Source organism: Bacillus sp. NPDC077027, from assembly GCF_050269555.1.
Lineage (GTDB): Bacteria > Bacillota > Bacilli > Bacillales > Bacillaceae > Bacillus.
In genome coordinates, this window is the sequence record NZ_JBNNIO010000006.1 from 1 (window position 1) to 115,343 (window position 115,343).

Annotated in this window: 91 protein-coding genes, 2 pseudogenes and 2 riboswitches (1 of these 95 running past the window's edge); of the genes and pseudogenes, 62 read left to right on the forward strand and 31 right to left on the reverse strand. The window is 40.7% G+C overall.

Annotated features, from left to right (window positions below; genetic code table 11):
- The 5 genes from ACQKEZ_RS16870 to ACQKEZ_RS16890 all read left to right on the forward strand — a co-directional run.
- Positions 1-2,124, forward strand: a 2,124-nt coding sequence (locus ACQKEZ_RS16870; protein ID WP_427302775.1) for a condensation domain-containing protein, incomplete at its 5' end; no start/stop codon positions are given.
- 45 nt (positions 2,125-2,169) lie between these two features.
- The gene (locus tag ACQKEZ_RS16875; protein ID WP_427302777.1) at positions 2,170-5,991 is read left to right on the forward strand and encodes a non-ribosomal peptide synthetase; all 3,822 of its coding nucleotides are present in this window, start codon (positions 2,170-2,172) and stop codon (positions 5,989-5,991) included.
- A gap of 69 nt (positions 5,992-6,060) precedes the next feature.
- Positions 6,061-16,188, forward strand: coding sequence for an amino acid adenylation domain-containing protein (locus tag ACQKEZ_RS16880; RefSeq protein WP_427302778.1), 10,128 nt, complete (start codon positions 6,061-6,063; stop codon positions 16,186-16,188).
- Between the two features lie 14 nt (positions 16,189-16,202).
- Complete coding sequence (locus tag ACQKEZ_RS16885) at positions 16,203-24,416, forward strand: amino acid adenylation domain-containing protein (protein WP_427302780.1); 8,214 nt, start codon at positions 16,203-16,205, stop codon at positions 24,414-24,416.
- Positions 24,409-25,143 (forward strand): thioesterase II family protein, encoded by a 735-nt coding sequence (locus tag ACQKEZ_RS16890; RefSeq protein ID WP_427302782.1) that lies wholly within the window; start codon positions 24,409-24,411, stop codon positions 25,141-25,143. Before ACQKEZ_RS16885 ends, ACQKEZ_RS16890 begins: the two co-directional genes overlap by 8 nt.
- Before the next feature lie 48 nt (positions 25,144-25,191).
- Here ACQKEZ_RS16890 and ACQKEZ_RS16895 read toward each other — a convergent pair whose 3' ends face one another.
- Positions 25,192-26,109: a DMT family transporter gene (locus ACQKEZ_RS16895; protein WP_427302784.1), complete on the reverse strand. Its 918-nt coding sequence runs from the start codon at positions 26,107-26,109 to the stop codon at positions 25,192-25,194.
- A 134-nt stretch (positions 26,110-26,243) separates the two neighbouring features.
- On the opposite strand from ACQKEZ_RS16895, the gene ACQKEZ_RS16900 reads away from it, so the two are divergent.
- Positions 26,244-27,581 carry a PLP-dependent aminotransferase family protein gene (locus ACQKEZ_RS16900; RefSeq protein WP_427302786.1) on the forward strand — a complete coding sequence of 446 codons (1,338 nt, stop codon included), beginning with the start codon at positions 26,244-26,246 and terminating at the stop codon, positions 27,579-27,581.
- Here ACQKEZ_RS16900 and ACQKEZ_RS16905 read toward each other — a convergent pair.
- Together ACQKEZ_RS16905 and ACQKEZ_RS16910 are read right to left on the reverse strand one after the other, a co-directional pair.
- Positions 27,578-28,270, reverse strand: coding sequence for a 4'-phosphopantetheinyl transferase family protein (locus tag ACQKEZ_RS16905; protein WP_427302788.1), 693 nt, complete (start codon positions 28,268-28,270; stop codon positions 27,578-27,580). The genes ACQKEZ_RS16900 and ACQKEZ_RS16905 overlap by 4 nt on opposite strands.
- Positions 28,271-28,387: 117 nt before the next feature.
- The gene (locus ACQKEZ_RS16910) at positions 28,388-29,032 is read right to left on the reverse strand and encodes a YczE/YyaS/YitT family protein (RefSeq protein ID WP_427302789.1); all 645 of its coding nucleotides are present in this window, start codon (positions 29,030-29,032) and stop codon (positions 28,388-28,390) included.
- Between the two features lie 591 nt (positions 29,033-29,623).
- On the opposite strand from ACQKEZ_RS16910, the gene ACQKEZ_RS16915 reads away from it, so the two are divergent.
- From ACQKEZ_RS16915 to ACQKEZ_RS16925, 3 genes are all read left to right on the forward strand, one after another.
- Complete coding sequence (locus ACQKEZ_RS16915) at positions 29,624-33,640, forward strand: isopeptide-forming domain-containing fimbrial protein (protein ID WP_427302791.1); 4,017 nt, start codon at positions 29,624-29,626, stop codon at positions 33,638-33,640.
- Between the two features lie 12 nt (positions 33,641-33,652).
- Positions 33,653-34,216 carry a class D sortase gene (locus ACQKEZ_RS16920; RefSeq protein ID WP_427302793.1) on the forward strand — a complete coding sequence of 188 codons (564 nt, stop codon included), beginning with the start codon at positions 33,653-33,655 and terminating at the stop codon, positions 34,214-34,216.
- A gap of 122 nt (positions 34,217-34,338) precedes the next feature.
- The gene (locus tag ACQKEZ_RS16925) at positions 34,339-34,623 is read left to right on the forward strand and encodes an AbrB/MazE/SpoVT family DNA-binding domain-containing protein (protein WP_427302795.1); all 285 of its coding nucleotides are present in this window, start codon (positions 34,339-34,341) and stop codon (positions 34,621-34,623) included.
- A 133-nt stretch (positions 34,624-34,756) separates the two neighbouring features.
- On the opposite strand, the gene ACQKEZ_RS16930 is transcribed toward ACQKEZ_RS16925, so the two are convergent.
- The 3 genes from ACQKEZ_RS16930 to tcyA are packed head-to-tail and all read right to left on the reverse strand — an operon-like array spanning position 34,757 to position 37,007.
- Complete coding sequence (locus ACQKEZ_RS16930; protein ID WP_427302797.1) at positions 34,757-35,500, reverse strand: amino acid ABC transporter ATP-binding protein; 744 nt, start codon at positions 35,498-35,500, stop codon at positions 34,757-34,759.
- Between the two features lie 12 nt (positions 35,501-35,512).
- Positions 35,513-36,205 carry an amino acid ABC transporter permease gene (locus tag ACQKEZ_RS16935; RefSeq protein WP_427302799.1) on the reverse strand — a complete coding sequence of 231 codons (693 nt, stop codon included), beginning with the start codon at positions 36,203-36,205 and terminating at the stop codon, positions 35,513-35,515.
- Positions 36,192-37,007 carry a cystine ABC transporter substrate-binding lipoprotein TcyA gene (tcyA, locus tag ACQKEZ_RS16940; protein ID WP_427302801.1) on the reverse strand — a complete coding sequence of 272 codons (816 nt, stop codon included), beginning with the start codon at positions 37,005-37,007 and terminating at the stop codon, positions 36,192-36,194. Before tcyA ends, ACQKEZ_RS16935 begins: the two co-directional genes overlap by 14 nt.
- A gap of 441 nt (positions 37,008-37,448) precedes the next feature.
- A riboswitch (purine riboswitch) is annotated at positions 37,449-37,550 on the forward strand.
- A gap of 292 nt (positions 37,551-37,842) precedes the next feature.
- Between tcyA and ACQKEZ_RS16945 the strand changes: the two genes are divergently transcribed.
- From ACQKEZ_RS16945 to ACQKEZ_RS16965, 5 genes are all read left to right on the forward strand, one after another.
- The gene (locus tag ACQKEZ_RS16945) at positions 37,843-39,105 is read left to right on the forward strand and encodes a cytochrome P450 (RefSeq protein WP_427302803.1); all 1,263 of its coding nucleotides are present in this window, start codon (positions 37,843-37,845) and stop codon (positions 39,103-39,105) included.
- Between the two features lie 51 nt (positions 39,106-39,156).
- Positions 39,157-39,786 carry a dienelactone hydrolase family protein gene (locus ACQKEZ_RS16950; RefSeq protein ID WP_427302805.1) on the forward strand — a complete coding sequence of 210 codons (630 nt, stop codon included), beginning with the start codon at positions 39,157-39,159 and terminating at the stop codon, positions 39,784-39,786.
- Positions 39,783-40,979 carry an MFS transporter gene (locus tag ACQKEZ_RS16955; RefSeq protein ID WP_427302807.1) on the forward strand — a complete coding sequence of 399 codons (1,197 nt, stop codon included), beginning with the start codon at positions 39,783-39,785 and terminating at the stop codon, positions 40,977-40,979. The genes ACQKEZ_RS16950 and ACQKEZ_RS16955 overlap by 4 nt, the downstream gene beginning before the upstream one ends.
- Entirely contained in the window at positions 40,969-41,394 is a 426-nt protein-coding gene (locus ACQKEZ_RS16960) for a hypothetical protein (protein WP_427302809.1), read from the forward strand. The genes ACQKEZ_RS16955 and ACQKEZ_RS16960 overlap by 11 nt, the downstream gene beginning before the upstream one ends.
- Positions 41,395-41,747: 353 nt before the next feature.
- Positions 41,748-43,181: an amino acid permease gene (locus ACQKEZ_RS16965; RefSeq protein WP_427302811.1), complete on the forward strand. Its 1,434-nt coding sequence runs from the start codon at positions 41,748-41,750 to the stop codon at positions 43,179-43,181.
- 44 nt (positions 43,182-43,225) lie between these two features.
- Here ACQKEZ_RS16965 and ACQKEZ_RS16970 read toward each other — a convergent pair whose 3' ends face one another.
- A complete protein-coding gene (locus tag ACQKEZ_RS16970) occupies positions 43,226-44,719 on the reverse strand; it encodes a peptide MFS transporter (protein ID WP_427302813.1) in 1,494 nt (497 codons plus the stop codon).
- A gap of 268 nt (positions 44,720-44,987) precedes the next feature.
- Between ACQKEZ_RS16970 and ACQKEZ_RS16975 the strand changes: the two genes are divergently transcribed.
- The 8 genes from ACQKEZ_RS16975 (at position 44,988) to ACQKEZ_RS17010 (ending at position 53,626) form a co-directional block, all read left to right on the forward strand.
- Positions 44,988-46,775: a right-handed parallel beta-helix repeat-containing protein gene (locus ACQKEZ_RS16975; RefSeq protein ID WP_427302815.1), complete on the forward strand. Its 1,788-nt coding sequence runs from the start codon at positions 44,988-44,990 to the stop codon at positions 46,773-46,775.
- Between the two features lie 209 nt (positions 46,776-46,984).
- Positions 46,985-48,310 carry an LLM class flavin-dependent oxidoreductase gene (locus tag ACQKEZ_RS16980; protein WP_427302817.1) on the forward strand — a complete coding sequence of 442 codons (1,326 nt, stop codon included), beginning with the start codon at positions 46,985-46,987 and terminating at the stop codon, positions 48,308-48,310.
- 17 nt (positions 48,311-48,327) lie between these two features.
- Complete coding sequence (locus ACQKEZ_RS16985; RefSeq protein ID WP_427302819.1) at positions 48,328-48,837, forward strand: GNAT family N-acetyltransferase; 510 nt, start codon at positions 48,328-48,330, stop codon at positions 48,835-48,837.
- Positions 48,838-48,856: 19 nt separating this feature from the next.
- The gene (locus ACQKEZ_RS16990) at positions 48,857-49,657 is read left to right on the forward strand and encodes a transporter substrate-binding domain-containing protein (RefSeq protein ID WP_427302821.1); all 801 of its coding nucleotides are present in this window, start codon (positions 48,857-48,859) and stop codon (positions 49,655-49,657) included.
- Between the two features lie 21 nt (positions 49,658-49,678).
- On the forward strand, positions 49,679-50,353 hold the full coding sequence (locus tag ACQKEZ_RS16995) for an amino acid ABC transporter permease (RefSeq protein WP_427302823.1): 675 nt from the start codon (positions 49,679-49,681) through the stop codon (positions 50,351-50,353).
- Positions 50,354-50,364: 11 nt separating this feature from the next.
- Positions 50,365-51,111, forward strand: a complete 747-nt coding sequence (locus tag ACQKEZ_RS17000; protein WP_427302825.1) for an amino acid ABC transporter ATP-binding protein — start codon at positions 50,365-50,367, stop codon at positions 51,109-51,111.
- A 32-nt stretch (positions 51,112-51,143) separates the two neighbouring features.
- The gene (locus tag ACQKEZ_RS17005) at positions 51,144-52,301 is read left to right on the forward strand and encodes an amidohydrolase (RefSeq protein WP_427302827.1); all 1,158 of its coding nucleotides are present in this window, start codon (positions 51,144-51,146) and stop codon (positions 52,299-52,301) included.
- Entirely contained in the window at positions 52,292-53,626 is a 1,335-nt protein-coding gene (locus tag ACQKEZ_RS17010; protein ID WP_427302829.1) for an MmgE/PrpD family protein, read from the forward strand. Before ACQKEZ_RS17005 ends, ACQKEZ_RS17010 begins: the two co-directional genes overlap by 10 nt.
- A gap of 47 nt (positions 53,627-53,673) precedes the next feature.
- On the opposite strand, the gene ACQKEZ_RS17015 is transcribed toward ACQKEZ_RS17010, so the two are convergent.
- Complete coding sequence (locus ACQKEZ_RS17015; protein WP_427303080.1) at positions 53,674-54,372, reverse strand: ABC transporter ATP-binding protein; 699 nt, start codon at positions 54,370-54,372, stop codon at positions 53,674-53,676.
- 15 nt (positions 54,373-54,387) lie between these two features.
- The gene (locus tag ACQKEZ_RS17020; RefSeq protein ID WP_427302830.1) at positions 54,388-55,641 is read right to left on the reverse strand and encodes an ABC transporter permease; all 1,254 of its coding nucleotides are present in this window, start codon (positions 55,639-55,641) and stop codon (positions 54,388-54,390) included.
- A gap of 200 nt (positions 55,642-55,841) precedes the next feature.
- Between ACQKEZ_RS17020 and ACQKEZ_RS17025 the strand changes: the two genes are divergently transcribed.
- Genes ACQKEZ_RS17025 through ACQKEZ_RS17035 form a run of 3 tightly spaced genes read left to right on the forward strand, consistent with a single transcriptional unit; the run spans position 55,842 to position 58,188 of the window.
- Complete coding sequence (locus tag ACQKEZ_RS17025; RefSeq protein ID WP_427303082.1) at positions 55,842-56,534, forward strand: winged helix-turn-helix domain-containing protein; 693 nt, start codon at positions 55,842-55,844, stop codon at positions 56,532-56,534.
- Positions 56,524-57,960, forward strand: a complete 1,437-nt coding sequence (locus ACQKEZ_RS17030; protein WP_427302832.1) for an ATP-binding protein — start codon at positions 56,524-56,526, stop codon at positions 57,958-57,960. The genes ACQKEZ_RS17025 and ACQKEZ_RS17030 overlap by 11 nt, the downstream gene beginning before the upstream one ends.
- A 30-nt stretch (positions 57,961-57,990) precedes the next feature.
- Positions 57,991-58,188 carry a hypothetical protein gene (locus tag ACQKEZ_RS17035; RefSeq protein ID WP_427302834.1) on the forward strand — a complete coding sequence of 66 codons (198 nt, stop codon included), beginning with the start codon at positions 57,991-57,993 and terminating at the stop codon, positions 58,186-58,188.
- Here the strand turns inward: ACQKEZ_RS17035 and ACQKEZ_RS17040 are convergent.
- From ACQKEZ_RS17040 to ACQKEZ_RS17055, 4 genes are all read right to left on the reverse strand, one after another.
- Positions 58,163-59,026 carry a GAF domain-containing protein gene (locus ACQKEZ_RS17040; RefSeq protein WP_427302836.1) on the reverse strand — a complete coding sequence of 288 codons (864 nt, stop codon included), beginning with the start codon at positions 59,024-59,026 and terminating at the stop codon, positions 58,163-58,165. The two genes, ACQKEZ_RS17035 and ACQKEZ_RS17040, sit on opposite strands and share 26 nt — an antisense overlap.
- A gap of 165 nt (positions 59,027-59,191) precedes the next feature.
- Positions 59,192-60,562 carry an aspartate kinase gene (locus ACQKEZ_RS17045; protein ID WP_427302838.1) on the reverse strand — a complete coding sequence of 457 codons (1,371 nt, stop codon included), beginning with the start codon at positions 60,560-60,562 and terminating at the stop codon, positions 59,192-59,194.
- Between the two features lie 178 nt (positions 60,563-60,740).
- The gene (locus ACQKEZ_RS17050) at positions 60,741-62,174 is read right to left on the reverse strand and encodes an MDR family MFS transporter (RefSeq protein ID WP_427302840.1); all 1,434 of its coding nucleotides are present in this window, start codon (positions 62,172-62,174) and stop codon (positions 60,741-60,743) included.
- Positions 62,175-62,192: 18 nt separating this feature from the next.
- On the reverse strand, positions 62,193-63,059 hold the full coding sequence (locus tag ACQKEZ_RS17055) for a TetR/AcrR family transcriptional regulator (protein ID WP_427302842.1): 867 nt from the start codon (positions 63,057-63,059) through the stop codon (positions 62,193-62,195).
- A 176-nt stretch (positions 63,060-63,235) separates the two neighbouring features.
- On the opposite strand from ACQKEZ_RS17055, the gene ACQKEZ_RS17060 reads away from it, so the two are divergent.
- The 3 genes from ACQKEZ_RS17060 (at position 63,236) to ACQKEZ_RS17070 (ending at position 65,340) form a co-directional block, all read left to right on the forward strand.
- Entirely contained in the window at positions 63,236-63,550 is a 315-nt protein-coding gene (locus tag ACQKEZ_RS17060; protein ID WP_427302844.1) for an ArsR/SmtB family transcription factor, read from the forward strand.
- Positions 63,551-63,720: 170 nt separating this feature from the next.
- The gene (locus ACQKEZ_RS17065) at positions 63,721-63,882 is read left to right on the forward strand and encodes a hypothetical protein (protein WP_427302846.1); all 162 of its coding nucleotides are present in this window, start codon (positions 63,721-63,723) and stop codon (positions 63,880-63,882) included.
- Positions 63,883-63,945: 63 nt separating this feature from the next.
- Entirely contained in the window at positions 63,946-65,340 is a 1,395-nt protein-coding gene (locus ACQKEZ_RS17070) for an NAD-dependent succinate-semialdehyde dehydrogenase (RefSeq protein WP_427302848.1), read from the forward strand.
- 135 nt (positions 65,341-65,475) lie between these two features.
- Here the strand turns inward: ACQKEZ_RS17070 and ACQKEZ_RS17075 are convergent, their stop codons facing one another.
- From ACQKEZ_RS17075 to ACQKEZ_RS17085, 3 genes are all read right to left on the reverse strand, one after another.
- Positions 65,476-66,075: an NAD(P)H-dependent oxidoreductase gene (locus ACQKEZ_RS17075; protein WP_427302850.1), complete on the reverse strand. Its 600-nt coding sequence runs from the start codon at positions 66,073-66,075 to the stop codon at positions 65,476-65,478.
- 134 nt (positions 66,076-66,209) lie between these two features.
- Positions 66,210-66,827 carry a YcnI family protein gene (locus ACQKEZ_RS17080; RefSeq protein WP_427302852.1) on the reverse strand — a complete coding sequence of 206 codons (618 nt, stop codon included), beginning with the start codon at positions 66,825-66,827 and terminating at the stop codon, positions 66,210-66,212.
- Between the two features lie 18 nt (positions 66,828-66,845).
- Complete coding sequence (locus ACQKEZ_RS17085) at positions 66,846-68,480, reverse strand: copper resistance protein CopC (protein WP_427302854.1); 1,635 nt, start codon at positions 68,478-68,480, stop codon at positions 66,846-66,848.
- 500 nt (positions 68,481-68,980) lie between these two features.
- Between ACQKEZ_RS17085 and ACQKEZ_RS17090 the strand changes: the two genes are divergently transcribed.
- The 4 genes from ACQKEZ_RS17090 to ACQKEZ_RS17105 all read left to right on the forward strand — a co-directional run bounded on the left by ACQKEZ_RS17090 (position 68,981) and on the right by ACQKEZ_RS17105 (position 73,928).
- Complete coding sequence (locus tag ACQKEZ_RS17090) at positions 68,981-70,423, forward strand: PTS mannitol transporter subunit IICB (protein ID WP_427302856.1); 1,443 nt, start codon at positions 68,981-68,983, stop codon at positions 70,421-70,423.
- A 97-nt stretch (positions 70,424-70,520) separates the two neighbouring features.
- Positions 70,521-70,955 carry a PTS sugar transporter subunit IIA gene (locus ACQKEZ_RS17095; RefSeq protein WP_427302858.1) on the forward strand — a complete coding sequence of 145 codons (435 nt, stop codon included), beginning with the start codon at positions 70,521-70,523 and terminating at the stop codon, positions 70,953-70,955.
- A gap of 1 nt (position 70,956) precedes the next feature.
- Entirely contained in the window at positions 70,957-72,078 is a 1,122-nt protein-coding gene (locus ACQKEZ_RS17100) for a mannitol-1-phosphate 5-dehydrogenase (RefSeq protein ID WP_427302860.1), read from the forward strand.
- A 101-nt stretch (positions 72,079-72,179) separates the two neighbouring features.
- Complete coding sequence (locus ACQKEZ_RS17105) at positions 72,180-73,928, forward strand: methyl-accepting chemotaxis protein (RefSeq protein WP_427302862.1); 1,749 nt, start codon at positions 72,180-72,182, stop codon at positions 73,926-73,928.
- Positions 73,929-74,131: 203 nt separating this feature from the next.
- Here ACQKEZ_RS17105 and ACQKEZ_RS17110 read toward each other — a convergent pair whose 3' ends face one another.
- From ACQKEZ_RS17110 to ACQKEZ_RS17120, 3 genes are read right to left on the reverse strand one after another with little or no spacing between them, the layout of a single operon-like run.
- On the reverse strand, positions 74,132-75,082 hold the full coding sequence (locus ACQKEZ_RS17110) for a DUF4885 family protein (RefSeq protein ID WP_427302864.1): 951 nt from the start codon (positions 75,080-75,082) through the stop codon (positions 74,132-74,134).
- 50 nt (positions 75,083-75,132) lie between these two features.
- A complete protein-coding gene (locus ACQKEZ_RS17115) occupies positions 75,133-76,047 on the reverse strand; it encodes a DUF4885 family protein (protein ID WP_427302866.1) in 915 nt (304 codons plus the stop codon).
- Between the two features lie 51 nt (positions 76,048-76,098).
- Positions 76,099-77,019 (reverse strand): DUF4885 family protein, encoded by a 921-nt coding sequence (locus ACQKEZ_RS17120; RefSeq protein ID WP_427302868.1) that lies wholly within the window; start codon positions 77,017-77,019, stop codon positions 76,099-76,101.
- 102 nt (positions 77,020-77,121) lie between these two features.
- Here ACQKEZ_RS17120 and ACQKEZ_RS17125 point away from each other — a divergent pair, with 102 nt between their 5' ends.
- A complete protein-coding gene (locus ACQKEZ_RS17125; protein ID WP_427302870.1) occupies positions 77,122-77,979 on the forward strand; it encodes a hypothetical protein in 858 nt (285 codons plus the stop codon).
- Between the two features lie 30 nt (positions 77,980-78,009).
- Complete coding sequence (locus ACQKEZ_RS17130) at positions 78,010-78,177, forward strand: hypothetical protein (protein WP_427302873.1); 168 nt, start codon at positions 78,010-78,012, stop codon at positions 78,175-78,177.
- Here ACQKEZ_RS17130 and ACQKEZ_RS17135 read toward each other — a convergent pair.
- A complete protein-coding gene (locus ACQKEZ_RS17135) occupies positions 78,174-78,467 on the reverse strand; it encodes a DUF5316 family protein (RefSeq protein ID WP_427302874.1) in 294 nt (97 codons plus the stop codon). The genes ACQKEZ_RS17130 and ACQKEZ_RS17135 overlap by 4 nt on opposite strands.
- Positions 78,468-78,495: 28 nt before the next feature.
- The gene (locus ACQKEZ_RS17140; protein WP_427302875.1) at positions 78,496-78,873 is read right to left on the reverse strand and encodes a VOC family protein; all 378 of its coding nucleotides are present in this window, start codon (positions 78,871-78,873) and stop codon (positions 78,496-78,498) included.
- Between the two features lie 205 nt (positions 78,874-79,078).
- On the opposite strand from ACQKEZ_RS17140, the gene ACQKEZ_RS17145 reads away from it, so the two are divergent.
- Positions 79,079-79,336 carry an excalibur calcium-binding domain-containing protein gene (locus tag ACQKEZ_RS17145; RefSeq protein ID WP_427303084.1) on the forward strand — a complete coding sequence of 86 codons (258 nt, stop codon included), beginning with the start codon at positions 79,079-79,081 and terminating at the stop codon, positions 79,334-79,336.
- A 122-nt stretch (positions 79,337-79,458) separates the two neighbouring features.
- Positions 79,459-80,208 carry a Cof-type HAD-IIB family hydrolase gene (locus tag ACQKEZ_RS17150; RefSeq protein WP_427302876.1) on the forward strand — a complete coding sequence of 250 codons (750 nt, stop codon included), beginning with the start codon at positions 79,459-79,461 and terminating at the stop codon, positions 80,206-80,208.
- Positions 80,209-80,695: 487 nt separating this feature from the next.
- On the opposite strand, the gene ACQKEZ_RS17155 is transcribed toward ACQKEZ_RS17150, so the two are convergent.
- Positions 80,696-80,890 carry a DUF6007 family protein gene (locus ACQKEZ_RS17155; protein ID WP_427302878.1) on the reverse strand — a complete coding sequence of 65 codons (195 nt, stop codon included), beginning with the start codon at positions 80,888-80,890 and terminating at the stop codon, positions 80,696-80,698.
- Positions 80,891-81,274: 384 nt separating this feature from the next.
- On the opposite strand from ACQKEZ_RS17155, the gene ACQKEZ_RS17160 reads away from it, so the two are divergent.
- The 4 genes from ACQKEZ_RS17160 to ACQKEZ_RS17175 all read left to right on the forward strand — a co-directional run bounded on the left by ACQKEZ_RS17160 (position 81,275) and on the right by ACQKEZ_RS17175 (position 84,672).
- Positions 81,275-82,030: a LamB/YcsF family protein gene (locus tag ACQKEZ_RS17160; protein ID WP_427302880.1), complete on the forward strand. Its 756-nt coding sequence runs from the start codon at positions 81,275-81,277 to the stop codon at positions 82,028-82,030.
- A gap of 97 nt (positions 82,031-82,127) precedes the next feature.
- Positions 82,128-82,880 (forward strand): 5-oxoprolinase subunit PxpB, encoded by a 753-nt coding sequence (gene pxpB, locus ACQKEZ_RS17165; RefSeq protein WP_427302882.1) that lies wholly within the window; start codon positions 82,128-82,130, stop codon positions 82,878-82,880.
- Positions 82,877-83,887, forward strand: a complete 1,011-nt coding sequence (locus ACQKEZ_RS17170) for a biotin-dependent carboxyltransferase family protein (RefSeq protein ID WP_427302884.1) — start codon at positions 82,877-82,879, stop codon at positions 83,885-83,887. The genes pxpB and ACQKEZ_RS17170 overlap by 4 nt, the downstream gene beginning before the upstream one ends.
- 23 nt (positions 83,888-83,910) lie before the next feature.
- The gene (locus ACQKEZ_RS17175) at positions 83,911-84,672 is read left to right on the forward strand and encodes an IclR family transcriptional regulator (protein WP_427302886.1); all 762 of its coding nucleotides are present in this window, start codon (positions 83,911-83,913) and stop codon (positions 84,670-84,672) included.
- A gap of 47 nt (positions 84,673-84,719) precedes the next feature.
- Here the strand turns inward: ACQKEZ_RS17175 and ACQKEZ_RS17180 are convergent, their stop codons facing one another.
- Positions 84,720-85,355, reverse strand: a complete 636-nt coding sequence (locus ACQKEZ_RS17180) for an FMN-dependent NADH-azoreductase (RefSeq protein WP_427302888.1) — start codon at positions 85,353-85,355, stop codon at positions 84,720-84,722.
- A gap of 455 nt (positions 85,356-85,810) precedes the next feature.
- Between ACQKEZ_RS17180 and ACQKEZ_RS17185 the strand changes: the two genes are divergently transcribed.
- From ACQKEZ_RS17185 to ACQKEZ_RS17195, 3 genes are all read left to right on the forward strand, one after another.
- Positions 85,811-86,440 carry a GDSL-type esterase/lipase family protein gene (locus ACQKEZ_RS17185; RefSeq protein WP_427302890.1) on the forward strand — a complete coding sequence of 210 codons (630 nt, stop codon included), beginning with the start codon at positions 85,811-85,813 and terminating at the stop codon, positions 86,438-86,440.
- A gap of 120 nt (positions 86,441-86,560) precedes the next feature.
- Complete coding sequence (locus tag ACQKEZ_RS17190; RefSeq protein WP_427302892.1) at positions 86,561-87,646, forward strand: C45 family autoproteolytic acyltransferase/hydolase; 1,086 nt, start codon at positions 86,561-86,563, stop codon at positions 87,644-87,646.
- Between the two features lie 177 nt (positions 87,647-87,823).
- Entirely contained in the window at positions 87,824-89,914 is a 2,091-nt protein-coding gene (locus tag ACQKEZ_RS17195) for a BglG family transcription antiterminator (RefSeq protein ID WP_427302894.1), read from the forward strand.
- 3 nt (positions 89,915-89,917) lie between these two features.
- Here ACQKEZ_RS17195 and ACQKEZ_RS17200 read toward each other — a convergent pair whose 3' ends face one another.
- Entirely contained in the window at positions 89,918-90,094 is a 177-nt protein-coding gene (locus ACQKEZ_RS17200) for a hypothetical protein (protein ID WP_427302896.1), read from the reverse strand.
- A gap of 257 nt (positions 90,095-90,351) precedes the next feature.
- On the opposite strand from ACQKEZ_RS17200, the gene ACQKEZ_RS17205 reads away from it, so the two are divergent.
- Both ACQKEZ_RS17205 and ACQKEZ_RS17210 read left to right on the forward strand, forming a co-directional pair.
- Complete coding sequence (locus ACQKEZ_RS17205; protein WP_427302897.1) at positions 90,352-91,209, forward strand: SDR family oxidoreductase; 858 nt, start codon at positions 90,352-90,354, stop codon at positions 91,207-91,209.
- A 290-nt stretch (positions 91,210-91,499) separates the two neighbouring features.
- Complete coding sequence (locus ACQKEZ_RS17210) at positions 91,500-91,922, forward strand: pyridoxamine 5'-phosphate oxidase family protein (RefSeq protein WP_427302898.1); 423 nt, start codon at positions 91,500-91,502, stop codon at positions 91,920-91,922.
- A 496-nt stretch (positions 91,923-92,418) separates the two neighbouring features.
- Here ACQKEZ_RS17210 and ACQKEZ_RS17215 read toward each other — a convergent pair whose 3' ends face one another.
- Positions 92,419-92,604: a hypothetical protein gene (locus tag ACQKEZ_RS17215; protein ID WP_427302900.1), complete on the reverse strand. Its 186-nt coding sequence runs from the start codon at positions 92,602-92,604 to the stop codon at positions 92,419-92,421.
- A gap of 14 nt (positions 92,605-92,618) precedes the next feature.
- Positions 92,619-92,834, reverse strand: coding sequence for a hypothetical protein (locus ACQKEZ_RS17220; RefSeq protein WP_427302902.1), 216 nt, complete (start codon positions 92,832-92,834; stop codon positions 92,619-92,621).
- 115 nt (positions 92,835-92,949) lie between these two features.
- On the opposite strand from ACQKEZ_RS17220, the gene ACQKEZ_RS17225 reads away from it, so the two are divergent.
- From ACQKEZ_RS17225 to ACQKEZ_RS17240, 4 genes are all read left to right on the forward strand, one after another.
- On the forward strand, positions 92,950-93,189 hold the full coding sequence (locus ACQKEZ_RS17225; RefSeq protein WP_427302903.1) for a hypothetical protein: 240 nt from the start codon (positions 92,950-92,952) through the stop codon (positions 93,187-93,189).
- A 207-nt stretch (positions 93,190-93,396) separates the two neighbouring features.
- Positions 93,397-93,807 carry an HIT family protein gene (locus tag ACQKEZ_RS17230; RefSeq protein ID WP_427302904.1) on the forward strand — a complete coding sequence of 137 codons (411 nt, stop codon included), beginning with the start codon at positions 93,397-93,399 and terminating at the stop codon, positions 93,805-93,807.
- Positions 93,808-94,068: 261 nt separating this feature from the next.
- On the forward strand, positions 94,069-94,911 hold the full coding sequence (locus tag ACQKEZ_RS17235; RefSeq protein ID WP_427302906.1) for a MerR family transcriptional regulator: 843 nt from the start codon (positions 94,069-94,071) through the stop codon (positions 94,909-94,911).
- Positions 94,912-94,995: 84 nt separating this feature from the next.
- Positions 94,996-95,562 (forward strand): flavin reductase family protein, encoded by a 567-nt coding sequence (locus ACQKEZ_RS17240; RefSeq protein WP_427302908.1) that lies wholly within the window; start codon positions 94,996-94,998, stop codon positions 95,560-95,562.
- 208 nt (positions 95,563-95,770) lie between these two features.
- On the opposite strand, the gene ACQKEZ_RS17245 is transcribed toward ACQKEZ_RS17240, so the two are convergent.
- The gene (locus tag ACQKEZ_RS17245) at positions 95,771-96,070 is read right to left on the reverse strand and encodes a DUF3817 domain-containing protein (RefSeq protein WP_427302910.1); all 300 of its coding nucleotides are present in this window, start codon (positions 96,068-96,070) and stop codon (positions 95,771-95,773) included.
- 173 nt (positions 96,071-96,243) lie between these two features.
- Entirely contained in the window at positions 96,244-96,909 is a 666-nt protein-coding gene (locus ACQKEZ_RS17250) for a GntR family transcriptional regulator (RefSeq protein ID WP_427302912.1), read from the reverse strand.
- A gap of 155 nt (positions 96,910-97,064) precedes the next feature.
- Here ACQKEZ_RS17250 and ACQKEZ_RS17255 point away from each other — a divergent pair, with 155 nt between their 5' ends.
- The 13 genes and pseudogenes from ACQKEZ_RS17255 (at position 97,065) to ACQKEZ_RS17315 (ending at position 113,288) form a co-directional block, all read left to right on the forward strand.
- Entirely contained in the window at positions 97,065-97,892 is an 828-nt protein-coding gene (locus ACQKEZ_RS17255; RefSeq protein ID WP_427302914.1) for an AraC family ligand binding domain-containing protein, read from the forward strand.
- Positions 97,885-98,808, forward strand: a complete 924-nt coding sequence (locus ACQKEZ_RS17260; RefSeq protein WP_427302916.1) for a DMT family transporter — start codon at positions 97,885-97,887, stop codon at positions 98,806-98,808. The genes ACQKEZ_RS17255 and ACQKEZ_RS17260 overlap by 8 nt, the downstream gene beginning before the upstream one ends.
- 110 nt (positions 98,809-98,918) lie before the next feature.
- On the forward strand, positions 98,919-99,974 hold the full coding sequence (locus ACQKEZ_RS17265) for a tartrate dehydrogenase (RefSeq protein ID WP_427302918.1): 1,056 nt from the start codon (positions 98,919-98,921) through the stop codon (positions 99,972-99,974).
- Between the two features lie 73 nt (positions 99,975-100,047).
- Complete coding sequence (locus tag ACQKEZ_RS17270) at positions 100,048-102,237, forward strand: DNA topoisomerase III (RefSeq protein WP_427302920.1); 2,190 nt, start codon at positions 100,048-100,050, stop codon at positions 102,235-102,237.
- Positions 102,238-102,440: 203 nt separating this feature from the next.
- Positions 102,441-103,523: a glycosyl hydrolase family 8 gene (locus tag ACQKEZ_RS17275; RefSeq protein WP_427302922.1), complete on the forward strand. Its 1,083-nt coding sequence runs from the start codon at positions 102,441-102,443 to the stop codon at positions 103,521-103,523.
- Entirely contained in the window at positions 103,504-104,355 is an 852-nt protein-coding gene (locus ACQKEZ_RS17280) for a GGDEF domain-containing protein (RefSeq protein WP_427302924.1), read from the forward strand. Before ACQKEZ_RS17275 ends, ACQKEZ_RS17280 begins: the two co-directional genes overlap by 20 nt.
- The gene (locus tag ACQKEZ_RS17285) at positions 104,345-106,066 is read left to right on the forward strand and encodes a DUF2334 domain-containing protein (RefSeq protein ID WP_427302926.1); all 1,722 of its coding nucleotides are present in this window, start codon (positions 104,345-104,347) and stop codon (positions 106,064-106,066) included. The genes ACQKEZ_RS17280 and ACQKEZ_RS17285 overlap by 11 nt, the downstream gene beginning before the upstream one ends.
- A 22-nt stretch (positions 106,067-106,088) precedes the next feature.
- Positions 106,089-107,324 carry a glycosyltransferase family 2 protein gene (locus ACQKEZ_RS17290; RefSeq protein WP_427303086.1) on the forward strand — a complete coding sequence of 412 codons (1,236 nt, stop codon included), beginning with the start codon at positions 106,089-106,091 and terminating at the stop codon, positions 107,322-107,324.
- Positions 107,325-107,328: 4 nt separating this feature from the next.
- Complete coding sequence (locus ACQKEZ_RS17295) at positions 107,329-109,425, forward strand: cellulose biosynthesis cyclic di-GMP-binding regulatory protein BcsB (protein ID WP_427302928.1); 2,097 nt, start codon at positions 107,329-107,331, stop codon at positions 109,423-109,425.
- A 65-nt stretch (positions 109,426-109,490) separates the two neighbouring features.
- A riboswitch (cyclic di-AMP (ydaO/yuaA leader) is annotated at positions 109,491-109,636 on the forward strand.
- A 112-nt stretch (positions 109,637-109,748) separates the two neighbouring features.
- Positions 109,749-111,575 carry an APC family permease gene (locus ACQKEZ_RS17300; RefSeq protein ID WP_427302930.1) on the forward strand — a complete coding sequence of 609 codons (1,827 nt, stop codon included), beginning with the start codon at positions 109,749-109,751 and terminating at the stop codon, positions 111,573-111,575.
- Between the two features lie 49 nt (positions 111,576-111,624).
- Positions 111,625-112,303, forward strand: a pseudogene (locus tag ACQKEZ_RS17305) (thiamine pyrophosphate-dependent enzyme); the annotation flags it as partial.
- Positions 112,304-112,416: 113 nt separating this feature from the next.
- Positions 112,417-112,892, forward strand: a pseudogene (locus tag ACQKEZ_RS17310) (T7SS effector LXG polymorphic toxin); the annotation flags it as partial.
- Positions 112,893-112,994: 102 nt separating this feature from the next.
- Positions 112,995-113,288: a hypothetical protein gene (locus ACQKEZ_RS17315; RefSeq protein ID WP_427302932.1), complete on the forward strand. Its 294-nt coding sequence runs from the start codon at positions 112,995-112,997 to the stop codon at positions 113,286-113,288.
- Between the two features lie 165 nt (positions 113,289-113,453).
- Here ACQKEZ_RS17315 and ACQKEZ_RS17320 read toward each other — a convergent pair whose 3' ends face one another.
- From ACQKEZ_RS17320 to ACQKEZ_RS17330, 3 genes are all read right to left on the reverse strand, one after another.
- Positions 113,454-113,714, reverse strand: coding sequence for a response regulator (locus ACQKEZ_RS17320; protein WP_427302934.1), 261 nt, complete (start codon positions 113,712-113,714; stop codon positions 113,454-113,456).
- A 98-nt stretch (positions 113,715-113,812) separates the two neighbouring features.
- Positions 113,813-114,382 (reverse strand): GNAT family N-acetyltransferase, encoded by a 570-nt coding sequence (locus ACQKEZ_RS17325; RefSeq protein WP_427302936.1) that lies wholly within the window; start codon positions 114,380-114,382, stop codon positions 113,813-113,815.
- 77 nt (positions 114,383-114,459) lie between these two features.
- Positions 114,460-115,343: the 3' portion of an Nramp family divalent metal transporter gene (locus ACQKEZ_RS17330; RefSeq protein ID WP_427303088.1), read on the reverse strand. It continues 394 nt past the right edge of the window; 884 of the gene's 1,278 nt are visible here — the last part of the coding sequence; its start codon lies off the right edge, out of view; its stop codon occupies positions 114,460-114,462.

Genomic DNA, 115,343 nt, shown 5'->3' on the forward strand with positions numbered 1-115,343 from the left:
GGGAGAGGCTTAGCACGAGGCTACTGGAACTTGAAGGAAGAAACAGATCGACAGTTTGTGAGTGATCCATTCCATCCAGGTGAGCGGATGTATCGCACAGGCGATCTGGTGAAATGGACAGAAGATGGCGAGTTGATCTATCTCGGAAGGATTGACCACCAGGTCAAAATTCGTGGCTTCCGCATTGAGCTATCTGAAATTGAAGCACAGCTCATGGCACTAGATTCAGTGAAAGAGGCGGCGGTCACGACAACCTTTGATGCACATGGACAGGCTGCTCTTGCGGCGTATGTCGTATCAAATGAAGCGTCAGAAGCGTTAAAAGAAGCATTAAAACGAACCCTCCCAGCGTATATGGTGCCTTCCTTCATGATACAGCTTGAGGCATTGCCGGTGACGGCAAATGGGAAGGTCGATAAAAAAGCACTACCAGCGCCTGATGTGGAGGCAAGCAAGACAACATACGAAGCGCCAAGAGATGAGATGGAGTCCCTGCTTTGTGACATTTGGGCAGATGTGCTTGGCCTGGAACAGGTCGGTATTCATGACAACTTCTTTTTCCTTGGTGGAGATTCCATCAAAGGCATTCAAATGGCAAGCAGACTCACACAAAATGGCTGGAAGCTTGAGATGAAACAGCTATTCCAATATCCAACGATTGCGGATATTCGACCGTATATTGAAGTGGCGGATGTGGCGATTGCCGATCAGTCTCCAGTGGAAGGAGAAGTGATATTAACACCGATTCAGCGCTGGTTCTTTGAACGAAAGTTCACCAACCAACATCATTGGAACCTGTCGATGATGCTTCATGCGCCAAATGGGTTTGATCCAGACGTGACGAAGAAGGTGATTCAGAAACTAGTGGAGCATCATGATGCGCTCAGAATGGTCTACCGACAAGAGAATGAAGAGCTCGTTCAATTCAATCTGCGCACACTAGAGGATCAGGTGTCGATTGTCTCATACGATATGAAAGAAGAACAAGATGTGAGAACAGCGATATCACAGTATGCAAACGAACTTCAACGTCAGCTTTGTTTGGAGAAAGGGCAACTTATGAAAGTGGCACGTTTCGAGACATTTGATGGTGATCACTTACTGATTGTCACACATCATCTTGTCATCGACGGTGTCTCGTGCCGGATCTTGTTAGAGGACTTTGTCACATTATATAAGCAAGTAGAGCAAGGGCATGACATGATATTGCCACAAAAAACGCATTCCTTTAAAGAATGGGCAGATGCGTTAGCGTTGTATGCACAGTCAAAACAATTAAAAAGTCAACAGGCGTACTGGGAAGCAATTGAACAGGTGCAAATCGAAGCCCTGCCAGTTGACTTTGAAGCAAAAATGAAGACGATTGCTCAAACGCAGGCTGTGCAATTCGTGCTGACTGAAGATCAAACACAGCACCTTTTAACAGACATTCATCATCCATATACAACGGAGATTAATGACATCCTGCTCTGTGCACTTGGGCTTGCAATTGGTAAGTGGGCAAAACGTGACCGTATTCTCGTTCAGCTTGAAGGACATGGAAGAGAAAATATCTTGTCAGGTCTTGATGTGTCGCGGACTATAGGCTGGTTTACGAGTATGTATCCAATTGTCCTGAACACAGAACAGAATGAAGACCTTTCCGAAGCCATTAAAGCAACAAAAGAAATGCTTCGTCGTGTGCCAGATAAAGGGGTCGGTTATGGTATTTTGCGCTATATGACGGAAACCCCAGAAACAGATAAAAGTTATATGCAATCGGAGATCAGCTTTAATTACCTTGGACAAATCGACAATGACGTGACAACCGATTTCTTTGGTCCATCCTCATTTGATATGGGGCGCCAAGCGAGTTCAGAATCAGAGGCTCTGTACAAACTAAACTTTAGCGGTCTTGTCAAACAAAATCAGTTCATCCTTTCATGTTCTTATAGCCAAGTAGAGTATGAAGAAGAGACGATTCGCCAATTGATGAATTTGATAAAAGAAGAACTGTTGGCATTGACCAAGCACTGCTTAGCTCAAAAAGAACGAGCATTCACACCGAGTGACTTCTCTGCAGGTGACCTTGAAATGGAAGAGATGAGTGACATCTTTGACATGCTTGAAGAAAACTTAAAGTAGTACAAATGATGAGACCACTTACAAAAGGAAGGAGGAATGAAACATATGAGTCAATTTAAAAGAGAACAAGTCCAAGATATGTACTATCTAGCGCCGATGCAAGAGGGGATGCTGTTTCATACCCTCCATCATCAGGAAAATGGCTTTTATATTGAGCAGATGGACATGAAGGTAGAAGGCGAGTTTCGTCAAGACCTTTTGGAAGAGAGTATGAATATCATTGTGGATCGGTACGATATTTTTCGTACCGTCTTCCTCCACGAGAAAGTGAAGCGCCCGGTTCAGGTCGTCTTGAAAAAACGTCCATTCACGATTGATGTCATTGACTTGAGCGATCTACCAGAAAAGGAGCAAATGGCACGAATTGAAGCATACAAAAAAGAAGATCAAATGAGAGGTTTCAATTTAGCAAAGGACATGTTGATGCGTGCGGTCGTTTTTCAAACCGCATCTTCCGCTTATCGCTGGATTTGGAGTTACCATCATATTCTCCTTGATGGCTGGTGCTTCGGCTTAGTTGTCCAAGAATTATTTACGATATACAGTGCGCTCCTGCATGATAAGCCCTATACGCTTCATCCTGTCAAACCATATAAAGAGTACATTCAATGGTTAGAAAAACAGGACAAACAAGCGTCAATTGATTTTTGGCAAAGAACGCTTGCTGGTTTTGAAGGACAAGATACCTTCAAAGAGCAGCGAAAGCAGACGACAGAAAATGAGCTTGGAGAAGTATTATTTTCACTTTCGACGCAAGAGACAAAGGCCATCTCTACACTTGCATCGCAGCATAATTCAACACTCAGCAGTGCGCTTCAAGCGGTGTGGTCGATTCTTCTTTGCCGATATCAACGTACAAATGATGTCATGTTTGGGACGGTGGTTTCTGGTCGACCTGCAGACCTTGCTGGGGTTGAACGTATGATTGGTTTGTTTATCAATGTCATTCCAAAAAGAATGACTTTATCTGATCAGATGACCTTCCGAATGCTGTTAGAACAAACACAGTCTCAATCTCTCGCAGAAGAGCCACATCAATATATACCGATTTATGATATCCAAAGTAAAACTGGCTATCAGAGGCTTATTGACCACATTGTGGTGTTTGAAAATGTACCTAACGCGAAGGAAGATCAACAATCAATACTTGGGTTTAGTGTGCAGGATATGCAAGTATATGAGAAATCCAATTATGATATCAACCTACTAGCGTCTCCGGGAGACCAAATGCAACTAAAATTAGCATTTAATCAAAAAGCGTTCGAGCCAGCCTTTGTCAATCGGCTGAAAGATCAGCTTCTCGAATTGATCAGACAAGTGATCAAGCACCCAGATCAGTCTGTGCATACATTGCCGATCATCTCGAAAAAAGAGAAGCGGCAAATTTTACAGGAGTTTAATGCACCTGAATTAGAGCATGAACAACTATATCTGTCCAAATGGTTTGAGCATAATGTCAACAAGCATCCGAACGCAATGGCACTGTCGGCGGGGGGGAAGACAATTACGTATGCAGAGCTAAACGCACAGGCAAACAGGCTGGCGAGATTTTTGCAGAAAAATGGTGTTGTCCATCAAACTGTTATTGCGATTTTAGCCGAGCGGACGACAGAGCTCATTGTTAGTCTCTTGGCTGTTCTAAAAGCAGGCGCAACGTATGTACCAATTGATCCTGATTATCCTGCGCATCGTATCCGTTATATGTTAAAAGATAGTGGTGCGACGCATATGTTAACCCATTCGACCCTGATTCGTCGAGTGGAAGAATTGGCGTTTGAGGGAAAGCATGTGTTTGCTGATGATCAGGAGCTAACATTCATGGCGCCAGAAAATGTACCGATTGAGAGTAGCTTGAATGATATAGCTTACATTATGTATACATCAGGTACTACCGGCAATCCGAAAGGCATCATGACCACCCACTCGAATATCGCAAGGGTCGTGAAAAACACGAATTACTTAACAATTTCGGAGAACGATACATTACTCTCATTATCAAATAGTGTATTTGATGGTTTTACCTTTGATGTATATGGTGCGCTATTAAACGGTGCAAAGCTTGTGATCCCGCAGAAGGAAACCATTCTTGATATGAAACAGCTTACTGCACTCATTTTGCAAGAGAAGATTTCTGTCATGTTTGTTCCAACAGCTCTGTTTAATCTTCTTGTCGATGAAGGCACCGATTGGATGAGACTCATTCGAAAGGTATTAATTGGCGGGGAACGTGCATCTGTTCAGCATGTAAGAAAAGCCTTTGCTGTCATGGGTAAAGGGAAAATCATCAACGGATATGGGCCAACGGAATCAACCGTTTTTGCGACGTATTATGCCGTGAATTCTGTCATTAGCCCTGATACGTTATCACTACCGATTGGCAAGCCACTCAATCAAACAGGTGCTTATATCTTAAGTGAACATGGTCAGCTACAACCAATCGGTGTTGTCGGAGAGCTTTGTCTCAGTGGAGCAGGTCTTGCAAAAGGTTATCTCAATCGTCCAGATTTAACAAAAGAAAAATTCATTACTCACCCATTCATAGCGGGAGAACGACTTTATCGAACGGGAGATCTTGCCTACTTTCGAGCGGATGGGCATATTGAATACGTCGGAAGAACAGATGATCAAGTGAAAATACGAGGTCATCGTATTGAACTAACCGAAATAGAAAATCATTTGCTGGCACAACCAGGCATTAACAAAGCGGTTGTCATGACAGACCAAAATGGGGCAAGCCATACACGGTTACTGGCATACATTGTCTGTGAGGAAGGATGGGAACATAAGATAGATGCCATCAAAAAAGGATTACAACAAACCCTTCCTGCATATATGCTCCCACATGACATCATCGTCCTTGAGCGATTGTTGCTCACACCAAATGGAAAAGTCGACAAGAGACAACTGCCAAAGCCGCAGCAACAATCTGTTCTTAGGGAAATAAAGCCACCGTCAAATGATGTGGAGAAAAGACTTGTGGTCATTTGGCAAGAGCTGTTGGAAAGGGGTGATATTAGTACAGATGATCATTTCTTTGAGCTTGGCGGTCATTCATTAAAGGCAATGTCATTATTGTCTAGGGTATCAAAGGAATTTCAGGTGCAAGTACCGATTCAGTTTTTATTTGAACAACCGACGATTGAAGCACTTAGTGACTTCATTCAAAACAGTGAGAACCAAATGAACCAGGACTATTTGATCTTTCATGAAGCAGCGAAGCCTACTGTTTTTGCTTTACCACCACTTCCAGGCTATGGGCTTATCTACCAAGAGGCAGCAAAAACATTAGATGAGGTTCGGTTTATTGCCTTTGATTTTATTGAAGCTGAAGACCGTATTGAACAATATACTCAGTACATCTTTCAGCTACAGCCTAAAGGAAAGATTACCATCATGGGTTATTCGGGTGGTTGCTACTTAGCCTTTGAACTTGTGCAGGCATTGGAGAAAGCAGGAAGGGTCGTCGAAAAAGTCATCATGATCGACTCCTATAAAAAAATAGGGGAAAGTGATCTCTTTGGAAGAGCCATTGAAGATGACATTCATGCCATTGTCGAACAGACGAAAAAAAATGGAATAGATCATGTAGAAAGTCTCGTTCGAAAAACAAGCGCGTATTATACGTCATTTGTAAAAGGCATCAACTGCGGGACAATTCACGCTGACATCCATTTCATCAAGTCAGAGGAAGTGGTGACGATTCCAAATTGGATGGCAGAGTGGAAGGGGGCAACAAACGGTGCGCTTGTGAATTATCAAGGGTATGGGCGGCACGCAGATATGTTCAAAATCAAAGAGTATGCGTATCAAAATGCGCTGCTCGTCAAAAGAATCCTAAATGAAAGAAAACCAGAACCAGTCTTATAGACTTAGGTCATGTACGGTTGCGGTTTCGCAGCCGTACCACATGACGGAAAAGGGAAGGGAACCATTCATATGAAACAATCAATCTTAAACGAAATCAATGAAAAAGAAGCAATTGACGCAATATTGAATGATTTGTCAACCACCATTTTACAAAACAACCAAATAGAACGCTTCGCCGTTTTTTCAAATGAAAAAACCATTCGACCACAGCCATTTCACCTCTCACGTTTATTTCTCGAAAAGCAAACTGTGCAGGAGGCCGTAGCTGAATCAACGAATGCAAAAGCGGTAGTGCCTGCATTACCTAAAATGCCACCAGCTCTATCATATGGCGGTGACATTGACTTATCCAAAGGAGCACAGACGTTGCAAGAAGTACTAAGACAAGCAGCGCAAACCGATCACGGACTCATTTACGTATCAAACGATGATGACGAAGTGACTCAGTCATACACGCAGTTGCAGGACGAAGCAGAGAGAGTGCTGACAGGATTAAGAGCGCTCGGTTTGTCACCAGGTGACCCTGTTTTCTTTCAATTTTCATCCAATCATGCAATGGTGACAGCTTTTTGGGCATGTGTACTAGGCGGTTTTGTTCCAACACTTGTATCTGCGGCACCGACGTATCGTGAGATGAATGCTGCGGTTCAAAAACTGCATCATTCTTGGGAGTTGCTTGATCAGCCTATTATTTTAACGGACGTCATACTCAAGGAAGAAATTGAAGGACTCGCTCATCTATGGGAAACAGATTTATTACGGGTGGCATCTGTAGAACCGATGCTTACACTTGAGCGTGATACGAACTGGTATCCTGCTACACCTAACGATTCTGTCTTTTTCATTTTGACATCTGGAAGTACTGGCATGCCTAAATGCGTAGAGCACCGTCATCAAAGTGTTCTTGCCAATGTCAAAGGAACTGTGCAAGCAAATGGATTTACAAAAGAGGATGTATCCCTCGACTGGATGCCATTAGATCATATTGGTGGAATTGTCATGTTTCATCTAGTCAATGTGTATACAGGATGTCAGCAGGTCAGAGCGAGAACCGATGATTTTATTGCACAGCCATTGCGCTGGCTCGATTGGATCGAACGCTACAGAGCAACAAAGACATGGGCGCCAAACTTTGCCTTCGCTTTGATGAATGATTATGAAAAGGAAATCAAAGCTCGTTCATGGGATCTTTCCTCCATGAAATGTGTAATTAATGGAGCGGAAGCCGTTGTACCAAAAACCGTTCATCGTTTCCTAAACCTTCTCGCACCACATGGATTGAAAGGGGACGTGATGAGGCCGGCGTTTGGAATGTCAGAAATCTCATCAGCCGTTGTGTTCTCCTTTGCGCTGGAGCGGGGAAGTGAAGAAAGTGGTGTTTTAACCTTTGAAGAGACTTCATTAACAGAACAGCTTCGCCCAGCAACAATGAATGCATCTGGCACGGTCAGCTTTACAGAGCTTGGCAAGCCAATCCCGGGCGTCACCATTCGAATTGTGAACAGAGAGCATGAATTACTTCCAGAGGATCATATTGGCAGGGTGCAAATCAAAAGCCCTACAACAATGAAAGGCTATTATCGTCATGATGAAGCGAATGAAGAAGTCTTTCAGCAGGATGGCTGGTTTCATACAGGAGATTTAGGCTTTTTACATGAAGGAAGGCTGACGCTTACTGGTCGAGAAAAAGATATGATCATTATCAACGGCAAGAACTTTCACAACTACGAAATAGAAGGCATTGCTGAAGAAGTGCCTGGTGTAGAAACAAGCTTTGTCGCTGCGTGCTCGATTCGTTCAACTGATTCGGCATCTGATCAGCTAATTCTCTTTTTCACACCAAATCTCTTTGAGTCTTCGTTTATCATACGGGCAGTCCAACAAATCAAAACCCATATTGCGACAAAAATGGGCATTAATGCTTCATATGTGGTGCCGGTTGAAAAACACGATTTTCCAAAGACAAGCTCGGGGAAAATAGAACGTGCCCAATTAAGCAAGAGATGGCAGGCAGGTGAGTTTGACGACATTATGCAGGAAATAGACATTCGTCTAGAAAATGAACAAACATTGCCTGACTGGAGCTACAGCCAAGAATGGATTCAATCCAATCAAGAAACAGCTACTTCCTATTTAGAGGGAGACAAGGTCGTTTTTGTCGATCAATTAGGGCTAACTGACCATTTAAAATCACTTAATCAAAAGAAAGACAACTTTATTACGGTTGAACCGGGTCAAGAATTCACACAAATCTCACACGAACATTTCATCATTAACCCACACCAGCCGACGGATTACGAACAACTTTTCGAGACAATTCGTTCGTATGGAATTTCGGCAAAGCATATCATTCATCTTTGGAATTACACAGAAAAAGAAGCGGTACTTCATGTTGAAGAGGCGCAACAAGCCCAGAGTAGGGGCAGCTTTAGTGCATTGTTTTTAACAAAGGCGTTAGCGGCATATGATCAAGAACCGATCACTGTCACCTTCGTGTCAGCACATGCTATGAAGCTTCCGCAGGATCAAAAGCACGATGTAGAAAAATCAACGACGGCAGGATTGATGACAGCTGTCGAGCATGAGTGGCCGCATATTCAAACGAAATGTCTTGATTTTAGTTTGACAGAATCACCTGCATCGCATGCGGTGGCAATCATGAAAGAGATTGTCATAGGGAAGTCTCAGCTTGTGACTGCTTACCGAGAAGGAAATCGGTTTGTTCCAGCTCTTAGGCCGATTGATATGGTCGCAGAGCGGAAAGACAAGCCACCATTTGTAACATCAGGTCTTTATGTGGTATCAGGGGGTCTTGGCGGGATCGGCTACATTTTATGCGAATATTTATTATCTGCCTATCAGGTGAACCTTGTCCTGCTTGGAAGAAGGGCATTAGGTGATCTTCCTTCTGCTCAATTAGAAAGGTTAAGCCATTTACAGGAGAAGGCAGCAAAGCATGGGGGCAGTGTGGTATATGAAAAGGCCTCAATCAGCGATCCAAACGAAATTGACACAATTATTTTGAGACATGAAGTGACACTTGAACAAAAGCTGAAGGGAATCATCCATTTTGCAGGAATCATTCAGGAGCAGTTATTAGCTGATGTCACAGTCGATTCACTCCAATACATGTATGAAGCAAAAGTATATGGAACGATTAGTTTACATGAAGTAGCAAAAAAACGTGATGATGTCTTATTCATTTCAAGCTCGTCAGCTCGTACATTAACAGGTGGTATGACGGTTGGAGCGTATTGTGCGGCAAATACATTTGTAGAGCAATTTGCCCTTTATCAAAAGCTGACTTCAAGTGTGAAGCCATACTGTTTTAGCTTTAGCATCTGGGACGAAGTGGGTATGAGTGAACAAGCGATCATAAAAGACATATTAAAAGAGCGTGGCTATACACCAATTTCTAAGCGAGAGGGATTAAACACATTACGTGCAGGGCTGATGACAGATGTACCAATAATCTATACAGGGTTAGACCGAACAAAAAGGGACATTCGAGAGCTGACGAGACAGAAGGAACAAAAAGAAACAACGATTCATGCTTTCTTCAAAGCAGGTCAGACAAAAGGTATGGAAGAATGGCTACACGAAGCCATGAATGATTTCTTGAAAATGCGAATGTCGACAGCCTATTCCATTCATCTTTATCCAGAGGATGTGTGGGCGGAAACAGCCGACGGAACGCCTGATGAAGCCTATTTCCAATCAATAATTGGCGAGACTAGGGGGGATGAGCACAACCAAGCACCGCAAACAGAAACGGAAAAACAACTTGCTCAGATTTGGAAGGAGCTTCTCGACATATCTGATGTGAGCTGTGGAGATCATTTCTTCCTGCTTGGTGGACATTCGTTAAAAGCAACCCAAATGCTGTCGACTGTCAGACAGAAAACAGGTTTTGATGTCCCATTGTCTGTCCTTTTCGAACATGCACGCCTAGGTGAGCTAGCCAGTTGGATTGACGAACATGCCATAACAGATACAGCCATACCGATGGCAAAAGTAGAAAAAGGACTAGAAGTACCTATGTCCTATGCACAACAAAGACAATGGTTTTTATATCAATTGGAGCCAGATTTGCCTTTTTACAACAATACCATTTCGTTCCGAATGAAGGGCCCGATTGATTATGATGTGTTGCAGGATAGCGTCGATCGTATTGTTGAAAGACATGAAACATTGAGAACTTCCTTTACGATGAGTGGGGACGAGCCTTTACAAATCATTCATCCCGTCACAATCAATCGTATTGAATTGATTGATTTAGGGTGGATAGAGTCAATGGCTGACAGAGAGAAACGAGCAGTTGCATTGGCGAGGGAAGAGGCAAATACACCATTTCGACTAGAAGAGGAGGCTGTTTTCCGCTCCAAGCTTGTCCGATTGTCTGAAGAGGATCATTTGTTGCTTGTGTCGATCCATCATATTGTCTCAGATGGCTGGTCGATCGGTATTGTAGCGAAGGAATTATCGCAATGTTATACAGCGATCATTGAACAACGCACGCCACAGCTTCCAGACCTACCATTGCAGTATGCCGATTACTCTTTATGGCAAAAAGAATACATCAATGGGGACATGCTAGATCAACAGCTCGCTTATTGGAAGGAACAATTTGCAACGCCAGTACCTGACCTTGAATTACCCTATGACCATCCGCGTCCATCTGTTCAAGCCTATAGAGGGAAAACGAAGAAATGGCAGCTATCCCAGGAGCTATCTCATCAGCTTGAGGTACAATCGCGGCGAACAGAAAGCACGCTATATATGACAATGCTTTCTGCCTTTTCAACACTCCTGCATCGATTGTCAGCGCAAGATGAATTTGTGATTGGCTCAGTGATTGCAGGGAGAAATCGAGCGGAAATCGAGCATTTGATAGGTTTCTTTGTGAATACATTGGCTCTTCGTATGGATCATAGTGGAAATCCTTCTTTTGAGGAACTATTAAAACGGGTCAAGCAAACTACACTGGGTGCTTACGCAAATCAGGATATCCCGTTTGAAATGGTCGTCGACGAACTAAACATTGAGCGAGATGCGAGCAAACAGCCATTATTTCAAGTGATGTTTGTCTTGCAAAATCTACCGCTAACAGCTTCTCGTATGGGCGAAGCTACATCGGTGCTATCAATTGAAGATAACGATACAGCGAAGTTCGATCTATCTCTCTTTGTCTTTGAAGGTGAGGAGGGTTTAAAGATCACCCTTGAATACAATGCTGACTTATTCGCTGACGAAACGATGTCACGATTGCTTCAGTACTACGAAAACATCTTAAACAGTATATGTGAAGCGCCAAATCAGCCAATTGCTACCCTTCATTTTATGCCAGAAAGAGAAGAAAACATGCTTCTCGAGGAATGGAGTGGTGCTTCTGGTCTTCCAAAAGGGACATTAACACTTGCGGAGCGTTTTGATGAACAGGTTCTTAAAACACCTGACGCCATTGCACTTGAGTATCAAGATGAACGCTGGACCTATCACACGCTTTACCAAAAAGCAGACCGACTTGCGGCGTATCTTCAACAGCTTGGGGTAACACCGCATAAACCAATTGGTTTATTAATAGACCGTACACCAGAAATGATTCTTGGTGTGTTGGCAATCATCAAAGCGGGAGGCGCTTATGTTCCAATCGATCCTGATTATCCAGATGCGCGGATCGAATATATGCTACAAGATACTGGCATCCGTTTATTGCTGACGAAAAACGAATGGCTTAAAAAGGTCCAATTAGACCAAACAGACACCATCTGTCTTGATGAGGGCTATGAAGAATTTTTACCTGATGAAAAAGCGAAGCCAGTTTCCATTAAACATGATCAACTTGCTTATATCAATTACACTTCAGGATCGACGGGACAGCCAAAAGGTGTTCTCATCCCGCATCAAGCAGTTGTTCGACTTGTATGTGAGACCGATTATGTCTCGTTAGATGAAAGTGATCGCATGTTGCAAGTGGCAAGCTTCTCGTTTGATGCATTTACGTATGAAATATGGGGAGCTTTGCTAAATGGTGGCCGACTTGTGTTAGCCGATCGCAATACGATTCTCTCGATGGAGTCGCTTGCTCATGCATTGAAGAAACATCAAATTACAACAGGTTTTCTAACAGTACCATTATTCAACCGCTTAACCGAGGAGCATCCAGAGGCATTGTCAGGTTTTAAAGCCCTTTTAGTTGGAGGAGACGCACTGTCTGCATCGCATATTCGCAAGGCACTTCAATATTTACCGGAAGGCTTGCTAAACGGCTATGGCCCGACAGAAAATACAACCTTCTCCTGTGTACATCGCATTACAGCGCTTGATGAAAAAAGGACAACAGTGCCGATTGGAAAGCCGATCGCCTATTCAGAAGCCTATATTCTAAACAAGCAGCTACAGCCAGTTCCACAAGGAGTCGTTGGAGAAATTTATGTCGGTGGAGCAGGGCTTGCGCTTGGTTATCTTGGAGACGAGGAAAAAACGAACAAATCATTTATTCCGCATCCTTTTAGAGAAGGAGCGCGTTTATATAAAACTGGAGACATGGGGAAATGGCTCCCTGATGGAACCATTGATTGTCTCGGCAGAATCGACAACCAAGTCAAAATTCGAGGGCACCGTGTCGAATGTGGAGAAATCGAAGCAGCGATTCTTTCCTGTCAAGGGATCGCAGAATGTGCAGTTGTGCCACATCAATCAGAAAGTGGTCATAAACGATTAATCTGTTACCTCGTGAAAAAAGGGTTAGTCGATCAAAGTGAGCTTCGTCAGTCAATTAAGGCAGTGTTACCTGATTATATGATTCCGAGTCTGTTCATTGATGTAGACGAATTGCCACTCACACCGAATGGCAAGCTGGATAAAAAACGTCTACCAGCGTCAGAAATGGTTCACGAAGAGGAAACAACATCAGCCGCTGATCGACCTGTAAGTGAAGAAGAAATGATTCTTGAAAAGGTTTGGTGTCATTTGCTCGGTGCTTCATCCATCGGTGTTCATGAAAACTACTTTGAGCTCGGCGGCGATTCCATTATTGTCATTCAAATGGTGGCACGATTAGCGCAAGAAGGCTATGTGATTCAACCGAAGGATGTATTTGAAAAACAAACCATCTCAGAATTGGCACATGTGATGAAAAAGAACGATCAAACCACAGTCTATGATCAAGCACCATTGACAGGAAAAGTGCGCCAGTTGCCTATCCAAAAATGGTTCTTTGAACAATCAATCACGAATCAAGACTATTGGAACTTATCTGCTCATTTGGAAATCGACCAATCGGTTTCGTTAGATGAACTAAAGCAAGTCTTAGCACACCTCCTAAATCATCACGACATGCTTCGTGCGATCTATGCAAAACAGGAGGATGGTGAATGGAGTCAGATCATCAGAGAGCCAGGATTAGAGCCTGACGTCGAGCTTATTGACTTAACCAATCATACGCGAGAAGAAGCTGATTCCATCATCCGATCCAGAACAGCCGCATGCCAACATACACTGTCACTTGAACATGGAGAATTGATGAAAACGATCCTTTTCAAAACTGGACTGAGCACATCTGAACTCTTCATCGCGGTGCATCATCTTGTCATTGACGGGATCTCATGGCGCATTCTGCAGGATGATCTCTTGGATGGGTTGAAACAGCTTGAAGCAGGTCAGGACATCACATTTGCACCAAAGACAGCTTCGTACAAACAATGGGCAGATGCACTAAATGAGTACGCACAAACGCCTGAACTGAAAGAGCAGGCAGTCTATTGGCAGCAAACAATTGAGCATGAAAAAGAAGGTTCGCCATTTGAGAACCCACAGCTTACCAACACAGAAGAACATGCAGACATTTTATCAATAAAGCTAACAAAAAATGAGACAGATGCTTTACTCAAACAAGCATCGAAGGCATATCGCACAGAAGTGAATGATCTACTTTTAGCAGGACTTGTCCAAGCATTTGGTCAATCCATTCTCATTACACTAGAGGGTCATGGAAGAGAAGACATCTTTGATCACATGGATTTGTCACGAACAGTCGGCTGGTTTACTAGCTCTTATCCTATTTTTATTCCTTTATTACAAACCGATGTTGGTGCACAAATTAAAAGTGTCAAAGAAACACTCAGACATATCCCGCAGAAGGGAATCGGCTATGGCTTACTTGCTTACATGACAAAGCAGCGTTTCCTGCAAAAAGTATCGCCACAGATCAGCTTCAACTACCTTGGTCAAATGGATCAAGGGGACAGCGAAGCGAGACTTTATTTAGCGGATGAACGAAATGGTCATGTTCATCATCCAAAAGCAGAGAGAGAGCACCTCATTGATGTGTATGGTTATGTATTAAAAGGCGAGCTACACATGAATTTTATGGTGAACCGAGAACTTCTTGAACAAAAAGAGATGAGAGACATACCCAATCGTTTTAAAGAAAGTATGGAAAGCATCATCTCTCATTGTCTAAGAGAAAAGGGTGGCTTCACACCATCTGATTTCCCAATGGTCTCTATTTCACAAGAGCGCATTGATCAACTCCCAAAGGATGTATTAGATGTATATCCGCTTTCACCAATGCAGCAAGGAATGCTGTTCCATGCGCTATTAGATCAAGCATCACAGGCCTACTTTGGTCAGGTGCATATGACGCTTGAAGGATTAACGAATGGTGACTTGTATGAACAGGCATGGAATTTATTAATTGAGCGACATACGATTTTACGTACAAGGTTTATCTGGGAAGGAATAAAGGAGCCTGTACAAATTGTGAGAACAGAGGGATCCGTCCAGCTCATTCAGCATGATATACGCCACTTGAATGAGGGGGAGCAGCGTTCGTTTATTGAACAATACTTGCAAACAGATCGTTCAAGAGATTTTAGATTGGAAGATATTGATGAGCCGCTCATTCGCATTGCCCTCGTGAGGTGTGAAGAGAAGCGCAGTATCTTTGTATTTAGTTTCCATCATATTTTAATAGATGGCTGGAGTTTATTCAGTTTAATTGGAGAATCCTTTGCTTTATACCGTTCACTTGTGGAAGACAGGCAAATGAATCTTCCTCCTGTACGTCCATATAAGTCGTTTATCGAATGGTTAGCAAAGCAAGATGAACAAGCGGCACATGATTTCTGGAAAAGTCATATGGGTGATTTTGAAGAAGTGACACCACTTCCGGAGAATGAGTCAGAAAAGCAAGAAGAACGAACAGGTATCCAGCAACAAGGCATCACGCTCGATCCAGCATTGCAGCTAGCGATCGAAGAGTTAGCAAAATCAAGTAAAGTCACGATCAGTACACTGATTCAGTCAGCATGGGGCTTACTTCTTCATCTGCATTCAGGTATGTCAGATGTAGTCTTTGGTGTGACGGTCTCTGGCCGCCCAGCCACCCTACCAGATGTAGAAAAAATGACTGGACTGTTTATTAATACATTACCGCTCCGGCTTGAATTTCAGCCCGAGTCTACGATCTCGCACATTTTGACAAAGGCGCAAGAAGCTGTGCTCAACATGCGTGAGTTTGAATATACCGTTTTACCAGATATACAACAAATGACGAACATTCCAAATGGAGAATCATTATTTCATAGCATCGTTGTATTCGAGAACTACCCGATCGATTCTATTGAACCACATGGCGTGAAGCTACTGAACATTGAAAGTCATGAGGAAACGAATTATGACCTGACCCTCGTTGCTGTACCAGGGGACACATTGGAGCTTCGGGTTTCCTATCAACCTGGTCAATATACAGAAAAGCAGATGAAAACCTTTATGAATCAATTAACGCAAGTGCTTCAAGCGATGGCTGAACAATCTGATACACCTCTTTCTGACTTTACCATTGTGACAAATGAGGAAAGAGAGAAGCTGTTAAACGATTGGGCGTATCATGCACAAGTCAACGTGCTGTACCCAGATCAAGAGGACGTATACAGAGGGGTTCATGATGAATCATGTGAAACAGAAATTTACTTACTCGATGAACAGCACCAGCTTGCCGCTATCGGGTTCCCTGGAGAAATTTATATTGGGACAAAGGATATAAAAGCACACTGTGGTGAGATTGCAGATTGGATGGAGGCACATAAAATTCCACATCCATTTCGTGAACAGTCGGGTGAATACCTCTATCAGACAGGCGATGTGGGTGTATGGACGGAAGAAGGCAATATTCAGATTTTGGATTGGATGTAGGAGGAGACACGAATATGTTAGTGAGAAGACGAAAAGGAAATCAGACAAATCATATCGTTAGAATTCAAGGACAACGTGTTGACATAAAAGCATTAGAGACGACCATCATGAATCATGTTGATATAGAAGAATGCGTATTGATCACAAAGAAAAACAGTGAAGGGAACCTCTCGCTTGTGCTTTTTGCACAGGCGAAAGGCCTTGAGCTGACAAGAGAAAGACTGATGCAAACACCACTTCAAGCTCATGAAATACCTGTGGCTATCGTCATGCTAGATACATTTCCTAGAAATGAGGATGGAGCAATCGACAGGCAGAAGCTTTTAACGATTGATGTATTTGAAGAAGAGGAAATCAGACAATTAGAAGAGAAAGCACGCACAGTAGAAGGTATACAAGAAGCGGCTGTGTTAATAGAAAGGAAGTTAGAGAAGCCGAGTCCCTATCATTTAGATGACTTGTTTCCCGATCGTAATCGCATACAGCAAACAACGCGTAAAACGACAGATCAGGAAGAAAAACAAACGCTGAAACAAAGCAGTGATAAACCACCAGCACTGGTGTATGGAGGAGACTTGATTGACAAGCAGGGAATGCCTGTCACCCTCACTGAGGTGCTAATTAGAGCAGCCTTTATGTCGGCTGATCAAGGTGTGACGTATATCAAAGAAGAGGGGTCTGTCACTCAAACGTACCCAGAGCTATTGTCCCAGGCAGAACGCGTATTATCAGGTTTAAGAGCGGCAGGGTTAACAAATGGTGATCAGGTACTGCTACAACTGAAAGATCATCAGGATTTCATTACGGTGTTTTGGGGCTGTATATTGGGTGGTATCATTCCAACACCTGTGTCGGTCCCACCTGTATACGGGGAGTTGAATCAAGGGGTCAACAAACTAAAAGGTGTTTATCAATTACAAGGAGAGCCTTATATTATTACAGATGAAGAGCATGCCGAAGACATTGCGAACCTGCGTCATGTATTTGAATCAGCATCAATACCAATTTTAACAATCGAAACCTTGCTCGCTTGTGAGCCAGATGAACAGCATTATGAGCCAGATCCAGATGAACCTGTACTTCAGCTTTTATCGTCAGGAAGTACAGGTGTGCCAAAATGCATTCGTCACAATCATAAGAGCATCTTAGCGAGAATCATTGCGACAGAGCAAGCAAATGGTTTTACAAAGAATGATGTTTCCTTGAATTGGATGCCGCTTGATCATGTTGGCGGGATCGTCATGTTCCATGTGCACGACGTATATCTTGGCTGCAAGCAAATTAGCCCGTCCATTGATCAGTTTATTGCAAACCCAATGGTCTGGCTCGATTGGGTCGATACGTATCGGGTGACGAGAACGTGGGCGCCAAACTTTGCCTTTGCGATGATGAATGAGCATGAAGAAAAGATACAGAAAGGAAACTGGGATCTTTCTTCACTTACTTATATCATGAATGCCGCTGAAGCCGTTGTCGCGAAGGTGACCCAACGATTTATGAATATCATGGGCCAGCATGGGCTAAGTCGTCATGCAATGGTTCCGGCATATGGAATGTCAGAAACGTCATCAGCCATTGTACAATCAAAACAATTTATGCGACATCATGATGATGATGGACAATTGACAATTGATCAAACATCTTTAACAAGTGAAATTCAATATGTAACCCAGGATCATCCGCATAAGATGATCTTTACAGAAGTCGGGGCTCCGATCCCGTCTGTATGGATTCGCATTGTCGATGAGCATCATCAAGTATTACCAGAGGATCAGACAGGGCGTCTTCAAGTAAAAAGCCCAACCATTATGATGGGTTATTACGAAAACCCTGATGCGAATGCTGAAGTATTTGCTGAAAATGGCTGGTTTCATACTGGGGATTTAGGGTTTATTCATGAAGGGCGACTTGTGCTGACAGGAAGAGAAAAGGACATCATCGTCATCAATGGAGCCAACTATTTAAACTATGAAATAGAAGCAGTTGTAGAAGAAATTGATGGGGTGGAAGTCACCTTTGCAGCTGCATATGGTATTTATAATCCTGAATCGAGTAATGATACGCTAGCCATCTTTTTTGTCTCGCAAAAAGACAAGCTAGAAGACAAGATTGTGCTGATTCAACAAATCAGAGAAGCCATTATTCGTAAAATTGGAATTGAACCAGACCACATCATACCGGTCGAAAAAGAGCAATTTCCAAAAACAGAAAGCGGAAAAATTCAACGTGCCGTACTCGGTACTGCTTTGACAGAAGGGGAATTTAAAGACATTGAACGTGAACTTGATTTGGCTTCTCAAAATGACCAGACATTGCCAAATTGGTTTCACAAACGAGTATGGACAAAAGAGCAAATCGGTTCTTTACAGCAAACCACAGACGGTGTCGTTTTGGTTTTTGAGGATGAGAAGGGTCTTTATCAAGACCTTTATAGACAATTTGAACAAATGAATCAGCCTTACTGTTCTGTGAAAAAGGGACATGAATTCTTACGTCTTGCCACCGGCATGTACCAAATTAACCCAAGAATCAAAGGAGATTATGTCAGGTTGATTGCGGCTATCCAAGCGGAGGATCTGCACGTTGATCGGATCGTTCATTTGTGGAATGTGGCGGATAAAGAAGCACTCGTTTGTCCTGAACATTTAAAGGATCTGCGCTACAGCACAAGCCTCTCTATTTTATATCTTGTGCAGGCCTTTCAGACTGAAACACATCAACCAATCCGCTTAGCTGTTGTCACAAAAGGGGCGCAGTTTGTGAAAAAGAGTGATCAGCTTCATGTTGAAAAGACGGAGCTTGGCGGACTACTCAAAACCATTCCGCAAGAATGGGAGGGGACGAAAGTTTCGCAGATTGATATTGAGGCGGAAGAATTAGCCGAGGATGCGAAACGAATCGCAGAAGAAATATCGACTGTTCAAATGACATCAGAGGTAGCGTATAGAAAGGCAGAGAGACTTGTGCCACGGCTGGCAACAGTTGATGCGCTGAAGGTACCGCAAACCGCTGAATTCCTTGAGTACGGCAGTGTATATTTACTGACTGGTGGGCTAGGGGGCATCGGCTTTGAACTATCAAAGCAGTTACTCCAATTTGGGTTAAAGCTAGTCTTAATCGGGCGGTCGGATCTTGATACTGATGAGCCGAAACAAGCGGCATATCAACAGCTACAATCATTAGGAAATGTGATCTATCAACAAGCAGATGTCACTAATTTGGAGCAAGTCGAGCAGGCGATATATGAAGCTGAGAAGCACTGGGGCCAATCACTACGTGGAGTGTTTCATTTAGCTGGTGCAGGTAATGTATCTGAGCATTTTCAGCATTATGAGAAATACACATTAGCACATACAACAGAAGAAGACTTCATGAATGAGCTATCAGGAAAAGCGGATGGTGCATGGGTCCTTCAAGAAGCGTTTAAACATGATCCAACTGCCGCGCTCGTCTTTTTCGGATCAGTGAATGGATTCTTTGGTGGCACGACATTTGGTGCTTATTCTGCGGCAAACAGCTTTCTCGACGGATTGGCACATACACTCACTTACAATGAAGGAAGAAGAGCGATTTGTTTGAACTTTAGCATGTGGGATAACATTGGTTTATCCAAAGGTCATACAGGTGCCGCCATGACGGTTCAAAAAGGATTTCAACTGATTGGGAAAAAGCAGGGCATATACTCACTATGCTTTGGCGTTAGGTTACATGAAGCCCATCTATTTATTGGACTTGAGCAAACAAATCAAGAGATTGCTAGATTACAGGAGCCAGTGGCATTACCACGCTTTGAGAGAAAGTTATATTACACAGCACAGCCTGGACAAACACCCCATATACACGACTTATCGGCAATGACAATAGGGGAATGGGAAGTGCAACAGGTCGCCGCAATCCCGAAAAAAGCGGATGGAACAATTGATTATGAATCTTTAAGGTCAGCAGATCAATTGCAAGGAGAGAAGAAGGCGAAACGATTACCTGAAACAGAAACAGAGCAAAAGCTAGCGGCTATATGGGAAGACATATTAGGAGTAGAGCGAGTGTATGTAGAGGATCAATTTTTTGATCTCGGTGGACATTCATTAAAAGCAACTCAAGTTATTTCACGAATCAACCATGAATTTTCGTTAAAAGCGCCATTGAAAATTTTATTTGAGAGCCGTCATCTTGCACACCTAGCTGAAATGGTCGATGAGTTGAAAGGTAAACCATCTGTTGGACATGTTGTGATTAAAAAACGTCCAAAGCAATCAAGCTATGAGTTATCCCATGCCCAAAAGAGAATCTGGTTCCTCTCCACCCTTGAGAAAGATCAGCATCACTACAACATTTTAGGGGTTTGGAAATTAAGCGGAACTTTACGCATACAGTTGCTTTCACAGGCAATCGGTCATTTAACAGAACGCCATGAAGCATTACGGGCTTCTTTCAGAGCTATTAATGGAAAACCAGTCCAAGTCATATCTGATGATCTATCACCATCAGTGACAGTGGCGAATTTTTCATTATTTAATGAAAAAACAAGGGAAAGAAGATTGCAACAGCTCATTCAGCAAGAGGCAAATCGGACATATGATTTAGAAAAAGGCCCACTTGTTCAATGGACCATCGCTGATATGGGCAAGGGAGAATATTACTTGCTATGTGGACAGCACCACATGATTTCTGATGCATGGTCGCTCAGCATTCTGATCAAAGAATTAGGCATCGTGTATGAAGCATTAATCGCACAAAAAGAGCCGCAGCTTTCAGAGCTAGAGATTGAATGGACTGATTTTGTTCATTGGCAAAATGAGCAGTTGAAAAGCCAAGATCAGGATCAGGCGTATTGGCTCGAAGCCCTTCGTGGTGAATTGCCAATATTAGAGTTGCCATCTGATCGGCCTCGCCCGCCAGTTCAAACCTTCAATGGGGCAACAGAGCAGTTCAAGCTTGATCAGACATTGCTACGCAGGCTAGAGGGGCTTTCAAAACATCAAGGAACGACACTGTTTATGACAATGCTCTCAGCCTATTATGTCCTGCTTCATAAGCTTTCAGGGCAAGCAGATGTGATCGTTGGTTCTCCAATTGCAGGAAGGGATATTGAGCAGTCAGAGCCGCTTGTTGGCATGTTCGTGAATACGCTCGCACTGCGCCTTGACGTATCTCAACCGAATACATTTGCGGATTTGATGGCACAAGTAAAAGACATGACGTTAAAAGGCTATGAACATCAACATTATCCGTTTGACAAGCTTGTAGATGATCTGGCACTTGATCGAGAACTCAGCCGTTCACCGATTTTCCAAGTGGCGATGGGGTATGTTTCAGATACGCTAGATATAGCCATTGAAGGACTGGAAACGGAGAGTGTGATGGTCAATCACGATGTATCGAAATTCGATTTGACCCTGCATATGTTTGAGAGAACAGGTGACCTTTCAATTCATGTGGAATATAACACGGACTTATTTGATCAACAGACAATCAGCCGTTATATGACATACTATTTCCATATCTTAGACAGAATGACAAGTGAACCAGAGGGGACATTGACCGACTTTTGTTTAATGGATCAACGAGAGCAATATGAAATGATCGTTCGTCGAAATCAGACAGAAACACCATATCCAAAACGTACGATTCAAGAACTATTTGAAGAGCAAGTTGAGGCACGCCCAAATCGCATTGCTTTGTCTTATATGGATCAGGAAATGACGTATCAGGAGCTTGATGAAAAGGCAACAGCACTTGCGGCATACTTGCAATCACAAGGAATTGGAATAGGCTCTCTTGTCCCGATGCTTGTTGATCGTTCTTTTGAAATGATTGTTGGAGTCCTTGGCATTATTAAAGCGGGGGCAGCGTATGTGCCAATGTCGCCTGATTATCCAGATGCACGTGTGAAGCTGATTGTACAAGATACAAAAAGTGCCATCATATTAACTCAGGACCATCTTGCGCATCGAGTGGAAGGTTTGGCTGAATCCGTCCTTCTCCTTGATCAACCACTGCCATGCTGTGAGGCTCTCTATCAGAGAGAGGCTTCAATCGGGTGTGAAGATCAGCTTGCTTACGTGAATTACACATCCGGTTCAACAGGTACGCCAAAAGGAGTCATGCTGCCACATGCGGGTGTTGTTCGTTTAGTGAAAGAGACAAACTACATTCAGCTCGGCCATGAGGACAAAATGCTCCAGCTATCTAACTATGCATTCGATGCGTTCACGTTTGAGCTATGGGGGATGCTGCTAAACGGTGGTCAACTCATTTTAATTCCTAAATATGCAGCACTGAATATGAGTGAACTATCAGGTCTTATTCAAACACATCAAGTGACAGCGAATTGTTTGCCGACTGCTTTATTCAATCGCTTGATTGAGCATGATCCTAAAAGTGTGTCAACCTACCGAACATTGCTTGTTGGCGGTGAAGCGATGTCGAGTGAGCATGCAAGAAAGGCACTGCCACATATGCAAGGTGTGCTTATCAATGCCTATGGTCCGACCGAAAATACAACACTTGCGACCTTCCATCGTGTGACACATGTAGATGAAGGAGCACGCTCTGTTCCAATTGGAATTCCAGTAGCCAACTCATCTGTTGTCATTTTAGATGAATACTTGAATCCTGTTCCGGTTGGTGTGAAAGGTGAGCTGTATATTGGCGGAGTAGGACTTGCCAAAGGGTATCTGCATGATCCAGAGCGGACAAATGAGCGGTTTATTGATAACCCATTCCCTGAATTAAAGGGAGGTAAGCTTTATCAATCAGGGGATTTAGGAAAATGGCGTGCAGATGGAACCATCGAATATTTAGGTCGGAAAGACAACCTTGTGAAAATTCGAGGCTATCGAATTGAATGTGGTGAAATTGAGACAGCACTACTCAAACATCCTCATGTACAGGAATGTACAGTGCTGGCAAAAGAATATGAAAGCTCGAAGCGACTGGCGGCTTATATTGTCACAACTGAGAAAAAACAGACATCCAGCTGGAAGGCATTTTTGCAGGAAAGCCTGCCAAGTTATATGATTCCAAGTTACTTTGTGGAGCTTGAGGCAATGCCTGTGACAACGAACGGTAAGATTGATAAAAAAGCACTCCCAGAACCAGCGGACACTGTGACAACCGCAGCTGAAAAAGCCGCCCCACGAACAGCGCTCGAGGCGAACATTGTTTCAGCGTTTCAAGAGGTGCTAGGTTTAAAACAGGTCAGCATTTATGATTCCTTCTTTGAGCTAGGCGGAGACTCGATCATGAGTATACAAGCTGTTGCCAAACTAGGAGAAAAAGGAGTCAAGGTCGATCCGAAATGGATATTCATGCATCCAGAGCCAGTGGAGCTGGCGTCTTATATTGAAGCGATGCCTAAAATGGATGAAGCGGTAGACAGAAAGCCAGCAGATTATGTCATTGAACTGAAAAAAGGACATCCAGATGCACCGGCGATTTTCTTCGCACCGCCAGCAGGTGGAACAGTGATGGGCTACATTGATGTGGCAAAATTGATGAAGCATGAGGGAGCAATATACGCCCTACAATCACCGGGTTTATATGAGGATGAGGAACCACAATTTCTCAACTATTCAGAGCTTGTCGCAACCTTTATTGAAGCCATTGAAGAAGGGTATCGCCCAGGCGTTGATTATATAGCTGGTCATTCAATGGGCGGACATCTTGCATACGGCATGAGTCAACGACTGTCCCGCCTTGGCAGACCGCCAAAAGGATTAATCATTCTTGATACAGTCCCTGTGTTAAGAGATGAAGCCGATCAAGCCTTGCATGCAGATATGAATGAAGAAGAAGTCAAAATGCTTGCCCTTGTACTAGGTATGGGAAATCTCGTGGGCATCAACCCAGAAGAATTACAAGGCTTAAGCTTCAAAGACGTCAAACATAAAATATTAAAAGAAGCGGAAAAGGATGAAACGGTTCGTCATTTTATGAATGACAGTTATTTAGACAAATACCTGCAAATGCAAACACACAATACGATCATGTCACAGGCAATTGAATTAGAAAAAGAACCACTTCACCTGCCATTTTATATTGTACAAAGCAGTGACCATGCTGCTGATTTCAAGGAGAAGTTCACAGATTGGGAGGGGTACACACAGTATGGGTGCACCTATTATCAAATCAAAGGAGATCACGTCACAATGCTGAAGAGACCACAAGCGGATGAACTAGCTGTGATACTACAAGATATCTTAAGAGGGGATCACCGTCATGAATGAATTATTTAAAACCTTTGAACAAAACCATGAGCTCATCCAGCTCATTTGCTTTCCGTTTGCAGGTGGATACTCTGCTTCATACCGTCCTCTTTTTGAGCATCTAAAAGGATGCGCTGAAGTGACAGCCGCAGAGCCGCCAGGGCACGGGACAAACCAAATGCCATTAGAGGCAAGTATTGAACGGCTAACGAATCTATATAAAGAAGGCTTGCGAGGTAGGCTCAACCGCCCCTTTGTTTTATTCGGGCATTCAATGGGTGGACTTGTTGTCTACAGATTGACTCAAAAGCTGGAGCAAGAAGGCATATATCCAGCTGCGGTCATCATTTCTGCCGTTCAGCCACCGCAAACGAAAAGGCGGCTACTGACTCATTTATCAGATGAAGAGTTTGTAAAGCATATTGCTAAGATGGGCGGCATTCCAAACGAACTGCTTCAAAATAAAGCCATTATGGATTACTTTACGCCATCGCTACGTGCTGATTACAAAGCACTGGAAACCTTTCAGCACAATGACAAAACCAAGATCGAATCGCCTGTGTATTTATTGAACGGACTACAAGATGAAAGGTGTATCCAGGATGCAGATGGCTGGTCCAATTGGATAAAACAACTCGAACGCACGGATTTCCATGGAGGACACATGTATATCAATACAGAGCTCCAGCAATTCACTGAACATATGAGAAGTATCATCCAACGTGCCTCAAGCGGTGTACACAATTAAAAGTGGAAAAATGAAAGGCTATCGACACAAGTTCGATAGCCTTTTTATTTAAACTGATTTTATTTGTTTTGAGAAATTACTTCCAATCACGCCAACGACAATCATCAGAGCCCCGAAGATATGATAAGCATAAATTGATTCGTGTAGGATGATTGCGCCAGCTGCCATTGTAATAAAGGCAGACAGGTTCGTGAACGAACTCATCTTCGCTGCTTCCAGAATAGACAAAGCATAATTAGATAAAAATGAGGTCACAAGGGAGGAGAAAATGCCCAAATAAAGCACTGCCCATATGAAAGAACCATCTGTAAAAGGCATGAAAAATTGACTCGTGGTCCCATTTGATGAGTGCTGAATCAATGTAATGAGATTAAAAGAGACAAAACCAAGTATTGTCATGATCCACGTCAGTTCAAATACATGAAACCGGCGTGTTAGCGCTCGTGCAAACACACTATATGCACTCGATGCGAGTGCAGATAAGAAAATGAGCAGTGAGCCAGTCATGTGTGATGCCTGCATATCAATGCCATTCATGACAAATAGGAGTACAACACCTGCTACGGATAAGACAGTGAAGGCCTTCTGTCTCCATGTTGACCGTTCCTTTAAAAACAAGGAAGCAAGAATCATCGTGAAAATTGGAATGGATGCCTGAATAATACCAGCTTCCGAAGAGGAGGTAAAGGTCAGCCCCCATACTTGAAACCCAAAGAATAAAATTGGGTAAAAAATGGCTAGTGGTGCGATTATCGCAAGATCACGCCAATGAAAGGAAAAACGATATTTTTTTCGTAAAAAAGGATATAGAAGAAGTGCGGCTACAAATGATACCGTAAAACGGTGAGCAAGCAAATCAACTGGGTTTGCAGACGTAAGCGCAATTTTGACAAATAAAAATGAAAGCCCAATGATGCAGGCATATAAAATCGCGGCTGAATAGGCTTTTTGTGTGATAGATTTCAAGGTTAATCTCCTTTAACGGTGCATGCATGCGCCAGTTTTTATTTGCCGGCGGGATGTTTTTATCGTAAACGGAAGGCGATCAGTGTACAATATGAAAAAATAGCATCTGTACCGGTACAGAAGGGAAGAGAACCGTGAGAAAATATGATCAACTCATCCGTACATTGAAAGGGAAAATCGAGCAGGGAGAATTTGCAGATGGCGTCAAAATCCCCTCTATACGTACACTAGCAAAGCAATATGAAGTAAGCAAAAGCACCGTCATCAGAGCACTTGAAGAATTAGAACAGAGTCATCTGCTGTACTCAGTTCCCAGAAGTGGCTATTATGTTGTGAAGAATAGACCCTCAGTAAAAACACAGTCAGCACAATTGATTGACTTTGCCTCATCTGCACCTGATCCAGATGTATTCCCATATGTTGATTTTCAGCATTGTATCAATAAGGCGATTGATATTTATCAAAACGATTTATTTATATATGGAACGGCAAATGGGCTGCCTTCTCTGTTACCTGTCATTGCAAAACGTTTAACCGATTATCAAGTGTTTGCCGATCAAAGGCAAATTGTGATGACCTCTGGTATCCAGCTTGCACTTGCGATTCTTAGTACGATTCCATTCCCTAATGGCAAAAACACTATTTTAGTTGAACAACCAGGCTATCATCTATTCATTCAATATTTAGAAAAGAACGAATTGCCCGTTCGTGGCATCAAGCGGACAGATAAGGGAATTGATCTTCAAGAACTGGAACGGCTATTCCAGCAAGAAGATATTCGTTTTTTCTATACGATGCCAAGATTTCAAAACCCTCTCGGCACAAGCTTCTCTGAAAAAGAAAAAAAGGCGATTGCAGCGCTTGCCGAAACATACGATGTCTATATCGTAGAGGACGATTACTTGGCTGATTTAGAAATAGGAACGAAAAGCGACCCGATCTATGCATATGATCGGGCTGGAAAGGTCATTTATTTAAAAAGCTTTTCTAAAATCATTTTTCCAGGTCTGAGAACGGGTGCGGTCGTATTACCAGAAGCGCTTATTGGTCCTTTTAGTGAACATAAACGTCTCATTGATATTGATAGCTCCATGTTGTCACAGGCAGCACTTGAAATTTACTTGAAAAGTGGCATGTTTGAACGACATATAGAAAGGATGCGCACCACATATATCAGCAGATCCAACCAGCTTGTAGAGTTGATGAAAGAAGATCACAAAGCCTATCAGCTTGGAGAACTTCAGCCAGCAACTCATACCCATTTACGATTAGATCGGAGCATCCCGATGAACCAGCTCATTCAAAAGTTAAAGGAACGTTCAGTACTAGTAGAACCTATTGGTCCTCACTATATCCAATCAATCAAAAAAGAGAACCTCCTCAAGCTGAGCATATGGCATATCAAAGAAGAACAGCTAAAGCAAGGAACCGACCTCATCAAAGAAACCATTGAGCAGATCACACTGTTTTAAGTAGCAGACAGGATATCGTGACATGTCAGCAGTTCAATATGATCGGGTAAGGCTGATTCGCTTGAGCAAGCAGCCATTTTATAGGCTGGATCGAGATCATACGCTTTGACATAACAAACAGGTTCACCTTCTGGTAAATTGAATGAAGCCTGACCATCTGCTGTCAGATGTGCAGAAAAGGAGGACAGCCCATAGGATAATCCTTTGCCTGTTAGTTTAATAAAGCTCTCCTTCATCGACCATAAATGAAAGAAGTATGGAATCTGATCTTTCGTCGACTTTGTTAATAAATCTGCGTACTCTTGAGGTGAAAAAAAGCGTTTTGCGATGTCTAAATCGATTGGTTTCACCTGTTCAATATCAATGCCAACAGGCTTGTCACTCACTGCGCAGACAACAAAATGGCCGGAGTGAGACAGGTTAAAGTGGAAGTTTTTCAATCCGGCAATGATCGGTTTACCATTTTCCTCTGTTTCAAACACAATCTGATCAGAAGGAATTTGATAGGTTTCTTGGACAATCTGACGAATGAGCACCTCGCCAATGAGTGTTCGTCTAGCATCAATCGGAAAACGGAATCTTTCAGCAGCTTTGCGCTTTTGCTCAGAGACGAATCGCTTGAGGTGCTGGATTTGTTCAAGTTCTTCTTCTTCACATAAAAGTTGTAAACGGATGGCATAAATCTTCATAAAGTCCCTCGTTTTTTACATTTATTGTACCAAAAGCAGCAAATACATGAAATGACAGCCACAAGTGCTGTCTTTTTCTCATATAAGAAAAGCCATTCTTATAAGAATGGCTTCTTTCTATCTAATTAGGGAGTGTGCCGGCTTTTCAGCTGTTTTTGTTATGAGTAATTGAAGTAAACTTGTTGATTGTGGCAGTGAAAAACGAAGCACAAGTCCCGTTAAAATGGCTGTTAAAATGGTTCCGACACCAATTGGACCTCCAAGCAACCATGCAAAAAGGAGAACTGTTAATTCGATGCCATTACGAACCCACTGTACATTCAGTCCTGTTTTCTCTGAGATGAGAAGCATTAAAGAATCCCTCGGTCCGGCACCAAGATTGGCAGATACATAAATACCAACACCATAGCCAGAGATTACAATACCTGTCATAAATATATATAAGGCCGGTAAATAACCATGTGGCGCAGGCAGTATCGCATTAAAGAAATCAATAAAGACCCCAACAAGTACCATATTAATCAAAGCGCCAATCTTAGGAAATGACTTCGTAAAGATGGACGTTAATGTCACAATCAAAGCGCCAATGATGATCGACCATTGACCAATCGTCAAACCAAAATGCTGAAAAAGTCCGTAATGAAAGGCATCCCAAGGGCCAATGCCAAGAATTTTCCCTTTCACCGTAAGCGATAGTCCAAATGCCAACACAACTAATCCGACAAAATAAAAAAACCAACGTAAAAGATGTTCCCGCTTCAAAAGCATTCCCTTCTTTCTAAAACACTCGATTCCCATCGTAACATACTCTTATCCGTCTTTAAATAGGTGTGCACGATTGTAATCGCTTACTCCAAAGATAAAGTCAAAAACGCTTTCTTGTTTATAAAATTGCTGATTTCAGCACAATTTTATAAACAAAATCAGTCGAAAAAAGCTGAATTTTCGTCGAGACTTTTGAATTATTTTTTTTAACAAACAGAACCAAAATATACCTATTAAAAACATAAATGAAAAAATACGGAATTTTAAATGGAAAACATTTTTTTTTGGTTAATAAAGAAAAGACACCCTTAATTAGAACAGAATGTATGTAAATCGAATCTATAGACCTAATAGTAAGGATCTTTAAATCTGAATAACATGACAAAACAGCCTCTTTTTATTTGGAAAAACACCATATTTATAGTCATGATAAGAGGTGTATTTCTTTAGAACTATATTTGTCGAAAACAGTTATTTAGTCATGTTGGGCTTCTGGAATCTTCTTGATATTCTTTACCAAAGTATCGGGAGGTGAGCTGGTACATAGATTTATACACATTAAGTTTGTTCGAAAAGGGAGGCTGTCTTATGTATGTGTTCAAAAAAATGCTCAAATTAAGTCTGATCTTTGTGTTGATTGTCGGAAATCTTTTAGCGATTTCTCCAGCGGTATCTCAGGCTGCAGGAACGGTTGTTGTGAATAATACAGATTCATATATGATTGGAAGTTCTCCGTTAGTTCTTTATCAGCTTGATGGGAATAATCCAAAAAATATAAAGGCGAGTGTTCAGGTAAAAGGAATCAATTCGAATATAGTGAATGGCGTAGCTGTAGATGATCAGGCGAATGTTGTCTATGCTCTTACAACAGCAAGTGGTAATAATGAACTATATAAAATTAATGCGACTTCCGGACAAGCAGAGCGTGTAGCAATCTTAGATGGTGGAGCCTCTAATGCTGTTGTTTATAATGGTAAATATATACATTCATATAGCTCAGGTGGAGCCTATTTCCTCGGAACCTATGATTTAACGACTGGGCAAAAAACAGCAAAGAAAATCGATGGTTATGATATTGGCTCTGGTGTCGGTGGGGATCTTGTTGTCGATAAAGATGGCTATCTATGGTTCGCTTCAAATGGCAGTGGAGCGATTGCACAAATGAACCCTGACACAGCCGAAGTCATACGTGTGATTCCGATTACGAATGCAGATGGCAAAGCAATTGACGGTGGAGTCAGAGGGATTAGCTTTTTGCCTAATGGGCAGATGCTTTTATCCTCAGGAGCGAATGCATCTATTGGACACACTACCCTTTATACACTTGATGCCAAAACATTAAGTACCACTTATCTGGGGAATGCAGGTGAATCCCTTTCTTACGACCTCGCATCACGTGTAAAACCAGAATTTGACCCATATCCTCCAAAGCTCGAATCAGAAAAATCAGTATCCATTGCGCAAAAAGCGAATGGCAATACAGACGAGAAGCATCCAGAAGTAGGAGATACGCTTCTTTATACCATCAAAACAAAAAACACTGTGCAATATGGCGTGTTGAAAAATCTCGTCATTTCAGACCAATTACCTAGTGGCTTGAATTATGTCGCAGGCTCATTAAAAGTTGATGGCCAAGCAGTGACAGATGCGAAAGATAATGACAATGGCGACTATACGAATGGAACAGTAAGCGGTCACGTTGGTGATGTGAAGGATAGAAATTGGCATACTGTCACATTCGAAGCCAAAGTGGCAAAAGGACAGGCAGGTCAAGATATTAAGAACACCGCAAATGTCAAAGGTGACAATACAGACCCAGACAAGCCAACAACAGAAACGGAAATTTATCCGCGTGATCCAAAGCTTGAATCAGAGAAATCAGCCTCTATTCAGAAAAAAGCAGATGGAAACACAGATAAAGAGCATCCAGAAGTAGGTGATACACTACTTTACACGATTAAAGCTCGAAATGCAGTCGAAGACAGCTTGATTGAAAACTTAGTGATTTCTGATCAGCTACCTGAAGGATTGGTATACGCTGCAGGCTCACTTAAAGTAGATGGACAAGCAGCCACTGATGCTAAGGATGACGATAACGGTGATGTGACAGACGGGACTGTGACAGGTGAAATCGGTGATGTGAAAGATGCAGATTGGCACATGGTGACTTTTGAAGTAACGGTTGCCAAAGGGCAATCAGGAAAGAACATCAAGAATACAGCAAACGTATCAACTGATAACACAGACCCAGACAAGCCAACAACAGAAACGGAAATTTATCCACGTGATCCCAAGCTTGAATCAGAGAAATCAGCTTCTATTCAGAAAAAAGCAGATGGAAATACAGATAAAGAGCACCCAGAAGTAGGCGATACACTTCTTTACACGATTAAATCAAAAAACACCATCGAAGACAGCTTAATTGAAAATCTTGTGATCTCTGACAAATTGCCAGAGGGTCTAGAATATGTCGCAGGTTCACTACAAGTAGATGGACAAGCAGTGACAGATGCGAAAGACAAAGACAACGGCGATTACACAGATGGTACGGTATCTGGTCAGTTTGGTGATGTAAAGGACGCAGACTGGCATACAGTGACGTTTGAAGTGACGGTTGCCAAAGGGCAATCTGGCAAGGACATCAAGAATACAGCTGAGGTCACTGGAGGTAATACACCACCAGACAAGCCAACAACAGAAACGGAAATCTATCCACGTGATCCCAAACTTGAATCAGAAAAAACAGCGACCATTCTCGAAAAGGCGGAAGGAAATAAGGATAAAGAGCACCCAGAAGTAGGCGATACACTTCTTTACACGATTAAATCAAAAAACACCATCGAAGATAGTTTAATTGAAAATCTTGTGATCTCTGACAAATTGCCAGAAGGTCTAGAATATGTCGCAGGTTCACTACAAGTAGATGGACAAGCAGTGACAGATGTAAAAGACAAAGACAATGGCGATTACACAGATGGTACGGTGTCTGGTCAGTTTGGTGATGTAAAGGACACAGACTGGCATACAGTGACGTTTGAAGTGACGGTTGCCAAAGGGCAATCTGGCAAGGACATCAAAAACACAGCTGAGGTCACTGGAGGTAATACACCACCAGACAAACCAACAACAGAAACGGAAATCTATCCACGTGATCCAAAGCTTGAATCAGAAAAATCAGCAGAATTGAAACAAAAGGGAGAAGGCAATAAGGACGAGAAACATCCAGAGGTAGGCGACACACTACTTTACACAATTAAAGCACGAAACATAACAGAAGATAGTCTGATCAAAGATCTTGTGATTTCCGATCAATTGCCAGAAGGTCTAAAGTATGTCGCAGGTTCACTACAAGTAGATGGACAAGCAGTGACAGATGTAAAAGACAAAGACAATGGCGATTACACAGATGGTACGGTGTCTGGTCAGTTTGGTGATGTAAAGGACACAGACTGGCATACAGTGACGTTTGAAGTGACGGTTGCCAAAGGGCAATCTGGCAAGGACATCAAAAACACAGCTGAGGTCACTGGAGGTAATACACCACCAGACAAACCAACAACAGAAACGGAAATCTATCCACGTGATCCAAAGCTTGAATCAGAAAAAACAGCAGAATTGAAACAAAAGGGAGAAGGCAATAAGGACGAGAAACATCCAGAGGTAGGCGACACACTACTTTACACAATTAAAGCACGAAACATAACAGAAGATAGTCTGATCAAAGATCTTGTGATCTCTGACAAATTGCCAGAAGGTCTAGAATATGTCGCAGACTCACTGAAAGTAGATGGACAAGCAGTGACAGATGCGAAAGATAATGACAACGGCGATTACACAGATGGTACGGTATCTGGTCAGTTTGGTGATGTAAAGGACACAGACTGGCATACAGTGACGTTTGAAGTGACGGTTGCCAAAGGGCAATCTGGCAAGGACATCAAGAATACAGCTGAGGTCACTGGAGGTAATACACCACCAGACAAACCAACAACAGAAACGGAAATCTATCCACGAGCACCAAAACTTGAATCAGAAAAATCAGCCTTTATTCAGAAAAAAGCAGATGGAAATACAGATAAAGAGCATCCAGAAGTAGGCGACACACTACTTTACACAATTAAAGCAAAAAACACCACTGAGGACAGCGTCATTAAAGACCTTGTGATTTCTGATCAATTGCCAGAAGGTCTAGAATATGTCACAGGCTCACTACAAGTAGATGGACAAGTAGTGACAGATGCAAAAGACAAAGATAACGGCGATTACACAGATGGTACGGTATTTGGTCAGTTTGGCGATGTGAAGAATACAGACTGGCATACAGTGACCTTTGAAGCGAAAGTAGCAACGGGCTATGAAGGGAAAACCATTAAAAACATCGCAGAAGTCAAAGCGGACAATGTCGATAAACCGAATAAACCACAAAATCACGTGACCGTTGAACGTAAACGAGAGCAGCCAGGAACGGCCACACCAAATGAAGGTTCACCTGGAAATCAACTGCCGAATACAGCAACAGCGATGTATAACTTACTTCTCGTTGGAATTGGTCTGATTTTGAGCGGCCTCGCGATCTGGTGGGCGAGAAGAAAAAGAAATGCATAGATAGACCATCACATGATGAAAAAACTCATTCCCGGTATACTCATCACAATTGGCTTACTGATCTGTGGTTATGAATATTGGAAGATGATTGATGGACAAAAGCAAGTAAACGCAACGTTACAGTCTGCACGAGCGTTGGTTGAACTGCAAACACATAAGGATTCATCTGCCTTTATGCCTGAAGTGGGTGATGCAATTGGTATCTTAGAGATAGAGAGATTAGGTGCCAAATTACCGATTGTAGAAGGTACAGATGCTGAGGATTTAGCAAAAGGTGTTGGTCATTTTAAAGAAAGCTATTTGCCTAATGAAAATGGACAAATAGTCCTATCAGGCCATCGTGACACAGTTTTTCGGCGGACAGGTGAGCTGAAAAAAGGTGACCAACTAACAATGAAGCTGCCTTATGGAGACTTTTTATATGAAATTGAAACGATGAAAATTGTTGATAAGAATGACACATCCATCATCACACTACAACAAGACAAAGAAGAACTCATTTTGACAACTTGTTATCCTTTTTCATATATAGGTCCTGCACCCAAAAGATATATCATTTATGGAAAACGAGTTTGATGAATAGTCGCAGGGTGGACCTGCGACTATTCCTTTCAAATGAGGAAAGAGAACATGTTTCCACATCATCTTTAGGACGATCTTTGTCACAAAAGTAAAAGAAGATGGAGGAGGGGTCTTTTTTGGAAAGAGAAGAAGTCATTAGAAAAATAGATAAGTTTGGTCGAGTGGTGTTGCCAACAGAAATCAGGAAACGATTGAAAATCAAACCGCAAGACTTTATAGAAATATTCGTTGAAGAAGATCAAATTGTTCTTCAACCTTATTGGAAAGAAAAAGCGTGCGTTGTCACAGGGAATGTTACGAATGACAATAAGGTGTTGTCTGGGGGCGTTATCATCAGTCCTGAGGGAGCAAGACTGCTTTTACAAGACTTACTCGCATTGCGATTAAAGAAGGAAATCTAATGCTTACATAATTGTTTGAATGCATTAAGCTACTCTATTGTAGGAGTAGCTTATTTCACGTTTTCTATCTTATAAGCATTTTGTTGCATCTGCCTCTCGATAAAAAAACCCGCCCATTGGCAGGTTTTTTCAGTCATACTGGATTTAAAATACGATTTAAGAATTGTTTTGTGCGTTCTTCTTTTGGGTGTTTGAAGATTTCGTGTGGTGGTCCTTGTTCTACGATGACGCCGCCATCAATAAAGATGACTTCATCTGCGACCTCTTGTGCGAATTTCACTTCATGTGTGACGACCGCCATTGTCCAGCCTTCGCTAGCAAGGTCTTTCATGACCTTTAATACTTCACCAACAAGCTCAGGATCAAGAGCAGAGGTCGGTTCATCAAAGAGCATCAATTCTGGCTGAATCGCAAGTGCACGGGCAATGCCAACGCGCTGCTGTTGTCCACCAGATAGCTGGAATGGATACAGATCCATTTTTTCTTCGAGGCCCACTTTTTGTAGCAATTGAATCGCTTCTTTTCTCACTGTTTCTTTTTGCTTGTGCTGAACATGAACAGGTCCTTCCATCACATTCTCAAGTACAGTGCGATGAGGAAAAAGGTGATAATCTTGAAAAACCATGCCTGATTTCCGGCGAAGCTTTAGTAGGTCTGATTGTTTGTTCTTCTTTGAAAAATCAATGGAAAAATCATCGAAGGTAAAGGAACCGCCATCGGGGATTTCTAGTGCATTTAGACAGCGGAGCATCGTTGTTTTTCCTGACCCAGATGGGCCGAGAATCGCTACGACTTGCCCCTTGTTGATCGTTAAATTGATCGACTTTAAGATTTCATTTTCGCCAAAGGATTTCTTTAAGTTTTTTACCGTTAGCATGTTTTCCCCTCCTTACCTTGCGACATACCGGTCAAGTCTCTTTTCAATTTGATGCTGGAAGAGCGATAAGATGAAGCAGAACACCCAGTAGATAAATGCAGCTTCCATATAAATAAACAAAATTTGGTCGAGATTCGCCGCTGCAATTTCCTGAGATTTACGGAAAAGCTCAGCCACGAGTATTTGTGAAGCCAGTGATGTATCCTTCACCAAACTAATAAAAGAGTTTGACAAAGGCGGAATGGAGACACGAACGGCTTGCGGTAAAATGACCCGTACCAACGTTTTTCGGTGGGTCATACCGATGGAATAGCCCGCTTCCCACTGCCCCTTTGGTACAGATAGTACAGAGGCACGAATAATCTCTGATGCATAAGCGCCAACATTCAGCGAGAAAGCGATAATGGCACTTGGGTATGGATCAAGTGTGATATTAAATGTCGGGAAGAAATAGAAAATAATAAACAATTGCACAAACAGTGGTGTACCACGGACAGCCGACACATAAATAGAGAAAATCCATCTTAATATATTCACTTTTGACATTCTAGCGAGTGCTGTGACAAGCGCAATGAAAATACCGATCACAAATGAAAGAATGGCCAAGGGAATTGTATAATAAATTCCCTGCGATACCATTGGCCAAAAAGATTGCTGAAGAAGATCCCATGGAATGTCGACTCCTAGGATGTTACTTTGTAACATCTTCGCCAAACCATTTCTTTGAAATCTTCGCGAGAGTACCGTCTTTCTTCATTTCTTTCAGTGCGTTATTGACCTTATCAACAACCTCACCGCTGCCTTTTCTGAAGGCGAAGTATGTTTCCTGTGGATCTCCCGTTTCGAATGCTACTTTTAGGTTTTTATTTCCGCTTGTTTTTAAATAGTTCAGTACAGCAAGCTTATCATTAAATGTTAAATCAGCACGCCCTTGCTGGATCAATTGAATAGATTGTGCAAGTCCTTCTACACCTTCAATTTTTGCACCTGCATCTGTTGCTAGTTTATTGTAGTTACTTGTTAGTGATTGTGCGGCTGTTTTTCCTTTGACATCTTCTAATTTCTTGATGTCGTTGTTGTCTGACTTTGTTACGACAATCGCTTGTGATGTTGTGTATACGTCAGAGAAATCATATTGCTTTTCGCGACCTGTTTTACCGACTTGGTTTGCGACGACATCAAAACGCTTCGAATTCAGTCCTGCAAACATGCTATCCCATTGTGTTTCTTTGAATTCAGGCTTTAGGTCAAGACGTTTCGCAACTTCTGTGATGACTTCTACATCATAGCCAGTCAGTTTATCCGTTTTTTTGTCATGGAATGTGAAAGGTGCGTATGTACCTTCTGTTCCAATTGTTAATACGCCTTTATCCTTAATAGACTTCCAAAGGTCACCTGTTTCCTTTGAACCAGTTTGTTTATTTGAGCTGTCGTTTGCTGCAGACCCACATGCAGTGATCAAAGCAAAGCAAGCTCCTAAAATGATGGCAAAGAACACTTTTTTCATCTTATTCCCCACTTTTCTTGTTGGTATTTACAACATATGATCTTACAGAGATGCAACCTAAAAGTAAAGCATTTGAAATTATCTTGAACGAATCTTATGAACTTTATGCCCACATCAGCATTCTTTTAGTATCGAATGGCTCGGATAGACAACCAATAAGCTACGATTCATTGAAAAAAAGCAATGATCTATCCGTATGAATATACCCTGATTAAACGGTCAATCAAACCAAACGAATGATAGGCTAACGAAAAGGTCTCAAACATAAACGGGGATAAATATAGGTATCAGTCAATCAACTGTAAGGGAATACCTAGGTGAGCCGTTTTTTTCACTTTTTGTAGAAAATACTTCGTTTCCATTACCTATTTAATGGGAAATGTGTTATGATAAGAAACGTCAAAAAAGTATTTTAAAGGTATTTTTGACAATTGATTCAATTTTTATGTAGGAAGCAATACTCGTATACCTTCAGAAATATGGTCTGAGAGTCTCTACCTAGTTCCCGTAAAGAATTAGACTACGAGAAAAATTGTTACTTAATCTGACTTATAGGAAAAATGAAGGAAACTACATCGTTTTCTCGCCTATTAGAATACATGTTTATATTTCTAATAACCCCATCTATGATTCGTTTCAATCATGCATTCTCTGAGATCAAGATCAAGTAGAACGTATCTCGCTATTCTTTTTTTACGGCGGCAGGTTCTTCTTTATCTTGGTTTTTTTATGTGCCAAACATAAAGGATGAGACAGCAAAAGTTCTAGCAATTTCACGAGTAGAACTGAATCAATGGGGTTTTTTGCATGCAAAATAGGAGGGATGATGGTGAACATGAAAACAGAACAAAGTGTTAAGCAGTTTAGTTTGTATAGTGAGGACTATTTTGAAAATCGATATGCCATTTACAAGCAATTAAGAAATGAAGCTCCTGTATATTGGAATGAAGAAATGAAGTCGTGGTTCATTACGAGATATAGCGACATGACAACAAATCTTCCGGGGGATCGATTTATATCCAGTAACGTCATTCCACTCAAAATGAGTAATTTAGCGGAAGGGGAAGACAAGCATTTTAAAGATATCACTGACATCATTAAAACATGGATGGTTTATCATGATCGACCTGATCATACACAGCTGAGGGGCTATATGAATCGTGCTTTTTTGGTAAATGAAATTGAATTAATCACCCCAGAAATTAAGAAAATTGTCGCAAGTATTATTGATCGTGTGCTAGAGCAAAACGCAGAGTCTTTTGATTTTGTAGAAGAAATCGCTCACCCTATTCCCGCTATGGTTCTTTGTAAAATGCTAGGTATACCAGGGGGAGAAGTAAACAAGTTTATTAGATGGTCTGATGACATCGCCTTATTTATGCAAAACTTTGTCGTGTCTCATGTTCCTAGCAAAGAGATTAGTGAACAGGTCAGAGGAAGTGTGAAAGAAATTTATGAGTATTTATCAAACGCCATTGCTGAAAGAAGAAAAGAGAAGAAAAATGATCTGTTAAGTCGCCTTATTTCTGATACGCCAGGTGTCGATGGAGAGTTAACAGATGATCAATTAATCGCTCAGACGATGCATTTGATTTTTGGTGGACATAAAATACCTCAGTTTGTGCTCAGTAATTCATTACATTTGCTATTTAAACATCAGGATGTACTCGAACTACTGAAAAAGGATATGTCGCTATTACCTAAAATTTTAGATGAAACAATGAGGCTAGAGGGCCCCATCCAATATATTGTCAGACATGCATCAGAAGATATTGAGTTGCATGGGCAACAAATAAAGAAGAACGATTCTGTGTACTTTTTCCTAGCATCTGCTGGAAGAGATGAAAGGGTTTTTGAACATCCAGAGAAAATGGATATAACTCGTAAAGGGTTTCGTCATATGGCCTTTGGCGGGGGGTATCATACGTGTATCGCAGCGGCATTTGCCCGTGCGGAAATCATGGAAATACTGAAAGAGGTCATCACTCGGTGTCCAGATATACAGCCTTTATACGACATTGAAAAGCCGGAGTGGACATCTAATCCAACATTCACAGGCATTTTACATATGGAGGTGAAAGTGAATCAAAGTAAATAGAGGGAATAGAACCTCTTATTTCTCTATTCTCATGAAGGGAAGGATGGTCATTTGCAAACATCTAACCAAAAACCAGCCATCATCTTAATACATGAAATTTACGGCATAAATGGTCATATGAAGAGTATCATCAATCACTTTGAAAGAGCTGGTTTTGATGTTTATTGTCCTCATTTATTGGGCGAAGTTAAAAGCTTCAATTATGTAAGTGAGGATGAGGCATATCAACACTTTATGAATGAAGTTGGTTTTGAGCGAGCTTTAGAAGATGTTCTTAGGATGGCGAACCATCTTAAAAAAAGGTGTACAAACATCTTCGTATTAGGTTTTAGTGTCGGGGCAACAGTTGCTTGGCTTTGTAGTCATTATGGGCATTTGTTTACTGGCATCATTGGTTTTTATGGTTCGAGAATAAGAGATTATCTCGACATCACGCCTAAATGTAAGACGTTATTATTTTTCCCTACGATAGAGACATCTTTTGACCCTCAGGATGTTTTGGGAGTATTGGAGAAAAAGAATAAGCTTCAAGTGATCATGATAGAGGGGAAGCATGGCTTTACAAATCAATATTCTACGGCTTTTGATGCAGTCTCTAAAAGTCATTGCTTTCATCAAACGTATGATTTTATAATGACGCATTCAAAATTGAAAAATGATCGAACGGTAGGGAGAAAATGAATGCTCATAAATGGATGTCCATGCAGTTTTTCGGCTTCTTTTTCACATTCGGCATATTCGTGCCTTATTGGTCGGTGTGGCTTGTAACAGATAAGAATTTCACAGCTGATCAAGCGGGGATAGTGATTGCGACTGGTTTACTTACTCGCGCGATTACGACATTCTTCCTGTTTCCGTTAGCAAGTAAGTATATAAGTTTGGCGCGATTAAACCAAATGGTTGCTTTCTTATCTGTGATCTTCTTTGCTCTTCTCATACCAACGAGTAGCTTTATGACGGTTGTTGTGATGACTTTTTTATTAAGTCTTCTCTATCCTATGCCTTTAGCTATGCACGAAGCAATGGCATCAAGACTCCTGAAGAGGCATGAGATTACGTATGGTCGTAGCAGGTCATACGGGTCATTAGGGTACATCGTCGCCTTATCACTTACTGGTATCATCATTTCTCTATTAGGGGAACAGGCCATTATCTACATCATGATTGTCAGTACGATCATGTTTGCTCTTTTGGCATCTTTAAGAGCACCGCGCACCCTACAGGAAAAAAACGAATCCGCTGGTATAAGTTTAGTAAAACTATTTCAATCAAAGTCATTTATTTTAGTGTTGCTCCTTTGTGTCATTTTACAATCAGCACATGCAGCATATTACAGCTACGCCGTACTTTTTCTAGGAGGTATAGGCGTTCAAACGGAGTTTGTTGGATTTCTTTTATTAATAGCGGTGATCGCAGAAATTGTCTTCTTTTTCATATCAGATGCTCTATTTAAAAAGAAGAACGTGACGACACTATTGGTGTTTAGTATTTCTGCGTCTGTTGTACGATGGATGCTGCTGTTTCTGTTTGATCATTTAATGATTTTTATTGTGTCTCAATTTCTCCATGCCTTTACATTCGGTCTCACTCAAGTAGCCTATATGAAGTATTTGGACAAAAACATAGATAATAAATTTTTCCCTTATGCACACGGGTTATATGCAGCTTTAGGTTTGAGTCTTGGTAACGGACTTTTGACAATTGTGAGTGGGTATCTATTTTCCATATCACCTTCTTTTGCGTTCTTAGGGATGGCGCTCATTTGTATGCCGTGTTTTATTTTGGTTTATTTGTTGAAAGTGACATTAAAGAATCAGTTAGATCAAAGTGATCAGAAAAAATGTACTGAGGAGAGTCAGATCCATGCAAATTAAAAAAGAGAAGGAGATCCGTGTGTTCGATGATAGCTTGGAAGGGATCGTCAGAACGGATGTTGTTCATTTTTCGAAAGATCAGTTGATACAGCTCAAGATACACAGTTCAGCTTCCTCGAGAAGGCAGGGTGTGGTTCTAATTTCTGAGAATGGCTTAACAGTAAGTGGCGGTGAAAAAGAGAGAACCTTGATATTATGGGAAGATCGAGTAAATAAAGAACACATCATTAAATGCTCTGAAGGCACTGTCAACATATTCAATGTATGGGAAGAAGAAAGAATGATCGGTTATCATGACCATTTATCTGGTATGAGAATTGAAAAAAGTCAAACGGGTTTTATTTATCATTGCAACGTTGGTTATGCTAAAGAAGGATTTACATCAATGATCTTCTCAATTGCTTTTTTGCGATGATGTCTAACTTAGATGGTTTTACCCCGTCATAGACGGAACGGCAACCAGTGTGTGAAGGTATTCTACCGGTGCACACTGGTTTTATTTTTTCTGAAAAAGGTCTGATTACTTATAGAAGAAGTGTGTGCTCAGTTATTACTTGAGACACTCTCTGTTGGTTTGCAACAAATGATCAAATGGCATCGTTTTATTTGTGTGAAGATTAGTAAAATAAAGACTTTGATGTAGTGACTTTAGAAGGAAGCATAATTATTATAAAAGATGTATAATTAATAGGTTATTTTAAAAATGGAATGAATGACATGGAGACACATGTTTAAATAAATGACATCTAAGAAGAAGGAGGCCACATAGTGGGTGTTGGACAAAATCAGCCAGAACAATTAAAAAGAGCGATGACATCACGTCATTTGTTTATGATTTCACTTGGTGGCGTGATTGGCACAGGCTTTTTCCTAGGAACGGGTTTTACCATTGGACAGGCTGGTCCGATAGGTGCGGTTCTTTCCTATTTAGTGGGCGGATTGATTATGTACTTAACCATGCTTTGTCTTGGTGAGCTATCTGTTGCACTTCCTGTTTCTGGTTCCTTTCATACGTATGCGACAAAATTTGTTAGTCCTTCGGTAGGATTTGCTGTTGGGTGGATATATTGGCTTGGATGGGCGGCCACCGTGGCCCTTGAGTTTTTATCAGCAGGGCAGTTGATGAAACGCTGGTTTCCGCATGTAGATGTATGGATCTGGTGCTTGATGTTTGGGGCATTACTGTTCATATTAAATGCGCTGTCTGCCAAGGCATTTGGTGAATCGGAGTTTTTCTTTTCTACGATTAAGATTGTGGCGATCTTATTGTTTATCGCGCTTGGTGGTGCGGCTATGTTTGGATTGATTCAAACGACGGGTGGACAGGCTGCACCGTACTTAAGCAACTTCGTGAGTGATGGTGTATTTCCAAATGGTTTGATGGCAGTTGTGGTGACGATGATCACTGTCAACTTTGCATTTCAGGGGACAGAATTAATCGGGATCGCAGCAGGAGAAAGTGAAAATCCAGAAAAGACAGTGCCTCGTTCGATTCATCAAACGGTATGGCGGACGCTTGTCTTTTTCGTCTTATCTGTATTTGTGCTTGCTGGGATGGTGCCTTGGAAAGAAGCGAGTGTGTTAGAAAGCCCATTTGTCACTGTATTTGAACGAATTGGTATTCCATATGCGGCAGATCTCATGAACTTTGTCATTTTGATTGCTTTATTATCTGTAGCCAATTCTGGATTGTATGCATCAACAAGAATGCTGTATTCCTTGTCTAAAGAAGGCATGGCAGGGAAGGCGTTCCGCAGGGTGAATAAAAGAGGGATCCCAATGAATGCATTGCTTCTCACATTTCTATTTACGGGTATCTCCTTACTGTCGGGATTCTTTGCAGAAGAAACGGTCTTTATGTGGATTGTATCGATAGCAGGTATGAGTGCACAGGCGGGGTGGATGACGATCACAATTTCACAGTTGTTCTTTCGAAAGAAATATATCAAGGCGGGCGGTCAACTAGAAAATCTGAAATTCAAAACGCCTTTATATCCTGTACTGCCGATCGTAGCGCTTACCTTAAATACAATCGTCCTCATCAGTCTTGCATTTGACTCTGAGCAACGCATTGGATTATATGTCGGTGTACCTCTGATGCTCATCGGCTATGTGATTTATCACCTATATGTCAAAAAACATCAGCCGAAAGGTGAACCGCTTAAATTGCAAATACGCGGTGACGATGACATTAGATTTTAAGACAATGAAAAGAAGCCAACCGAATTGCGGTTGGCTTTTTGTGTTTATTGAACACCTTTCATGGCTCTTTTAATGATTGGCGAAATGGCAATCATGATGACACAAAGGATGATGGCGATGGAGCCGATGATGCCAAAATAGATCGTTTCTGGCACTTTGTCAAACAGCTTGACAACTTGAGCGTTGATCGCTTGTGCCATGGCATTTGAAAGGAACCAAAGGCTCATGGTCTGTGCTGAAAATGCAGCAGGTGCAAGCTTCGTTGTTGCTGATAATCCAACTGGAGATAAGCAAAGCTCACCGATGACCACAAGAAGGAAGCTAAGAACGAGCCAAATCGGACTTACCAATGTGTTCGGTCCTGCCATATATGCTGGAATGATCATGATGACAAAGGATAATCCAGCAAACAGCAAACCGAACGAAAATTTAATCGGTGTGGATGGCTGTTTTTTCCCAAGTTTCACCCATAGCCATGCAAATACAGGAGATAACAGAACGATAAAAATCGGATTGAGTGATTGGAACCATGATGAAGCGAGTGTCATTCCGAAGAAATCAAGGTTTGTTCGTTTATCTGCATAGGTCGCTAGTATATTTGAACCTTGTTCTTGAATCGCCCAAAACATCACAGAAGCAAGAAACAAAGGAATATAGGCTAAGATACGTGATTGCTCAACCTTGCTCGTTTTTTTACTAAAGTACATCGCAATAAAATAGATGATTGGAATCATCACACCAAGGATACTGACAAACCACGTGAACAAATCAATGGTTAAACGACCTGTTTGAATCCCCCATACAAAAACAGCTGCAAGTACAATGACAAACCCGGTACCTAGTATTTTTAAGTTTTTGCGTTCTTTAGTAGAGAGAGGATTCGATACATACGTACCGGCAAGACCAAGGTTCGGTTTCTTCGTGACAACAAATGTAATTAATCCAATGAGCATCCCAACTGCCGCAAGAGAGAAACCGAGATGGAAATTCACTCTTTGACCGAGTGTTCCGACAATTAATGGGGCAATAAATCCACCCATATTGATCCCCATATAGAAGATGCTAAAGCCTGAATCGCGACGAGAATCTGTTTTTGAGTATAAGTCACCGACAATATTGGAAACGTTTGGCTTGAGGAGACCTGTTCCAATAATAATCAAGGCCATACTAATAAAAAGAGCAGTTGCCCCGCTTGGCAATGCAAGGATAATGTGTCCGAGCATAATCAAGACACCGCCGTAAAAGACGGTATTGGATGAGCCGAGAATGCGATCCGCTAGCCAGCCGCCAATGATGCCTGACATGTACACAAGTGCACCATACACAGACATAATCGAATTGGCAGTCGTTTGGTCGAAACCAAGTCCGCCTTTTGTCACCTCTGTATACATGTAATAAATAAGAAGCGCACGCATCCCATAGTAGGAGAACCGCTCCCAAAATTCTGTGAAAAACAACGTGTAAAGTCCCTTAGGGTGTCCGAAAAATCCCTTTTGTGGAACACTTTTAACAACCTGATCGTGATCAATTGTAGTCATGGTATAAATCCTTTCTTCAAAAAAGAGATATCAAAAAATGATATTCTTATATAGTTATTTTGTCAATATAAAACTATTCTAAAACAAGAAAATATTAGACTGAAAGGGTTTAAAGTCCCAATTTGAGCGTTAATTTTTCTAATATAAAAAATGTTATATAATATTATGGAAAAATTTAACTAAATTTTAAACGATTGTACAAGCGGCACCACCTCCACTTGCATATGAATACAAAGGGAAACACTGATTTGAAAAAGGAGGAGATCATTTGGGAGAGTTGAATGGGCCTGACATGAATAAAACCATTGTGAATGTCGCAGATTTTGGTGTGATAGCAGATGGTGAGACAGATTGTACAGCCATGCTCAATGAATGTTTAAAATGGACAAAATCACAGGGGTATTCTCATGTGTGGTTGCCAAGCGGCACATATTTAATTGATCCTACGTATGAAGGAGATGCTTTTCAACCGTTTCGAAATGCGGGAATTCGGGTTCCAAGTGATATCTATATTGAGATGGCTTCAGATGCGGTGTTAAAGGCCAAGCCGAATGATTCATGGGGGTACTCTGTCATTTATATAGGAAAAGAACGAAACATCACCATAACAGGCGGGCGGATTGAGGGGGATCGAGATGAGCATGTATATAAGCCCACACCATCCTCTAGAATGACACATGAGTGGGGATTTGGCATTTGTATTGAAGGGGCTTCCAATGTGAACCTAATGGGCATTCAAATTGAAAAATGCACGGGAGATGGTGTGATCATAGGCCCTCAAGGAGTGTTAACGAGTAATACCAATGCCTATACACCGTCAACTTCAATTAAAGTATCTAGTTGCACCATTGCAGAATCAAGGCGGAATAATATATCAATTACTGGCTGTGATGGCGTCATCATTGAAGACTGTCTCATTGAAAAGGCGGGTATCGGTGGTGTAGAACCCCGCATGGGCATTGATATTGAGGGCTATGGTGAAGGTAACATTGATCTGGAGGAGCCGCTCAATATTACGATACGTAATAATATTGTGAGAGGTGGTGCGGCAAGCTCCATCTATAATTACAATGGGTACGGTGTTGTAATAGAAGGAAATCAAACAGATAGCAGTATTTCTTATGGATTTGGGACAGAGACCATCATTTCAAATAACTTGATTTGTGCACGTGGACTCGGTGTGACAAGAGCGGGGATAGCGAGTTTAGGCGTCTCGCTTAGCAAAGAAGAAAATGATGTCATCATTATTGGCAACATAATTCATGGATTTCAGACGGGAATTGATGTCAGAGGAGACAGTGTACAAATCATCGGGAATAAGATCAGTCGATTTGAAAACGCTGCCATTTTGGTTTATCTAGCAAATCGAATATTGATTGAAGGGAATCATATTGAAACAGGTAAAAATGGAGAGTTAAGAAGTGCGGCACTTAAAGTGTTTCAATCAGATAGCGTCGTATTCTCAGGTAACACGGTTCATTTCGTTGTAGATGTAGCGATTATTAGAGGAACGCATATTCTGATTCAGCATAATCAATTCAAATCATTTAGCAGAGGTATTTGGGTGCAGGATGGGAAAGTGGATATGAACGGCAATCATTTCATTCAAGAGAAACAGCCTGATGTTGTTCCTTCTTATCCTATTAGTATAACGGGTACTGCAAAAGCATTCATTCGTCAAAATAGCTTTAAAGACTATCATAATTATGCGATCTACAGCACAACGACAGCACCGATTGACATCAGTGCCAATACATTTGAGGAATCTTCGGTATTCGTTGTCATTTATGTGAAAAACGGATCGCCTCAGATTGGAGACAATCGTTTTTATTTGAATCGTCCATTAGGTCAGCCAATCTCGATCTATATTGATGAAGGAAAAGGAGCTAGGGTCATGCGAAACAACATCATCAATGCATCACCAAAAATCGCGGTTGGCATACGGACAATATCCTCCATTGGTTCTGTCGTTGCACACAACATTTTGGAACGCAGTCAGATGATCACACATGCGAACGATGTGCTTGTTGGAAATATTGAAATTCCATCTCCTTAAAAGGTGAATAAATCCCTTATTTTGGAGGTTCTAAGGGCAGTTGACAATCAAGAAAAAAGGGCATATAGTAATAATTATTTTTAATTTTTCACAACATTTGCCCTTTTTTTCTGATTAAAACCAATTAAATCAATCAGAAAAATGTAGCTTGTACGATTGAATGGACAAGCTAGATGCACATGTGATGAGATAGAAAGGATGAGAAACTAGTGTCACAACAAGAACGGAGACTCAAGTTAGGTGTCTTTATTGCAGGAACTGGGCATCATGTTGCTTCTTGGAGACATCCGAACGCAGTACCAAACGCAGCAATGAATCTTGATTATTTTAAACAACTGGCACAAAAGGCAGAGGAAGGAAAGCTGGATCTCTTTTTCCTAGCAGACAGCTTGTCCATTAATCAAACATCACATCCGAATGTATTAACACGTTTTGAGCCACTTACGCTTTTATCATCAATTGCTGAATCTACTTCGAAGATTGGTCTAGCAGCGACGGCATCAACTACATATAGTGAGCCATTTCATATCGCAAGACAGTTTGCTTCCCTCGATCATTTGTCGGGCGGGCGTGCTGCTTGGAATGTGGTCACATCTTCTATTGAAGAAACGGCAAAGAACTTCAGTGGAGACCAGCATTTGGAGCATCACAAGCGCTACAAGCGCGCAGAAGAATTTGTCGATGTTGTGAAAGGCTTATGGGATTCATGGGAAGAAGATGCACTTGTACGAAATCAGAAAACCGGTGAATTTTTTGAGGCTGAGAAGCTTCATGAGCTTCAGCACAAAGGGGAATTTTTCTCAGTAAGAGGCCCACTGAATGTATCTCGTACACCACAAGGACAGCCTGTGATCATTCAAGCCGGCTCATCAGGAGATGGCCAGAAGCTTGCGGCAAAAACGGCTGAAATTATTTTCACAGCGCAAAATGATATAGAGAAGGCAAAGGAATTTTACAAAGGGTTAAAGGATCAAGTAGAAGCAGCGGGACGTTCAAGGGACGAAGTCAGCATTATGCCAGGTATCTTTCCAATCCTTGCTGACACAGAAGAAGCGGCGAAAAAGAAATATGAAGAGCTACAAGAATTAATTGTACCTGAAATTGGACTCAGCATTTTGCAAAACTATTTAGGCGGCATTGACTTATCGCAATATCCACTGGATGGTCCATTACCTGATATTGACCCAAGTACATCAAATGCAGTAAAAAGTCGTTTTGAACTCGTACTCAATATGGCGAGAAAAGATAACCTAACCATTCGTCAGCTTTATCAATCAGTTGCTGGATCTAGAGGGCACAATATCTTCATTGGAACACCGACTCAGTTAGCCGATGTGATGGAACAATGGCTCAAAGAGGAAGCGTCGGACGGCTTTAATGTAATGCCTCCATTATTACCAGAGGGGCTTGATTTATTTGTTGACCGTGTTGTCCCGATCCTTCAGGAGAGAGGGCTATTCAAAACAGACTACACAGGTCAAACCCTTAGAGAGAATCTAGGATTACGAGAGCCAAAGAATCGCTACACTGAATAAAGAAGAGGTGACAAACGATGGGCTACACATTTCGCCTGGCAACAGAGGCAGATAGCGAAGCACTTCTTGAACTAACAAGAAGAGCCTATGAGCCAATTCGCGAACTTGGCATCAATTTTTCAGCGGCGCATGCTGACCTTGGTCTTGTACAACAAAATATTCAAAAGAATGCGTGCTATGTGATGGAAGAGGATGGACGAATGATTTCTACTTTGTCATTGCGTATGCCTTGGGGAGAGCAACCTGGCCCATTCGGCGTACCGCATATTTGGTGGTTTGCGTCAGAACCAAGTGCCAAAAAGGGAACAGGGTCCATGCTTCTTCAATGGATAGAAACCCACATTTTAAGAGATACATTAAAAGTGCCATTTGTGTCTCTTGGAACTGCTGATAAACATCCTTGGCTCATTGGAATGTATGAGCGAAAAGGTTATGTTCAAGCAGGGACAAAAGATTTAGGAAAAGGTCATACGACCGTTTACTTCAAAAAACAGCTACGATCAGATATATCACAAACACAACAGTAGAAGAAAGAAGGTTAAAAAAATGAAAAGTAAAAAATGGTTAGTCGTTCTTTTTGCCGCGATGCTCGCAGTTCTCGCAGCTTGCGGAAGCAATAGTAATCAAAGTGATGGCAAATCAGAAGAAAAAGTACTAAAAGTGGGGGCAACTGGACAAAGCTATCCATTCGCCTACAAAGAGAACGGAAAGCTTGTTGGATTTGATGTTGAAGTAACCGAAGCCGTTGCGAAAAAGCTTGGCTACAAACTAGATTGGCAGCTAAGCGAATTCAGCGGATTAATGGGACAGTTGACCTCTGGAAAACTGGACACAGTGTCAAACCAAGTCGCAGTCACAGATGAGCGTAAACAAACATTCAATTTCACAGATACGTATGCTTATGCAGGGACGCAAATCATCGTGAGAAAAGACAATAACGACATCAAAGGTTTAGATGATCTAAAAGGAAAAACGGTTGCAGCAGTACTTGGCTCAAACCATGCCAAAAACTTAGAAAGCAAAGACCCAGATAAGAAAATCAACATCAAAACGTATGAAACGCAAGATGGTGTTTTAAATGAAGTAGCAAACGGTCGAGTCGATGCATATGTGAATGGACGAAGTGTCCTGCTTGCACAAATTGAAAAGACAGGTTTGCCGCTTAAAATTGTTGGCGCCCCAATTGTTTACGAAGAAGTGGGCTATCCTTTTGCCAAAGACGAAAAGCATGACAAGCTCAGAAAAGAATTTAACAAAGCAATTAAAGAATTAAGAAAAGACGGAACGTTGAAGAAATTGTCTGAGAAATATTTCAAAGATGATGTCACCGTACCGATTAAAAAATAAGGACAGCGGCGGTGAACAGACATGAATAAAATTGATTGGCAGTATATGGTGACGGTTTTTCCGACACTGATTGGATATTTGCCGATAACGATCCTCATGGCGGTTGTCTCTATGGTATTTGCCATCATCATTGGATTGGTATTCGCACTCATCACCAAAAATCGGATACCTGTCCTTTATCAATTTGCCAAGCTGTATATTTCATTTTTCAGAGCGGTTCCAACTTTGGTTCAGCTCTTTCTCATTTATTTTGGTCTTCCGCAGCTTTTCCCTGCGATGACGTCTATGGATGCTTTAACAGCGGTCATTATCGGATTAAGTATTAAAAACTCAGCTTATTTATCAGAAATCTTCAGAGCTGCACTCAATTCCGTGGATGAGGGACAATTGGAAGCCTGCCTATCTGTTGGTATGACAAGATGGCAGTCTTATATACGCATCATTTTCCCACAGGCTATAAGAAATGCAATTCCAGCAACGGGAAACACGTTTATTGGACTTTTAAAAGAAACATCACTTGCGTTCACGATTGGTGTGGCTGAAATGTTTGCGCAAGGTAAAATGATCGCATCTGCCAACTATAAATATTTTGAAACATATTTAGCTGTCGGTATTGTGTACTGGGTACTGACGATCATTTATAGCTTCTTGCAAGATATGTTTGAACGTAAAATCAGCAAACCTTACCGGAATTAGGAGGTGTGGACATGATCAAGCTCACAAATTTAAAAAAATCATTCGGCGACCTTGTGGTGCTGGATGGAATTAATCTTGAGGTGCAAAAAGGGCAGGTTGTGGCCATTATTGGTCCTTCAGGTTCTGGTAAATCCACCTTGCTTCGTTGCCTAAATCTATTAGAAACGCCTGATGAGGGAGTCATCGAAATCGGTGATGCCAAGCTCGATGTAGAGAAATTCAATCGCAAAGAGGCTCATCAATTACGCAAACAAACCGCAATGGTCTTTCAAAACTATAATTTATTTAAAAATAGAACTGCATTGCAAAATATCACAGAGTCATTGCTTGTAACGAAAAAAATGACGAAACAGCAAGCAAATGAAATAGGCATGGCACTTTTAAAGCAGGTTGGTCTTGAGCAAAAGGCGGATAGCTATCCAATTACATTGTCGGGCGGACAGCAACAACGTATTGGTATTGCGCGTGCATTAGCTGTAGATCCACATGCCATCTTACTTGATGAACCAACGTCAGCTCTTGATCCAGAGCTTGTATCAGGGGTTCTTCAGGTGATTAAATCAATCGCAGTTCAGGAAACAACGATGGTAATTGTGACACATGAAATGACGTTTGCTAGAGAAGTAGCAGACCATGTCATTTTCATGGCGGATGGTCATATCATTGAGCAAGGCACACCAGAGCAATTATTCGATGAGACACAAAATGAGCGAACAAAACGATTTATTCAAAAAGATGCAGCGGCTGAAGAAGCATAAGCTGCTTTATTTCTGAAGGAAGGTGGATTTCAATGAAGACAACGCACAATGAAGCCCTAAACAAACGTTTAATTAACATGCGCCGAGAGCTTCATGAGAATCCAGAATTGTCATTTGAAGAATATGAAACAACGAAAAAGCTTCGTTACTGGTTAGAGGAAGCGGGTATCACCATTGCTCACTACCCGGCGCTGAAAACAGGCATCGTGTGTGAAATCAAAGGGAAGCAAGAAGGACCGATCATTGCGATCAGAGCAGATATTGACGCACTACCAATCCAAGAAGCATCGGGTGTTTCTTTTTCATCAAAGGTGAAGGGCAAAATGCACGCTTGTGGTCACGATTTTCATACAGCTTCTATTTTTGGAACGGCTGTCCTTTTAAATGATCGAAAAGAAGACTTGAAAGGAACAGTTCGCATCATTTTTCAACCGGCTGAAGAAATCGCGCAGGGAGCAAAGCATGTGATTGAAGCAGGTGCTCTTGACGGAGTGAGCGCTATATTTGGTATGCATAATAAGCCAGATTTACCTGTTGGAACCATCGGTGTGCGTGAGGATGCACTAATGGCAAGTGTGGATCGATTTGAAATAGAGATTATTGGGAAAGGTGGACATGCCGGAATCCCGAATCATAGCATTGATCCAATTGCCATCAGTGGACAGATTACAAGTGCACTTCAGCAAATTGTGAGCCGTCATATTAGTTCACTGCATCATGCGGTTGTGAGTTTGACTCGTATCCAAGGCGGTACGTCATGGAATGTCATCCCTGATCGAGTTGAAATGGAAGGAACGGTACGTACATTTGAACCAGAAGTACGAGCGGCAATTCCAGATTTGATGAAGCGTATCACAATCGGCATTGCTGAAAGCTTCGGCGCACAGGCAGAAGTAAGATGGCATCCATACTTGCCTTCAGTCATCAATGATAAGCGATTGACCAAGGTGGTCGAACAGACGGCAAGGCAAGTCGGATTGATCGTTACAAATGCAGCGCAATCACCAGGCGGAGAGGACTTTGCGCTCTATCAGGAGAAAATTCCGGGCTTTTTTGTTTGGATGGGTACGAGTGGAACAGAAGAGTGGCATCACCCTGCATTTACATTAAATGAAGACGCCCTTGGGATTGCGGCGGCATACTTTGCAGAGCTTGCGGTCAATGCATTGGAGTCACAGACATGGAGCTAACAAAACAACTTGCTGAGACCGTTCTTTTTGCTGATCCAACGCTCGATGAACAAGCAATCACTTTTGCGAAAAACGGCCTCATAGATGTAGCCGCAGCTGCTTTAGCTGTCTCTGACGATGAAGGGATCAAGAAGCTACTTCAGCTTGCAAATTTAGAGGGAGGAGCAGAAACTGTACCTGTCATTGGACTTGGCCAAAAGGTGAGTCGACAACAATCGGCACTGTTAAATGGTTATCTTGTTCATGCCCTTGATTATGACGATGTTCATTCAGATGTGAGAGGACATCCAAGTGCTGTAATTGTTCCTGCCCTTCTCTCTCAGTTGTCGGACAAAGGGATTGATCAGCGCCGCTTCCTTTCAGCATATATCACAGGTGTTGAGGTGATGGCGCGTCTCGGTGAATCTATCGGAAAAAGTCATTATGAACGGGGCTGGCATAACACTGGGACACTTGGGGCAATTGCGGCAGTTTGTGCCATTGGCTACTTAAAAGAGGTGTCATCTGAACAGTTGAGAAAAGCAATCGGATTTGCGGCGGCACAGTCTGCTGGAATGAGAAAGCAATTCGGCACAGATATGAAACCTTTGCAGGCTGGTCTCGCAGCCAAAACAGCTGTATATTCAATGGATCTCGCATTATCTGGCTTTGGAGGAAATCAGACAGTTCTTGATGGAGAACTGGGCTTTTTCAATTTATACGGGAATCGTGAGCTAGCTGAGGCACATTTATTGAAAAACTATGGGAAGCCGTGGCGTATTTATTCACCAGGATTATGGTTTAAAGTATACCCATGCTGCTCTGCTGCTTATCATGCGGCGGATGCCATCTTAGCACTAACCGAAAAGAACGACTATTCACCAGGTCAGATTCAGCAGGTGGATGTCATCTTTCCACCAGGAGGGGATGCGGCATTAACACAGCAGGCACCTCTCACTGGAGAAGAAGGGCGCTTTAGTGTGGAATATGTCGTGGCACTAGCCATTTTCGGGAAAACACTCTCACTTGATGCATTTACAAAAGAGGCCATTCCACTAGAAATGACGACATGGATGAAGCGAATAAAGCGTGTATATGACAGTCATCTTGAGCCACATCGAGAGGCTGTGCCAAAAGGACGTTTTACAATTGTGAAGCTCTACTTATCAGATGGCACAACAGTCAGTGAACGTGTTGATATTCCGCGAGGCGCACAAGGACGAGCATTAACAAAGCAAGAGCTAGAACAGAAATTACTTAGGATCATCACACAAGATCGTTGTGCACGCATTCTCCAAGCGATTGAGGGCGAGGACATGATGGCATATAGCCAACATCTAAGATAGTAACCTAATTGACTGATAGCTAAAGCCTTTCATGACGAAAGGCTTTTTTAGATGAATTGTTTCAAAGGGGCATGATTGCTTCTCATCTCATGTATTCCACTATCATGTAGCGAAAGATTGACATCTGAAATTCGTGCAATTTGTTCATCGTGCGTGACCATCAAAATACATTTTCCGAGATCATGCGCCAAATGTTCAAATAAGCGAACAATATCACGAGAGGATGCATCATCTAGGTTTGCAGTTGGATCATCTGCTAGGAAAATATCGGTATCACAACAAATCGCACGTGCAATTGCGACTCTCTGCTTCTGTCCACTGCTGAGGCCCAGAACCCGCTGTGTCGCTTGCGCCTCATCAATTCCGATCTGCTTTAATACATGTAAGGCACACTGTTCTTTTTGTGGTAGGTGAGATCCTTTAATTTCCATTGCTGTTGTGACGTTTTGTAAAGCTGTCATATAGGGAATGAGGTGATGTGCTTGGAAAATCGTCGAGACATGACGTTTTCGGTAATGTGTCAACCCAAGCTGTGAAAGAGTCAGCCCTTTATAGCGCACAGCCCCGCTTCTGAGATGGTCCAGCCCCCCAGCAATTGATAAAAATGTCGTTTTACCCACTCCTGATGCGCCAACAATCGTATAAAAAGCCCCTTTTTTAAAGGAATAATTCACATGTTCAAACAGTGGCCGAATTTGATGTTCATTCCAATAACTTGCCTGTTCAAATGTGAGAACTGTGTCCATCATTTAATCCCCCTGTTAATGTTTTGATAAAATGGCTCTTGGTGTTAGATGCAGTAAAGAGAGTATCGGCATAAAAGTTGCACAAATGACTAAGGCGGTGCCGATGGAGAATAAGTGAAACAAATCTAGAAGGGTCACTTGAATATTCATTGAATCAATGACGTGAAGCTGACTTGTACTATATAAATTGAAAAGCCCTGTTTGAATCGGCTGAATCAACCCTTGCCCTGCTTTCTCAATCTCATATGTGAGTAATTCGTTGCCGATTTCATTGGCGATAAATCCACCAGGGAGTGCAGCAAGCAGGACGGCTATCAATCCAATGAGAACAGTCTCCGTTATAAATTGAGCAACCAATTTCCACCTTTTTTCTCCCATTGCCATAAGTACACCCATCTCATACTTACGCCCTCTGATGAACAACATCATCACCGCAGTTAAGATGAACGCTCCACAAATGGTCACAAGATAGACGACTTTCTTTGAAAAAGAAGCCACATTTGAAATCGGCTTCATCAATTGCTCATAAAGCTGGTCATCCGATGTAAGCGAATACTGGCTCATATCGGTGTCTTTTTTGGCACTCGTAATAAAATGGTTCAATTGATCCACATTTGTCGTGCGATAAACAGCTTGATCAATCATGTTGGCTTTAGCTGATTTGATCGTGTTTGCAATGGTGTAAGGAACATAAACCGTATTAGCTGTTTGTGCATCACTTTCGTTCGTTAACTGATAGATGCCAACAATTTGCAAGGTTACTTTCTTTTTCCCTTGAACTGTCAGCGTATCACCGACTGACCATTCATTTTTCTCTGCAAGTTTAGAAGAAATGACAGTGACCTTTGATGAGACATCATTATTAGTAAGACTTCGTCCAGTAGAAAGATGGGAAAACGCATCTGTCCCACTTGAACTCATAACCCCTGCAATTGATACTATAGGCTTATTGTGAGCCTCATCCTGTACAACAGAAAAATGGACAGCATTCGCTTTGGCGGAAGAATAGAAGTTATAGCTCTTTACCTGTGAGAGGTTCGCAAGCTTTTCAGCTTCTTTGATGGAAACAGAGTCTTCGGTATCTTTCCCTTGTAATGTGACAGACCCACCAAGTGCTTGCTTCGCTAGTTCACTTGATGTCTTAGCGGCTGTTTGAATGGCGAGTCCGCTTAAAACCAATAAACAGATAGAGGTGAAAACAAACAACTGCAAAAGCGTTCGCCCTTTATGCGCTGTTAGATTCCAAAAAGCACGTTTGACAAAATTCATGCAGATCCCTCATCCTTCATGTATATTCACTGAGATAACTTGTCATAAATCGGTACTTATAGCTTATTTAAAAAGTATGAAAAAAGTATGACTAAACTATGATAAGTTGATGAAATAAGGTGACCCAATTGAGATTTACGGAAAAACATGTAAAAATGGGTCTATCCAATAAAAAACAAAGGCAATGGCGGAGGAATATGATGAAAATATTGATGATCGAAGACAACCAAAGTGTGTGTACGATGACAGATATGTTTTTTCAAAAAGAAGGATTCCAAGCGGAATTTGTTCATGATGGTTTAGCAGGGTTAAACCGTTTTAAAGAGCACGACGACTGGGATTTGCTCATTTTAGATATCATGCTTCCTTCAATGGATGGACTGATGATTTGTAAAAAGGTGAGGGAGATTAGCAATGTTCCGATCATCATGCTGACAGCCAAGGAGACAGAATCAGATCAAGTGCTTGGTTTTGATCTTGGTGCAGATGACTACGTGACAAAACCATTTAGTCCGCTGACGCTAATGGCAAGAATTAAAGCTGTTAAACGCCGATTCGACACTTCCTTACCAAGTGCAAACGAGCAAGAAGAGGAAGGCATCGAAACCGCTCATTTTAAAATTAATAAAAAGACGAGAGAAGTCTTTTTAGATGGAAAATCTGTCGAAAACCTCACACCGAAGGAATATGACCTTCTTTACTTTTTTATTCAGAACCCGCGCCAAGTTTTTTCAAGAGAGCAGCTACTTGAACAAATTTGGGGGTATCAATTTTACGGAGATGAACGAACGGTGGACGTTCACATCAAGCGTCTGCGTAAAAAAATCGGGGATGGATCAAAGCCGTTCTTGTACACAGTATGGGGCGTAGGGTATAAATTTGATGAAGATTAAATATTTCTACCAGCTACTCATCAGTCATTTGGGACTTTTGCTCATTGCAATTGTAATTATTAGTTCTTTGCTGTCTCACTTTGTCAAAGACATTGCCTATCAAAACCGAGTAGATGAAATGAGCTCCTATGGAAATCAAATTTTGCATAATTATCAAACCTTCTCTCGGATGGAAATGTCTTTTAGACTGCGTCCGTTTGAAGACATTTTATCAACGAGGCAAATTCACTTCTTTGTATTTGATCAGAATGGGAAAATGGTCTATCAAGAGCAAGGAATGCCGCCTGGCGAAGCTTTGCTGAAAAAGGATTTGTGGACAAAGTTGGCAAAAGGAGAGAAGGTGCTCGTGAAACGAAGTGATTCACGTCGTCTTGATCAAGAAGCATCCCTTGTCGCACTTCCTTTAATGGAGGATGGCAATCTAAAAGGCGGGGTTGTACTGATTGCTCCGATCCAAGGAACAGAGCAGCTCATTGCTCAAATGAACCGCTATTTATATATGATCGTCTTTATTGCGCTTGCGATCACATTTATCTTAAGTTTCATCCTATCTAAATTTCATGTGAAGCGGATTGAAAAGCTGAGAGAAGCTACAGGGAAGATCGCACAAGGGGACTATCGTATTAACCTTGAAAATAAATACCTTGATGAAATTGGGACACTCGGTGAGGATTTTAATATGATGGCAGAACGTTTGCAAACCTCCCAAGAAGAGATAGAGCGTCTGGAAAAACGGAGAAGACAATTTATTGCCGATGTTTCTCATGAATTAAAAACGCCACTTACGACGATCCGTGGCATGGTTGAATGGCTGAACTCATCTGATGTCACTGAAGAAGAAAAAGAGAAATGCTATTCGTTAATTACAGACGAAACCAAACGATTACTTCGACTCGTCAATGAAAATATGGATTATGAGAAAATCAGATCAAATCAGATTACACTCCAAAAATTCCATTACCCACTCATTGACACATTCGAGGTGCTAATAGAACAGCTCAGCAGGCAAGCAGAAGAGAAACAAAACAAGCTCATCATCGAAGTCGATCCGACGCTGAAAGTATTTGCTGATTATGACAGGTTGATCCAGATTCTTGTGAACGTGACAAAGAATGCGATTCAGTTTACAGTAGGCGGACAGATTTATTTGCGTGGTCGAGAAGGCTATAAAGAAACGATTATTGAAATTGAAGATACAGGCATCGGCATCGATAAAGAAGAAATTGAGCACATATGGGAACGTTTTTATAAAGCAGATATATCGAGAACCAACACCCCATATGGAGAACATGGGCTTGGCTTATCAATTGTCAAACAGCTTGTCGACCTGCATGAAGGTGAAATCGAGATGAAGAGTGAAAAGAACAAAGGGACGATGTTTACCATTCGTCTTCCATTACCAACAAAAGAGGCTCATTCATCGTGATGAGCCTTTTGTAAAGAAAGTGGTCATAGTATGGAAATCATGATGATGAGCCTATTTACAGCGATTTTATTAGGGATGACGGTTATATTTATATGGGGTGTGCTACGACAAGCAAAAAGAAAAAAACAGCTTACTAGTCGATCTGCCATTTTATACGGACTCGTTACGCTCATCGGCGCTTATCTTTTGTTTACAGTCTTTTTTATGCTTTATCAATGGATTTTGTAAATGAAAGACCGATGTGTGCCAGTGCTTGCGGTAAGTCTTTCCGAATGAGAATATCTTTAAACGAAATATTCGATTGAATCGCACTTAGTGCAAGATCCTGTTTAATTCCTGTTAAAATGGCTTTAATTCCAAGTAGTTTAAGTGTTTTGGCATAGCTCGCTAAATAGTGAATGCTCTGTTCATTTAACCGTTTTGTTCCAGAGACGTCAATGACTAGATGAGAGAGTCCTAGCTGGTAGCTTTCCTGTAGGATCGTTTCTAATATCAGCTGAGCACGTGTCTCTTCAATGTCACCAAGTAGAGGGAGAACCGCTACACCTTCAACAACAGGGACAATCGGGACTGATAGTTGGTGTATTTGCCGATTTGCTTGGTCCAATTCAAGAACATAGCTTAATAATGCTGCCATCGTTTCAAACATATGAACATGCTCAGATGTAAACTGCTGAGGTCTTACATCAAGGCCGCAAATGGTTCCGTAATTAGAGCCGTCTGCATAAAAAATTGGAATTCCAATAAAAGACCCGCTCGTCAGTCGCTTGGTTACCTCTAAATGTTTTGAACGATCATCTGCGTTAATATCAGGGATGACGAGCGTTTGCTGATGATCGACAGCCAATTTGCAAAACGTTTCCTCAAAAGGAAGCTCATCCCCCTCTTCAAGCAACTGTTCTTCTATATTTAAGACGTTGACAATCTTGTTGGAGTGTTGATCGTTTTTGGCAATAAATAATGTATTCACATCAATAAATTCACTCATCATATTCAAAATGCTAGTAGAAGCATCATCAAAATTGCGAAACTGTTGTCTCAATAGATGTGGTGGCTGATGGGGCATCTCTTTTTGACTCCTTATGGTTCCTATTGTAGGAACGGTAAATGTTTTGCTTCTATCATACAGAATGAATGGTGAAATAGATACAATTTAAAGTTTTCGTATGACAAGACGATTGATTAATAGTAAAGGCTGCCGAGAATATCTCAGGCAGCCTAAGTTTAGTCATTATGAACGAACCGTTGCAGGTGAGAAGAATTCCTCATACAGTGCTTGAACTGCTTCTTTTTCTTGTGCCGCCTTTACGCCAAACATCATGCTGACTTCAGATGAGCCTTGGTTGATCATTTCAATGTTTACCTTTGCTGTGGATAAAGATTTTGCGGCTCGTGCCGTCGTGCCAACGTTGTGCCTCATGGCTTCTCCGACAACCATAATAAGTGAAAGGTCTCGTTCGAGGACGACTTCATCTGCATCAAGGACACTCTTTAAGCGATCAAGGATATCCTGCTCGATGTGCTGTTCCTCTAACTGATCCTGTCTTAAAATAATCGTCATATCATCAATGCCAGAAGGAACATGTTCATATGTGAGACCATACTCTTCCAATACCTGCAATACTTTACGTCCAAAGCCGATCTCTCGGTTCATTAAGTATTTGCTGATATAAATGCTACAAAAGCCGTTATCAGATGCGATGCCGACAACCGGTCCGTTTGTGTGATCGCGCTTATTCACGATTCTTGTGCCTTTTGCGGATGGGTTGTTGGTGTTTTTAATCTGAACTGGGATGCCTGCTCGGAATGCAGGGATCAGCGCTTCATCATGAAAGACGGAAAAGCCTGCATACGAAAGCTCGCGCATCTCTCGATAGGTCAGTTCAGTAATTTCCTTTGGCTGATGAACGATCGTTGGATTTACCGCATAAACGGCATCCACATCGGTAAAGTTTTCGTACACATCTGCTTTAAGTCCGTTGGCTAAAATGGAGCCTGTGATATCGGAGCCGCTTCTTGAGAAGGTCAACACATCACCGTCTAAGCTATAGCCGAAAAATCCGGGGAAAATGACGATGCCAGAGCGCTCTCTTAATTTGTATAAATGATCATATGATTCCGGGAGGACTTGGGCATTGCCTGGTTCATCACTCACAAATAATCCGGCATCTTTTGGGTTCACATAATGAGCCTCAACGCCTTGGTGATTGAAATAAGCGGCAATGAGCTTAGCATTGTTGTCTTCACCACTTGCTTTGATTGCATCGAGATAACGATCGGGATGAGATGGATCTGCGTGAAGCAGTTCATCTAAGTCATGACGAATGGTTTCGATAATCTCTTGATTTAGTCCAAGCTCATCGGCAATCGATGCATATCGAGCAATGACGGCTTCTTTTACATGATCTGCTTCTCCTACACGCAAAAATTGTTCACCACAGGCAATTAATAAGTCTGTTACCTTCGTATCTTCAGGGTGACGCTTTCCTGGTGCGGATACCACGACTGCTTTTCGAGATGGGTCTGCTGTTACAATGTCAAACACCTTTTGCAGCTGCTTGCCTGATGCAAGAGAGCTACCACCAAATTTAACGACCTTCAATGCATACATCTCCTAAAGTAGAAATTTTCTCACAAATTTAATATTTTCTATTATCAACCTTTTCGTGCAAATAATCAAGGTTTTTCTCTGTGTGAAGAACAATTGTGTTTCATGGGAGGACTTATTTGTATAGACATATAAAAAAGGTCCGACATACATGCCGAACCTTTTTTTTCGTTTATGAAGAAGATGAAGGAAGCTCCTGTTTCACGATCTCCTTTTGACGCTTTTCTTTTAAGAATAGTGAAAGACCGAGTCCAATGACTGCGATAATCCCAGCGACGAAGAAGGATGTATTTATGCCGTGTACCGCTGCTTTCAAAGTATTACTTACACCCGCATTTGCAGCAGAGCTACTCATAATGGAAACAAGGACTGCTGTTCCAATTGAACCGCCCACTTGTCTCATTGTATTATTCATGGCTGTTCCATGTGGAATGAGATGAGGTGGTAGAGAATTGATCCCTGCTGTTGTCAATGGCATCATAATCATTCCGACACCGATTAAGCGAACTGTGTAAGCAATCGTAATCAATGTGATAGATGTATCTAAGCTGAGCATCATAAACGGTAATGTTGTAACAGTTAAGATCGCAAACCCGCCAAGCGCTAGACCTTTTCCACCAACCTTATCAAAGATTCGGCCGATAAGTGGAGACAGTAAGCCCATAAATAAAGCGCCCGGTAATAAGATCAGTCCAGTATCTAGTGCAGACAACCCTCGCACGTTTTGTGTATATAGAGGCAGGATGGTCTCTGTTCCAATTAATAAAGCAAATACTAGCATACCGAGCAGTGTTGTTAAACTAAAAATCGCAAATTTAAATACACCAAATTCAAGCATAGGTTTTTTCAGATTAGATTGTCTAAGGATGAAGGAGAATAAGCTAACAGCACCTACGAGCAGTGATGTTAAGACAATAGCACTCGTCCAGCCATACGTGCCAACACTTGAAAATCCATATAATAATCCACCAAATCCAAAGGAAGATAAAATGACAGATAACACATCAATTCGTGTTTCTTTTTGCTGTGTGACATTCTTCATCAAGAAGAAAGCCAAAATCAAATCAATGATACCGATTGGAAGAACAATATAAAATAAATATCTCCATGAGAAGGCATCGATGATCGCGCCTGCAAGTGCCGGACCGATTGCTGGAGCGAATGAGATGACAAGCCCGACCATCCCCATCGCTTGCCCACGTTTTTCTTTCGGGAAGATGGTTAAGAAGATGGTTTGCATGAGGGGCATTAAAATCCCAGCACCTGCTGCCTGAATGATACGTGCTGTGAGCAGAACAGGGAAGTTCGTTGCAAAAGACGCTAGCACGGTTCCGGCTGTAAAAATACTAAGTGCTGTTATGACAAGCGCTCGGCTTGAGAACTTTTCAATTAAAAATGCGGTAATCGGAATCAGAATACCGTTTGTGAGCATGAAAGCAGTGGTTAGCCACTGACCTTTGTTTACATCAATATTAAAATCCGACATGATGTGGGGAATAGCGGGGATGAGCAATGTTTGGTTTAATATTGCCACAAACGCCCCAACTAAAAAAATCCCAACAATCACAGAGCGGTTATAGGATGGATTCGTGTTTGATTGATTCAATGTATATCCCTTCTTTATCTATAAAATGAAAGTCTTTAGTTGTGACACGTTTTGAGTTAAAACGCTATTTTTGCCCAAGTAATCAAGCAATGAACTGATTAAAAAGGTTCTCGGTTGTTTTTCTGCCAATTCTTGTTTTAGCAATTTGAAAGCAGACACAAGGTCATCTTTTTCCATGCCATGTGAAAATGAGTGCAGTTGCCGTTCGATTTTAGCTAAGTACGTCGTTGCAAGATTCTCTTCGCTCATGTCATTTGTGGCTGAAAGCAGGTAAGATTTCATCAACTCGTCTGTCAAAACAGGCTTTTTTGAGCAGGGTTGTTTTGACACTTGATCCATGACGCCGATGATCATCTCTGCTGCATTTTCTAAGCGGAGGTTCTTTTGTTCAATGGCAAGCATGAGGATAATCTCTCTCATTAATCCATTTAAGACAATGACAAGATCCCACACATACGGTGCGACAGACTGACCGTACGTGCTTAAAATAAGGTCACGATGACGCTGCATAATAATGGACCGCGTCTCACGCAAATGTTTTTTCACAATTGGAGAATGCTGAGAAAATGCTTCAAATGACAGCATGTTCAAAAACTTATGATTCTCTTTAAATTCATCAAGCTCCAGCTTGATTTTTTTTGTGAATTTTTCCTTCTTGGATAGTGACGATTCTGAATGAATGATTTTGGAGATTTCCCGCATTTTTTGCTGATTAAATTTAATGAGTTCAAGTAAGAGAGCTTCTTTTGAATCAAATAGCTTGTAGATTGACGCTTTTGACATTTTGCAGGCATCTGCAATCGACTGCATCGAAACGCTCATATATCCTTTTTTTGAAAATAGCTTTTTGGAAACCCGTAGAATTTCTTCTTGCTTTTCGTTCATGATTTTAAGTCCTTTCCAGATTGATAAAACCGGATGGTCACGATGGGAACCGAGTGGTCACTTTTGAAATCATAACAAAAGACCGTCCACTTTTCAAGAAATCGAACTGAAAAAATACCCGTTTACATCAAAGGTGTTGAATGGTCTCTGCACGCAAAGTATGATACATTGTTCATATGAAAAAACCATTACATCCAGAAGTAGAAGAACTGACGCTAATAAATGTCCTACAAGCACTTGCGGACCCGGTGAGACTTGAGATCGTTCGTTGTCTGTCGCAAACAGATGAAAGAACATGTGGCACGTATTATGACATGAAGCTCGCAAAATCGACATTGTCCCACCATTTTAAAGTGCTACGTGAGGCAGGAGTCGTAAGGGTAAGAATTGATGGAAAGCACCGCTATTATTCACTAAGAAAAGATGATGTGGAAGCAGCTTTTCCTGGATTGTTGTCATCGGTCTTAATGATTGAAAAAGAACGGTGGTAGACCAGTTGCGAAACAATAGGCAGCTGGTCTTTTATTTTCCGAAAACGCATCATAAGGCTGAATATCGGAAAAGCCAAAGACAAGTTGGACGTATCCTACTCGGTACAAGGAGGTACTTGTTTCAACTGTGAAGCGATTCATGCCATACAATTCACCACTATTAGGAAGTCATGAGCGTCAATGCGGGTGGAGTCTTGCTTGTTGTCGGTTACTTTATCGTCTCCATTGCATTCATGCGCCTTCGCAAAACAGAGCCTGAGCTGGAACGGCCATACCGTATAACAATCGGTGTAATGGCAATCGGACTGAGCATCCTTCCTTTTTACTTTTAGGCTTGGCATTCATCGGGTATATACTATATGTAATGAATTCAAGAACAAAGGAGAAGATTGGGCATGACAAAAGAACTCAAAGTATATAATCCGGCAACTGGTGAAGAAATTGCATCCGTCATTCAACATACAAATGAAGAAATAGAAGAAATCATTAGCCGCTCTCAGCAAGCCTTTAAAATGTGGGCCAAAACCTCAGCACACGAACGAGCGAACCTGATTCGAAAATGGTTTGAGCTCATCATTGAAAATAAGGAGAAATTAGCAAAATTGATCACAGAGGAAAATGGCAAGCCATATCAAGAAGCCTTAGGTGAGGTCGTTTATGCAGCGGGATATATCGAGTGGTATGCAGAAGAAGCGAAACGAATCTATGGCAGAACGATCCCTTCACATACAACGAATAAACGCTTGGTGGTCACAAGGCAACCAGTTGGACCGGTTGCGGCAATCACCCCTTGGAATTTCCCAGCTGCCATGATTACAAGAAAGGCAGCGCCAGCACTAGCTGCTGGTTGTACTTTTATCGTAAAACCGGCAGAAGATACGCCGCTCACAGCCATTGAGCTCATCAAACTTGGGCATGAAGCGGGCATTCCAAAGGATGCATTGCAATGGGTTGTGGGTGATGGAAAAGAGGTAGGCGAAATCTTTACCGACAGTAAGCTCATCCGCAAGGTGACCTTCACAGGATCAACGCCAGTTGGAAAACAATTGATCAAAAACAGTGCGGCTACAGTTAAGCACGTCTCAATGGAGCTTGGAGGACATGCACCACTGATTGTAGATAAGGATGCGAATCTGGACTTAGCTGTTAAACAAGCCATCGCCTCTAAATTTAGAAATGCAGGACAGACGTGTGTTTGTGCGAATCGCTTGATTGTGCACGAAGACATTCATGAAGTGTTCGCCAATACATTCCGTCAAGAGGTTGCAAAATTAAAGGTGGGTAATGGTTTTGAGGAAGGTACTTCTATCGGTCCGATTATCAACAAGCGCGGTTTTGATAAGATCGTTAGTCAAATCAAGGATGCAGTAGATAAAGGAGCAAAGGTACTGATTGGTGGAGAATACAATTTTGATGAGGAGAAATCCTATTATTTTGTTCAGCCAACCGTACTGACTCATGTAGATACATCCATGACTATCATGCATGAGGAAACCTTTGGACCAGTTGCGCCAATCACGACGTTCCGTACGTTAGACGAAGCAATTGAATTAGCAAATGATACACCATTTGGACTTGCCGCATACTTCTTTACAGAAAACTATCGAAATGGTCTTTATATCTCTGAAAACCTCAATTACGGCATTATTGGGTGGAACGATGGCGGTCCATCAGCGGTTCAAGCCCCATTTGGTGGTATGAAAGAAAGTGGAATTGGACGTGAGGGCGGTATTGAAGGAATTGAACCGTATCTCGAAACAAAATACTTGTCGATCGGATTAGATGAGTAACAAGGTAGCCATTTGGCTGATCAGCTTGTCGATTGTCTCTTAACGATTCAACATATGGTCGAGTTATAAAGAGGGAACACCCCCTTTTTCTTCAAGATTTTTTAGAAAAGGGGGTGTCTTTGATTTGATCGGAGGTTATGATTTTGCAGAAGAAGGAAATAATTGCTGGACCGTCTCCTTCGTTTCTTGAAAAATTTCTTGAATATACTCTGATGAGGCTGTATCGATGCTTCCGAAAAGGAGGTGCTCGACAGGTTCAATTCCGACAAAATCAAAAATGCCTGTATCTGTCGTCATTTTTAGCCCCGCTGTCATCCCTGTTGCATCATACTTCTCCTTCAATGACCCATGTGTATTAATAATCAAGCCTTTCTTATGATTGAGTCGTTTTTTTATGCCTTCTGCTGATGCTCGGTAAGCGAATCCTTCAGAAAATACACGATCCACATACCCTTTCAATATAGCAGGTAAGCCTGTCCACCAAATGGGAAAGATGAAGGTGATCACATCTGACTCGGTTATATACGCTTGTTCCTTCTTAATATCATCAGGCACAACTCCGACTCGGAGTGCTTGAATTTCCTCTGTTCTTAGTACTGGCTGGAAGTCGAGCATATATAAGTCTCGGATTTTTACTTGATGACCATTTTTCTTTAACGTTTCAACAACGATGTCTAAAATCGCATGGTTTAAACTTTGTTTATGTGGATGAGCAAATACAACAAGATGGTTCATCAAATAGTCTCCTCTCATTTTATCATGAGGTATATTATGACATGCATATTGAGCTCAATCAACCATTATATGGAAATTGGAGGTTGGGAAAATAAAAAGCTACCGCACATTGACGGTAGCCTGAATGTCAGTCATTATTTCTTTCTCAACGCAAGACCAAGTGCGATAAGTGCAATGACAAGTCCTGCAATCGCAAGACCTAAGACGAGTGGAGAAGAAGTTGATTTCGCTGTTTCCTCTGATTTTTGTTTTTCTACCTGTTTCTCATGGCCGTGAGAGTCAGTTACTATATCAGAAGCCTCAATTTTTGTGATGGAATGTGGTGTGTCAGAGCTTTCGTCACCTGTCCATTCAACTACTTTTCCATCCTTGTAATATTGATAAGCATCCCATTCAGCATCTCCAGCTTTTTCAGGGTTTTTCGCAACGAACACAAATTGTTGGAATTGACCAGCAAGAACACCGTCCTCCGTAGCTTCCCAAGTGACTCTTGTTACTTTTCCACCCTTTTCTTCAGTTGTTGTTTTCCATCCTGGAACTGGCTCATATTGCTGGAATTCCACACCATCAGGAATGGTTACAACGACTTTTGTTGTTGGGCTCTCACTTTCTGAAGGAACCTTTAAGGTATAAGTTTCCCAGGCATTCGTTGTTGACGTGTCAGGTTTCACACTGACATGGGCACTGACAGGAATGGCTAATAGAAAGGATGCTACTAGCATTGGTAGCAAAGCTTTTAAATACTTTTTCATCGTTTCATCAAACTCCTTTTAATTTCTTCTAATAAATGTTGTATTGATGTTATCAAAGGATGCTGTGAGCGCATGAACTTCAATCTTCCATGTGCCTTTCTCATTCAAATACAAGTTCTCAGCAGAAAAATGTCCATTTTTCATTTTGGTGAGTTGGAACTCACTGGGTTTTGGTTCCCCAAACAGTTGAACCTTATGAATAGTTGCAGTGACCGACTGGATGTCAGAGATGGTTTGACCATCCTTCTTTGTGAACGCAATTTCAAATGTATTTTTCCCAGGTGTATTTGGGGTAATGCTCATTGAAACAAGGTCTCTATTCTTCACTTGATTTGCCACAAAAAATGGCTCCGGTGCTGGAGGCGGTGGACTTGGAATATTCGTAAATACCGCAGTGAGAAGCAGAATGGCTATTCCGACGGTCCATTCCGCTCTTAAAGAGACGCTGAGATTTTTCCCCTTTTTCCATCTCAGTATTAAATAATGGACAAGTCCAATGATGCCCATGATGACAAATAGCCCCAGCTTGATCAAAAATGTCCGCCCGTATGCAGAGTGGAAGAGTGCATCAAACGATTGAAGGATAAAGATCGCATTGACGAATCCAGAGAAAACAATCAGTCCTACGGCAATGAGTGCCGTTGGTGTAAATGCTGAAAGAGTTTCACGCATAAGTGGTTGCTGTTCATGAGACAGTTTCTTTAATAAAAGCAGTACAATCGCTGTTAAACCACCGACCCATACCGATGCAGAGACAAGATGGATAAAGTCAAGTGATGTTGTTAATATTTTGTTTTCTGTTGCAGCGGGATGCCCAATTTGTGCTTTTAACCAAAGGAGCACTAAAAACAAAAGAAGGGGCATCATCCATACTTTAAAAGAGGTATAGCTACCTTTTTTGATCGCAATGACCGTCCAAATTGAAAGCAGGATGAAGGTAGACATGAGAAATAGCCAAAGTGTCCCACCTGATGTGGAGACAAGTGTCTCTTTTAACAAAGATGGCTGCAATGCTTGTAAAAAGGATACGTTTGCCGCTGATTTTGTTTGGAGAGGCAGCTGAAATAGGAGTGCAATCCCCATCACGACAAGTGACAACGTTAAAAGCCGTGCTATCCGTTTGGCTAAAACGTCTGTTATAGCTGACTTAAACCATAGAAGTCCAAACAGCATCGTCCCCATAAACAAACTAAACGATAGATACAGAAATCCTTTATCAATAGTAGCATCAATTTGTATGGAGTCTCCGTTTTGTCCTTGATCTAGCTGATCGAATCCTCCATTTGCTTTTCCAATACTAAATGGAATAATGCCAGATACGGAATGGCCATCTGCTGATACAGCGTTCCATTGAAGAGAATAAATCCCCTTAGGTAAATCCTTTTTTAATGCCGCTTCCATTATTTTTTGATCCTTAATAACAGTCTCGCCCTGATCGACTCGATCTCCCTTCGCATTAAACACTTTAATCGAGTGAAATCCACTTTCAATCCCTTCACTGAATGTAAGAGAGACGACATCAGGCTGCTGACTGAGCTCTTCATTCGCTGCGGGATTAGAGTCTACGATATATGCATGGGCGAGTGCCTGCTTTGGAAGAAAAACAAATAATAACACCATAAGCAGCAATAAAAACTTGCTATGTCTAACCAATGTCAAAAACCGCCTTTCGACCTGATCATTCCTAGTTTATAAGAAGAGAAGCGGCAGTATCCTATTTTGGCACAGAAAATACCACTATCCTTATTTTGCCGTTTTCTTCTAAACGGTAAACGTATGAAAAGGTGAAATGGTTCACTTTTTTCTGTGTAAAGTCTGCGCAGACTTTTCTTGATGGGTTTGATCAATATAAGCCTATTCGATTTAAGAAAAAGTTACAAGAAGTGGACATTTGAAAGTTGTGAAATTCCGATGAATTTTATCAAAAGAAAGAAGACATCCATCTTTTAAAGGTCAGATCATACAGTGCGATTGATATGTATCCCAGCATTTTTCAATTTTGTCACACACTTTATGACAAAGTCTCTTTTAGTTTCAATTGAAGGGGAAGTGAAAGCGTTTTACGATATGTGTAAGGGCTTAATTGAATGTTGTTCTTATATCTTTTGACCTATAAACCCCCAATAAGGGAGAGAAGAAGGGAGTTTTCACATATGCAGCAGAAAAGCGATTTTCGCGTAAAAGTACAACGCTTTGGAAGCTATCTGAGCGGTATGATAATGCCGAATATCGGCGCATTCATCGCTTGGGGATTAATTACAGCTTTGTTCATTCCGAAAGGCTACTTTCCAAATGAACAATTAAATACATTAGTAGGGCCAATGATTAACTACTTACTGCCGTTATTAATCGGTTATACAGGTGGTAAGCTCGTATACGATCATCGAGGAGGTGTACTCGGTGCAACCGCCACGATTGGTGTAATCGTCGGCTCTGACATTCCGATGTTTTTAGGTGCGATGATCATGGGACCACTTGGTGGTTACTTGATTAAAAAACTTGATGAACTCTTCAAAGACAAAATCAAATCTGGTTTTGAAATGCTTGTGAACAACTTTACAGCAGGAATTCTCGGGGCAATTCTTGTCGTCATTGCTTTCTACGGAATCGGCCCAGTTGTTCTTGGTCTAAATAAAGCTCTCGCTGCAGGGGTAGATGTGATCGTTCAAGCACATATGCTTCCACTCGCAAGTATCTTTATTGAACCAGCCAAGGTTTTGTTCCTCAACAATGCCATCAACCAAGGAATTCTTGGACCGCTTGGTGTGGAGCAGGCTGCGAAAACAGGTCAATCCATACTGTTCTTACTTGAAACAAACCCAGGACCAGGGCTTGGAGTTCTCCTTGCCTATATGTTCTTTGGCAGAGGGAATGCCAAGCAATCTGCGCCAGGTGCCATTGTCATTCAATTTTTAGGGGGGATTCATGAAATCTACTTCCCTTACATCTTGATGAAACCAATGCTTATCTTAGCAGTCATCGCTGGTGGTGCGAGTGGTGTCCTCACATTTACACTTTTAAATGCAGGTCTTCAAGCAGTGCCATCACCAGGAAGTATTATTGCGCTTATGCTCATGTCCCCTAAAGGCGGTCATCTTGTTGTTCTTGCAGGTGTGGTTGTCGCAGCCGCAGTTTCATTCTTAGTTGCATCTGTCATCTTGAAATCTTCAAAAGCAACTGAGGAAGATTTAGCTGCTGCAACAGATAAAATGCAAGTCATGAAAGGAAATAAAAGTGCAACCGCCGCAGTACTAGCTGAACAAAAAGAAGAAGCTGAAAACAATGAGCAAGCCCAAGAGGCGAGTGACGTTAAAACAGGTAATGTCGATAAAATCATCTTTGCTTGTGATGCAGGAATGGGTTCTAGTGCGATGGGTGCTTCCGTCTTAAAGAATAAAGTGAAAAAAGCTGAGCTTGATATTGAGGTAACAAACACATCCATCAGTAATATCCCAGATGATGCCGATGTTGTGTTCACACATAAAGATTTAACGGATCGAGCAAAAGCCAAGCTTCCCAATGCCGTTCATATCTCTGTTGATAATTTCTTAAACAGCCCTAAATACGATGAGTTGATTGAGAAATTGAAAAAATAACAACGCCAAACGGGTTGAGTTCTTTTGTTTAAAAAGGACTCCCTGTTTTGGTTATTTTACTTCAAAAATTACATCATAAAAAGGTGTGTGACGACTGATGAAACAAGTACTTTCAAAAGACAATATTTTTCTAAATGAACAAGCAGGCTCAAAAGAAGAAGCCATTAAAAAAGCAGGTGAAGCACTTGTTGCTAACGGATATGTCACAAGTGATTATGTAGAAAAAATGTTTGAAAGAGAGAAAATCTCTTCTACCTTTATGGGGAATGGCATTGCGATCCCTCATGGAACAGAGGATGCGAAAGAAGAAGTCCTTCATTCTGGTATTTCGATTATTCAAATCCCAAATGGAGTTGAATATGGCGAAGACAATCTAGCAAAAATTGTATTTGGAATTGCTGGAAAAAATAACGGACATCTCGATATTTTGTCCCAAATTGCCATTGTATGCTCAGAGGAAGAAAATGTTGAACGCATCATCAATGCGAACGACAAGGAAGAATTAATCGCCATTTTCAATGAGGTGAACTAAAATGAAAGCTCTACATTTTGGTGCAGGTAATATTGGAAGAGGATTCATCGGATCTTTATTAAAGAAATCGGGCTTTGAACTGACGTTTACAGATGTAAATGAAAGGATCATGGACGAGCTAAATGCAAAGGGTAAGTACACAGTTGAGCTTGCGGCATCAGGACAGGAAAAGGAGATCGTAGGACCAGTATCTGCGATTCACTCTGCAAAGAACCCTGAAGAGTTGTTGCATGCCATTGCAACAGCAGACTTGATAACGACTGCCGTTGGTCCAACTGTTCTGAGTATCATTGCCTCCTCACTTGCAGAGGGTCTCAAACGTAAAGATCCGTCACATATTGTCAATATCATTGCGTGTGAAAACATGATAGGCGGAAGTGCTTATTTGAAGGAAGCGATCTTTTTTCATTTAACAGAGGAAGAGAAGCAAGCACTAGCACATACAGTAGGCTTCCCAAATGCAGCGGTAGACCGAATTGTGCCGATTCAACATCATGAAGATTTGTTGAAAGTATCCGTTGAACCATTTTTCGAATGGGTGATCGACAAGACAGGGTTTGTTGGAGAGATGTCAAGCATAGAAGGTGCGACGCTTGTGAATGACTTAACACCGTACATTGAAAGAAAGCTATTCACAGTGAATACTGGACATGCACTTGCTGCATATGTAGGCTATCAGCGTGGTGTCAAAACGATTAAAGAAGCCGTTGATACAGCAGAAATCCGTACAGTTGTCGAAGGCGCATTGCATGAAACGGGGAGTTATTTAGTTGAGGCATATGGTTTTAGCAAGGAAGAGCATGCTGCCTATATTCAAAAAATCCTTCATCGCTTTGAGAATGCTTATATTTCAGATGAAGTGACTCGTGTAGCACGTTCTCCTCTTAGAAAACTAAGCGCAAACGACCGTTTGATTGGCCCAGCTAAAAAAATCAAAGAACCACACTACTTACTTCAAGGCATTGTTGCTGCTCTTGCCTATGATTTTGCTGAAGATGAAGAAGCGGTGAAATTACAAGCATTAAGAAAAGAAAAAGGAATGGAAGGTGTTTTACAGGAGGTTTGTGGTCTGAAACCAAGTAATTCACTTTACAAAGCAATTCTTCAAACAACTTCATTGTAACTTAGACAGCCTCTTCCGTTGGGGAAGAGGTTTTTTGTGGGACTTTTTTAACACTTGATCATTTCTGTCGATATTACATATAAAGGGGGAATATATAATAAATGAAAAAGAGAAAGCTTACGTCGAAAAGTATTTTTTTTCAATTGATGTCTGTCATTACGGTCATTACGATTTTAACAGGGGGACTTGTTGGAACAACGGGGTATCTATTAGCAAAAACGATGCTCATTGCTGCCGGGAAATCAGATTTAAAGCACATCGTGAATGGTGCGATGACCACACTCGAACAACTCAATGATCGAGTTGAAAAGAAAGAGCTGACACTGAAGGAGGCACAGGAACAGGCACGTGAATACTTAAATGGTCCTAAGAATGAAAGTGGAAAAGGGTATCAATTTCAACAATCAAATTTTATTTATAAAGATAAAGGCTACCTCGTTGCTTATGGGATGGATTATTCGACACAGATACACCCTGTCAACGAAATTGGTGTGGTACCAGATAATACAACGAACCGCAAAAAAATGGTAGCAGGCGCAACAGCAAGTAAAGCCGATTCACACTACGTTACATATATGGATCAGAATGGTGCAGCAGGTGAAGAGAAGAAAAAGCTCGCTTATATGAATGAGTTCACACCATGGAATTGGAGTGTTGGCATCGCAGTATTTGAAGATGAGTTCTATAAAGAATTAGAACAAATGAAATTATATATTATGCTTATTACAACAGGTATAGCACTCATCAGTCTAGTATCATTCTATTTGGTAGCAAGAGGAAAAGTCAGATTGCTCAAACAAGTAACCGAGGCTTCACAAGCCATCGCCTCTGGAGATATTAAAGAGACCAATTTAAAGGAAACGACAGATGAAATTGGCCAGCTTGCCAAAGGGTTTAACCATATGTCGAGTGAGCTGAGAGAGCTCGTGAGTGGACTACAAGAAACAAGCAGTCAACTTGTCGAGTCTGCCACCGATTTGTCGGCCATCTCTGAAGAAACATCTGCCAGTAGTGAAGAAATTGGCCGAGCCATTAACGGTATTTCGACAGGTACACTCAGCCAAGCATCTGATCTAGACTTTACGAACCAACAGCTGGTGCAATTCAACCAATCAATCGAAAATGTGAAGAGCCAAAGTGGCAACATTAAACGAATTTCAGATCAATCTGAACAATCCTCCAAACAAGGTCAGGATATTGTGCGCCAATTAAAGCAATCAAATGAACAATCACTTCAGGCTTCACAAGGTATCCGCAAAGGGATCAAACAGTTGAATGAAAAGGTACAGGACATTTCACAAATTACGGATACGATTGAAAGCATATCAAACGAGACCAATTTGCTCGCACTCAATGCAAGCATAGAGGCAGCAAGAGCCGGAGAACATGGCAAAGGCTTCTCAGTTGTCGCAAGTGAAGTGAGGAACCTGGCTGAACAAACGAAGAATTCAGTGGTACAAATCCAGCAAATGATCAATGGCATCAAAGAGGAGACAACGGCAACAGCCGACATGATGACAGAGACCATGCAGCGTTTTGCAGAATTAGATGAAGCCGTACAGGCAACTGAAAACGAATTCAACCAAATTTCAGCATCTATTTCACAAACAATTGTCGAGAGCAGTGCTATGGCAGACGAGCTAGACACGGTACTCGACCAGAATCAAAAGATCACAAAAGCCATGGAAGGAGCAGCACACGTCTCACAAGAAAATGCTGCTACCATTGAAGAAATTACAGCATCGACAGAAGAACAAGTCTCAGCAATATCAAACGTTGCCAAAGCCGCTGAACAGTTGAACGAACTAAGCCTGAGGTTGAATCAAGAGATTGAGAAATATCGACTGTAAGCTGAACATACAATAACGAACCAGTCCATAGAGGCTGGTTCGTTTTGCTGTTCAAAATTTTTCTGAAGAATAGAGTGAAAAGACCAGCGAGAAAAGAAATAAATGTAAGTACGACTGATCAAGAGAGTGGCTACAAGCGATATGTTTTCTACGGTCTGAAAAGAGCAACCCTCTAAGGATTGCTCTTTTATTTTTAAGGCTTATTAATCAATCACTTTTTTAGTCCCATAGTTTACTGTTTGCCCAATGTCTTGTAAAGAACCGTTTTCGTAACCAATAGATAACACTAAATCTGGAATAGAATCAAAGCCGTTTTTTGCTAGTTCATATAGCTGAGCACCGTAATGTGAGGCCGCAATGCTCGCATATTTTGAAGTGTATGGATTTTTAAGGAGTTCTTCTTTGTATATATCAAAAATATTGGTTCCATCATCTGTCACAAATTTACCGTTTGCAATGTCTAAATCTTTTAAATTGTAACCTGTGACTGTTTTTATTTGATTGACAAGACGAAATTTCTCAAGGGTTTCAGTTGTGAATTGAGTGGAATCGTCAGATCTGCTTTTCATGATATGAAAAAATAATTCTCTTGTATTGTTATCTGTATTTAATATGTCTTCAATTTGATTCATCAGTGATTCGTCCTTTGATCCACTAACGACTAATTTGAACGTATTGGGGTCAATGGTAAAGGTGAAATTTGTATTTCCAGGAATGGTAATACCGTTGTTAGAGAATAAAGCTTGCAACTGTTCGTTCACTTTTTGTCGATTGAATATTTTTTTTTCTACACTTTCTAGTGTGGGATCGTAAAGTTTTTCATGACGGAAGGAAGCATCATTAAAATCATATTGTCCCCCGCTATTATGGTTAGCCCAACTAATTTCCATAGTATAGGCAGCGTCTCTTTCCGATTTGGTTAGATCGCTTCTGAAATAAGGAGAGTGCGGGTTTCTATACTTATCAAATATATGACTATGAGGATTTTTAAATCGTTTATTTTGTTCATTTATTTTTTGGTATTTTTCATCTAGTATTTTTATCCGTCTATCGGATTCGGTCATCATTTCATTTGTACTTTGAATAGCTGGTTGACTTTTAGAGTTCATTTGATTATTTGAAATGGATGCTGTGTATGATGTATTAATATTCATTCTAATTCTCCTTTTTTTAATAATTATTAATATATCGGCTATTTTTCTTCCTAACCAATGTCTTGTAAAGAACCGTTTTCGTAACCGATGGATAACACTAAATCTGGAATAGAATCAAATCCGTTTTTTGCTAGTTCATATAGTTGAGCACCGTAATGTGAGGCAGCAATGCTCGCATATTTTGAAGTGTATGGATTTTTAAGGAGTTCTTCTTTGTATATATCAAAAATATTGGTTCCATCATCTGTCACAAATTTACCGTTTACAATGTCTAAATCTTTTAAATTGTAACCTGTGATTGTTTTTATTTGATTGACAAGACGAAATTTCTCAAGGGTTTCAGTTGTGAATTGAGTGGAATCGTCAGATCTACTTTTCATGATATGAAAAAATAATTCTCTTGTATTGTTATCTGTATTTAATATGTCTTCAATTTGATTCATCAGTGATTCGTCCTTTGATCCACTAACGACTAATTTGAACGTATTGGGGTCAATTATAAAGGTTAAATTTGTATTTCCAGGAATGGTAATACCTTTTTTAGAGAATAAAGCATGCAGTTGTTCGTTCACCTTTTGGCGATTGAGTATTTTCTTTTCTACACTTTCTTGGGTAGGATCGTAATGTTTTTCATGACGAAAGGCGGCATCATTAGAATTATAATGTCCTCCTGTTCCATTATTAGCCCATCCAATTTCAATAGAGTAAGCCGCTTCTCTTTCCGATTTGGTTAAGTCATTTCTAAAATAAGGAGAGTATGGATTTCGATACTTATCAAATATATGACCATGAGGATCCTTAAATCGTTTATTTTGTTCATTTATTTTTTGATATTTTTCATCTAGTATTTTCATCCGTCTATCAGATTCGGTGATCACCTCATTTGTACTTTGAATAGCTGGTTGACTTTTAGAGTTCATTTGATTATTTGAAATGGCTGCTGTATATGACGTATTAATATTCATTCTGATTCACCTTTTTTCAATAATTATTAAATATATCGGCTAGTTTTCTTCTTAACCAATGTCTTGTAAAGAACCGTTTTCGTAACCAATGGATAACACTAAATCTGGAATAGAATCAAAGCCGTTTTTTGCTAGTTCATATAGTTGAGCACCGTAATGTGAGGCCGCAATGCTCGCATATTTTGAAGTGTATGGATTTTTAAGGAGTTCTTCTTTGTATATATCAAAAATATTGATTCCATCATCTGTCACAAATTTACCGTTTACAATGTCTAAATCTTTTAAATTGTAACCTGTGACTGTTTTTATTTGATTGACAAGACGAAATTTCTCAAGGGTTTCAGTTGTGAATTGAGTGGAATCGTCAGATCTGCTTTTCATGATATGAAAAAATAATTCTCTTGTATTGTTATCTGTATTTAATATGTCTTCAATTTGATTCATCAGTGATTCGTCCTTTGATCCACTAACGACTAATTTGAACGTATTGGGGTCAATGGTAAAGGTTAAATTTGTATTTCCAGGAATGGTAATACCGTTGTTAGAGAATAAAGCTTGCAACTGTTCGTTCACTTTTTGTCGATTGAATATTTTTTTTTCTACACTTTCTAGTGTGGGATCGTAAAGTTTTTCATTACGGAAGGCGGCATCATTAAAACTATAATATCCTCCTGTTCCGTTGTTTGCCCAACTTATTTCCATTTTGTAAGCAGATTCTCTTTCCGATTTGGATAGATCACTTCTGAAATAAGGAGAGTATGGATTTCGATACTTATCAAATATATGGTTCTGAGGGTTTTCAAATCGTTTATTTTGTTCATTTATTTTTTGGTATTTTTCATCTAGTATTTTTATCCGTCTATCGGATTCGGTCATCATTTCATTTGTACTTTGAATAGCTGGTTGACTTTTAGAGTCCATTTGATTCTGATTATTTGAAATGGCTGCTGTGTATGACGTATTAATATTCATTATAATTCTCCTTTTTTTAATGATTATTAAATATATCGGCATTTCAGTTAATATTTGTTAGTTTTGATCCGATATAGTAATTATTACAAGGAGGGTTAAATTATGTCAAAAAATATCTTTAAACATTTTTTATTGTCAACATTGTTGTTGGTACTTGTCGTCAGTTTTGTTACGCCAAATTCAGCAGAAGCAGCTATTACGGGTAATAACAGTCTCGGCACAGCAAGTTCAATGGGATATTGGAAATACAGTCGTGCAGATACGACAATCTTACCTGAAGGTGAAAATGAAGCGTATTATCAGTTCACTATAAATAAAGGTGAAAGGGTTTATGTGAGAAGTTCGTATAATAATCAATATACAGGAATGAAAATAGAGGTGTTTAACTCAAAATTTTCTGGGACAGGGTTCAGAGTTATTAATCCTAGTTCAATTACGCCTTTTATTTTTGCAAACACTGGTGATGTTACTTCAGCTTCAGAAACTTATTTTGTGAAAGTGACTCGTGGTACATATACAGGGGATATGTATTTTACTGTATCAATTCAAGATCGTATTAAATCTGGTAATGGGAAATTCAATTTTACAGGAACGGCGACAAACATAGGAAATACTTCCTTGAATTTTGCAGGTGTTGATTCTTCTGTCATTACAATGGATTTAACCAATCATACTGCTATTCCTAATAATGCAGTTGTTAAATCAATTACAACGACTAGTACTCAAACACCTAACCAAGGGAATGTAACACACAAACTGATGGCTGATCAAAACAATGTTTGGAATAATGCACTTGTTTCCTCTGCAACGAGTGGTTCTTATCGTATTTCTTTACAGGATCAATTACAAGTGGCTCAAAAGTGGAGCTTTAAGTACAATGCAAAAGCTACAGCGAAATCTACTATGACAAATGTATACGCTAATATAAATTATGAATATGATGTAACAGAGGGATTCTAATTTTGAGGTGTTTAAAGGCTGTAGTATGCAATGAAATCGGATTACGCACCGATTGTGCACGTGCAAAGAGTTAATGGAAAAGGCAGAGATGCGGAAGCAATCGAAGAGCAAAAGGCTGTAAAAAGGGATAAGGGATATCCCCTTATCCTCAAGGCTGTCGAGATTTTCTCGACAGCCTATCACTCATGGACAGCTTAAAACACAAAATAGAAGATGGTCGCCACCATATGTGGAAGTCCTAAAAGGACAAGGAGGAATGCTGTATTTGTTCGCCACATGCGATGATCTTTTGATTCTGAGTGATCACGGGCCCTTCCTTCAGGGTTGTTTGGAAAGGCGCCGAGCAAGAGACCAGAGATGATCATGATGATTAGTGAAATCGCACCACAAATCATGCCGATAAATTGTGTACTTTGAAGTAGTATCGAAGCAATCAACACAGCAGCAAGCGTACCAATTCCAATCAAAAAAGTTGTTGTTTTTTTCATGTGGAAACACACATCCTCTCAGTAAAGGTTATGAGATGGCATCGCAAATTTCAATGAAGTGTCCATCTGGATCGGTCACATAAGCCACTGTTTGACCCCATGGCTTTTTAACGGGCTCTTTTAAAATAGGGACTCCTTTTTGTTTCAGAGAGGCAATTGTGCCATGTACATCATCTGTTACAAATCCAACTTCAAATGTTTGAGAAGCAGTTTGTGTATCCGGGACTGGTAACCCAATAGCTTCTTTCACATCTTCACGAGAATTGATCGCTAACGTCACTTCTCCTGTATCAAACTCGACATAGGATTCTACCCTTAATTTCACAGGGAATCCAAGAAGATCTTGATAGAAATGAATACTTCTCTCAACATCTGTTACATATAGAATGGTATATTTCATTTTCATTTGACATGGTCTCCTTCCAATATACGGTTTAATGTGCAAAAGGTTTCCTTTTCATCATAGCATACGTGATGGAAGGCACGGGTAATTGAGTATAAAGATTCAATTAATACAAAAAAATCAAGACTTTTAAAAGAAACGTATTGAAAGATGAGAAACTTACTTGTGATAAAATGGGAAAATATGAGGGGGGATAACGTTGAAAAAAATGATGGTTGCTGTATTGTCCCTAGGTCTTTTGTTGAGTTTTACACAAGTGGATATTCATACAGCAGATGCAAAGACAGTCAAATCCTATAAAAACTGTAAAGCGCTGAACAAAGTGTATAAGGGCGGCGTTGCGAAAAGCAAAAACACGAAAAATAAAGGTGGAAAAACAAAGTACAAGCCATATGTATCAAAAGCGCTTTATGAAAAAAATAAAAGACTTGACCGTGATAAAGACGGCATCGCATGTGAGCGTTAAATTTTAAAAGACCTGAGTAAGGTCTTTTTTCTATGGGACAAAGATCGTCCCTTTGTACCTTGTCTGCCTTTATATTAAAATAAAGATAGATTTAAAAAATGATATAAAGTGGGGTACTTAATTTGTCAACACATACTGGTAAGAAAGACATTCGTTTGATTGCCATTGATATGGATGGCACGCTGTTAAACAGTGAGCACGTCATTCCAGAGGAAAATAAACAAGCCATTCAAGAGGCGGAAGCAAAAGGTGTACATGTGGTGATTAGCACCGGGCGAACACTGATGACCTGCCGAGAGCTTGTCGAGCCGCTTCAATTATCTTCGTATCTCATCACAGCCAATGGCAGTGAGATTTGGGATTCATCATTTCATCTGATTGAGCGTGAGCTTCTTCATCCTGATCATGTTCAAATGATGTGGGATTTAAAGAACACCTATGAAACGGATTACTGGGCATCAACTGTGGATAAAGTGTGGAAAGATGAATTTCCTGAGCGAATCCATGATCACGATTGGTTGAAGTTCGGCTTTGACATTCATGATGATGAGGTGAGAGATAAGGTATTACAAGCGTTAAAAGAGAGTGGTTCTTTAGAAATTACGAATTCAAGTCCGACCAATATTGAAGTGAATGCAGCCGGCATTAACAAAGCTGCTGCGCTTGCTAAAGTGGCAGAACGAATTGGTTGTACGATGGAGAATGTGATGTCACTTGGAGATAGCTTAAATGATATGGCGATGATTCAAGAAGCAGGGCTGGGCATCGCAATGGGCAATGCTCAAGAAGTCGTGAAAGAAGCGGCTGATTGGATCACAGCACCTAACACCGAACATGGCGTTGCAAAAGCGATTCGTCATTGGGTGTTATAAAAGAATGATTACGTGAAAAAGCTAGAGAGCTCTCTAGCTTTTTTTATTTGAATGATAAGTAATTCTATGAAAGCCATGATTAGAATTGTGTAGCAAATTATTATTTTATTTCTTCCTGGTGAATACCAAATTAAAAAGCCTATTTTACTATTGTTGGAGTTGCACTGATTTTCATTTTTGATGCTTCTAAATCTAGCATTGCAAATTCATTTTCTTTTTTTCCTAAAGGTATTAAGTATAAGTATGGAGCAATTTTTTTAATAAATAGTATACAAAAATTGACTTAGAAGTTTTTAGTCTTTTGTTAAAACATTCAAAGAGGTTTTTTCTGAATATAAGCCACTTTTCGATTCGTAGTTAGAAATCATAATGAATGATAAGGTACTGATTATAAATAGAACTAAACATGTAATAATAATCTTTTTTGTTTTTATCCTTTATTTTAATCGTTCCTTTACCCTTTTGTACTATTGCGTCTGTTACAAATTCATTTTCTAGAGTACTTGTATACTGCAGAAGCTCCTATGCCTGTTAGCATTACTATGATCACATTTAAAATAATACTGATAAAGCTGTTTACAGGTAGGTAAAGAAATAAAAGTGATGCTGGTATAAAAAACACTACTTCTAAAATGCTTATGTGTTTAAATATTTCGTATAGTTCATCTTTTTGTTTTTTCATATTATTACCTTACCATTTTCTGAAAATAGTTTACAAGCTGCTTTTTTCCACCACATTTTTCAACTAACGTTTGGAAAACATATCTGCATGCTAATCCATCTGCAAATCCTGATGCTAATTCAAATGGTCCCCAAATTAATACACCTGCAGCACCACTGACACACCAAAAAGGATTGGCATGAGTCAACGGTAAACGGAACGAAAGGGAGCATTAAGGAGTTGACTCATAGACAACACCCAAAGTCTATTGATTCAAACAAACTCTAGTACGAATGTTATGTTTCCTAACAAATCAATGTGAAGGAAATCGAAACTTGTTATAATATGTTTATATTCGAATATTCGGACTTATTGTTCCGAATTACGGAATGGGGGAGGGAGTCTATGTTTAAAGTAGATATCAACTGTGATTTGGGAGAAAGCTTTGGTCAATACCGTATTGGTTCCGATGAAAAAATTCTTGAATATGTGACATCAGCAAATATTGCTTGTGGGTTTCATGCAGGTGATCCGAGTGTGATGAGAAAAACGGTCAAACTGGCTATGGAAAAAGGGGTTCAAATTGGCGCACATCCAGGACTTCAGGATTTAGTAGGCTTCGGGAGACGAAATATTGCGATTTCACCTGAGGAAGCCTATGACCTCGTCGTTTATCAAATCGGTGCTTTATCTGCTTTTCTAAAAGCGGAGGGTGGAGTGATGCAACACGTCAAGCCTCACGGTGCATTGTACAACATGTCGGCTGAAAATACAGAATTATCAGAATCAATTGCAGAAGCAGTCTACGCTGTTGATCCGGAACTTATTTTATTTGGAATGTCTGGTAGTGAACTTGTACGTGCCGGAGAAAAAATTGGGCTACAGGTTGCACATGAGGTATTCTCTGATCGAACGTACCAACAGGATGGTACCTTGACTTCTCGAAGGGAAACGGGAGCACTCATTGAAGATGACGAGATAGCTGTTCAGCAAGTCATTCGGATGGTGAAAGAAAATCAGGTTCACACTGTCCAAGGTCAGGATATTGTGCTTGAAGCAGACACTGTATGTATTCATGGAGATGGTGCACATGCGCTTCAGTTTGCTAAAACGATCACGTCAAAGCTCAAGGAAGCGGGGATTACGGTACAAGCATTTTAAATAAAATAGGACATCAAAGGGGGAAGTATCTTGAAATCGGTGAAACAGCAGAAGCAGGTGGATTGGCTGGATCAATTTGACAAGGGAGGTGAATCTGATGAGAGGTGCACAAATGGGAATAAAACAAACCATCACCTTCCATCCGTTAGGCGATTCTGCCATTGTGATTCAAGTAGGCGATGAAATACGAAAAGAGATTCATCTGCTTGTTCAACGAATTTTTGGCTGTGTTGAAACACATCCGTTTCAAGGGTATGTAGAAGCTGTTCAAGCATTTGCAAATGTGACCGTTTTTTATGAACCATATACCGTTTATCGAGAAAATCAACTCGATAAAAAAGGCATCTCTCCTTACGAATGGGTAGAAAAACATTTAAAGAACTTGCTTGATCGGGAACTGATTGCGTCCACGCCTGTACAAAGACGTATTGTTGAAATTCCAGTCTGCTATGGTGGCGAATTTGGACCGGATCTAGAGGAGGTTGCGACGATCAACGGCTTAACGTCGAATGATGTGGTGCGCATTCATACTGAAGGAACTTATCTCGTTTATATGATCGGCTTTGCGCCGGGCTTCCCGTTTTTAGGCGGTCTTTCGAAGGAAATTGCTGCACCACGCAGACAGTCACCGAGGATGTCTATTCCGAAAGGATCTGTTGGAATTGCTGGCAAGCAGACAGGAGTGTATCCGATCTCAACACCAGGAGGCTGGCAGTTGATCGGACAGACGCCCCTTGCATTATTTAGACCTGATGAAAATATTCCGAGTCTATTGGCAGCGGGAGATCAGGTGAAGTTTGTCCAAATTTCTAAAGCGGAATTTTTTGAGAGGGAGGATGAAGGCAGGTGAGCATCCATGTGATCAAACCAGGCATTTTCACCACCATTCAGGACAAGGGGCGCACAGGTTATCAAAAATATGGGGTTTTAACTAGCGGTGCAATGGACCCTATATCACGAAGAGTTGCCAATTTGTTAACGGGCAATCATCAAGATGAAGCTGTGTTAGAAATTACACTTGTTGGTCCAGGGCCTGCTTTTACGTTTGAGGAGGATCATGTCATCGCCATTACTGGAGCAGAGGTGACGCTTGAAATTGACGGACAGCCAGCACCGCTATGGAAGCCGATTTTCGTCCGAGCAGGGAGTATGCTGTCCTTTGGTCCCTGTAAGCTTGGATGTCGTGCCTATCTTGCAGTGGCAGGCGGCTTTAACGTATTGACTGTAATGAATAGTAAAAGCACGTATGTCCGAGCGGGAATTGGTGGTTACAAGGGAAGATCTCTTCAAAAAGGAGATATACTTCAAGTTGGCCACCCCTCTATACTCTCTCATAAAATGGCGAGAAAACGATCACAGAAAACGAAAAACACTTCATTTGCTACGCCAGATTGGACAGTGAGCCATTATAGTTTTTTACCGCTTAGGAAATCACCTGTCATTCGCGTATTACCAGGCAGACATTTTCCTTATGTTGAACCATCATCGCAAGTTGCCTTTTTTGAATCAGAATTTCAAGTGACACCACAATCCGATAGAATGGGGTGCAGATTAAAAGGAGAACCAATTCGATTCAAACAAAATCTAGAATTAATTTCAGAAGCTGTCGCTTTCGGTTCCATTCAAATTCCACCAGATGGTCAGCCGATTATTCTTCTTGCTGATCGGCAAACAACGGGTGGATACCCAAGAATTGGTGAAATTGCCTCGGTTGATCTACCACTTATCGCACAAGCGAGGCTAGGAGCAACGATTCAATTTCAAAGAATTGATCGACATGAAGCAGAAGAAGCCATCTTCACGCAAGAGGAGCAGATACGGAAATTGGTGGCAAGATTGAAAATAGAAGTGCTTTAATCGGGGAAAAGGTGTGGGAACCAATGCAAAATAAAAATAAAACCGTTGTCAAATCGATGCAAATTATTCAGCTGTTTTTAACATATGATCAATTAACACTGAATGAATTGATCGATTTATCTCAGATGCCTAAAACATCTGTCCATCGAATGGCGAGTTCACTGACAGATATGGGGTTGTTAGAGAAAAATGAGTCAGGTGCTTACCAGTTAGGATTAATGTTTCTTGAATACGGTCAACTTGTGGCGGATCGTTTGGATATACGAAGGATTGCCAAACCGTTTATGGAAGGTTTACGTGATGAAGTGGGGGAAGCTGTGCAGCTCATTATTCGAGATGGTGATGAAGCCATCTATATTGAAAAAATAGAGGGAACACAGCCAGTTCGTTTATATACGGCTGTAGGCAGGCGTTCACCGCTTTATGCAGGTGCTTGCGCGCGGAGTATTCTTTCGTTTTTACCAGAGGATGAGAGGAAGGCATATGTGAACTCAATTGATCTCGGAAAGATTGGTATCGGCACCATCATTGATAAAAAGGTTCTGTTACAAACGCTGGAAGGCTCGAATCGCAGGGGTTATACACTGAGCTATTCAGAGCTTGAAAATTATACTGCTGCGATAGGTGCACCCATTTTTAATCATAAATGCGAAGTTGCAGCAGGCATTAGCATAGCAGGCTTTGAGGCAGGCTATCAAAAAGAACGACTCCCCTACTTAATTGAGCAGGTGAAAAAAACAGCTCTTAGCATTTCAAGCTGTCTCGGTTATATGCCTACAACATAAAAAAACAGCCAATGACCCTAAGATCATTGGCTGTTGCCATGTCAATATTAGAACTTTTTACCGAAAGCTTTCGCACGTTCGATAGCATCAGCTTTGATTTGTTCTGCTTTATCAGGCTCAGCATTGTGACCTTCTACAATCAGACCTTCGAATGAAGGAATACCGAAGAAGCTCGCGATTGTACCAAGGTAACGGTGACCTGCTTCAAGTTCAGCAGCAGGACCTTCAGTGTAGTAGCCGCCACGTGCTTGGATGTGAAGAGCTTTTTTGTCTGTTAGTAAGCCAACAGGACCTTGCTCAGTGTATTTGAATGATTTACCAGCTACAGCAACAGAGTCGATGTAAGCTTTAAGAACTGGTGGGAATGAGAAGTTCCAAAGTGGTGAAACAAATACATACTTATCAGCAGATACGAATTGATCGCTTAGCTCGTTTAGGCGAGCAACTTTTGCTTGCTCTTCAGCTGAAAGTGTGTCAAAGCCAGCGCCAGATTGAAGTTTACCCCAACCAGAGAATACATCCGCATCGATGTGAGGAATGTTCTCTTTGTACAAATCAATATGTACAATCTCATCGCTTGGATTAGCTTCCTTATAAGATTCGATAAATGCTTTGGCAGTTGCCATGCTATAAGAAACTGTTTCATCATGCGGGTGTGCAGTGATGTATAAAACTTTTGCCATGATTCAATCAATCCTTTCGTTCCATTCGGTTTTTTTTTAGCATATCCCAAAGATACGCTTATTATGTGGCATCTTTATTCATATTCGAATTGTATGAAAAAGATGTAACAATTACAGTTACATATAAACTGATAAATTCATTGTAATCACAAAATAATTTGAAGTCAAGACATAAAGTCTCGAAATCGAGATAAAAAGTTGATGAACTTTCATTTGATGTGGAAAATGGACAAACACATCCGTTGTAAGTAATATAGTTACAACGGAAAGGCAACAGCTGTGCCAACATTTATCAATGGTACGCAGCGAATCAATGGTGTAATTGATCGGGCTACATTTGTAGCTGTCATCAAACAAACTCGAAAAAATACGACATAAATAAGACGTTTGCTAGAAGCTACTTACTCTTTTTTTCATATATATAGAAGAAGGAATGAGAGAGTGGGGGAGAAAAAATGGGGAGATCCTATGTTGCCATTGGAGATTCTTTGACAGTAGGTGTTGGAGCGGGTCTATTTGAGACCGGCTTTGTGAAAAGATATCGATATATGCTTGAAGAATGGACGGATGCACCAGTTGATTTGTCTATTTTTGCAAGATCTGGTTTAACGACAGATGAAATTTTGCAGTTGTTGAGACAGCAGGAGGTAAGAAGAGCGCTTGTGAAAGCGGATATCATCACGATCACTGGTTGTGGCAATGATTTTATTCAGTCTGTTCAGCAATACGATGAGGGCACAGATCAGCAAGTGTTCATGAACGCCTCCTCACATTGTCAGGCGAACTACTCTTCTATGATTGATGAAATTGCCCGTCTCAAACAAGGACAAAAGAAGCCATATACGATTTATTTACTTAATTTGTATAATCCTTTCCCTAAGCTTGATATTGCAGAATATTGGCTCCAAGATTTTAATCGTCATTTGCAATTGCTTGCGAAGAAGCCGCATGTAAACGTGATTGATATTTACAACGTATTTCAAGGGAACGAACAAGTATACTTATCAAAGGATCACGTTCATCCAAATCGAAAAGGCTATCAGGCGATGGCAGAGGCGCTATTTCAATTAACAAAAACGAAATAAGATCTGACTGTAATCTAATCCGGTTACAGTTTTTTTATGCATGTTATAAATCCATTCCCTCTTCAAAATAAAATTTGAATCAGCTATGATAAAAGAAACTAGGTCAAAAGGGGTGTGCATATGCAAGAGATGAAAGGGTATTTTCAAAAAGTAGCGGGGACTGCTTATGAAGTAGGCAGGCAGCAAGCCGAATGGTTGGAGCAGCACCCTGATCTCAAAGGTCAATATATTCACCATGAGGTGCTTGATGAGCATGCTCTGAGCCAAACAAAACAGTTGCTAAGGAAGTATAGCCCGCAACTGGAGGAAGAGATTGCTGGTTTCTGTGATTATCTCCAGATTGAAGAGAAATACCTTTCATTCTACCATTCTTCATATCTTCAGCCGGGCTGTTCTCATTGTGTTGTGCTTCCACCAAAAACTGTAGAAAATCAATTAATCATGATGCGTAATTATGATTTTTCCCCAGTGTTTGATGATATGAGGCTTGTTTCAGCACATGTGGAGGATCAGGCGGTGCATACAGGTTCATCAATTTTATTGTTTGGTAGAACGGATGGCATGAATGAGCATGGACTTTCTGTGACCTTTTCTGCATGTGGAGCCCCTGTTGGCAATGAACCGGGATTAAAGCCACCACAAGTGGCAGGCTTGCAAATCTATCATGTCATTCGGTTTGTTCTCGATCAATGTAAGACTGTTCAAGAAGCGATCACCTATGTGCATGAGATGCCAGTTGCTTCAAATGTCCATCTTATGTTCGCTGATCGAAAGGGACATACGGCAGCGATTGAGATTGTAAATGGGGAGCAAGTAGTGAGAAGACCAACTGCTGATTATATCGCAGCGACCAATCACCCGCTTGCAGATGTTCAGAAGCAGGGGTTCACCAAGTACAATTCTGTCCGTAGATACGAACTCATCACGGACACGATGAAGGATGATAAAATCCCTCTTCAAGCACTTCAAGCATTATTTGCAACAGAATATCCTGCTGGGCTAACTGTACATAACTATGAGGAAATGTTTGGGACGATGCGAACACTCATGTTTCGACCTGCGGACTTACGGATTGATTACTGCTTCGGTTCTCCTCTTTACAATGAAACGTATACGCTCCAAGTGGGAGAAACCCTTTCTTTTCAAGAGAAAAACATTCAATTTCAGCAAAAGGATTATGGCTCATCATTTTGGAGAAGTATATAATTCTTTAAGGTAGAAAGCCGGTGTTCGTAGTGTCGGCTTTTTTTGTGTCTCATCATTTTTAAATTTTGTCGCAAAGTGTGTGCCAAAGTATAATGAACTTATGATTGCTCAATGAATTGAAAGCGTTTTATATTAAAGTATGACAATAGACCTAAACAGGCAGAAGGAGGCATTTCATTGTACATAACGGCAAGGGAACAAAAAGTGATGAAATATATCATACAACAAAATCGTTATGTCACCATTCGTGAGATAGCCGATTCTGTACAGGTCAGTACGAGAACGATTCATCGAGAACTCAAATCGATTAAACCGATATTGAAAAATTACAATCTTTCTCTCGATAAACAGCCCGGTAAAGGATTAAAGGCTGTCGGCGAGCAGGGGGATAAATATCGTTTGCTCTCTGATATGTCAAATGAAGATCAAAAGGAATATAGCTCAGACGAACGGAAACTTCTCATTCTATGTGCACTGCTTGAAGCGAAGGAACCGATCAAATTATATTCACTCGCAACGGATCTTCAAGTGACAAACGCGACGATCAGCTATGATCTTGATGAGCTGACTGAATGGATTGCACCCTATGGTCTTTCTTTGATACGAAAACGTGGGTATGGTATTGAATTGAAGGGACCAGAGGAAGCGAAGCGAAAGATTGTCGGTAATTTGATCGTCGACAGGCTTGACATTCAATTATTCCTAGAAACGATAGAAATGAACATTAAACATCGAACCAAAGCAACTGAAAAAGTATTTGGTGTCGTCAGTAGAGGGCAGTTATTAAAGGTGGAAAGACTGCTTTTTCATTTGAAAAATCGACTGTCCCTGTCATTATCAGATAGCGCCTATATAGCCCTTGTCGTTCACCTGACATATGCCATTGAGCGGATTCAAATTGGTGAGACGATTGATATGGAGAACGAAGAACTACGTGAATTAAAACGAACAAAAGAATTTGAAGCTTCTGAACGAATTGCCAGAGCACTTGAGAGAATGTTTAATGTAGAGATTCCAGAAGCAGAAGTCGGTTACATGACGATCCACCTGCGCAGTGCGAATCGTAGTTTTCAGTCTGAGTATCGAATTGAAGAGATCGAGCTTGATATCGCTCTAAGAACGAAGAAGCTCATTGATTTCATATCTGAAAAAACGGGCTATCACTTGAATGAGAACGATTCCTTATACGAAGGGTTAATCTCACACCTTGAACCTGCCATCAATCGGTTAAAAGAAAAGATGAGCATTTATAATCCATTAAAGCACCAAATAAAGAAGGATTATTTTTTGCTCTTTATGGCGATTGAAGAAGGGGTAGAGCTTTTTTTTCCAGAGACGGATTTTCCTGAAGAAGAGATTGCCTTCATCGTGCTTCATTTCGGTTCCGTTCTTGAAATTAAAAAAGAAGAGACAAACATCAATGCCTTGGTCGTTTGCTCAAGTGGGATCGGGTCCTCTAAAATGCTCGCATCACGCTTGAAAAAAGAATTGCCGGAAATCGCCACATTTGATTTATCATCCTTAATGGGGTTAAAGGAGATTGATGCGACGCGTTATGACATGATCGTATCAACTGTCCCTATACCGTATGAGCATATTGATTATATCATGGTCAGTCCGCTATTAAATGAAGATGATGCACAGCGGGTAAAGGCACATATTAAACGGAAAATCCCTTATATCATTGAGAAAAAAAGAATCAAAGAAGAAGCAAAACAAGTAGAGACAGAGCTGTATGATATGTTGGCACTTACAGAAACAATCACCAATTACATGGCGGTGATTCGCAGTATATTGCGTCATTTCACGATTGAACCGCTTGAAACAAAGCAGCACCATGAGGAAACGATGCGCCATTTATTAACACATATCGAAAAACAAGGTTTTCTGATACAAGCAGAAGAAGTGGCATTAGGATTATTAGAACGAGAGCAGCAAGGAGGACTAGGCATCCCTGGTACTCGCTTTGCTCTCTTTCATCTGAAGCATTCCTTTATTAAAGAACCCATTTTTCAAATGTTTGATCTAGATGCGCCATATGAAGTGAAAAGTATGGATGGGCAGAGTCAAATGATGTCACGCATCTTGCTAATGCTTGCACCACTTGAGCTTGGTAAAGAAGGCTCTGAAATGTTTAGCCTCATCAGTTCTTCCATCATTGAAAGTGAAGAAAGCATGGCACTTTATGATCGTGGCACAACGGATGACATTGAACGAAAACTTAACCAGCTTTTCTATCAATTTACAAAAGAAGCGAAGTGGGAATAAAGCTTAGAAACATTCATTGTTTCTAGGCTTTTTTGCTGTGACACAGACATCAAGTGTTGGGCGAATATCTTGATATTCAATGATCATATCAATGAAGCCTGCAAATTGTAAGTCGCTCCAAATCTGATTAAGTATTTTCTTTGTTTTCAAGGAAGTGGCACTTTTTTGCTGTGGTTGCATGATGATGACAATTTTCCCACCCGACATGAGCGCATCGTACAATTTGATGAGACCCGTCTTTGGCTCATACCATACGGTGTCGTTATTAACAGTCAGCACGTGTGATATGTAATTGATGGCAGTTTGGTCTATTCGATTTGACCTACACGCAACCATTCAGTAGAAGTAGTAAACACATCAAAGTGTTGATGGCATGTTTGAGTGAAAAATCAAGGTGGTAATGAAAGGATAGATCACGAATGAGGGAGGAACTTCATATGAATTTACGTGAATATTTAACGAACGGCATTCCACGACAAACACAGGATAAGCAGCCTGGAAGCGAGAGGGAAATGAATCCAGCGCCTATTTTTGAAGATGAGAAGTATGAAGGTTCTGGAAAACTCAAAGGCAAGGTAGCCTTAGTGACAGGAGGAGATAGCGGCATTGGACGAGCGGTCTCTGTCGCATATGCAAAAGAAGGAGCGCATGTGGCCATTGTGTATCTGAATGAGCACGAAGATGCGGAAGATACAAAAAAGCGTGTGGAGCAAGAAGGAGTGAAATGTTTAACGATTGCTGGAGATGTCGGTGAAGGGGAAGCGGTTGAAAAAACCGTTGCTACTTTTGGCAAGCTTGATATTCTGGTCAATAACGCGGCAGAACAGCATCCTCAGAAAAGCATAAAGGATATTTCAAGCGAACAATTGCACCAAACATTTAGAACAAACTTTTATTCCTACTTCTATTTTACAAAAAAAGCACTGGATTACTTAAAGCCAGGAAGCACCATCATTAATACAACGTCTATCAATCCATATCGAGGAAATGCGGTATTAATTGATTACACTACAACGAAAGGCGCAATTAACGGGTTTACACGTTCCATGGCACAATCTCTTGTAAAGGATGGGATACGGGTGAATGGCGTTGCGCCTGGTCCAATTTGGACACCACTGATCCCATCTACATTTGACGAAGACAGTGTCGAAAGCTTTGGCGCAGAAACACCGATGGGTAGACCAGGTCAGCCCGTAGAACATGTAGGGTGCTTCGTTCTACTTGCATCTGATGAGTCGTCCTATATGACAGGTCAAACCCTTCATGTCAATGGTGGATCATTTATGAACACCTGATGAGAATGACACCGCCTATTCAAATGGCGGTGCTATTTTCTTTATTGTTTCTTATTGCTCCTGATTGATTTTACAGACCAAACAATGATCCAGATGACGATGGCGATGATAACAATTGAAATGAAGTTGAAGATCGTAAAATGGTGCATCATAACAGCTCCCTTTGAACATGTATTTTCCAATAGCATCAGCCACATTGCTCTTTTTTATGAAAAACACATTTTGTTGTTTAATGGACAGGAAGTAGTGGAAACCTAATTGTACAGACATAATTGAAGGAGTGAGTGTGAATGACTCAGGAAGAAATTAGACAAAAGGTGCTCACCTTATTAGATGAGCAGAAAGTCGGTACACTTGCAACGGTTGAACAAGAGAAGCCACATACAAGATATATGACTTTTTATCATGACGAATTAACGCTATATACACCAACAAGCAAAAAAACACATAAAGCAGATGAAATTGCAAAAAATCCACATGTGCACATTTTACTCGGCTACGAGGGAAAAGGCTTTGGTGACACGTATGTTGAAATATCAGGCAAAGCCAAGCTGACAGATTCAAAGGACATTATTGACCGTATCTGGTCAGATGAGATGGAGAAATGGTTTGATGGCAAAGATGATCCTGATCTTGTGATCTTAGAAATCGAGCCAGACACCATTCGTTACATGAATGAAGGCGGTCAAACACCAGCAGAGTTGAAAATTTAGTACTTGCGTAAAATACGTGTACATGATATAGTTTTATATTAAGTGTTGAAACATGCAAATAAGTAAAGAAAGTAAACTTTCTTTTTTCTATGAAATGATCGGAAGCACCCTTTATATTGCTTCCTTATTAAAATAAGATACGCTGTTAAAGCGTGAGACTTATTTTTCCTTCTGCCCCCGCCCCTAATCAGCGGAAGAATGGGAAAAAGACGTTTTGTTTTACAATTCACACTGGCACGGCTTCGGAGCCGTAAGGACGAATGAGAGGTAGGGCTTTCGTTGTCTTGTTATCCAGAACTTCCATGGCGTTTACTTTCGAATGTAAGATTCGCTCGGAACACATATGAAACACGATATGATGAAGAATCTAAAAAGAACTCCACAATGAATGATGAGGAGTCATGAGACGGTTATTTATTTGCAAAAAGTAAGATGTAGGCTGCCCGATAGTTGGCAGCCTTTTTTATGTTGAAAACAAGACACCTCGAAACAGCTATTATTCCTGTGCAACCTTCTTTTTACTCAGCATACGATCCAGCAAATACATAAACAAAGCAAATAAGGTAGAGAAAGCGAGCATATCTATCATCGTCACATCTGTCTTTTTTTTGATCCACGCATACCAAATGAACTGGAGCATGAAGGAAAGGATAAAATAGACCACATATTTGATTTTGTCCATTTTAGTAAACCTCCTTATTTTTCTCTACTTCTATGAAACATAATGAATAGAAAGATCGAAGCAATCAGAGTTGTGATCAATGTCGAAGGTGTGAGGTTTTGCAATTGCTCAATCCCTTCTAACAAAGCGGCATAAAAAAAGAGAATAATCACCGAACACAGAATCCACTGCCTAAACCATCTAGGGACACGAAGCCACGTATTCAAAAGTGTAGTACTTAGCTTATCCAATTGTCGTCCTCCTTTCGCTGTTTCTGTTCTTATGGTAACACAGTTATGAACAATTTTGGATAATATTGTTTTTGTGGTATTTTCTTTTTGGAACAAAATGAAAGGAAGCGATTCAGTGAAGAAAATCCCTTTGTTTCTACCTAAGTATGTGTTCTATAAAAGTACGTTTGGAGACCATCCTCTAGCAACCATTCAAGTCGAAAGAGGCGGTACGATCTATGAGATCAAACAGGCGATAAAATCAATCATTGGGGTGCAGCCTGGAGATGAATTGTGGATTGCACAACGACATGAGTTGTCAATTCGATATTTATATTGCGGTAGATTTTATTTTTATTTTGCACTATCTAGATAAAATTAGGTCTACGAACGTTTAGATCGCAGACCAAATAATTTCCTTATTTAATTCCTATAACTAAACTATCTCGTGCAGCCTCTACAACATCATTTGAAATCGTATCCAACTGATTGATTTCTAAAATAATTATTTAGATGACGGACTTATGAAATTGATTCAATTGTTAGAATGATAAATATAAATAAAATTTCAGAGCTAGTGAGTATGAGCGAAGACTGGAAAAAGGATCGCTTCGGTGTGATTGAGCGTGGAGAAAATCCAATGGTTTTGGCAAAAATGAAAAGTGGGTACGCAGTAATTGGAGATACACAATTTCTTCCTGGGTACTGCGTTTTGTTAGCTTTTCTAAAAGTGAATGATCTCAATGAATTAACTCTAGAACAGCGCAGTCAATATTTATTGGATATGAGTATCATTGGGGATGCGGTAACGGAAGTCTGTCAGCCTAGTAGAATGAATTACTCCATCTACGGAAATTCGGACGCTTATTTGCACGCTCATATCTTTCCTAGATATGAGTGGGAACCTGAGGATAAGCGCCCATACCCCGTTTGGCAATATGGTGATCTTGTGGCATTGGCAGGAGCTACAGTATACAGAGGACAAACATGGTAAGCTTAAACAACAATTAGCTGAGAAGCTCGTGGAGCTTGTTAAGAAAAGTTTTGAGTGATCAAATTGGAGTGCTTTTGCACTATAAGTAAATATGAAAACGCTCGCGGTGCTGGTAATCCGTGTTGCTCCTGTTTTCAAACAGATCAAGTTGCACTGCTTCAATTCGAAAACTTTGATAAGGCTACGCGGACTCTCCATACAGTTTGCGTTATGATAAAATGACGTCGAGCGCTGCGTATGGCATTTGTTAAGGAGGCACTTATGAATAGTTTATACTCAATTGGTGAAACAGCAAGGCTGAACAACATTTCCATACAGACCCTGCGATATTACGATAAATTAGGTCTATTTAAGCCAGAACATATAAATCAGCAAAACGGCTATAGATTTTACCATAGTAGGCAGTTTTTCTATTTGGATATTATTAAGTCACTTAAGTATGTCCAAACACCGTTGGAGGATATTAAAGAGATCATCTCAGATACTCCTGAGAGCATGCTCAAACATCTTCACCACCAAGAAGTTGAAATTCAAAAGGAAAAAGAAAAAATCATTCAAGCTGAACAGCTTCTTAAAAGAAGGAAAAACCAACTGATGGAACAGCTAGAATTAGCTAAAAGAATAGAAAATGAAGACATATACACTAGGCATGTAGAGGAACAAGCCTTATTAAGAATTGCAACCTCCAATGCAAATCCAATAACCGAGCCCTATGCGCAGGCCCGCATACTCGCCGAAGTGTTAGAGGATCAGTGTTCACTAATTGATAACCAATGCAGTTATACCTACAGCTTCGCCGATTATCAAAAGACGAATGACATAAGGTACGAATACGTCTATACCACCGCGCCAGATCTGCCAATTGAATTAGGTTCAGATAAGGAAAACATTGAACGAGTGACGTTTGCAGCAGGTGAATACATCTGCATTGCATTTGAATGGTCACCCGAAGCTTATATAGCACATTATCAAAAATTATTTGACCATGTTAGAGAAAACCAATTAAAGACAGAGGGGAATGTGTATGAGGTGTCGGTTCCCATGAACTTTAGCCCACTTCATGAGGATCGTTTTATTTCAGAATTAAGAGTAAAAAAAAACTAATAGATTTTCACTTGACCCTATAGCGACTATAGGGTTTAACATGTTTCTTGTGAGGTATTTTCCAATCAAAAGGAGCGATTATTTATGAGAACCCCTACACAAGAACCGATTTGGTATTCCTATCCTGGAATGGTTGCTGTTATCACTGCCCGATATCGTGGAGAGCAAAATATCATGGCCTCCGGTTGGCATACGTATATTGGATCGAATCCAGGTACTTATGGACTCTCGCTGCAAAAGCAGGCGCATACATTTCAAATGATTAAGCAAAGTGGCGTCTTTGGCGTTCATTTTTTACCTGCTTCCAGCTCTGAACTCATTCAAGCAATTGGTACATTCAGCGGAGCCGATTTTGATAAATTTCAGAAGTATAATATTTCCTATGAAAACGGAATAAAAGCAGATATTCCAATCTTATCAGAGGCCTATTTCGCTTATGAATGTAAGGTTAAAAGTATCACCCCGATTGCAGATATGCAGTGGATCGTAGGAGAAGTGTTACAGCGTTATCAGGACAAAGCGTTATTTTTAGATAATGGATTACCTAACCTAGCCAAACTCGAAATCCCCCTTCATATCGGTCGGTCCACATACCGAGTATTAACAGACGCCGCTACTGAAAAGAATCATCCATTATATTTAGAAAAGTAGGATGAAAGAAAGTCTTATAGTTATTTTCTTCTTCAGCTCAAAGATAAGTCAATAAAATCAGACCTTTTTTATATTTACATATAGTGCAAAATAGCACTTTAAACGAGTGCAAATCATCTCCAAAAGTGACAACATGAGTCTTCAGGCTGTCAGCGTAAAATATGCATCTATTTAAAAAAAGCGTTCCTCTCAAAGGACGCTTTTTCTTTTATTTTTTTGTATCAAATTGACGCAATACTTTATCATAGGCAAAATTGCCGAAAGGAATAAATGCAGCAAAGAAACCGACAATCGACCATTTGAGATGCCAACGAACTTTGAATGTGACGTACGCTAGAACAAGCATATAGATGACAAATAATGCACCATGAAGAGAACCAACAATGGTAACTGCCATAGGGATATCGGCGAAATATTTAAGAGGCATGGCAATTAAAAGAAGGGTTAAAAGAGACATTCCCTCAATAAAACCTGCCTGACGAAGACGGCTAATACTGGTGTGCTGCATAAACGAATCCTCCTGTTTAAAAAACTAGTTTCTCATCTTCCAATATAAACGATTCTTCTATCGAACATGCAAAATCTGAGAAAAATTCAAAATAAGTTCACTGATTTCGTAAAAAATAGGAGAAATTCGAGTAATCGCTTGTGAAAAATTTTTGCATGAGCCATTAACTTACATTAGCTATCTTTCAACACCTGTTTCAAGTGCGCTAAATCATGTGTTAAGTGTGTTGTGATGGCATTGATTGCTTGTTGTACGTTTCGTCTTTTGAGCTCCGTTATAATCATGGCGTGCTCTTGTTGAATGGTCTCAGCGCGATTTTCTCCGCTGAAATTGAGGATGCGACAAAAGTGGATGAGTGCATTCACATGATTCAGCTGTTTGAATAAACGTTCATTGTGGCTTGCGTGAATGATGGCTTGATGGAATGCTTCATGTAAACGAATGATTTCCTTTGGCTCATTTTTTTGCTGAATGGCGTCATCTGCTAGGTAATAAAGATCTTCGATTTGTGAAAGCTCCTCTTCTGAAGCTTCTGTACAAGCAAACTGAACGGCAAGTGATTCCAAGGCAATTCGAATGTGATATAGCTCATCAACATCCCTTTCAGTGGGGGCATAGACCATATAACCTGACTTGTGATCAGCGATCAGTAGCTCATCTTTTTCTAATAGGCGCATTGCTTCTCTTACGGGAGAGCGGCTGACACCAAAGCGTTTTGCCAGCTGTGTTTCGTTGATACGTTCGCTTGGCTGGAATTCACCATTAAAAATCATGTGCTTCATTTGTTCATAAAATTGCATGTAATAAGGAGTGGGCTTCTCTAATTCAAATGAATTCATCCATTCATGACCTCTTTACTGTTCATCTTTTGCCCTCATGTTATATTAGTTTGTTCATGCAAGCAAGCTTTGTCAAGGAAGTCAATATCGTACAATAAAAGCGGAGAGGCACTATGCTACAATTATGTTCAGCTCAGTGAAAAGAGGTTGTATAGATGAAAACGCAAGAGGAACGAACCGTACACTTCGACCATGATCTGCAAATTGAAGCCTATCGCTTTCATGGCATTATGCAAAAATTTCCGAATCATTTTCATGAATATTATGTCGTTGGTTTTATTGAAAATGGCAGAAGGCGTTTAATCTGCCAAAATCAAGAGTATAGCATTGAAGCAGGGGATATCATTATCTTTAACCCATATGATAATCACGCATGTGAACAAATCAATCATCAAACCCTTGATTATCGTTGTCTCAACATCAAGCCTGAGGCCATGGCAAAGGTGTTTAAAGGCATGGATCAGCTACCACATTTCAAAGTGCCGGTTATATCACAAAGTGAGCATACCGAACAGCTCTATCATCTCCATCAAATGATCACAGAAGAGGCACCCATTTTTAATAAGGAAGAAACCTTTTATTTTCTGATGAAACAGCTTGTTGAAGATTATGCGGATATACCTGAGGAAAAGCCATTTCGTGCAAATGAACAAAAAATAGAAAACGTACGACAATATATCGAGCATCACTATACAGAAAATGTATCTTTGGATGAACTTGCACAGCTTGTGGAAATGAATAAGTATTCGCTATTGCGAGCATTTACGAAATTACGTGGTATCACGCCATATCGTTACTTGCAAACATTAAGGGTGAATCGAGCAAAGAAGCTACTTACACAAGGGATAAAACCAGTTGAAGCAGCAGCTCTTACAGGTTTTACTGATCAAAGCCATTTAAGTCATTTTTTCTTAGAATTTATTGGTCTCACACCAGGACAATATCAACAAATTTTCATTAAGAAAGGTAGCATCAATGAATAATAAGCAGACACTAGGTCATTTAGCTGCATTACTGACAATATTATTATGGGGAGCCACATTTATCTCAACCAAAATCTTATTAATTGGCTTCTCACCAACAGAGATATTATTTCTCCGATTTTTCATCGGTTTTATTGCACTCATTGTTATATATCCATTTCCAATGAAAGTTACAGACAAAAAACATGAACTCATGTTTGCACTTGCTGGGTTATGTGGCGTGGTTTTATATTATTTTTTAGAAAATGTAGCCTTAACCTATACATTCGCTTCCAATGCAGGGGTCATTAGCTCTGTCGTCCCGTTTTTCTCCTTTTTATTCGCTTACTTTCTATTAAAAGAAGAAAAGTTACAAGGTCAGTTTTTGATTGGGTTTGTGATTGCGATGACAGGTATTGTGCTTGTTAGCTTCAACGGCATGACAACCTTTCAATTGAACCCGCTTGGAGATTTTTTGGCACTTGTGGCAACTGTTGTATGGGCTTTTTATTCCATTTTAGCAAAGAAGATGAGTCAATATGGCTATCACATCATTCATACAACAAGACGTGTGTTCTTTTATGGCTTGTTATGGATGATTCCTTTATTAGGTTTATTCGATTTTCAGCTGAAGTGGGAACGGTTCACAAGTCATACTGTCATATTTCATTTGTTATTTTTAGGGGTAGGTGCATCCGCCATTTGTTTTCTCACATGGAGCTTTGCGGTGAAGACGTTAGGTGTTGTTAAAACAAGTGTCTATATTTATGCTGTACCGATCGTCACGATTATCATATCCATGATTGTGTTAAATGAAAAGCTAACCCCACTCGCCATCTTAGGAACATCTTTAACATTAACAGGTCTTTTCCTATCAGAACGAAAAATCAAACACAAGAAAAAACAAAAAAGACAGATACATATGCAAAATCAATAGGCGCTTCGATAAGATCGAAGTGCTTTTTACCTTGAAAGAGAAACCACCATCTTGTAGACTTGATACAATCGGTCGACCGTCGACTTAAAGAGAGGGAGAGGGGATACAGAATGAAAAACTTAGCAATTGCAACCATACCAGGAGATGGTGTTGGAAAAGAGGTTGTACCTGAAGCGATCAAGGTGATGAAAGCGATATCAGAGGTGCATGGCGGTTTATCATTGACATTTCAAGATTTCCCGTGGAGCTGTGAATACTATTTAGCGCATGGCGTCATGATGCCAAAAGACGGGATGGATCAATTAAAAGCCTTTGATGGGATCTTTTTAGGGGCTGTTGGAGATGCCAGCTTGGTCCCAGATCATATCTCCTTATGGGGCTTACTTATTAAAATTAGACGTGAATTCGAGCAAGTGATTAATATTAGACCAGCAAAGCAATTACCTGGCGTGCGTTCCCCACTTGCAAATCCAAAGGACTTTGACCTTCTTGTTGTAAGAGAAAATGGAGAAGGAGAATATAGTGAAATTGGTGGACGCATTTATCAAGGGAAAGATCAGATAGCTATTCAAAATGCCGTTTTCTCTCGTAGAGGAACGGAACGAGCGATGCGCTATGCATTCGATTTAGCATCAAAAAGGCGGAAACATGTGACAAGTGCAACAAAATCAAATGGAATTATCCACACAATGCCATTTTGGGATGAAGTATTTCAAGAGCTGTCTAAGGAATACCGTGAAATCAAAACAGACACACAGCATATTGATGCACTATCAGCCTTTTTTGTCACAAGACCTGAACGTTTTGATGTCATTGTCGCTAGTAATCTATTTGGTGATATTTTAACAGACCTCGGTGCAGCAATTATGGGCAGTATAGGTGTTGCACCTGCTGCCAACATCAATGTCAATGGCAAATACCCTTCCATGTTTGAGCCTGTACATGGATCAGCACCAGACATTGCGCAGAAAGGAATCGCCAACCCAATTGGACAAATATGGACAGCGAAATTGATGCTTGATCATTTTGGTGAGGAAGAGCTAGGAGCATATTTGCTTGAAACCATTGAATCGGTCACAGCAGACGGCTTTATGACACCAGACATTGGTGGCAAGTACAAAACGCAAGAGGTAACAGACGAATTAATCAAACGTTTAAAGAAATAGTGTAACTGTTAGAACCGAATGGGGGCGTCTGCTATAATAAAAGGATGGATAGAAGAAAGAGATGTGAAATCGTGTGTCAAAAACAGTTGTACTAGCAGAAAAACCTTCAGTTGGACGTGATCTAGCACGTGTACTGAAGTGTCATAAAAAAGGAAATGGTTTTTTAGAAGGGGATCAATATATCGTCACATGGGCTCTTGGCCATCTTGTTACCCTTGCAGACCCCGAAGGCTACGGAAAAGAATTTCAGTCTTGGCGATTAGAAGATCTGCCAATTATACCTGAACCGCTAAAGCTTGTTGTGATCAAAAAGACAGGTAAACAATTTCAAGCGGTCAAGTCACAGCTTGCTAGAAAGGATGTCAAAGACATCATCATTGCTACAGATGCTGGACGTGAAGGTGAGCTTGTTGCTAGATGGATTTTAGAAAAAGCTCATGTGAAAAAACCGCTAAAGCGTCTATGGATTTCCTCTGTAACAGACAAAGCCATTCAAGATGGCTTTAAGCGTTTGAAGGACGGGAAAGAATATGATAATTTGTATCGTTCAGCTGTTGCGAGAGCAGAAGCAGATTGGATTGTTGGCATCAATGCGACAAGAGCATTAACGACGAAATTTAACGCCCAGCTATCATGTGGTCGCGTGCAAACGCCGACCCTAGCCATGATCGCTAAAAGAGATGAAGATATCCAGCGCTTTCAGCCAAAGCCATACTTTGGATTGTCAGCACAGGTGGATGGTTTGACTCTGACATGGCAGGATCAAAAAACAAAGCAAAGTCGTTCCTTTCAACCAGAGCTGATCAAGCAGCGATTAGCTTCGTGTGAAGGAAAACCTGCAATCATTGAATCGCTAAAGAAAACGGCTAAAAAAGCCAATGCACCAGGCTTATATGATTTAACTGAACTTCAACGGGATGCACATAAGCGCTTCGGTTTCTCAGCAAAAGAAACCCTTTCAACATTACAACGTCTTTATGAACAGCATAAGCTTGTGACATACCCACGTACAGATTCACGTTATTTAACAGCCGATATCGTGCCAACGTTAAAGGATCGTCTGAAAGGAATGAACGTCAGACCTTACACACAGCATGTGAATCGCATCCTACAGTCGGGCATCAAAGCGAATAAAGGATTTGTAAATGATGCAAAAGTATCGGATCACCATGCCATCATCCCAACAGAGGAAGAGCTATATCCAGGTGTCCTAAGTGATAAAGAACGTAAGCTATATGATTTAATTGCAAAACGATTCCTTGCTGTTTTAATGAAGCCATTTGAGTATGAGGAAACAAATGTTTTTGCAAAAATAGGTACGGAAACCTTTACCGCTAAAGGAAAAACAGTGCTCTCAGCTGGATGGAAAGCAGTATATGAAGAGGCGTATGATGATGACGAAGCAACTGATGTTGCGGATCAAACCTTGCCACCATTAGCTGAAGGCCAGTCACTTGATGTACGCCATCTAAAAGAAACGAAAGGTGAAACGAAACCACCTGCTCGTTTTAATGAAGCTACGCTGTTATCAGCTATGGAAAATCCGGCTGCCTTTATGCAAAACGAAGAGAAGAATTTAGTGAAAACTCTTGGTGAAACAGGTGGACTCGGTACTGTAGCAACAAGAGCAGACATCATTGAAAAATTATTTAATAGCTTTCTCATTGAGAAAAAAGGCAAGGACATCTTCATTACGTCAAAAGGCAAACAGCTTTTAGAACTTGTTCCAGAAGATTTAAAATCACCTGCTTTAACAGCAGAATGGGAGCAAAAGCTGTCTAAAATGGCACGAGGCGATTTGAAATCCTCACAGTTTATGAATGAAATGAAGTCATATGCCAAGCAGGCCGTGAGTGAAATCAAGCAGTCAGGTCATACATTTAAGCATGATAATATGACAGGTACACATTGTCCGGACTGTGGGAAATTAATGCTGAAGGTCAATGGCAAAAACGGCACCATGCTTGTATGTCAAGACCGTGATTGCGGTCATCGAAAAAATGTAGCCAAGAAAACCAATGCACGCTGTCCAAATTGTCATAAGAAAATGGAACTACGTGGTGAAGGTGAAGGGAAAATCTTTGCTTGCGTATGCGGACATCGTGAAAAGCTATCTGTATTTGAAAAACGTAAGGCACAATCAAATCAAAGTCGTGCGAGTAAGCATGATGTCTCAAAATATATCAAGAAACAAAAGAAAGCAGAAGAACCATTAAACAACGCGCTTGCTGAACAGCTAAAAAAATTAAAATTAGATCAATAAATGGTTGAAACCTGTGTACATCATGCACAGGTTTTTTTAGTTTGTCTAGGTATATATTCGTTTATTTCTGCTGAATAAAGGAATTTGGTATGTGAAAAGGATCGTAATTTGCCGAATAATATTTATTTATATTTTAAGCAAAACATACTATAATAAAACGTTAGATGACGAAATGAAATTGTTTCATCCTGAGGAGGAGCTGAATGAAGAAAACCATACAACGTGCCATTGTCATCACGTTCATTGCGTTCGTTTTAGGTGGGTGCACCTTGAAGAAGAATGATACCACATCGAGTCCAGAAAAAGATCAGCCACTTTTACCGGCAGAAGATTTTATCACCCATCATTTGCTGACAGAACAAGGACTTATTCGCACAACCTTTGCCAATCCACCGATCTACTTATCTGAATCGCTTGGACTTTGGATGGATTATCTCATTCGAAAAAAAGATCAGTCCTCCTTTGACAAGCAAATAAACTTGATCAAGAAGCACTTTCTACTTGAGGACCAGCTTCTCACTTGGAAAATTGCAAACGACAAAAAAAGCAATGTGAATGCCCTGATTGACGATCTGCGTGTCGTTCACGCACTCAATCAAGCAGATGAAATGTGGCAGAAGTCCGATTACCGAAACCTAGCCTTAGAGATCGCCCGTGCATTAAAAGAAAAAAGCATGTATAAAGGCATCTTTACAGATTATTATGATGTATCAGCAAAACAAACCTCACAATCTATCACACTTTCATATATTGATCCAAACGCCATCTCAGATTTGAATACACTCGGTGTCATTAATGACAAAACATTGAGTCGTCAGCTGTCTATTATTCAACAGGCTCCAAGAAAAAACGATTTTTTTCCTAAATCCTATGATATTGACGCAGCACACTATTCGTTTGATGCTGATTTGAATCTTATTGATCAATTGTATACTGCTCTTCACGCAGCAGATATGAAGGTCGATACAGCTTCTTTCATGACATGGCTTCAGCAAACCTTTAAAAAAGAAGGTAAGCTATTTGGACGATATCACCTCACATCAAAAGAGCCATCCGTTACGTTTGAATCTCCAGCAGTTTATGCACTTTCCATGTTATATGCACTTAAAATGGATCAACCGGCATTTGCACTAGATATTTATCAGCGAATGAAGCAATTAGAAATACAAGATCCACTCAAACCTTATTACGGAGGCTACTTGAACGAGAAAGAGACTCACTCATTTGATAACTTATTGCCTCTTATTGCAGAAAGGGAGCTTTTGAATGAAGCTATTATTCAGTAACACCTCTCGCATTTATAGCATGATGCTGTTCATGTTGATAGGTATCACCTTATTTTTTTATTACTTTACGGCTTATGATCTAGAAGGCATGATGTTGATTGGTTTAGCGCTTGTGGTATTAGGCTGTGGCATCATTTTCGGCATGCTCCCATCCTTAATTCTTACACTCATCATCCTCTTTTTTGTTGGGAGTGCAATGTTTTGGAGCCAGCTTGGAGATACAGACATGCTATTTTCAAACCAGACGTTACAAGATTTTGTAGTTTGGGGCGCCTCTCTTCTCTTTTTCGCACTCTCTGCTGGGTCAATACATGAGCTCATTTCTACGATGCAACAAACCATAGAAAAACAGCAGTTTGAGATGAAGCAATTTGTCGCGATTGACTCAACAACAGGCTTTGATAATGCGGAACGAATGATGCTTGAATTATCAGAGGAAATGAAGCGAGCTGAAAGGTACAAGCAATCATTTGTATTTATCTTACTTCATATGCACTATGCCAAAGAATTCAAAGCATTATATGGTGAAAAAGAGATGTTGCATCTATTTCAACAACTGAGTACCAAAATTCGGGCAAGTGTTAGAGAAACGGATAAAAAGTTTCGTTTATCAGAAGAACGAATTGGGTTACTGCTCACCCATACTCCAGAGGAGCATGTACCGATTGTGCTTGAAAAGCTAAAGGAAACCTTGCAAAAGCATGTGTTATTAAATGGACATCATGTCACGCTGACCTTCCATGTCTGCCATTTAACTAGCAGTTCAGCCTATCGAACACCAGATCAATTTTTAGAAGAACTAGAAAATGAGTTGATGATGAATGAACTATAACAATTACATCAAGTGGTTATTGGTGATAAGTCTCATCAGTATCGGGCAGATCGGAAGCGCAGAGGAAGCATCAGCGCAAGAACAACAGTCCAACATGCTCATTATTTATTCAACAAAAACAGGTCATGTCACTGCAGATGTGAGTATGTTAGGTTTGCTACTGGGGCACTTTTCTGAAAAGCAGACTGTTTTATCAGATGAAGAAGTGTCACCGGAAGATGTCAAAGGAAAACAGACGATTATTTATTACGGGGAAACTAAGAAAACTTTGCCACGTCAAGCGCTATATGCGATGCAGCAGACAGATGCTATGCTCATTGCGATTGGCCATAATGCAGAGCAATTGAATGCCTTTTCTCACCTGTCCTTTACAAAACAACAACACGTTTACGAAATACAAAAAACGAAAGAGAAACATTATCGCCTCCAAGATGATGGACTAACCGTTTTGGGAGTGAGCGGTGACGATCTAAAGCCGCAATTTTCATTTCAAAAACATCATAAAAAAACGCCATTTATTGTCCAAACAAATAAAAAGACAACCTACATCGGAATTTTCCAAGTGCTTCAAAATAAGATGTTGATAGCAGAAGTGTTCGAGTTGCTTTTCCAACAAGAGAAGGAGAAAACCATCAAGTACCTAAGGCTAGAAGATATTAGTCCAGTATCTGACGAAAAGAAATTGCTTGAAGTGGGCACATATTTGTCGGAGAGACACATTCCCTTCTTGTTAGCCGTCATTCCAGTCTTCGTTGACCCGTCAACAGGTGAGCAAATAACACTTAAAGACCGCCCGAAGCTGGTGAACATTTTGAAAAAATTGCAAGACAATGGAGGCACAGTCATTCTTCATGGTCATAGTCATTCCTATCGAAATAGCGAAACAGGGGAAGGGCTAGAATTCTGGGATGCGAAGCTCGATCAGCCCATCATATCAAGCGATACTCAAGATGCTAAAGAGAAATTAGCCAATCAGAGCGCTTTTCCAAGTGAACAGGCATATCAAACATACCTTAAGTCTTATCAAGAAAATGAAGTTGCGTATACGGAGCAAAAACTAACAGAGGGGATCGAACTTTTAGTTGATCAAGGGTTGTACCCACTCGCTTTCGAAGCACCACACTATGCCATGTCACAGCTTGGATACCAAGTGACCTCTCGTTATTTTTCAAGCCTATTCGGGCAGGTGCAACTGACAGACGACACATGGAAAACAATGAGTGCACCGCCATACGTATCAACGCCAGCTAGTTTACATGGTATGACACTGTATCCAGAGCAACTTGGATATGTCGATCCTACAGCGGCAGATCCAATTGGTCAGGCAGAACAAGCAATCAGTGCAATGCAGCATATTCAGGATCAAATCGCAGGCGCCTTCTATCATACTTATTTAGGACTTGAATATTTACCTGATTTGATCTCACAAATGGAAAGCCTGCCTCAAAGCGAATGGCTCGATTTAAAGAGGACAAAACAAACCGTTCAAACGCCCAATGTAAAGATTGAAACAACAGGAAACGGGCATATTCAGGTGCATCAGTCAAAAGAGATTCTTACCAATTCACCAAAACGCAGTGGAATGGAGAAGGTGTTGCTTCTGCTGACAGGTGTTGTGTTCTTATTTATTGTGATGTTTATTCTCTATACGCTGTATTTAAGATTGACGATGAAAAAACGTATTTTTAAGGAGAGAAAAACACGTGGCTGATGTCTTATTTTATATCTCACTGATGCTGATTTGGGTTATGCTCCTATACCACATGTTCCTCATGCAGGGCGGTTTTCAACATTATTTAACCTATGAACGAGTGCTGCCAAAATGGACGAAGCAAGTAAGGGAGCTTCCAAAAGTAAGTATACTCATTCCAGCTCATAACGAAGAGGTTGTCATTAAGCAAACGTTAAAGGCTATGGTGCAACTGTCATATCCAAAACATTTGCTCGAAATCATAGTCATTAACGACAATTCATCTGATCGAACTGGAGAGATTGTACAATCTTTTCGTGAACAATACCAACATGTTCACATGATTGAAACAAAACCTCCATTTGCGGGTAAGGGGAAATCCACTGCATTAAATGAGGGCCTAAAATCTTCAACTGGTGAGGTCATCTGTGTCTATGATGCGGATAATATGCCAGAAAAGAAGGCAGTCTACAACTTAGTTCTTGGCTTAATTAATGACCCGAGCGCAGGAGCGGTCGTTGGGAAATTTAGGGTCATTAATGCAAGCAAAAATTTATTAACGAAGTTTATTAATATTGAAACCATCTGTTTTCAATGGATGGCTCAAGGTGGCAGGTGGAAGTGGTTTCGTATTGCGACAATCCCAGGGACAAATTTTGCGATCCGCCGCAGTATTTTAGAAGAGCTGGGCGGATGGGATGTGCATGCACTTGCCGAGGATACAGAGCTGACAATCCGTGTGTACAACCTTGGATATGTGATTCGATTCTTTCCAGCGGCAGTAACATGGGAACAAGAACCAGAAACATGGAAAGTATGGTGGCGACAACGGACACGCTGGGCAAGGGGAAATCAATACGTGGTGCTCAAATTTTTAAGCCGATTTATGAAGCTAAAACGGAAGCGCATGATATTTGATTTGTTTTATTTCTTCTTTACTTATTTCTTGTTTTTCTTTGGTGTCCTGTTGTCTAATGGGATTTTTCTTCTCAATCTGTTTGTTGATCTCCATCTATCTGTCGGAACAGTTGCCCTTATATTATGGGTGCTCGCCTTTTTCCTCTATATGACGGAGGTCATGATCACACTGAGTATTGAGAAAACAGAAATGACGAAACAGAATATCCTCATCATCAGTCTCATGTATTTTACGTATTCACAGGTTTGGATCGCCCTTGTTGTTTATTCCTTATTTGTCGAGACGAAAAGTCGAATATTTAAACAAGAAATTAAATGGTATAAAACAGAACGATATGATCAACAAAAGAAAAGCGGGTGACAAATTGAAATCGTTAAAATGGCTCATATTTAGTTTCGTAGTATGCATTGCCATCCAACCCATTTTAGGAACAAGTCAGGCAATGGCATTATCAAATCGTATTCAAGTAAAGGATGAGTGGATCGGTGCATCACAATCAAACAAACAGAACCAATCACTCCACCTGACTGATAACTTGATTACCTTATATGGAGGAGAAGATAGTACCGAATTAACCTATCAAATGAGAACGGGTAGCAAAGTAGAACAGAGTACACTCACCTTAAACATAGAAGCATCCCCGTTACTCATTGCGCCGTCTTCCTTGACTATACTGATTGATGGTGAACTACAACAAACAGTCGCACTTTCAGGTAAGAAACAGAAAAAATCAATTCAAATAAAACTGACCAAGGCTCAAATGAAGGCAGGCTATCACCGTGTGCAACTCGTTTTTTATGGTGTGCTGAAAGAAGGAATCTGTATAAATCAAGAAACACCTGGCACCTGGCTAAAAATCTATCCGGAAAGTGAGATCAAGTTAAAAGGGAGCAAGATAGAAGACGTATCGTTAGAAAGTTTCCCGTATCCATTTGTTCAAACGGGTGACTCGCAAGAACAGACAGATATTGTTCTCCCTAATAAACCAGATGAAAATGAAATCGAAGCTGCAATCAAGCTGTATCGCACGTTAAAAAATACAAATCGCGAGACAGTGATTCATTTCAAACAAGAGAAAGAGGTCAAGAAAATAAGCCATCCAACGATCGCTATTGGTGCAGAAAATAGCTGGAATGGTCAGGTCAAAGCGATGTTCAAGCAAGCTGACTTGAAGGTGGAAAAACAGAAATTATCACTAGCGATCAAAACTTTTGTGGCGAACAAAAAAGAACAGTCGATGCTTTTTGTGACCGCCGATCAACCGAGCACACTAGTTAAAAAAATCGGAGTCCTCATTCATAATGAAATGACCGATCAATTAACAGGCTCTGACATTCAGATTGATCGAATGCCATCAGCGGATTCCAAAGTTTCTTCACATATCAGTTTAACGGATTTTGGTGGCGATGATGTGACGGTCGGAACGAAAAAGACGACATCTGATCATTTTTTCTATCCCAAAGCGCTTATGGCAAACCATAAAGCAGGCGCCACATTTAATCTGAAGTTAAAACGATCTGACGCATCAAACAAAGAAGAACGATTAACTGTCATGATCAATCATGAGCCACATGCAGTTCCATTAACGAAGCTAGGAAAACAAGATGAGGATGGTTTTTATCATGTCACAATTCCAGTGGATTCAAATGTTCTTCAAAAAAATGAATATGTTGATCTGCAATTTGTCACAAGCGGCTTTAAGAAATTAGAATCCTGTAAAAACACAGATGAAGAAGGCTGGATATTTATTGATAAAAGCAGTTCGCTTATTTTACCGCAAGACAATCAAAGCGACACTCTTGATTTGGCAGCATGGCCTCTTCCGTATGCTTCATCAAACGAGCAGGAAAAGACGAGCATTGTGATTCCGAATGAGGTTAATCAACAAACCTTTGAACAGTTGGCGATGCTTTCTGAATCATTCAGTCAACCAAAAACCTCTGATTATCGTATTGTGAAGGCATCTAGCATCACCAATCAGCAGTTACAGAATCATTCACTTATTTTTCTCGGCGGGGTACAGGCATTCCCGTTCTTAAAGGAAAAAGAAACAGAACTGATCGTACCTTCTACCAATGGGGGATACGATGTATCATCATTTGGCATGATCAATGAAACGACTGCAAGAATTGTCTGGACACAGCCATCTTTATGGAATGATGAACACGCGATGACAATCTTCACAGGAATGAATGGATCAGACCAAGCTATTTCAAAAGAAGTGATTGAATTCCTTCAAACAAATACAAACACAGCGACTGTTGCCATCGAGAGCAAAAACAAAGAGATGTTCTCCAATCACCAAACAGTCAGCAATGTGTCAAAAGGTCAACAGACCGAAGAGAAACAGAGCAACAATCAACCATGGATGTACTTTACATTGATGGCAGTGCTCATTCTACTCGTCCTCGCAATCATCCTGTACATTGTGAAGAGAAGTCGAAAAAAATTAGATTCATAAGGTCTTTGTACGCTCGGAAATTTCACTTTACTTTGGTGTCAAACGGGAGTATGATCTCTTTTATAAAAGACAAATCGCTGAATCATTTTGAGCGGGGGAACCAATTGTGGTGTATGAATTGCCACGTGGGGTGAATCCTTTAATTAGGTAGGGCAAATTCTCATGAGCCCGAATCCGTCAGCTAACCTCGTAAGCGTTAAAGAGAGCAAAGACCAACCTGTGACCTCCAATATAGGCACAGGGGCATTCTATTGCCTCTGTGTCTTTTTGGCGATTCATTTTTTAAATTCTCAAGTTAGTTTGACACTAAAGGAGCGGGCAACATGTACAGTTTGATGAAACGTATCTTAATCGGAAAGCCACTTAAATCTCAGGCAGCAGGAGAACAAAAACTAACAAAGATAAAGGCTTTGGCATTACTATCATCAGATGCATTGTCCTCTGTCGCATATGGGACAGAACAAATTTTAATTGTTCTATCAGTTGTCAGCGCGGCAGCCTTTTGGTACTCAGTACCGATTGCAGGTTGTGTCTTAATTTTACTTATGGCATTAATTTTATCCTATCGCCAAATCATCTATGCTTACCCAGAGGGCGGGGGAGCATATGTGGTATCAAGGCGAAATCTAGGCGAAATACCAGGGCTCATTGCTGGTGGTTCTCTGTTAGTAGACTATATTCTAACGGTTGCTGTAAGTATCTCAGCAGGAACGGATGCCATTACTTCCGCATTCCCAGCACTGTATCCATATCACGTAGCGATTGCGATTATCCTTGTCCTTGTGATTATGGTTTTAAACTTGAGAGGGTTAACTGAATCAGCTTCTATACTGGCTTATCCAGTTTACTTATTCGTATTTTCACTGCTGATTTTAATTGGAGTTGGTGGATTTAAATTATTAACAGGCCAAGTGCCACCAGCACCGGAACACGATGCATTTGGTACACACGTAACAGGGATTACACTATTCTTGTTATTAAAGGCATTCTCATCTGGGTGTTCAGCACTTACTGGTGTAGAAGCCATTTCAAATACAATTCCATCATTTAAAAAGCCTGCTGCTCAAAATGCGGCAAGAACACTGCTCATGATGGGCGGACTGCTAGCCGTTCTCTTTCTAGGGGTAACACTGCTTGCATTTGGATTTGGAATCTCTCCAAAACCAGAAGAAACGGTTGTCTCACAAATCGCAGCTGATACATTTGGACGTACTTTTTTCTATTATGGTATTCAAACAGTGACAGCATTAATCTTAATATTGGCAGCAAACACAGGCTTTTCTGCATTCCCATTACTTGCAGTCAATTTAGCAAAAGACAAATACATGCCAAGAATGTTTACAGTCAGAGGAGATAGACTCGGGTATTCCAATGGGATCATCTTTTTAGGCGTGGCATCGCTGTTGTTAATCTGGCTATTTGATGGGAAAACGGAGCACCTCATTCCACTTTATGCAGTCGGTGTCTTTATTCCATTTACACTATCGCAGACCGGTATGTGTGTAAAATGGATCAAAGAAAAACCGCAGGGTTGGAAAACAAAAATGCCGATCAATATTGTCGGTGCTCTAATTTCACTCACAGTGTTGCTCATCTTAATATTGACGAAGTTCCATCTGGTTTGGCCTGTCTTCATTTTTATGCCGATCGTTCTCTTCATATTTTATGCAATTAAAAAGCATTATCTTGCGGTGGGAGAACAGTTACGGCTTTTAAATGAAACGTCCCCGATTGAAATAAAAGGGAATGTCGTCATTGTGCCTATAGCAGGTGTCACTCGTGTAGTGGAGCAATCCATTCAATATGCAAAATCTCTATCTGATCAGGTCATTGCTGTCCATGTTTCGTTTGATAAAGAAAATGATAAAAAAATCGAATCAGACTGGGAAAAGCTAAATAGCGGTGTACGACTCGTGATGCTTCATTCATCCTATCGTAGCCTGATCCATCCACTTGATAAGTTCCTTGAAACGATAGAAGCAAAAGCAAATGCGTATCAATATAGAGTGATGGTGCTCGTTCCACAATTTATACCAAAGAAGAGATGGCATACAATTTTACACAATCAATCAGCCTTTTTACTAAGATTTCGTCTTTTGTGGAAACGAAATATCATTGTTGCGACATTGCCATACCATTTTAAAAAGTAACGAGATCCAATTGGAACGTTTTATAAGAAAGAGCGGGTGGTAGGTGAAATGGCGTGCAGAGATTGAAAAAGAAAAATCAGTAGCAACCTCACCGCTTAAGCCACAACAAGTCATTGCCAGACTAGAAGAAGCGGTAGCTGACGATGCGATTCTCTCAGTAGATGTCGGCAATGTCACCGTTTGGATGGCAAATGAAAAAACAGGACTTTATCATTTCGAGCTGGCTTGCGACAATGGGCTGTGGATTGCCTGGAGCCATCTCAGCTAAAATGTGTGAGCCTCACCGTCAAGCAGTTGCTGTTTGTGGTGATGGCGTCTTTACGATGGTCATGCAGGATTTTGTTACCGCTGTAAAATATAAATTACCGATTGTCGTTGTCATTTTAAATAACAATAGCTTCGGCATGATTGAGTACGAACAGCAGGTTAAAGGAAATATCAATTATGGGACAGAACTCGCCAATATTGATTTTGCTCAATATGCTGAGGCGTGTGGTGGCAAAGGCTTGTCAGTTACATCACATGAAGGATTGGCACCAGCATTCGATCAAGCTCTTCAAGCGAATCAACCAGTCATTATTGATGTGGCAGTTACAGACGAACCGCCATTACCAGGTAAAATCACGTATACGCAAGCCGCAGGATTCAGTAAATATATGCTAAAACAACTCTTTAAAAAAGGTGAAATGGATATCCCGCCATTAAAGAAAAGTTTAAAGCGGTTTTTTTTGATTCGCTGGACAGAGTCAGCCTCCGATAGGGAGAGGCTGGCTTTTTTTGTGCACATCATCATATCAAATATTTAGTTCTTTAGTCCTTTATCTAAGGTGAATGAAAGGGGTTTATTGATAAGCAAAAAACCTTTCATGAAGGTGTTTCAGGCACGCTAGAGGATGCAAATTTTGGCGGCAATACCTTTGTTGAAGAACATTTTTTAGATAATCAGGTGGAGATGGGCATTAAGAATGCGGAGAGCATTGTGTCTGATCAAAAGAAGTCACTCAAAACTATTTTCCAAGACATAGATTTGATGTGTTTGATAGTAAAACGTTTGACGAAAAGATAGAAAATGCCGAAGACGGGCGAAAAAAGACGCTGAAAGATTTAAAAGAGCTAGATCAAAATCTAAAAGATGAATATGCTTTGTCTGAAACAGACGAGCAAGCTACAATGGCATTGTATACTGAAATGATCAATGCGACAAATGACGGAAAATTGATTTCATAGATGAATTTTGATCGGAAAGCGTATCAAAATAGCGAAATCTATCAACCAAAAGACGATATTCAGAAGCAATCTTCTGAATTTATCAACATCTGGGAATGTTTATCATGGATACCCTATTGTTGGAGAAAGACTAAATAAATATTTACGGAAACTTGGAATGAACCATGAATAATAAGACAAAGAGGTAAAAAAATGAGAAGAAATATTGAAATAGATATCCCTTCAACAGAAATACACCTATTAAGAGTTTCAGAAGGCTGGAAAATTAATTATAATAAATATGAAATTGATCCAGGAAACCTAGAGAGTGAATATGACAGTCGGTGTCTGTTTACAGGAGGTTTATTACAATTAAATCATGAAAAAGCTTCAATGTTGATAGACTTAGGCTGGGTACCTGATATATCCCCAGATGGTCATTACTTAGTTTCAGTCATTAAAGATGATGACTGGGGAAAATCCAATCGAATAATTCACATCAACTGACTATAAGCAAATTATATGATTTATTGAAAAGCGACTAAAATAAATCACGTTAAATTGGTGGAAATAAACTGAAAAGAATCTTTTAGCGCTGTTTAGCACTAAAACTCAAGAAATATCCGATAAAAAACCACCTTTTCATCAAAGAAAAGGTGGTTTTCATATATATTATGGTCTTTTAGTAAACGCTAAAAATAATGGAATGCCAGAACCGACAAGGGTTGTCGCAAATAAAAACATACCACAGATAAAGAGAAAATGACTGGCTGATAAGACCAATGCCATAATGAGAAAGACGATGCTGAGACCGATCATACTGTATGATGGAACGAAGCGCCGTTTAAAGGATGCTTTTTTTGTAAGGAACGAAAAGAAAATTCCAAATAGTAATGGAACAATCCATAGGTAAAATAAAATAATAAGAGACATATGCAATACCCCGATTTTTTATTTCTATTCTAACAGATGGACTCTACATCTGATAGGTAAAACTTCACTTTATAAAATAATTCATCTAATCGACACAATTAGGTTGGCTGAATTAGGTAGCGTTCCTTTTGTTCCGCATACTCTGGTTGAAGGAGGCTGTAGACGCAATGATCGGTAAAGTGGTCACCGAGCCATTCACATTCTCTTAGGATGCCTTCAAGCGAAAAGGACAATCGTTCGGCGATTCTTCGGCTTTTTTTATTATGCACAGATGCTCTAATTTCAACACGATGCAGTCCGCATTCTTCAAATAAATATTGAATGATGGCTTTACAGGCTTTTGTCATGAGGCCCTTGCCTTGGTGTCCTTCACCGAGCCAATACCCAATGGATACTGTTCGATTCACCCAATGGATTTGGTGCGTCCCGATAATTCCAACCAATTCACCATGTGACCAGATCCCTGCTTGGAATCCATTGTTTTGTAATGCTTGCTGCATGGCACTGTGAATAAACGCCAAGCTGTCTTCTTCTGTCTGAGTTGTGTCTACCCATAGCATCCATTCACGCAAGTATTGTCTAGAGCGTTGAATGAGCACAAAGAGGCTTTTTGCATCTCTTGGTTCAAGCAGACGCATTGACATGTTCTGATCTTGATAAAAAAACATATGCCCACATCCCTTCGGGGAAATTCTACCATACCTAAATGGAAAGAAAAAGACAGTTCGTGAAGAACCGTCTTTTTTTACATAAAGGTGTCAACAATGAGGAATAAGTTTAACGCAACAACAAGCCCGGCAATGATCCAAGATAAAACCGTCACCCAACGGGCATTTGTCAGTTCACCCATAATCCTTTTTTTACTTGTAAACATAATCAGCGGGATTAAGGCAAATGCGATTCCAAATGAAAGAACGACCTGGCTCATCACAAGGGCTGATGTCGGATTCACTCCAGATGCGATAATGGCAATAGGAGGAATGATCGTGATGAAGCGGCGCACATAAAGCGGTATTCGATATTGAATAAACCCTTGCATCAGAATATCACCTGATAATGTGCCGACCGATGAGCTGGACAATCCAGCGACAAGGAGCCCGATGCCAAAAAGTGCTGCGGATACAGGTCCTGCTAAGGTACCAAAATGTACAAATGCTACATCAAGATCCTGAACAAACAATCCATTTTTATAAAAAAGTGCAGCTGCTACAATCAGCATACTCGCATTAATCGCACCAGCAACTAACATGGCAATCAGAATATCTAAAAATTCAAAGCGGAATATTTGTTTTTTCTCCTGTACTGTTCTGCCAACAACTCGTCTTTGAGTGAGTGCTGAATGCAAATAGATGGCGTGTGGCATGACCGTTGCCCCTAAAATTCCTGCTGCAAGTAAGACGCTATCAGTACCGTCAAATCTAGGGATAAATAATCCGCTTGCGACGCTAGCTAAATCTGGTTTTGCGACAAAGGTTTGCACTGCAAATGCAATGACAACCACAAATAACATCCCTGTAATGCCTGCTTCTAGTGCTCTGTAGCCTCTTCTTTGTAGCTCTAAAATCGCAAATGAACCGATAGCGGCGATGACAGACGCTTCAAGTAATGGGATTCGGAAAAGGAGGTATA

Bases quoted from the DNA above. Each gene is read 5' to 3' on its own strand.
- ACQKEZ_RS17160 (WP_427302880.1), top strand. From the start codon at position 81,275: ATGTTTAAAGTAGATATCAACTGTGATTTGGGAGAAAGCTTTGGTCAA.
- ACQKEZ_RS17005 (WP_427302827.1), top strand. From the start codon at position 51,144: ATGAAGACAACGCACAATGAAGCCCTAAACAAACGTTTAATTAACATG.
- ACQKEZ_RS17090 (WP_427302856.1), top strand. From the start codon at position 68,981: ATGCAGCAGAAAAGCGATTTTCGCGTAAAAGTACAACGCTTTGGAAGC.
- ACQKEZ_RS16915 (WP_427302791.1), top strand. From the start codon at position 29,624: ATGTATGTGTTCAAAAAAATGCTCAAATTAAGTCTGATCTTTGTGTTG.
- ACQKEZ_RS17010 (WP_427302829.1), top strand. From the start codon at position 52,292: ATGGAGCTAACAAAACAACTTGCTGAGACCGTTCTTTTTGCTGATCCA.
- ACQKEZ_RS17205 (WP_427302897.1), top strand. From the start codon at position 90,352: ATGAATTTACGTGAATATTTAACGAACGGCATTCCACGACAAACACAG.
- ACQKEZ_RS17035 (WP_427302834.1), top strand. From the start codon at position 57,991: ATGGAAATCATGATGATGAGCCTATTTACAGCGATTTTATTAGGGATG.
- ACQKEZ_RS17265 (WP_427302918.1), top strand. From the start codon at position 98,919: ATGAAAAACTTAGCAATTGCAACCATACCAGGAGATGGTGTTGGAAAA.
- ACQKEZ_RS17060 (WP_427302844.1), top strand. From the start codon at position 63,236: ATGAAAAAACCATTACATCCAGAAGTAGAAGAACTGACGCTAATAAAT.
- ACQKEZ_RS17285 (WP_427302926.1), top strand. From the start codon at position 104,345: ATGAACTATAACAATTACATCAAGTGGTTATTGGTGATAAGTCTCATC.
- ACQKEZ_RS17180 (WP_427302888.1), bottom strand. From the start codon at position 85,355: ATGGCAAAAGTTTTATACATCACTGCACACCCGCATGATGAAACAGTT.
- ACQKEZ_RS16920 (WP_427302793.1), top strand. From the start codon at position 33,653: ATGATGAAAAAACTCATTCCCGGTATACTCATCACAATTGGCTTACTG.
- ACQKEZ_RS16995 (WP_427302823.1), top strand. From the start codon at position 49,679: ATGAATAAAATTGATTGGCAGTATATGGTGACGGTTTTTCCGACACTG.
- ACQKEZ_RS17130 (WP_427302873.1), top strand. From the start codon at position 78,010: ATGAAATCGGATTACGCACCGATTGTGCACGTGCAAAGAGTTAATGGA.
- ACQKEZ_RS16875 (WP_427302777.1), top strand. From the start codon at position 2,170: ATGAGTCAATTTAAAAGAGAACAAGTCCAAGATATGTACTATCTAGCG.
- ACQKEZ_RS16905 (WP_427302788.1), bottom strand. From the start codon at position 28,270: ATGAAGATTTATGCCATCCGTTTACAACTTTTATGTGAAGAAGAAGAA.
- ACQKEZ_RS17115 (WP_427302866.1), bottom strand. From the start codon at position 76,047: ATGAATATTAATACGTCATATACAGCAGCCATTTCAAATAATCAAATG.
- ACQKEZ_RS17095 (WP_427302858.1), top strand. From the start codon at position 70,521: ATGAAACAAGTACTTTCAAAAGACAATATTTTTCTAAATGAACAAGCA.
- ACQKEZ_RS17015 (WP_427303080.1), bottom strand. From the start codon at position 54,372: ATGGACACAGTTCTCACATTTGAACAGGCAAGTTATTGGAATGAACAT.
- ACQKEZ_RS17200 (WP_427302896.1), bottom strand. From the start codon at position 90,094: ATGCAACCACAGCAAAAAAGTGCCACTTCCTTGAAAACAAAGAAAATA.
- ACQKEZ_RS17210 (WP_427302898.1), top strand. From the start codon at position 91,500: ATGACTCAGGAAGAAATTAGACAAAAGGTGCTCACCTTATTAGATGAG.
- ACQKEZ_RS17235 (WP_427302906.1), top strand. From the start codon at position 94,069: ATGAATAGTTTATACTCAATTGGTGAAACAGCAAGGCTGAACAACATT.
- ACQKEZ_RS17020 (WP_427302830.1), bottom strand. From the start codon at position 55,641: ATGAATTTTGTCAAACGTGCTTTTTGGAATCTAACAGCGCATAAAGGG.
- ACQKEZ_RS17245 (WP_427302910.1), bottom strand. From the start codon at position 96,070: ATGCAGCACACCAGTATTAGCCGTCTTCGTCAGGCAGGTTTTATTGAG.
- ACQKEZ_RS17260 (WP_427302916.1), top strand. From the start codon at position 97,885: ATGAATAATAAGCAGACACTAGGTCATTTAGCTGCATTACTGACAATA.
- ACQKEZ_RS16970 (WP_427302813.1), bottom strand. From the start codon at position 44,719: ATGACTACAATTGATCACGATCAGGTTGTTAAAAGTGTTCCACAAAAG.
- ACQKEZ_RS17065 (WP_427302846.1), top strand. From the start codon at position 63,721: ATGAGCGTCAATGCGGGTGGAGTCTTGCTTGTTGTCGGTTACTTTATC.
- ACQKEZ_RS17025 (WP_427303082.1), top strand. From the start codon at position 55,842: ATGAAAATATTGATGATCGAAGACAACCAAAGTGTGTGTACGATGACA.
- ACQKEZ_RS16930 (WP_427302797.1), bottom strand. From the start codon at position 35,500: ATGCTAACGGTAAAAAACTTAAAGAAATCCTTTGGCGAAAATGAAATC.
- ACQKEZ_RS17250 (WP_427302912.1), bottom strand. From the start codon at position 96,909: ATGAATTCATTTGAATTAGAGAAGCCCACTCCTTATTACATGCAATTT.
- ACQKEZ_RS17105 (WP_427302862.1), top strand. From the start codon at position 72,180: ATGAAAAAGAGAAAGCTTACGTCGAAAAGTATTTTTTTTCAATTGATG.
- ACQKEZ_RS17190 (WP_427302892.1), top strand. From the start codon at position 86,561: ATGCAAGAGATGAAAGGGTATTTTCAAAAAGTAGCGGGGACTGCTTAT.
- tcyA (WP_427302801.1), bottom strand. From the start codon at position 37,007: ATGAAAAAAGTGTTCTTTGCCATCATTTTAGGAGCTTGCTTTGCTTTG.
- ACQKEZ_RS17120 (WP_427302868.1), bottom strand. From the start codon at position 77,019: ATGAATATTAATACGTCATACACAGCAGCCATTTCAAATAATCAGAAT.
- ACQKEZ_RS17155 (WP_427302878.1), bottom strand. From the start codon at position 80,890: ATGAAAAAACAAAAAGATGAACTATACGAAATATTTAAACACATAAGC.
- ACQKEZ_RS17030 (WP_427302832.1), top strand. From the start codon at position 56,524: ATGAAGATTAAATATTTCTACCAGCTACTCATCAGTCATTTGGGACTT.
- ACQKEZ_RS17315 (WP_427302932.1), top strand. From the start codon at position 112,995: ATGAGAAGAAATATTGAAATAGATATCCCTTCAACAGAAATACACCTA.
- ACQKEZ_RS17175 (WP_427302886.1), top strand. From the start codon at position 83,911: ATGCAAAATAAAAATAAAACCGTTGTCAAATCGATGCAAATTATTCAG.
- ACQKEZ_RS17000 (WP_427302825.1), top strand. From the start codon at position 50,365: ATGATCAAGCTCACAAATTTAAAAAAATCATTCGGCGACCTTGTGGTG.
- ACQKEZ_RS17055 (WP_427302842.1), bottom strand. From the start codon at position 63,059: ATGAACGAAAAGCAAGAAGAAATTCTACGGGTTTCCAAAAAGCTATTT.
- ACQKEZ_RS16955 (WP_427302807.1), top strand. From the start codon at position 39,783: ATGAATGCTCATAAATGGATGTCCATGCAGTTTTTCGGCTTCTTTTTC.
- ACQKEZ_RS16990 (WP_427302821.1), top strand. From the start codon at position 48,857: ATGAAAAGTAAAAAATGGTTAGTCGTTCTTTTTGCCGCGATGCTCGCA.
- ACQKEZ_RS17075 (WP_427302850.1), bottom strand. From the start codon at position 66,075: ATGAACCATCTTGTTGTATTTGCTCATCCACATAAACAAAGTTTAAAC.
- ACQKEZ_RS17290 (WP_427303086.1), top strand. From the start codon at position 106,089: ATGCTGATTTGGGTTATGCTCCTATACCACATGTTCCTCATGCAGGGC.
- ACQKEZ_RS17070 (WP_427302848.1), top strand. From the start codon at position 63,946: ATGACAAAAGAACTCAAAGTATATAATCCGGCAACTGGTGAAGAAATT.
- ACQKEZ_RS17145 (WP_427303084.1), top strand. From the start codon at position 79,079: ATGATGGTTGCTGTATTGTCCCTAGGTCTTTTGTTGAGTTTTACACAA.
- ACQKEZ_RS17100 (WP_427302860.1), top strand. From the start codon at position 70,957: ATGAAAGCTCTACATTTTGGTGCAGGTAATATTGGAAGAGGATTCATC.
- ACQKEZ_RS16885 (WP_427302780.1), top strand. From the start codon at position 16,203: ATGTTAGTGAGAAGACGAAAAGGAAATCAGACAAATCATATCGTTAGA.
- ACQKEZ_RS17040 (WP_427302836.1), bottom strand. From the start codon at position 59,026: ATGCCCCATCAGCCACCACATCTATTGAGACAACAGTTTCGCAATTTT.
- ACQKEZ_RS17135 (WP_427302874.1), bottom strand. From the start codon at position 78,467: ATGAAAAAAACAACAACTTTTTTGATTGGAATTGGTACGCTTGCTGCT.
- ACQKEZ_RS17110 (WP_427302864.1), bottom strand. From the start codon at position 75,082: ATGAATATTAATACATCATACACAGCATCCATTTCAAATAATCAAATG.
- ACQKEZ_RS17140 (WP_427302875.1), bottom strand. From the start codon at position 78,873: ATGAAAATGAAATATACCATTCTATATGTAACAGATGTTGAGAGAAGT.
- ACQKEZ_RS17230 (WP_427302904.1), top strand. From the start codon at position 93,397: ATGAGCGAAGACTGGAAAAAGGATCGCTTCGGTGTGATTGAGCGTGGA.
- ACQKEZ_RS17215 (WP_427302900.1), bottom strand. From the start codon at position 92,604: ATGGACAAAATCAAATATGTGGTCTATTTTATCCTTTCCTTCATGCTC.
- ACQKEZ_RS17275 (WP_427302922.1), top strand. From the start codon at position 102,441: ATGAAGAAAACCATACAACGTGCCATTGTCATCACGTTCATTGCGTTC.
- ACQKEZ_RS16985 (WP_427302819.1), top strand. From the start codon at position 48,328: ATGGGCTACACATTTCGCCTGGCAACAGAGGCAGATAGCGAAGCACTT.
- ACQKEZ_RS17325 (WP_427302936.1), bottom strand. From the start codon at position 114,382: ATGTTTTTTTATCAAGATCAGAACATGTCAATGCGTCTGCTTGAACCA.
- ACQKEZ_RS16935 (WP_427302799.1), bottom strand. From the start codon at position 36,205: ATGTTACAAAGTAACATCCTAGGAGTCGACATTCCATGGGATCTTCTT.
- ACQKEZ_RS17080 (WP_427302852.1), bottom strand. From the start codon at position 66,827: ATGAAAAAGTATTTAAAAGCTTTGCTACCAATGCTAGTAGCATCCTTT.
- pxpB (WP_427302882.1), top strand. From the start codon at position 82,128: ATGAGAGGTGCACAAATGGGAATAAAACAAACCATCACCTTCCATCCG.
- ACQKEZ_RS17320 (WP_427302934.1), bottom strand. From the start codon at position 113,714: ATGTCTCTTATTATTTTATTTTACCTATGGATTGTTCCATTACTATTT.
- ACQKEZ_RS16960 (WP_427302809.1), top strand. From the start codon at position 40,969: ATGCAAATTAAAAAAGAGAAGGAGATCCGTGTGTTCGATGATAGCTTG.
- ACQKEZ_RS17255 (WP_427302914.1), top strand. From the start codon at position 97,065: ATGAAAACGCAAGAGGAACGAACCGTACACTTCGACCATGATCTGCAA.
- ACQKEZ_RS17300 (WP_427302930.1), top strand. From the start codon at position 109,749: ATGTACAGTTTGATGAAACGTATCTTAATCGGAAAGCCACTTAAATCT.
- ACQKEZ_RS16945 (WP_427302803.1), top strand. From the start codon at position 37,843: ATGAAAACAGAACAAAGTGTTAAGCAGTTTAGTTTGTATAGTGAGGAC.
- ACQKEZ_RS16880 (WP_427302778.1), top strand. From the start codon at position 6,061: ATGAAACAATCAATCTTAAACGAAATCAATGAAAAAGAAGCAATTGAC.
- ACQKEZ_RS17185 (WP_427302890.1), top strand. From the start codon at position 85,811: ATGGGGAGATCCTATGTTGCCATTGGAGATTCTTTGACAGTAGGTGTT.
- ACQKEZ_RS17125 (WP_427302870.1), top strand. From the start codon at position 77,122: ATGTCAAAAAATATCTTTAAACATTTTTTATTGTCAACATTGTTGTTG.
- ACQKEZ_RS17280 (WP_427302924.1), top strand. From the start codon at position 103,504: ATGAAGCTATTATTCAGTAACACCTCTCGCATTTATAGCATGATGCTG.
- ACQKEZ_RS16890 (WP_427302782.1), top strand. From the start codon at position 24,409: ATGAATGAATTATTTAAAACCTTTGAACAAAACCATGAGCTCATCCAG.
- ACQKEZ_RS17240 (WP_427302908.1), top strand. From the start codon at position 94,996: ATGAGAACCCCTACACAAGAACCGATTTGGTATTCCTATCCTGGAATG.